Annotated in this window: 69 protein-coding genes, 2 tRNA genes, 1 pseudogene and 1 riboswitch; of the genes and pseudogenes, 47 read left to right on the top strand and 25 right to left on the bottom strand. The window is 43.7% G+C overall.

Annotated features, from left to right (window positions below):
* Nucleotides 1-194 precede the first annotated feature (194 nt).
* Together FEM33_RS04795 and FEM33_RS04790 are read right to left on the bottom strand one after the other, a co-directional pair.
* Nucleotides 195-764: an IS3 family transposase gene (locus FEM33_RS04795; protein WP_229214093.1), complete on the bottom strand. Its 570-nt coding sequence runs from the start codon at nucleotides 762-764 to the stop codon at nucleotides 195-197.
* A gap of 14 nt (nucleotides 765-778) precedes the next feature.
* Entirely contained in the window at nucleotides 779-1,093 is a 315-nt protein-coding gene (locus tag FEM33_RS04790; protein WP_229214092.1) for a transposase, read from the bottom strand.
* Nucleotides 1,094-1,475: 382 nt separating this feature from the next.
* Between FEM33_RS04790 and FEM33_RS04785 the strand changes: the two are divergent.
* A pseudogene (locus FEM33_RS04785) lies at nucleotides 1,476-1,661 on the top strand (integrase core domain-containing protein); the annotation flags it as partial.
* A 199-nt stretch (nucleotides 1,662-1,860) separates the two neighbouring features.
* Entirely contained in the window at nucleotides 1,861-4,704 is a 2,844-nt protein-coding gene (locus FEM33_RS04780; RefSeq protein WP_139010962.1) for a PAS domain-containing sensor histidine kinase, read from the top strand.
* 550 nt (nucleotides 4,705-5,254) lie between these two features.
* Here FEM33_RS04780 and FEM33_RS04775 read toward each other — a convergent pair.
* The 4 genes from FEM33_RS04775 to FEM33_RS04760 form a co-directional block, all read right to left on the bottom strand.
* Nucleotides 5,255-5,328: transfer RNA gene (locus FEM33_RS04775), tRNA-Asn, on the bottom strand.
* Between the two features lie 84 nt (nucleotides 5,329-5,412).
* Nucleotides 5,413-5,694 carry a hypothetical protein gene (locus tag FEM33_RS04770; RefSeq protein ID WP_139010961.1) on the bottom strand — a complete coding sequence of 94 codons (282 nt, stop codon included), beginning with the start codon at nucleotides 5,692-5,694 and terminating at the stop codon, nucleotides 5,413-5,415.
* 31 nt (nucleotides 5,695-5,725) lie between these two features.
* On the bottom strand, nucleotides 5,726-6,346 hold the full coding sequence (gene rsmG / locus FEM33_RS04765; RefSeq protein WP_139010960.1) for a 16S rRNA (guanine(527)-N(7))-methyltransferase RsmG: 621 nt from the start codon (nucleotides 6,344-6,346) through the stop codon (nucleotides 5,726-5,728).
* Entirely contained in the window at nucleotides 6,337-7,467 is a 1,131-nt protein-coding gene (locus tag FEM33_RS04760) for a glycosyltransferase (RefSeq protein WP_139010959.1), read from the bottom strand. Before FEM33_RS04760 ends, rsmG begins: the two co-directional genes overlap by 10 nt.
* Before the next feature lie 111 nt (nucleotides 7,468-7,578).
* Here FEM33_RS04760 and tgt point away from each other — a divergent pair, with 111 nt between their 5' ends.
* From tgt to FEM33_RS04695, 13 genes are all read left to right on the top strand, one after another.
* On the top strand, nucleotides 7,579-8,712 hold the full coding sequence (tgt, locus tag FEM33_RS04755; RefSeq protein WP_139010958.1) for a tRNA guanosine(34) transglycosylase Tgt: 1,134 nt from the start codon (nucleotides 7,579-7,581) through the stop codon (nucleotides 8,710-8,712).
* 223 nt (nucleotides 8,713-8,935) lie between these two features.
* Nucleotides 8,936-10,387, top strand: a complete 1,452-nt coding sequence (locus FEM33_RS04750) for an OmpA family protein (protein ID WP_139010957.1) — start codon at nucleotides 8,936-8,938, stop codon at nucleotides 10,385-10,387.
* A gap of 132 nt (nucleotides 10,388-10,519) precedes the next feature.
* Nucleotides 10,520-11,623: a UDP-galactopyranose mutase gene (gene glf / locus FEM33_RS04745; RefSeq protein ID WP_139010956.1), complete on the top strand. Its 1,104-nt coding sequence runs from the start codon at nucleotides 10,520-10,522 to the stop codon at nucleotides 11,621-11,623.
* A 138-nt stretch (nucleotides 11,624-11,761) separates the two neighbouring features.
* Entirely contained in the window at nucleotides 11,762-14,095 is a 2,334-nt protein-coding gene (locus FEM33_RS04740) for a GumC family protein (RefSeq protein WP_139010955.1), read from the top strand.
* A 31-nt stretch (nucleotides 14,096-14,126) separates the two neighbouring features.
* Entirely contained in the window at nucleotides 14,127-15,131 is a 1,005-nt protein-coding gene (locus FEM33_RS04735) for an N-acetylneuraminate synthase family protein (protein WP_139010954.1), read from the top strand.
* Nucleotides 15,128-16,273, top strand: a complete 1,146-nt coding sequence (gene neuC, locus FEM33_RS04730) for a UDP-N-acetylglucosamine 2-epimerase (protein WP_139010953.1) — start codon at nucleotides 15,128-15,130, stop codon at nucleotides 16,271-16,273. Before FEM33_RS04735 ends, neuC begins: the two co-directional genes overlap by 4 nt.
* On the top strand, nucleotides 16,270-16,977 hold the full coding sequence (locus FEM33_RS04725; RefSeq protein ID WP_139010952.1) for an acylneuraminate cytidylyltransferase family protein: 708 nt from the start codon (nucleotides 16,270-16,272) through the stop codon (nucleotides 16,975-16,977). The genes neuC and FEM33_RS04725 overlap by 4 nt, the downstream gene beginning before the upstream one ends.
* Nucleotides 16,961-18,349 (top strand): CDP-glycerol glycerophosphotransferase family protein, encoded by a 1,389-nt coding sequence (locus FEM33_RS04720; protein ID WP_161597068.1) that lies wholly within the window; start codon nucleotides 16,961-16,963, stop codon nucleotides 18,347-18,349. Before FEM33_RS04725 ends, FEM33_RS04720 begins: the two co-directional genes overlap by 17 nt.
* Nucleotides 18,337-19,737 carry an O-antigen ligase family protein gene (locus tag FEM33_RS04715; protein ID WP_229214091.1) on the top strand — a complete coding sequence of 467 codons (1,401 nt, stop codon included), beginning with the start codon at nucleotides 18,337-18,339 and terminating at the stop codon, nucleotides 19,735-19,737. The genes FEM33_RS04720 and FEM33_RS04715 overlap by 13 nt, the downstream gene beginning before the upstream one ends.
* On the top strand, nucleotides 19,730-20,689 hold the full coding sequence (locus FEM33_RS04710; RefSeq protein ID WP_139010950.1) for a glycosyltransferase family protein: 960 nt from the start codon (nucleotides 19,730-19,732) through the stop codon (nucleotides 20,687-20,689). Before FEM33_RS04715 ends, FEM33_RS04710 begins: the two co-directional genes overlap by 8 nt.
* Nucleotides 20,690-21,032: 343 nt before the next feature.
* The gene (locus FEM33_RS04705; RefSeq protein WP_139010949.1) at nucleotides 21,033-21,788 is read left to right on the top strand and encodes a TerC family protein; all 756 of its coding nucleotides are present in this window, start codon (nucleotides 21,033-21,035) and stop codon (nucleotides 21,786-21,788) included.
* Nucleotides 21,789-21,806: 18 nt separating this feature from the next.
* Nucleotides 21,807-23,834 (top strand): DNA primase, encoded by a 2,028-nt coding sequence (gene dnaG / locus FEM33_RS04700; RefSeq protein ID WP_139010948.1) that lies wholly within the window; start codon nucleotides 21,807-21,809, stop codon nucleotides 23,832-23,834.
* Between the two features lie 79 nt (nucleotides 23,835-23,913).
* Nucleotides 23,914-24,459: a DUF4136 domain-containing protein gene (locus FEM33_RS04695; RefSeq protein ID WP_139010947.1), complete on the top strand. Its 546-nt coding sequence runs from the start codon at nucleotides 23,914-23,916 to the stop codon at nucleotides 24,457-24,459.
* Between the two features lie 62 nt (nucleotides 24,460-24,521).
* Here FEM33_RS04695 and FEM33_RS04690 read toward each other — a convergent pair whose 3' ends face one another.
* Complete coding sequence (locus tag FEM33_RS04690) at nucleotides 24,522-24,824, bottom strand: YtxH domain-containing protein (protein WP_139010946.1); 303 nt, start codon at nucleotides 24,822-24,824, stop codon at nucleotides 24,522-24,524.
* A 36-nt stretch (nucleotides 24,825-24,860) separates the two neighbouring features.
* Between FEM33_RS04690 and FEM33_RS04685 the strand changes: the two genes are divergently transcribed.
* Nucleotides 24,861-26,033, top strand: a complete 1,173-nt coding sequence (locus FEM33_RS04685) for a WD40/YVTN/BNR-like repeat-containing protein (RefSeq protein WP_229214090.1) — start codon at nucleotides 24,861-24,863, stop codon at nucleotides 26,031-26,033.
* A 46-nt stretch (nucleotides 26,034-26,079) separates the two neighbouring features.
* Here the strand turns inward: FEM33_RS04685 and FEM33_RS04680 are convergent, their stop codons facing one another.
* Entirely contained in the window at nucleotides 26,080-27,087 is a 1,008-nt protein-coding gene (locus tag FEM33_RS04680) for a YpdA family putative bacillithiol disulfide reductase (RefSeq protein WP_139010944.1), read from the bottom strand.
* A gap of 143 nt (nucleotides 27,088-27,230) precedes the next feature.
* Between FEM33_RS04680 and FEM33_RS04675 the strand changes: the two genes are divergently transcribed.
* From FEM33_RS04675 to FEM33_RS04655, 5 genes are all read left to right on the top strand, one after another.
* The gene (locus FEM33_RS04675; RefSeq protein ID WP_139010943.1) at nucleotides 27,231-28,235 is read left to right on the top strand and encodes an aminodeoxychorismate synthase component I; all 1,005 of its coding nucleotides are present in this window, start codon (nucleotides 27,231-27,233) and stop codon (nucleotides 28,233-28,235) included.
* Nucleotides 28,213-28,815, top strand: a complete 603-nt coding sequence (locus FEM33_RS04670; RefSeq protein WP_139010942.1) for an aminotransferase class IV — start codon at nucleotides 28,213-28,215, stop codon at nucleotides 28,813-28,815. The genes FEM33_RS04675 and FEM33_RS04670 overlap by 23 nt, the downstream gene beginning before the upstream one ends.
* A gap of 65 nt (nucleotides 28,816-28,880) precedes the next feature.
* Entirely contained in the window at nucleotides 28,881-31,376 is a 2,496-nt protein-coding gene (gene priA, locus FEM33_RS04665; RefSeq protein WP_139010941.1) for a replication restart helicase PriA, read from the top strand.
* A 25-nt stretch (nucleotides 31,377-31,401) separates the two neighbouring features.
* Entirely contained in the window at nucleotides 31,402-32,841 is a 1,440-nt protein-coding gene (gene pyk, locus FEM33_RS04660) for a pyruvate kinase (RefSeq protein WP_139010940.1), read from the top strand.
* 221 nt (nucleotides 32,842-33,062) lie between these two features.
* Nucleotides 33,063-34,088 (top strand): Gfo/Idh/MocA family protein, encoded by a 1,026-nt coding sequence (locus tag FEM33_RS04655; protein ID WP_139010939.1) that lies wholly within the window; start codon nucleotides 33,063-33,065, stop codon nucleotides 34,086-34,088.
* Between the two features lie 175 nt (nucleotides 34,089-34,263).
* Here FEM33_RS04655 and FEM33_RS04650 read toward each other — a convergent pair whose 3' ends face one another.
* Together FEM33_RS04650 and FEM33_RS04645 are read right to left on the bottom strand one after the other, a co-directional pair.
* Nucleotides 34,264-34,656: an ExbD/TolR family protein gene (locus FEM33_RS04650; RefSeq protein WP_139010938.1), complete on the bottom strand. Its 393-nt coding sequence runs from the start codon at nucleotides 34,654-34,656 to the stop codon at nucleotides 34,264-34,266.
* A 116-nt stretch (nucleotides 34,657-34,772) separates the two neighbouring features.
* Nucleotides 34,773-35,453 carry a MotA/TolQ/ExbB proton channel family protein gene (locus FEM33_RS04645; protein ID WP_138283109.1) on the bottom strand — a complete coding sequence of 227 codons (681 nt, stop codon included), beginning with the start codon at nucleotides 35,451-35,453 and terminating at the stop codon, nucleotides 34,773-34,775.
* A 322-nt stretch (nucleotides 35,454-35,775) separates the two neighbouring features.
* Between FEM33_RS04645 and FEM33_RS04640 the strand changes: the two genes are divergently transcribed.
* The 7 genes from FEM33_RS04640 to FEM33_RS04610 all read left to right on the top strand — a co-directional run bounded on the left by FEM33_RS04640 (nucleotide 35,776) and on the right by FEM33_RS04610 (nucleotide 41,687).
* Nucleotides 35,776-36,237 carry a hypothetical protein gene (locus FEM33_RS04640; protein WP_229214089.1) on the top strand — a complete coding sequence of 154 codons (462 nt, stop codon included), beginning with the start codon at nucleotides 35,776-35,778 and terminating at the stop codon, nucleotides 36,235-36,237.
* Between the two features lie 114 nt (nucleotides 36,238-36,351).
* Entirely contained in the window at nucleotides 36,352-37,173 is an 822-nt protein-coding gene (locus FEM33_RS04635; RefSeq protein WP_229214088.1) for an MbnP family protein, read from the top strand.
* Between the two features lie 22 nt (nucleotides 37,174-37,195).
* Entirely contained in the window at nucleotides 37,196-38,338 is a 1,143-nt protein-coding gene (locus FEM33_RS04630; RefSeq protein ID WP_229214087.1) for a cytochrome-c peroxidase, read from the top strand.
* 11 nt (nucleotides 38,339-38,349) lie between these two features.
* On the top strand, nucleotides 38,350-39,261 hold the full coding sequence (locus tag FEM33_RS04625) for a hypothetical protein (protein ID WP_139010937.1): 912 nt from the start codon (nucleotides 38,350-38,352) through the stop codon (nucleotides 39,259-39,261).
* 108 nt (nucleotides 39,262-39,369) lie between these two features.
* The gene (locus FEM33_RS04620; RefSeq protein ID WP_138283113.1) at nucleotides 39,370-39,699 is read left to right on the top strand and encodes a DUF6787 family protein; all 330 of its coding nucleotides are present in this window, start codon (nucleotides 39,370-39,372) and stop codon (nucleotides 39,697-39,699) included.
* Nucleotides 39,700-39,833: 134 nt separating this feature from the next.
* Nucleotides 39,834-41,156, top strand: coding sequence for a signal recognition particle protein (ffh, locus tag FEM33_RS04615; protein ID WP_139010936.1), 1,323 nt, complete (start codon nucleotides 39,834-39,836; stop codon nucleotides 41,154-41,156).
* 45 nt (nucleotides 41,157-41,201) lie between these two features.
* Nucleotides 41,202-41,687 carry a hypothetical protein gene (locus FEM33_RS04610; protein WP_139010935.1) on the top strand — a complete coding sequence of 162 codons (486 nt, stop codon included), beginning with the start codon at nucleotides 41,202-41,204 and terminating at the stop codon, nucleotides 41,685-41,687.
* A gap of 158 nt (nucleotides 41,688-41,845) precedes the next feature.
* Here FEM33_RS04610 and FEM33_RS04605 read toward each other — a convergent pair whose 3' ends face one another.
* Nucleotides 41,846-42,511 (bottom strand): hypothetical protein, encoded by a 666-nt coding sequence (locus FEM33_RS04605; RefSeq protein ID WP_139010934.1) that lies wholly within the window; start codon nucleotides 42,509-42,511, stop codon nucleotides 41,846-41,848.
* A gap of 103 nt (nucleotides 42,512-42,614) precedes the next feature.
* On the opposite strand from FEM33_RS04605, the gene FEM33_RS04600 reads away from it, so the two are divergent.
* A complete protein-coding gene (locus FEM33_RS04600; protein WP_139010933.1) occupies nucleotides 42,615-44,072 on the top strand; it encodes an NADH-quinone oxidoreductase subunit N in 1,458 nt (485 codons plus the stop codon).
* Between the two features lie 4 nt (nucleotides 44,073-44,076).
* On the opposite strand, the gene FEM33_RS04595 is transcribed toward FEM33_RS04600, so the two are convergent.
* The 3 genes from FEM33_RS04595 to FEM33_RS04585 all read right to left on the bottom strand — a co-directional run bounded on the left by FEM33_RS04595 (nucleotide 44,077) and on the right by FEM33_RS04585 (nucleotide 47,797).
* Nucleotides 44,077-44,940, bottom strand: coding sequence for a TraB/GumN family protein (locus tag FEM33_RS04595; RefSeq protein ID WP_139010932.1), 864 nt, complete (start codon nucleotides 44,938-44,940; stop codon nucleotides 44,077-44,079).
* A 27-nt stretch (nucleotides 44,941-44,967) separates the two neighbouring features.
* Nucleotides 44,968-46,560 (bottom strand): M28 family peptidase, encoded by a 1,593-nt coding sequence (locus FEM33_RS04590; protein ID WP_139010931.1) that lies wholly within the window; start codon nucleotides 46,558-46,560, stop codon nucleotides 44,968-44,970.
* A gap of 94 nt (nucleotides 46,561-46,654) precedes the next feature.
* On the bottom strand, nucleotides 46,655-47,797 hold the full coding sequence (locus tag FEM33_RS04585) for an FAD-dependent monooxygenase (RefSeq protein WP_139010930.1): 1,143 nt from the start codon (nucleotides 47,795-47,797) through the stop codon (nucleotides 46,655-46,657).
* 540 nt (nucleotides 47,798-48,337) lie between these two features.
* Between FEM33_RS04585 and typA the strand changes: the two genes are divergently transcribed.
* The 10 genes from typA to FEM33_RS04535 all read left to right on the top strand — a co-directional run bounded on the left by typA (nucleotide 48,338) and on the right by FEM33_RS04535 (nucleotide 61,229).
* Nucleotides 48,338-50,152 (top strand): translational GTPase TypA, encoded by a 1,815-nt coding sequence (gene typA, locus FEM33_RS04580; RefSeq protein WP_139010929.1) that lies wholly within the window; start codon nucleotides 48,338-48,340, stop codon nucleotides 50,150-50,152.
* A gap of 234 nt (nucleotides 50,153-50,386) precedes the next feature.
* Nucleotides 50,387-52,066, top strand: coding sequence for a hypothetical protein (locus FEM33_RS04575; RefSeq protein WP_139010928.1), 1,680 nt, complete (start codon nucleotides 50,387-50,389; stop codon nucleotides 52,064-52,066).
* 402 nt (nucleotides 52,067-52,468) lie between these two features.
* Complete coding sequence (locus FEM33_RS04570) at nucleotides 52,469-53,743, top strand: Glu/Leu/Phe/Val family dehydrogenase (RefSeq protein ID WP_139010927.1); 1,275 nt, start codon at nucleotides 52,469-52,471, stop codon at nucleotides 53,741-53,743.
* 250 nt (nucleotides 53,744-53,993) lie between these two features.
* Complete coding sequence (locus tag FEM33_RS04565; RefSeq protein ID WP_139010926.1) at nucleotides 53,994-55,085, top strand: sensor histidine kinase; 1,092 nt, start codon at nucleotides 53,994-53,996, stop codon at nucleotides 55,083-55,085.
* A gap of 29 nt (nucleotides 55,086-55,114) precedes the next feature.
* A complete protein-coding gene (locus tag FEM33_RS04560; RefSeq protein ID WP_138283124.1) occupies nucleotides 55,115-55,414 on the top strand; it encodes a Dabb family protein in 300 nt (99 codons plus the stop codon).
* 220 nt (nucleotides 55,415-55,634) lie between these two features.
* Entirely contained in the window at nucleotides 55,635-55,943 is a 309-nt protein-coding gene (locus tag FEM33_RS04555; RefSeq protein ID WP_139010925.1) for a hypothetical protein, read from the top strand.
* 566 nt (nucleotides 55,944-56,509) lie between these two features.
* Nucleotides 56,510-57,607: a DegT/DnrJ/EryC1/StrS family aminotransferase gene (locus tag FEM33_RS04550; RefSeq protein WP_139010924.1), complete on the top strand. Its 1,098-nt coding sequence runs from the start codon at nucleotides 56,510-56,512 to the stop codon at nucleotides 57,605-57,607.
* A 196-nt stretch (nucleotides 57,608-57,803) separates the two neighbouring features.
* Complete coding sequence (locus FEM33_RS04545) at nucleotides 57,804-58,598, top strand: SDR family NAD(P)-dependent oxidoreductase (protein ID WP_139010923.1); 795 nt, start codon at nucleotides 57,804-57,806, stop codon at nucleotides 58,596-58,598.
* 76 nt (nucleotides 58,599-58,674) lie between these two features.
* A complete protein-coding gene (locus FEM33_RS04540; protein WP_139010922.1) occupies nucleotides 58,675-59,277 on the top strand; it encodes an NAD(P)H-dependent oxidoreductase in 603 nt (200 codons plus the stop codon).
* 56 nt (nucleotides 59,278-59,333) lie between these two features.
* On the top strand, nucleotides 59,334-61,229 hold the full coding sequence (locus tag FEM33_RS04535; protein ID WP_139010921.1) for a monovalent cation:proton antiporter-2 (CPA2) family protein: 1,896 nt from the start codon (nucleotides 59,334-59,336) through the stop codon (nucleotides 61,227-61,229).
* On the opposite strand, the gene FEM33_RS04530 is transcribed toward FEM33_RS04535, so the two are convergent.
* The 6 genes from FEM33_RS04530 to rocD all read right to left on the bottom strand — a co-directional run bounded on the left by FEM33_RS04530 (nucleotide 61,218) and on the right by rocD (nucleotide 70,469).
* Nucleotides 61,218-62,591: a high affinity choline transporter 1 gene (locus FEM33_RS04530; protein ID WP_139010920.1), complete on the bottom strand. Its 1,374-nt coding sequence runs from the start codon at nucleotides 62,589-62,591 to the stop codon at nucleotides 61,218-61,220. The two genes, FEM33_RS04535 and FEM33_RS04530, sit on opposite strands and share 12 nt — an antisense overlap.
* Nucleotides 62,592-62,690: 99 nt before the next feature.
* Complete coding sequence (locus tag FEM33_RS04525) at nucleotides 62,691-65,789, bottom strand: SbcC/MukB-like Walker B domain-containing protein (RefSeq protein ID WP_139010919.1); 3,099 nt, start codon at nucleotides 65,787-65,789, stop codon at nucleotides 62,691-62,693.
* 67 nt (nucleotides 65,790-65,856) lie between these two features.
* The gene (locus tag FEM33_RS04520) at nucleotides 65,857-67,377 is read right to left on the bottom strand and encodes a GH3 auxin-responsive promoter family protein (protein ID WP_139010918.1); all 1,521 of its coding nucleotides are present in this window, start codon (nucleotides 67,375-67,377) and stop codon (nucleotides 65,857-65,859) included.
* Nucleotides 67,378-67,489: 112 nt separating this feature from the next.
* A complete protein-coding gene (locus FEM33_RS04515) occupies nucleotides 67,490-67,744 on the bottom strand; it encodes a GlsB/YeaQ/YmgE family stress response membrane protein (protein WP_139010917.1) in 255 nt (84 codons plus the stop codon).
* A gap of 71 nt (nucleotides 67,745-67,815) precedes the next feature.
* Nucleotides 67,816-69,210, bottom strand: coding sequence for a S41 family peptidase (locus FEM33_RS04510; protein ID WP_139010916.1), 1,395 nt, complete (start codon nucleotides 69,208-69,210; stop codon nucleotides 67,816-67,818).
* 2 nt (nucleotides 69,211-69,212) lie between these two features.
* Entirely contained in the window at nucleotides 69,213-70,469 is a 1,257-nt protein-coding gene (rocD, locus tag FEM33_RS04505; RefSeq protein WP_139010915.1) for an ornithine--oxo-acid transaminase, read from the bottom strand.
* 257 nt (nucleotides 70,470-70,726) lie between these two features.
* A riboswitch (TPP riboswitch) is annotated at nucleotides 70,727-70,822 on the top strand.
* A 61-nt stretch (nucleotides 70,823-70,883) separates the two neighbouring features.
* Between rocD and FEM33_RS04500 the strand changes: the two genes are divergently transcribed.
* The 3 genes from FEM33_RS04500 to FEM33_RS04490 are packed head-to-tail and all read left to right on the top strand — an operon-like array spanning nucleotide 70,884 to nucleotide 74,928.
* Nucleotides 70,884-73,334 (top strand): TonB-dependent receptor, encoded by a 2,451-nt coding sequence (locus tag FEM33_RS04500; protein WP_139010914.1) that lies wholly within the window; start codon nucleotides 70,884-70,886, stop codon nucleotides 73,332-73,334.
* Nucleotides 73,335-73,361: 27 nt separating this feature from the next.
* On the top strand, nucleotides 73,362-74,387 hold the full coding sequence (hemE, locus tag FEM33_RS04495; protein WP_139010913.1) for a uroporphyrinogen decarboxylase: 1,026 nt from the start codon (nucleotides 73,362-73,364) through the stop codon (nucleotides 74,385-74,387).
* 16 nt (nucleotides 74,388-74,403) lie between these two features.
* Nucleotides 74,404-74,928, top strand: a complete 525-nt coding sequence (locus FEM33_RS04490; RefSeq protein WP_139010912.1) for a D-glycero-alpha-D-manno-heptose-1,7-bisphosphate 7-phosphatase — start codon at nucleotides 74,404-74,406, stop codon at nucleotides 74,926-74,928.
* Between the two features lie 4 nt (nucleotides 74,929-74,932).
* Here FEM33_RS04490 and FEM33_RS26825 read toward each other — a convergent pair whose 3' ends face one another.
* On the bottom strand, nucleotides 74,933-75,061 hold the full coding sequence (locus FEM33_RS26825) for a hypothetical protein (protein WP_262711959.1): 129 nt from the start codon (nucleotides 75,059-75,061) through the stop codon (nucleotides 74,933-74,935).
* Nucleotides 75,062-75,168: 107 nt separating this feature from the next.
* Nucleotides 75,169-76,650: a type III PLP-dependent enzyme domain-containing protein gene (locus FEM33_RS04485; protein WP_138283139.1), complete on the bottom strand. Its 1,482-nt coding sequence runs from the start codon at nucleotides 76,648-76,650 to the stop codon at nucleotides 75,169-75,171.
* Between the two features lie 602 nt (nucleotides 76,651-77,252).
* On the opposite strand from FEM33_RS04485, the gene FEM33_RS04480 reads away from it, so the two are divergent.
* The 5 genes from FEM33_RS04480 to FEM33_RS04460 all read left to right on the top strand — a co-directional run bounded on the left by FEM33_RS04480 (nucleotide 77,253) and on the right by FEM33_RS04460 (nucleotide 84,122).
* Complete coding sequence (locus tag FEM33_RS04480; protein ID WP_229214086.1) at nucleotides 77,253-77,879, top strand: TetR/AcrR family transcriptional regulator; 627 nt, start codon at nucleotides 77,253-77,255, stop codon at nucleotides 77,877-77,879.
* Nucleotides 77,869-79,236: a TolC family protein gene (locus tag FEM33_RS04475; protein ID WP_139010910.1), complete on the top strand. Its 1,368-nt coding sequence runs from the start codon at nucleotides 77,869-77,871 to the stop codon at nucleotides 79,234-79,236. The genes FEM33_RS04480 and FEM33_RS04475 overlap by 11 nt, the downstream gene beginning before the upstream one ends.
* A 50-nt stretch (nucleotides 79,237-79,286) precedes the next feature.
* A complete protein-coding gene (locus FEM33_RS04470; protein ID WP_139010909.1) occupies nucleotides 79,287-80,417 on the top strand; it encodes an efflux RND transporter periplasmic adaptor subunit in 1,131 nt (376 codons plus the stop codon).
* Nucleotides 80,418-80,517: 100 nt separating this feature from the next.
* Entirely contained in the window at nucleotides 80,518-83,955 is a 3,438-nt protein-coding gene (locus tag FEM33_RS04465; RefSeq protein ID WP_139010908.1) for an efflux RND transporter permease subunit, read from the top strand.
* 93 nt (nucleotides 83,956-84,048) lie between these two features.
* Nucleotides 84,049-84,122 (top strand) — tRNA-Pro (locus tag FEM33_RS04460).
* Between the two features lie 483 nt (nucleotides 84,123-84,605).
* Here the strand turns inward: FEM33_RS04460 and FEM33_RS26625 are convergent.
* From FEM33_RS26625 to FEM33_RS26280, 3 genes are all read right to left on the bottom strand, one after another.
* A complete protein-coding gene (locus FEM33_RS26625) occupies nucleotides 84,606-84,893 on the bottom strand; it encodes an integrase core domain-containing protein (protein ID WP_161597067.1) in 288 nt (95 codons plus the stop codon).
* Nucleotides 84,894-85,250: 357 nt separating this feature from the next.
* On the bottom strand, nucleotides 85,251-85,526 hold the full coding sequence (locus FEM33_RS26620) for a hypothetical protein (protein ID WP_139010906.1): 276 nt from the start codon (nucleotides 85,524-85,526) through the stop codon (nucleotides 85,251-85,253).
* A gap of 36 nt (nucleotides 85,527-85,562) precedes the next feature.
* Nucleotides 85,563-85,733, bottom strand: coding sequence for a hypothetical protein (locus FEM33_RS26280; RefSeq protein ID WP_161597066.1), 171 nt, complete (start codon nucleotides 85,731-85,733; stop codon nucleotides 85,563-85,565).
* Nucleotides 85,734-86,086 lie beyond the last annotated feature (353 nt).

Below are 86,086 nucleotides of genomic sequence, written 5' to 3'. Positions count from 1 at the left end.
TGAAGGACTAATTCCGGCGATAAGTCTAGTTAATAGGCGGCCCCATTGTTCACCTCCATACTTTCAGATCTTTAATTGGACAATAGAAAGTTAACCTTTATTCTGCTAATCTAAAGGGCGGCCCCGTCATACTTTGGGTGATAGGTAAACCAACCAGCTGCTTACGGAACTCACTGCACGCGTATTGAATTCCTCTATCTGACCGGGTCGCCGGAGCGATGAAATAGTAATGGTTTGTTTATAGGATGGCACTTTAAAGCCATTTTGAAAGCCGCTACGCTGGTATCTTCGGCTCTCATTGTCTCACTCAGCGCCCAACCCACTATCTTGCGGTTTGCAAGATCAAGTATTGCTGTAAGATAAATCCAACCTTCTCCTGTCTTGATATACGTCAGATCTGATACCCATTTTTCTCCAAGTCTTTCTGCTGTAAAATCTCTATTCATGTGATTTTCACACACTTGATAGATATGGTTACTATCAGTAGTTTGTATCCGGTATTTCTTCCGGACAATACCTTTCAGACCAATTTTTCTCATTACTCTGGCTACCCGTGGGCGCGATACCTGGAAACCTTTTGCTTGCAATTCCACTGTGACGCGTGGGCTACCGTAGCATCCTTTATTTTCTTCATAAACTTCGCGGACATGAAGAGATAATTCTTGGTGTTCCTGCTGACGTTTACTTACTGGCTCTTTTAACCAATAATAATAGCTGCTAACGCTCTCTCCGAGCACTTTACACATCTTTGCCACCGGATAGATTCCTTGATTAGCTTCTATAAATCGGAACCGTTCCGTTCGCCCCTGGAAAAGATGCCGGGCATCGCATGCGTACTGCCTTTTTTAGGATCTCGTGCGGCTTCGGCCGTCCGATCAAGTTTTACCTCCCGCAACTCTCTTTCTAACTGTCGGATCCGTTTTTGCTCCTCTGTCAAGCCTTCAACTTTTTCTCGAAAATCAGGTTTGTTAAAACTTGCGCGCCATTTACTGATTCGACCTGCATCAAGCCCGAGCTCAGCCGCTGCCGCACTCACCGAGCCCTTAGCTTCTGACAGTTCCACTGCCATCTTTTTAAAAGATTCGTCAAACACTCACGGTCCGCCGCGCGGTCGTTTTCTCATAGTCAAATTTAGTTGAATTATAAATTTGACTATTTCTGCCTCCAAACAAATGTAGCAACGTCATCATGGCCGTAATAAATTAAGTAAGATTGGGAATATGAAACTGAAGGCTCTTCTAAGCAACGGAGCAAACGCTGCTATTCAATCCCCTAATGAGTTCTCAGCATATTACAATCGGAAAATAGCCGAAGGAAAGCCCAAGTTAATTGCACTTAATGGTGTCCGTAACAAAATATTAAGCCGAGTGTTCGCAGTTGTTCAAAGAGGCACTCCTTACATCAAACAACAAGAAAAATACTTGCAAGTAGCATCTTGATAAATTTATATGAATTTCCTTGTTTTTAGCTTAGAATTCGCGGATGAGTGCTTGAATGCGCATTGGTTCTTGTCTTTGGAAGATGCACAGGAAAAAATTGAGAGTTGGCGACAAGAATATAATAGCTTCAGACCGCACAGTTCACTTGGAAACTTAACCCCGGATGAGGTCGGATTGCGGGTGAAAAGAGAAGAGAATAAAAGCCCGATTTTCCAGCTTTGATTGTCCAAAATTTGGGAGACTCTCAATATGTATGTGGCCAAAATTGCAAAGGAAGTACCTTCACATAAAAAGCAGGGTTTTCTGAGACTAAAAGAAGATGCTAAAAGAAAATAAACTAGATCACCGGATCAAATAAAAGAAATAAGGATCTGCCAGTAAACATAACTAGTTTCTTGATAGTTTTACTTCAAAAAGACCTATGCCTGACGATCAGCAGCCTATAAAAGATAAGGATTTACTCAACCGGCAATTTGACGTTAATTTTGCATTGGAGGCTGCCGGCTTGGGGGTTTGGGAACTTGACCCGGTAACTTGGTTAGTCAAATGGGACGAGCGTTGTCAGCGCCTATTCGGCCTTGCCGAAGGTCACGAGCTTACCTATGAGCAGGCCATCACTTTTATACATCCTGACGATGTTGACCGGGTAGACAGCGCTGTTCAGTGGGCTTTCAATCCTGAATCCGACGGGCTCTACGATGTTACTTACCGAACCATAGGGGCCGATGACGGCTTGCTCCGCTGGGTGCGCTTCATTGGCAAATGCTATTTCCAAACCGGCGGACAGCTTTACCGCTTTGCTGGCGTGGCCCAGGAGGTAACGCGTGAAGTGGAGGCGCAGCGCGCACTTCAAGAGAGCGAGCAGCGGTTCCGAATGTTGGCCGATGCCCTGCCGCAAGCCATTTGGATCACTGACTCGTCGGGGAATGTCGAATTCCTAAATAAGTGGTGGTCAGATTATAGCGGCAACGTTGTCCACCCGGACACGGCCGGCGAGGTAGCAAATGACAGCCTGCACCCTGATGATGCCCCCCGACTAATGGCCATCTTCCAGCAAGCCATTCAACAAGGTACAGGCTTTGCCATCGAACAGCGTAACCGGTCGGCATCCGGGGAGTACCGCTGGTTTTTAAATATCGGTGAGCCTTATCGTAATGCACAAACCGGTGAAATCACCAAATGGGTAGGCATGAGCCTGGATATTAATGATAGAAAGCGGGCTGAACAGGCATTAAGGAATAGTGAGGCGCGTTTTCAGACGCTGATTGAAGAAGCCCCCGTTGCGACCAGCCTTTTTATGGGCCGGGAGCTGCGGGTAGTAGTAGCAAATGAGCCCATGCTTGCAATTTGGGGCAAAGGCCCCCACCAAGTTGGCAGGACGCTGGCCGAAATACTGCCCGAAATTGCCAATCAGCCTTTTTTAGATATTCTTGACCAAGTTTACGTGACAGGTCAGACCTATTCGGCCAAAGGTGCCAGGGCTGATTTGGTCTACGACGGAGTACTGGGGACTTATTACTTTGACTTTACCTACAAGCCGATTCTCGATGACCAGGGGCAGGTCTATGCCATTTTACAAATGGCTGTTGACGTAACGCATCAAGTAGTCGGCCAGCAGAAACTGCAAGCCAGCGAAGCCCGCTTTCGGCAAATCGTCGAGCAGGCTTTGATGCCAATTTGCTTGCTAAGAGGAAAAGAAATGGTGCTCGAATTAGCTAACCAACCCCTGCTGAATGTTTGGAATGCTGGCCCGGACGCCTTTGGAAAACCTTTGCTGGATATTCTGCCGGAAATGAAAGACCAGCTTATACTGGGCTGGCTATCCGAAGTATTTGACAAAGGTGTGACCCATCGGTTGGATGAAATACCAACTTACTTTATCCGTGGTACCGGGGAGCGAGAGGATCGCTACTTTAACTTCATTTATCAGCCTTGGTGTGAATCCGATGGCCAGATAACCGGCGTGCTGGCCATGGCAACGGACATCACTGAACAAGTCCTTGCCCGTAAGCGCATGGAAGAAGCCGCCATGACCTTGCGCAATGCCAATGAGCTTGCCCATCTCGGCAGCTTTAGCGTTAACATGGTCAATGGGCTGCTCACCGTGTCACCCTTAGTTGCCAGTTGGTTCGGCTTCGACGTACTGGAAGCGGATACAGAAGCATTTATTCGAAGCGTTGGCGAGCAGGACAGGGACCATGTGCGCGACAGTCTGCACCAAACCATGCAACTTGGTTCCGACGGTCGCTATGAAATCACCCACTCGGTAGTTAATGCCAAGACAGGCCAAACCATTATGATCCACGCCATCGGTCAGCTTTACCTGGACGCCCAGGGCAAACCTGCCCGCGTGGAAGGTATTGCTCAGGATATTACCGCTCAGCTTGCCCAGAAACAATTCTTAGAAGAGCAAGTGGAACAGCGCACTAAGGAGCTACAAATTGCCAACCAGGTTCTTGCCCAAGCCAATGTGCAATTAGAACAAGCTAATACCAAAGTCAGTGTGGCAAACGAGCAACTTCAGTTGTTTGTAAAAGATTTGACACGCTCCAACAACAACCTGCAACAGTTTGCCTATATAGCAAGCCATGACTTGCAGGAGCCACTGCGTAAGATTCAGTCCCTTAGCACGCTCCTAGGTGTTCGGCTAGGTGATAAGCTTGGCGATGGCGGAAAAGATTTGCTTAATCGCATCAATAAGTCGGGAGCCCAGATGTCCACCCTTATCCAAGACCTGCTTTCTTATTCGCAGATCGGAAGCCATCAGCAGGATTTTGGCCTTGTCTCCTTGAATATGGTGATGGGTAATACACTGGAAAGTTTATCCGTATCCATTAAAGAACGTGGGGCACAGATTGTGGTCGATGACTTGCCAATTATTCACGGCGATGCATCGCAGTTAACCCAGTTATTCCAGAATCTGGTTTCCAACGGTCTCAAGTTTACACCTTCTGATCAAGTCCCTCAGATCCATATCCAATACTTTAAGCGGTTATTGGATGAACTGCCAGCCGAAGTTCGCCCGAATAGATCGGCTTCTTTCTATCATCAGATTAGCGTGAGTGACAAAGGCATTGGCTTTGATGTCAAGTATCTGGACCGCATCTTTCAGGTGTTCCAGCGACTGCATGGCAAAAGGGAGTATCCAGGCACAGGTGTAGGACTGGCCATTGTCCAGCAGGTGATAGAAAATCATGGGGGTGGCATTACTGCCAGTAGTATACCGGGGGCAGGGACTACCTTTTGTGTATATTTTCCGGGATAAGGAATTTTAATTAACCAATCAACATTCTTTTAAAAACGATTACTCCTTTATGGAATTCTCACTTTTCATTTTAAGTTGCAAAAGAGACACTACGGAAACTAAGAGCGATCGTCCAAATCTCATAGCCGCATCAGGTTATTTACCCGGACCTTTTTTCGTTCAACTCTTAACCCTGCAATGGAGGCTTCGACTTAAAATTCCGAAACTTCAAACATAGTTACATGAAGCTGTGCTAACAAATCTATGCATTGCCAAGGCTTACTTTCCAAATAAACGATTTTAGCTATATTACTAAGTTTAATGGAAGCATTGCCTCATGACATTCACGGCGCGAACATATTACCTTGTTTGCTGTTTACGAACTGCAGATATATTCTGTAAAATATATGCAATATGCCTTTAAGGACACCACAAACCGAGGTATTGCAACTGAAATAAGAGAAGTACCTCAGTTTTCTTAATACTTTGTCTCTAAATCCACTGATCATAACTATTGCAACTAAAGAAAAAAGCACCTAGCAAACTAATGCTAAGTGCTTGAAATTCAGGGCTCCCGAAGTTGGGCTCGAACCAACGACCCTCTGATTAACAGTCAGATGCTCTAACCGGCTGAGCTATTCAGGAATTTGAAATTCGACTGTTGATCTGAATTCTGGTGCAAATCTAAGGAATCCAATTATACAGCGCAAGCATAATTTCAAAAAATTATCAGCCTTGAACCTGCTGAAGTATTAACTCCTTGACTCTCTTGGCATCTCCTTTTGTAAAATTATTAATAATAATTTCCGGACGCATCCTCGGAATGACTCTTATCGTTGAAAAGAACATACCGCTCTCTATTTCTACGCCAGAAATATCACTGTAAAAAACAAAGTTGTCCGAACTCTTGAAAAGTTTCTTGATTGTAAATGTCACGCCTTTCTCCCCGAATGTTACTTCGTCCGGAAAAAACGGGTTCATCAATCCGCTTGCACTGTATTTTTCGTTCATATGTTTTCAGGTTTTTAGTTATGATTTGAAATTATAAAGGTACATACACGACTTTTTTGGTCTCGAAAAATTCTTCATCAAAAAAACTGGAAAGCTCATAAATCCGCGCCTTTTCTTTAAGTTCCGACAACTCTTCTGTAAGATCGCCTCCTTTCAGGTATAAAATGCCATTCTTAAGCGGATGGAAAGAATTTCTGCTGATGTTCTTTTTAACCCAGCCTACAAACGGCGCCATGCGGGTAACGGCTCTGCTGACAACAAATTCGTAGGAATCATCCAGTTTTTCAGCTCTTACTTGTTCGGCTTTTACATTGTCCAGTTCCAATGCCTGCACAATTTCCTGCACCACCCTGATTTTTTTGCCAATGCTGTCAACAAGATGAAATTGCGCTTTTGGAAAAAGGATGGCCAGCGGTATTCCGGGAAAGCCTCCGCCAGTTCCTACATCAAGAATGCTTGTGCCGGACTTAAATTCCAGAACCTTTGCGATTCCGAGCGAATGAAGTATGTGCCTTTCATAAAGCGTTTCAATATCCTGCCGGGAAATTACATTCACACGTGCATTCCAGAACTGGTACAAAGCTTCCATTTCCCCGAACTTGTCACGCTGCTCGTTGGAAAGATCAGGAAAGTATTTATTAATCAGTTCCATGATTTACGCGGTTTTCTATTAATCAATGTCAAAAATCCAAAAATGAGATAATACATAAACAAGGCAAAATCCATCAGCAGCAAACTTGCACTCTCTACTGTTTTGTTAAGTTTGTTATTGATGAAATTTAAAATCAGCCACTGGATCAGCCATTTGACCCCGAAAGCTGCAACAAGCATTTCTATTAAAAACAGATTCCTAGTCAGTATACCTGCTATCAAAACAGCAATTCCCGTAATCCATACCGCTATATGTGCGCCTGAAAGCAGACCCAGCAATATCTTATTACGCATTTTGTAATACTTACTGACAGCAAGATGACGCTGTTTTTGCCGGTACCAGGTTTTCCAGGTGCTTTTAGGCTCGGAATAAATAAAGGAATCCTCTTCTATGGATATGGCGGTATTGGAATCCGTAGAAACTTCGTTCAGGAATATATCGTCATCGCCGCCGAAAACATGCTTATGCCTGTAAAATCCCTTGTTTGCAAAGAATACAGACTTTTTATACAAAATGTTACGGCCAACTCCCATATAGGTAAAGCCTGCAAGGGCAAAGGACAGGTACTGAACCGCAGCATAAAACGTTTCACACCGTATAAACCAGTTCAGCAATCCCTTTTGTTTTATATATGGTGAAAACCCAAGCACAATGTCTTTGCTTTCACTTACTCTGGAAGTCATTGCAGTGATCCAGTGCGTGGAAACCGGCCGGCAATCCGCATCAGTCATTAATACTAGCGGAAACTTTGCCTGTTTCATTCCAACGGTGAGTGCGTATTTTTTCGGCGTTATGTGCGTAAACTCGTCATTGATGCGGATGTAGCGGATGTGTTTCCATTTCGTGATATTTTCCCTGATAAACTGTTCGCTTCCGTCATCCGAACGGTCATCCAGCATGATTACTTCAAATTCGGGATAATCCTGGATGTCAAGCAGCGGAATCAGCTGTTTCAGATTTTCCAGCTCATTTAAGGCGCAAACGAGAATGGTTACGCCGGGCCTGGTATTTCCGTAATTAGCTCCTTTACTGTAAAACGCAAGTCTTGTAAAAAAAAAGAGATAATAGAATAACTGGATAAAAACAAACGCCCCCAGCGCATAGAGTAAAGAGTAGGCCACAATAGAAGAGAGTTGTAAAATTTTATCATATTCCCTGCAAATATACTGTCATTGTCAGGAATGTTAGAGACCTTCATTCTATTTTTGCACCTCAGTATTCAAAACCGTTAAATGAAGTTTACATTACAAGTTGAAGATTCCCAGTCCAAGGCAAGAGCCGGCCTTATAGAAACGGATCACGGGACAATTCAGACACCCATATTTATGCCTGTCGGAACAGCCGGAACCGTAAAGGCGGTCCATCAGCGGGAATTGAAAGAAGATATCAAAGCGCAGATTATACTAGGCAATACTTATCATCTTTATCTGCGGCCGGGGCTGGACATCCTTCAGAAAGCAGGCGGCCTGCATGCTTTTAACGGCTGGGACCGGCCCATACTGACCGACAGCGGCGGTTATCAGGTTTATTCGCTTGCCGGCACGGGGAGGAAAATCAACGAAGAAGGTGTGGTATTTAAGTCACACATTGACGGGAGCGTACACAACTTCACGCCTGAGTCTGTTATGGACATCCAGCGCATCATCGGTGCTGACATTATGATGGCATTTGACGAGTGCACACCGTATCCCTGCGACTATTCTTATGCACGGAGTTCTATGGAAATGACGCACAGGTGGCTTCAACGATGCTGTGCAAGATTTGACAGTACCGAGTCATTGTACGGCTACAGCCAGACACTTTTCCCGATTGTACAAGGAAGTGTTTATAAAGATCTTAGAAAACAATCTGCAGAAATGATTGCATCCTGCGAACGGGAAGGAAATGCAATCGGCGGATTGTCTGTAGGCGAGCCTGCCGAGATCATGTACGAACTTACGGAAGTAGTTTGTGACATTCTTCCGAAGGACAAGCCGCGCTATCTGATGGGTGTCGGAACGCCGGCAAATATTCTGGAAGGCATTGCTCTGGGCGTTGATATGTTCGATTGCGTGATGCCTACGCGGAATGCGCGTAATGGCATGATTTTTACAACCGAAGGTGTAATTAACATCCGTAACGAAAAATGGAAGGACGATTTGTCGCCCATTGATGCAGGGTTGGGCGGATATGCAAGTACATTTTACAGTAAAGCATATCTCAGGCATTTGGTTAAATCCGACGAGATGCTTGGTGCGCAAATTGCCAGTGTTCACAACCTTACATTCTATTTATGGCTTGTTAATACAGCAAGGGAAAAGATTGTGGAAGGCAGTTTCTTAAGCTGGAAAAAGGAAATGGAAAAAAAATTAATTCAACGGCTTTGAAAGTTCACAAAAGCAAGTTTCTTTCGGGCAGCAATTGAATTAATTAGTAGGAAAATTTCTCATTTGTGTCAACATAAGTTGATAAAATGATATTGTTAACCTATTTTTGTGCGCACTAGGTATTTGGTTCATGTATGTTTGGCCATGAAATAATTATATAATTTTACTCATAATTGACTATAGATCAATCCTAGTTAATCTTAATAACGCTAACTTGAATAGTATGAAAAAAGTATCCCAGTTGATTTGTTCGTTTGCTTTGGGGTCGATGATGGCACTGCCTTCATTTGCACAGCCGCTGGAGCAGCCGAATTCTCCGGATTACAATCCAAAAGCAACCTATGATGGTCCCTACAAATTGAACACATGGTCAATTTCCGCACACTTTGGCCCGTCCATGTTCTTTGGAGATTTAAGAGAATATGACTTTTGGCCAGTAACAAAAACAAGTTCTGACAGCCATAAGGAATCCGGTACTTTTCAAGGAGGCCTTACCATAAACAAACAACTTTCATACTTGTTCGGAGCGCGTCTTGACGGTTCAATCGGCAATTTAAGAGGTATGAAACGCCGTAATTACAATCGCTATTTTGAAGGCGATTATTTCGATGTTTCCCTTGCCGGAACGGTAAACCTTAAAGGTCTTTTGATGGGACCTAACAAAATGAAGCGCTGGAAAGTGGATGCGTATGTGGGAGTCGGACAGATTTTCTACGATGCAACTGCCTACGACCTTGCAGGTGGTATCAAACTGCGTGAAACGGGTAAAAGAAATGACTGGATTATTCCTACCGGTTTGAATATCAACTATGAAGTTTCAAAAAGATTTGATATCGGTCTTGATTTCCGTCTGAATCATACAAATTCCGATTATCTGGATGCAACTTACGGAGGTGACTACGACAGAATTGCAAACAGCTTTATAATTGAAGACCAGAAAACTTCCCGCAAAGGAAATTCAGAACTTGACAGCTATGGCTACGGATCTATCCAGCTGACTTACAAGCTTGGTAAAAAAGCCCTGAAAGTTGCCAAAACAGATGGCAAATGGGATTACAAACCGGAAGAAGGATATTACCATCTGCGTTATACAGATCCTAAGGTGCTGATCAAACCACCAAAGATCCTTACTCTTGAAGAAATGGATTCCGTTGCAAAAGCAAACCGTCCGGCAGATATCGATCCAAGATTGTTGCTTGATACAGATGGTGACGGTGTTTCCGACTTCTTCGATAAAGAACCAAATTCACCTGCAGGAAGTGTAGTTGACGGTAGCGGACGAGTTCTTGATTTTGACTCTTATGTTAAAAATGCATTGGCAACCGGTGCTGCGTGCAGCGAGATCTTTGCAAACGTGATGTTCGATACTGATAAAAATACAATCAAGCCGGAATACGAAGAAATGCTTAAAAACGTAGCTGCGCTGATGAACAAAAACGGATGCCGCCTGCAACTTGCCGGCCACACTGACCGTCGTGCATCTGACCGTTACAATATTGCTCTGTCCCGCCGTCGTGTGGATGCCGTTAAAGATTATCTTGTTAATCAGGCTGGTCTTACAGATGCAAGCAAAGTTATTGTTGATTACTTCGGATCATTTAAGCCAATCGCTGACAGCGGAAGACGTGAAGGTCTTCAGAAAAACCGTCGCGTAGAACTTAAATTACTTCCATAGTATTTAAAGTACTCTTGAAGAGAAAGGCTCCCAATCGGGAGCCTTTCTCTTTTCTGAAGCTGGAAATCCGTAATAGTTGGAGGTAAAACAACTGATATTATTATATTATTTAATAACTGAAACCTAGAATTAATGAAAGAATACGATTACCTTATTGTAGGTGCGGGTTTGTGGGGGTCCATTTTTGCACATGAAGCAAATAACAGAGGTAAAAAATGCCTGGTTATTGATCGGAGAACACATACGGGCGGAAACATTTTCTGTGAAAATGTGGAAGGAATTAATGTTCATAAATATGGCGCGCATATTTTCCATACGAATGACAAAGAAATATGGGACTATGTAAATTCATTTGTAGAATTTAACAGATACACCAATTCCCCTGTTGCCAACTTCAATGGTGAACTTTACAATCTTCCGTTCAACATGAATACGTTTTATCAACTGTGGAAGGTTAGAACACCCGAAGAAGCAAAAGAAAAAATTCGTCAGCAAGTGGAGGAAGCAGGTATTACTGACCCGAAAAACCTCGAAGAACAAGCTATTTCGCTTGTAGGAACCGACATTTACGAGAAGCTGATTAAAGCTTATACGGAAAAGCAATGGGGAAGAAAAGCTACGGAATTGCCTGCTTTTATTATCAAGCGATTGCCAGTTCGTTTTACATTTGACAATAATTATTTTAATGACCGCTATCAGGGAATTCCTATCGGCGGATATAATAAGTTAACAGAAGGATTACTGAAAAATATCGAAGTAAGAACCGGCGTTGACTTTTTTGAAAACCGGGAAGAGTTTACAAACATTGCTGAAACAATTGTTTACACGGGCCCGATTGATGAATATTTTGGTTTTCAGTTCGGCCAGCTTGAATACCGAAGCCTGAGATTTGACAACCAGTTACTGGATCAGGAAAACTATCAGGGAAATGCAGTTGTAAATTACACAGACGGAGAAACACCGTTTACCCGCATTATTGAACACAAACATTTCGAATTCGGGACGCAGCCCAAAACCGTTATTACGCACGAGTACCCGCAGGAATGGGTTAAAGGAGCTGAACCTTATTATCCTGTCAATGATGATAAAAATACTGCTGTCTTCAATCAGTACAAAGAACTGGCTGCTCAGGAAGAGAACGTCATTTTTGGTGGACGGCTTGCAGAATACCGCTATTACGATATGCATCAGGTAGTTGGCTCCGCTTTAAAAAAGGTGAAAACGCACTTTAGCTAATCCGCTTTTTACTTTTCCATAATCCTTGTCCGGCTGCTGTATCACGGACAAGGATTTTTTTATTTCCATTTTTTTCAGATACCGTGTTACTTCATTTACAAATCTCCGTCTAAACCGTACATTCATTTTTACGGTCGCATGCAGAGAAAATATTTGGAGGAAATTACCACTACAAAGGCGGATGCTTCCGGCGCTTTTATAAGCATCATTTTTCTGCATACAATCTGGCATCACCGCTTTTGGGTCCTGACGTCGGTTACTTTCTCTGTAAGTGCTGCATTCATTTATTTGAGATATGCAGCGCCTCAGTTCCAGATTACTGCTTCTATCCTGATCAGAGATGAATCCAAAAGAACGCAGTTTGGCAATGAAGCCCTGGAAAGTCTGGGCCTGTCCACTTTTGAAAATAATGTTGATAATGAAATAGAAGTGTTGAAAAGCAGGACGTTAATGGAAAGCGTCATTAATGATTTACAGCTTTATACCCAGTATTATGCCTCGGGGCGGATAAAAACGACGGAGTTATATGAAAAATCACCATTTCGGCTCGTATTCCTGAATCATATTGAAAACGCAGCCAGTAACAAATCCACTGTAACGTATACTTTAAGCCCTAAAAACCGAAATCAATTTGTTCTTTCCGGCAATTTAGCCCTTTACAAAGGGGATTTCGGAGATACTCTTTTTCTTCCTCAAGGTAAAGCCATTCTGAGCAGAACAAACCAGCCCTACGTTCCAGAGGATAAATATGCCATTGCAATTTCGCATAAAGATCAGCTTGTTGAAAAGTACAGTACAAGACTTGATGTTGCTGCAACCAATAAAACGGTGAGCATGGCTAATTTTTCACTGAATGAAACGATTCCTGAAAAAGGAGAAGCCATTCTTGAAAAGCTGATCTCCAATTATCTTAAGGCAAGTATTCATGATAAAAACCGTATGGCGGACAGTACACTGGCCTTTATCAATCAAAATCTCGATGAAGTTTCGGGAGAACTGACCAGCATTGAAAAGCAGATAGAACACTTTCGAAAAGCCAACCGCCTGGCTGACAAGGACGGAGATGTAAGACAATTGCTTGTTAAGTCGGATAAAAATGCATCGGAGCGGAGCAGCTTGTCCATTCAGATGAAGATTGTACGGGCACTACAAACCTATTTGAGCGAACGTCCTGAAAGCATTGTCCCATCTTCACTTGTATTGAAAGATCCGACTTTTACCATACTGGTTCAAAAATACAATGAACTGCAGCTTGTCCGCCGCGGAGCACTGATGAGTATGGAAGAAACACATCCTTCCGTTCAGTCCATGAATGCGCAGCTTGATCTGTTGCGTACAGATTTACTTGCAAGCATTAACGCGCAGTTTCAGGATATACAGTTCAGTCTGTCAGCCATTAACAATCTAAACATTGAATTTCAGGAGCACCTGGATCGGGTTCCGTCACAAGAACGCATTTTTCTGGAATATGCAAGACAGCAGCAGATTAAGCAGGATCTGTATATTTATTTGCTGAAGAAACGTATTGAAACCGCTATTTCCAGATCATCTACGTTAGCCAACGCGCAGATTATTGATGCGCCCAAATCAGGCTCTGAGCCCGTTAAGCCTAACAAACAGCTTGTGTTACTGATGTCAGGCTTTATAGGACTTGGTTTTCCGATTGCCATTTTGCATCTGAAGGATATATTCAATGACAAAATCTTATCCAAATCAGAACTGGCTGTCCATGTGGAAGCACCTGTCCTGGCAGAAATTGGTCATGTTGATCAGATTGGCTCCAATATTGTGGATACGCAAAGCTTGAATCCGGTTGCAGAACAATTTCGTGTCCTGCGTACCAACATTCAATTCTTATCTGCGGCGGATGAAATAAAAACCATACTCCTGACTTCCAGTATGGGCGGAGAAGGAAAATCATTTATAGCCATAAACCTTTGCCATTCACTGGCTATGACAGGGAAAAAAGTCATTCTGCTTGAACTGGATTTGAGAAGGCCAAGACTGGCCAGTTACCTGAATCTGGAAACAAACGGGTTTACGGACTATATCCTGTTAAAGGCAAAATTAGATGATGTCATCCAACAAAGCAGAACACAAAATCCGTTTGACGTTCTTACATCCGGTGCACAGCCTCCAAACCCCTCCGAAATACTTTCTGTTCCGAAGGTTAAAACAATGATTTCCAAGTTAAAAGATGAATACGATTATATCATTTTTGATACGCCTCCTGTTGGCCTGGTTGCCGATGCACGGATGCTGAGTGAATTTACAGATTTATCGCTTTACGTTGTTCGTCAGCAATTTACATTCAAACATCAGCTGGATACAATCAAGGAAATAAATGAAAGCAAACTATTGCCCGGATTTTATCTGGTTATAAATGATGTCAAGGCAGCACCGGGCTACGAAAATACATATGGCTATCACAAGCAGCAAAAAAGCCGGTTTTTCAGCAAGAACCGAATATAAGACTGAATTTTTAAATCAGGCTTCCAACACTATGAATGAAATTTATCTCATTGCTGAAATCGGTCAGGCACATGAAGGAAGCCTTGGAATTGCTCATTCCTATATTGATGCACTCGCAACAACCGGCGTCAATGCGGTTAAATTTCAGATTCATATTGCAGAAGCAGAAAGTAGTATGTATGAGCCGTTCCGAAGTGAGTTTTCCTACGAAGACCAAACCAGAATGGATTACTGGAAACGCACGCAGTTTACTGAAGCGCAATGGGCCGGATTAAAAAAACATTGTCATGACAGAAAACTGGATTTCATTGCAAGTCCGTTTTCAGTTTCAGCCGTTGATCTGCTGGGCAATATAGGAACTGAAATTTATAAAACCGGATCTGGTGAAATGGATAATTTTCTGATGCTTGACAGAATTGCGGATTCGGGTAAAAAGATCATTTTGTCATCAGGAATGAGCTCGATTTCTGAGTTGGATAATACTATAAATTACCTGAAGAACAGGAATTGTTATTTGTCTCTTTTACAATGTACTTCCTCCTACCCTGCCGAACCGCAGCAATGGGGCTTGAATGTGATGGAGCTTTTTAAAGAGCGTTACAAGATCCCGGTAGGGTTTTCTGATCATTCGGGAGATATCTATGCCTGCCTGGCAGCAGCGAGTTTAGGTGCACAACTGCTTGAATTTCACGTGGTATTTGACCAAAAGATGTTTGGCCCGGATGCTTCCTCTTCCATACCTGTCCGTAAAGTAAAAAATCTTGTCCAGGGAATCCGCAAGATAGAAATTGCCTTGAACAATCCTGTGGATAAAACAAGCAACAACAAATTTGAATCCCTCAAAACAATTTTCGGCAAGTCGCTGGCAGTAAACAGAAACTTGCAGGAAGGGCACATATTAACTATTGACGATCTGGAATCTAAAAAACCGGCTGGCTATGGAATTCCGGCAAAAGATTATAAAGAAATTATTGAAAAAAGGTTGAATAAAGATCTGGCTCAATGGGATTTTATCACGGCAAACGATTTGGTATGATCAGAAAAATATGTGTCGTGGTTACGGCCAGAGCAAGTTACTGCCGGATCAAAACCGTTTTAACAGAAATCAGGAATCATCCTGCTTTGGAATTACAGCTTGTTGTAGCCGCAAGTGCTTTGCTTGGAAAATATGGATGTATACTGGATAGCATAGAAAAAGACGGTTTTTGCATCACAGCAAAAATATCCAACTTACTGGATGTTGATAATTATACAGCCGCAGCCAAAACAACAGGCTTGGGTATTATTGAACTTGCTTCGCTGTTTGAGAACATCAAGCCCGATGTCGTCGTATCGATTGGTGACCGGTTTGAAACCATGTCAACTGCCACTACTGCTTCTTTTATGAACATTACGCTTGCACATGTACAGGGCGGGGAAGTTACAGGCAACATTGACGAAAAAGTGAGGCATGCAGTTACTTATTTGTCTGATATTCACTTTGCTGCTACTGAGAAGGCACAAAGCCGGATTATTCAGCATGGTAAAAATCCCCAGTCTGTATTCAATACGGGCTGTCCTTCCATCGACCTGGCACTTCAGGTCAAGAATGCTTCAGAATATTGCGATTCAGCTGCTAGCGAGCGTAAAAAACCGGATGTCATTGAAAAGTATCTTGTTGTCATGCAGCATTCGGTTACAACAGAACTCCAATGTACACGCAAACAGATTCAGGAAACTCTAAATGCAGTTAAAATACTGAATATTCCCACATACTGGTTTTATCCGAATGCAGATCCGGGCTCGTCGGAAATCATTGCAGGCATCCGGGAATTCGGGGAAAAATGCAATGATCATTTAATCCGGTTTGTAAAAAACTTCGAGCCTCTGCATTTTCTGAAATTAATTCAAAGCAGTTGCTGTCTGATTGGGAATTCAAGTACCGGAATCAGGGAAGCATCATTTTTGGGCATTCCGGTTGTAAATATCGGCAGCCGGCAGGCCGGGAGAGAAAGAGGCAGTAATGTTATTGATACAGATTATGATTGCGGAAAAATAGCAGAAGCAGTCAAAAACCAGCTGCTTCACGGACCATATCCTTCCGAAAACATTTATGGAAGCGGACATGCAGGACAGAAGATTGCATCGTTGCTGGCCACCATACCGTTAAGTACAAACAGGAAAACAGATTATCTATGAACGGATTTCCTGAAATTCTTGGCATTATACCCGCAAGAAAAGGATCAAAAGGAATTCCGGGCAAAAACCTGAAGTTGCTTGGCGGCAAACCACTGATTCAGTATACAATCGAATCTGCACTTGAATGCAAATGGCTGAATACCATTGTAGTTTCGAGCGATTGTGAACATATCCTGCGTATTTCCGGTCAGTTCAAGGGAATTGAAGCGCCATTTATCAGACCTGCTGAATTTGCAGATGACAGCGCTCCTGCTATTCTGGTATTAAGTCACGCCGTTAAATATTATCAGGAACAGGGGAAAAAATTTGATTATGTGTGCCTGCTTCAGCCAACCGCTCCTTTTCGCAGCAAAAACCTGATCAGTGAAGCAATCATAAGAGTAATGCAAACCAAAGCGGATAGCCTCGTAACTATCAGCAAAATACCGGACAAGTACAATCCCAACTGGGCATTTCAAATGAGCAATGACGAACAGATTTTCCGAATTATGAAAAAAGAAATCCTTGTTCCCTGCCGGCAGCAATTAGCGGACACATTTTACAGAAATGGTAAAGTTTACATCATCAGAACAGAATTGATTCAGAACGGAATTTTACTGGGTGGAAAAATCATCGGCCTTGTTACCGAGCCGGGTATCAATATTGATACACAAAGTGACTGGGAAAATGCAGAAAATTATATCAGGAATGGAGCAATTACATAAAAAACCCATATTGCTCCTCATCACAAACAGTTTTGCGGCGATCAATGTAATCCATAGTGGTTTAATCAAGGAAATGGACAGGCAGTATGAAGTTCATGTTCTTTCCAGCCTGCTTGGAAAAGCAGAAATTGCTTTGATAAACAAACATTTCCATATACATGCACGTTTGATCGACCTTCCATTTTCGGCTGAAAGCCGACTGATTATGTTGATAAGAAAAATTCAGAAAGCTATCTTTTTTCATTATTTCGGTATCGAAACGTATAAAATAAAATCTTTGGGTGAAAACCGCATTCTGAATTTCGTCACCTACGCTACCTTATTGATTATGAATAGTTTAAATCTGAACAAGTTTTTTTTGATCCTTGCAAGAAAACTGATTGTCCATTTGTCCGCCCGTTCCCAAAACCTGAAAGGGTTACATTCCTTTCATTTTCGCGGCGTCATTTCCTCTTCTCCGCTTGATATTGTTGAAAACCGGATCGTTAATTTTTTAGGCAGGGACAAAATCCCTTCTGTTGGAATGATCATCAGCTGGGATAATCTTACTTCCAAAGGCATTATCAATGCGAATCATACCTGCATACTGGCCTGGAACAAGTTTATGGCGGATGAATACCGCAAGTTTTATTCTATTTTTGGCACGCACGAGTCTGAAGTTTGCATTACCGGAATTCCAAGGTTTGATACTTATTTCAAAAAGCCTCCGGCTGCACATGCGAAAACAAATTTCAGAAGGAAATACAGCATAAAGCCTGGTGATAAAATCATCCTCTTTGCAACAAGTTCCTGTAAACTTTTCCCTCGTCAGATTGCCGTAACGAAGGACTTAATTGCCTATACGCGTGAACACAAGAATACGGTACTGATTGTAAGATGTCATCCGGCAGATAATTTCCATTTATACGACCCGTTTTCAGATGAAGATAATCTCAGGATCTGGTTCCCTGACAACCACTTTGCTTCACCCGTTTTAAAATCAACGGCACGGATGCCGGATCTGAATTTTCTGGATTCCTTAACTGAAATGATCCGGCATTGTGATGTTTGTATAAATGCGGCTTCAACGATGCGGCTGGATGCAGCTGCCTGTAACAAGCACATTATCAGCATTGCTTACGACGGAAAGCATGAATTGCCTTATTCAGAATCTGTGCGCAGACTTTATGATTACAGCCACCAGATTCCTTTGAACCGGCTGAAAATTGATCATATAGTTACAAACAAAGAAGAATTATTCAGCGCACTGGATACTGTTCTGACAGAAAATTCAGAATGTAATAATCTCAGCAAGATCAGGCCATTCATCTTTCACAAAGAACCGAAGTCCGTTCATGCAGCCATGTCAGCAATCAAAAAATGTTTAGGATAATTTCTGAAATGTTCCGGAAATCAGCCGTTTCCATTACGCTTGTTGCAATGTGCGAGCAGTTATTTTCTGAAATCGCAGACATTGGTGAAAGCCGGTTTCAGAGCATTGTTGTGCTTTCATTTTTTACTTACTGCACACTTTGCCTGTTTTCTCCATCGAAACACCGGTTTTTCCATGTTGTAAGCATTCCGGTACTTACGCAGTTTATCCAGCTTTTTCAAAAGTATTCATTCACTGCCGGTGCAAACTCGCTTTGGAGGCTGTTTCCGTTTATATTGCTGAACCTGTACTTTCTGTATTTCTTCCTGAACAAGCCCGTGTTGCTTTCACCAAAGGAAAAGCTGTTCATAAGTTTCTGGATTATCTTCAACTGCTTTTTTGTCCTGATTTCTCCAAATCTTGATAAAATATTTCTGGGTGGCATTTTACTGTACGCATTCACTTTGCCCATGTATTTTGCCTATTTTAAAACGGTATCCTTTGCAATTGATTTCAGGAAAGAAGTGGAAAAATGTCTTTGCCTGCTCTTTGTTATTCTAGGTTCAGGAACATTCGGACTTGTATTTGCCGGAGCGAGTTACAAGGGTTCGGACAACCTGCTTGCAACCCGAAATATTACGGACACCAATGTTACAATGGCGTACTTTATCCTGTTATGGCCTTTTGTGCTGCTTTTCAGCAGTAACAACAACCTGGCCCAGATTACGCGGATTGTCTTCATCCTTGTTTTTACAGGCATTGTTATCATTTCGTTTTCACGCGGCGCCGTTCTGATTATTGTGCCGTATCTAATCCTTACCGTATTTTCAATCCGTAGTTTTTTCCGTTTTTACCGGCTGATTTTACTTGCGCTCCCCGTTGTGTTTTATAACCATGAAATTCAGATTTTTCTTGACCAACAGGATATGACGTATTTCTGGAAACTCCGGTTTGACGAAATCACCTCCATTGATGCATTAATATCCAAGCTGCCGCAAATCAGCGGACGCGCAGAAATTCATGCTGTGGCTTACACTCTTTTTCAACAGAATCCACTTTTCGGTAACGGAATCGGAAGTTTTGAAATTCTGGGGCCGGGTTATCGGGAAGCGCATTCACTCTTTTACACTTTGCTGGCCGAACAAGGAATTTCCGGTACGTTTTATACCTATGCCATACTTGTTGTATTGGGAATTGCTTTGTGGAAAAGCGTCGAAACAAATAAAAAACACATTGTGCTGTTTCCTGCCTTTACTTTTTATCTGATTTTCAACCATACGGTTGGCAGTGTATTCGTCATTATTCCCGGCAAAAGTATCACGGTAAACTGCATAGCGCCTGTTTTGCTGACTTGCATGTATTTCTATGCAAAGAGCTGTCATTATTCATTTCTTGAAACAAATGAATAAAATCCTGATTACAGGCAGAACTCCTCAGCCATATGGGGGCGTAACGGTGCATGTAAGCCGGCTTGTCGAAGCATTGAAACAACGAAAACCGGAATGTTTCGAATTCACCGATTTCCGAAAAAAACCGCTTAAAACCTGTTTTCAGGTACTTTATTACAAAGTCATTCACCTGCATTCGTCCAGTCCTTATGTGCAATTTCTTCTTGCGTTAACTTGCAAACTGCTTGGCAAAAAGGCAATTATTACTTTTCACGGAAATCTGGGACGTTATGGCTTTTTGAAAAACCGGCTTGTCGATTTTTCCATCCGTCTTTCTTCCACGCCTGTCATCCTGAATACGGAAAGTTTCCAAACGGCCGCAAAGCTTAACAAAAATGCAATTCGGATTACGGCTTTTATCCCTTCTTCCATGCACAACAAACCGGATCCGCTGCTTCTTGAGAAACTTTATCATTTCAGAGAAAAGCATGAATTTTTGTTTTGTACAAATGCCTGGAAATTAACTTTTGACAAGCACGGCAACGAAATTTACGGCATTACCGGAATTGTACGCAACCTGGAAAAAACAGCAAAGGCAGGACTGATTGTTTCTGATCCGTCCGGAAGTTATAAAGTCCATATTCAAAATACTTTCGGGAAAATTCCTGGCAATGTTTTTATAATCAGCGAACATCATGATTTCAGAAATGTGCTGGCATTATGCGATGCATTCATCAGAAATACGACGACCGACGGAGATTCTCTTTCCGTTCATGAAGCCATTGAGCAGCATGTAGTTGTATTTGCGTCTGATTGTGTAACACGCCCGGCAGCATGCAGGCTTTTCAGCGATATTGAAGTTGTGGATTTTGTCAGCGAGCTGCGGCTTTCACGAAGCTCGGAAAATGCCGGATCTGACCATTATGAAGATGCTGTGGAAAAGCTTTTGAACCTGTATGAAACATACTTGTAAATACGGTGTTGCAGGTCAAATACTTATAAAAAAACAAAGGCATAGAAAAATTTCCATGCCCTGTTTCACACTATACACACACTATATTTTTAATATCTATATATCTGATCTGATAAATTCCACAACATCTTTTAGTACCGCAAAATAACAAACTAAAGTAATTAGAAAAAAGCTTTCGTTTATGAATTTCTAAATTCTAACTATAAATTATATCACAATTTTATAAAAATAATTCAGACTAAACAGCCCGCCGGACAAAAAACAATAAAATATGGCCTGATTATTGTTCAAACCTGCATAGCTCATTAAATTCGTACAAGCACTTACCACCTTAAAGTTATACATGGAAGCACTGCTAACACCCGATGCACTGATCAGTTTGCTGACGCTTACACTGCTGGAAATTGTGCTCGGCATTGATAATGTAATTTTCATAACGATCGTTTCAGGAAAGCTGCCTGCAGACCAGCGTAAAAATGCACAGAATTACGGACTGCTCATTGCACTCGTGCTCAGGATTGCACTGCTCTTTGCCATTTCGTGGGTAATCGGGTTAAAACATGATCTTCTTACGCTTTTCGGACATGGATTCAGCGGCCGCGATCTGATCCTGCTTGGCGGCGGAATTTTTCTGCTTTACAGTACGACAAAGGAAATGCACCATAAACTGGAAGGTGAACCCGAAGAATTGCCGACCGGAGACAGTCTTGCAAAAAAAGGCGGGCTGACTTTCGGAAGTGCTTTGATACAAATTGCATTGCTGAATATTATTTTCTCTTTCGATTCCGTTCTGACAGCAGTCGGGCTCGTGAAAGAAATTCCGATCATGATCGGAGCTGTGATTGCTTCCACTTTTATTATGATCGGTTTTGCCAGTAAAATCGGCGATTTCGTAAATGGCCACCCTTCTATCAAGATTCTGGCTTTGTCTTTTTTACTGATGATCGGCACCTTACTGATTGCTGAAGCGTTCCATTACGAAATACCGAAAGGCTATGCGTATTTTGCAATGGCATTTTCATTTATGGTGGAATTGCTGAACATGAAACTGGACAAAAACACCAAACAGCCGGTTAAACTGCACGATCAGGTTAACTAACGGCTTCATTCATTTATTATGCGCATTAACCCTGAAACTGTTGACAGGATCAAACAAGCTTCCGACATTGTTGAAGTAGTCGGAGATTTTGTGTCATTAAAGAAAAAAGGGGCCAATTACTCTGCATGCTGTCCTTTTCACAATGAAAAAACACCTTCGTTCAATGTAAACCCTTCCAGACAGATTTATAAATGTTTTGGATGCGGAGCGGCCGGCGATTCCATCAAGTTTGTAATGGACATTGATGGCATCGGTTACGGCGAGGCACTGCGTTATCTGGCCGGCAAATACAACATCGAAATTGAAGAAGAGGAAATTACCGACGAAGAAGCCATTCGCCAGAATGAACGGGAAAGCCTTTACATTGTCCTTAACTATGCAAAAAACTTTTATCAGCAGCAGCTTCATCACAGCGAAGAAGGGCAGGCAATCGGATTGAGTTATTTTCGCGAGCGTGGATTTTCAGCTGAAATACGGAAAAAATTTGAACTCGGATACAGTCTGGATACGTGGGACGCATTTTCCAGGGAAGCCATGGCAAAAGGACATTCGGCCGATTTGCTGGAAAAAGCCGGATTGCTGATTCGTAAAGAAGATAATGGTGCGGGGAACCGCCATTCGCCAGGTTATGACCGTTTCAGAGGCCGCGTCATTTTCCCGATCCATAATGTAGCCGGAAAAGTAATTGCTTTCGGAGCCCGGATTTTAAAGTCTGAAAAAGGCGGAAATGCAAAGCAGGCAAACCAGCCGAAATACCTCAATTCACCTGAAACCGACGTTTATCATAAAAGTGAAGTTCTTTACGGCATCTATCAGGCTAAAAATGCGATCCGGAATCAGGAACTGTGTTACCTCGTTGAAGGATACACGGATGTAATTTCCCTGCATCAGGCCGGCATTGAAAACGTGGTTGCTTCTTCGGGAACATCGCTTACAACAGAACAAATCCGTCTGATCAGCCGCTTTGCACCAAACGTTACTATTCTGTATGACGGTGACATTGCCGGTATCAAAGCAGCCTTGCGCGGACTTGATCTTGTGCTGGAAGAAGGACTGAATGTCAATATCGTACTCTTTCCGGACGGAGAAGATCCGGACAGCTATGTACGAAAAGTCGGTGCGGAAGCATTTAAAGCTTACTTGCGGCAGGCTTCAAAGGACTTTATAACTTTTAAAACAGAGATCCTGCTGAAAGATGCGGGCAATGACCCGTTCCGGCAGGCAGCGGTGATCGGGGAAGTTGTAAACAGTATTGTCAGGATTCCGGAGGCTATCAAAAGACAGGTTTTCTTTCATCGGACGTCAGAAATGATGAAAGTGGATGAACAGATGCTGATTACCGAAGGCAATAAACTGTTACGCAAACAACAAACCCAGAAATCTCAGGAAAAGACAACCCGCAGACCCGCTTCGGAACAGGAAAATCCCAATGCCATTGATGAAGTAATCGGTACATTTCAGGCCAGAAACGAGGAATTGCCTGCCGATCTGTTTGCGCCGGAAATGCCGGAAGCAGAACCCGTACTTCGCACCAAATTGTACTATCAGGAAGAAGCTTTTATGAAATTGCTTGTTCTGTATGGTACAAAAGAGCTGGAACCAAGTATAACTGTTTGTCAGTATGTGTTGGGTGAAGTGGAAGGAATTGATTTCAGCGACACTGTTTTTCATCATCTGCTGACATTGTTCCGGGAAAACTACAACCGCAACAACGTTTTAACGACCGATTACTTTCTGCATCATCACGAACCTGAAATCCGGAACCTTACAATCGGCTGGCTGGCCACCAAGTATGAACTCAGCGAGTTATGGTCCGAGAAATACGAAATATACGTTCCCTTTGAAACCGATGTGCTGGACAAAACAGCCTTTATAAACATACTGAGGCTGAAAAAAGTTTTTATTGAAGAAAAGATGAAAGCATGCCTTGCGCAGGCCGTTCACGCCAAAACAGAAGAAGAACAAAATGCAGTGATGAACGAATATATGTTCTATAAAGGCATCAGTATGGCCGCTGCCAAGGAACTGGGAAGTGTAATCGGCTGAACGACAGTCAGGAAATTGCTGTTTCTACAACAGGAATAATATTTTATCAATTAAAGGATCAAAATCAATTTTCCCGTATATGAAAACCCGGTTTCTTATCCCCGTTTTACTGATTCCCTTTATTTTTCTGGAATGCAAGTCTTCTTACAAGTTATTGAAAACCAAGCAGGAAGACAACTTTCACCTTTCTGATTATACGACTTTCGGCTTTTATGATATTGAAGCGCAAGGCGATACCATTCCTGAAAACTTTGAAAGCAGAGTCGGGATTATCAAAGAAGCAATTGCCAGAAATTTGCAGGCCAGAGGACTTGACGAAGCGCGGGACCCAGGCCTTAAAATCAACATCGCACTGAATGTAAAAGAAGAAATCCAGACGAGGCAAACTGACTTCAGAACCGACGGATTGCCCAGATACATGGGCCAGCGTCGTTATTCATGGAAAAGTCAGGAAGTACCTGTCGGAAAATACCGTGAAGGAACGCTGATAATCGACCTTGTAGACGCAAATAACAACAAACTTGTGTGGCAAGGCGGCAGTGAAGGCATTATTCCCGAAAAAAGCAGAAACTTTACGGAAGACATCAATGAAGCAATCGGAAAAGTAATTGCCCAGATTCCATAGCTATAAACAACAAAGGGCTGTTTTCAGTTGGAAACAGCCCTTTGTTGTTTATTATTTATTTGTTATGCGTTGTTATTTACAACTCCATGAACTTTGTCACTTACCGTATGAGCAATTGAACCTGCTTTTTCTTTTACAGAATTTACATTATTGTTAAATCCTTCTTTTAGCTTGTCGGCCAATGCAGTTAATTCTTCAAGGCTTTTATCGTATTTATCTTTTGCTGTGCCGCCAAGATCGCCAGCTTTATTTTTAATGAGCTCACGTGTTTCTTTGCCGTTTTTAGGAGCAACCAAAAGCCCAACTGCAACACCTGCCAACAGTGCACTAAGAGCACCTAATAAAAATTTTTGATTCTTGTCCATCTGAATTTCTTATTTTGTGTTAACAATACATTATAATTGGGTACACAAAAATACTATGCCACCCTTCTTCCTGAAATTATGCATCAGTCTGCCGGAATTTTCAGACAATTTATAATGCTGCTTGTCCTTTTTCTGCCTTGGCCAGTGACGGCTCAGTGGAAAGTTCTGGATGTAAAGACCAAAATCAATATGCGGGCTGTACATGCGGTTTCGCCAAGTATCTGCTGGATTGGAGGATCAAACGGTACAATTCTGAAAACAACCGATGCCGGACATACATGGCTGACGTATAAAGTTTCAGGTGCGGACTCGATGGATTTCCGGGATATTCATGCTTTCGACAAGCAGAATGCCATTGCCATGAGCGCGGGCGAATCAGAGAAAGGAAAGGCGAAAATTTTCCGGACGGAAGACGGCGGCGAATCATGGAGCCTTGTGTACCAAACTACACAGAATGGGGTTTTTCTGGATGGAATCGACTTTTGGGACAAAAACAGAGGCATTTGTCTCGGCGATCCGGTTGAGGGAAAGCTGTTTATACTGGTTACGGAAGATGGCGGAGAATCTTGGACAGCGCTTCCTTTGGAAAAAAGACCGGCAACACTGCCCGGAGAAGCATGCTTTGCAGCCAGCGGCACATCCATTCTTACCGCTGGAAAAAGCAGCGTGTATATCGGAACGGGCGGCGGCAAAATGGCAAGGGTATTCCGCTCTGAAGATTACGGACAAACATGGCAGGTTTCCGAAACGCCATTGCCCGCAGGGCCAACAAGCGGCATTTTCGGGCTGAGATTCTGGTCGAAGAAAAACGGCATGGCGGTCGGCGGAGATTACAAACGTACAACTGATTCGACCAGAAATGTACTGATCACAAACGACGGCGGAATTACATGGGAATTACAAAATAGCATGACGAAACCTGCCGGACTGAAAGAATGCGTGGACATTTACCATAAAACCAACGCAACCTGGAACGGCGACACGCAGATCCGCTCAGACAATTATGCATTGGTTGCAAGCGGGCCTTCGGGAAGCAGCTTTTCGCTGGACCGCGGCAAAACCTGGCGTTTGCTGGGCAAAGAAGGCTTTCATGCGTTAAGCTTTGCCGGCAATGTCGGCTATGCAGTCGGGGCAAATGGGCTTATTGGTAAAATAGACCTGATTTCGACGAAAAACAAAAAACGCAAGCTCGTGGTTGTAGAAGAATAACCGGATCCGGGACCGGCCATTCTTCTGTATATTCTTTTGTAAAAAACTATATTCTGTCAATCAGTTCTTTTACTTTCCGCACTTCCCTTCCGGCAAGATGGTCCGCGATTGCTGCGGCATGATCGCGTCCGTTTTCTATAAAGACCTTTTCCGTAAAAACACCGGCCATAACTGTTCCGCACAAGTACAGGCCGGGAACGTTGGTTTCAAATGTTTCAGGATCAAAAACCGGAACTTTGGTAACCGGATCAAGCGTCACGCCGCAACGGAAAAGCAAGTGTTCATCGGGCAGATAACCGACCAGCAAAAACACAAAATCCGCCGGCAGCCATTCTGTTTCTCCGGTTTCAACATTCTGGATCTGCATGCGGCCGGGTTCAATGGCTTTGGTGATGCTGTTGAAACGCGTATGGATTTTTCCTTCTTTCACCCGGTTTTTTACATCGGGAACGAGCCAGTATTTCACTTTTGTCCTGAAATCCGCATCTTTATGTACGATTGTAACATGCGCATCGTGCCGGTATAATTCCAGCGCCGCTTCCACTGCAGAATTGGAACCACCAACCAAGACAACATTCGTATAAGAATACTCGAACGGCTCGTCATAATAATGCGAAACGTGCGGAAGGTCTTCACCCGGCACGTTCAGCTTGCGCGGCACATCAAAATAACCGGTCGCAAGCACGACGTTTCTGGACTGAAAAACCTGGCCATCTCTGGAATAAGTCAGAAATGTTCCGTCCGGCTGCTTTTCAGAGCGGTCAACATCTATAAACAATTTGAAATTCAGATGATAATAACCCGCCACTTTCCGGTAATACTGCAAGGCTTCATTGCGGTTGGCTTTTACGTCAGAAATAGCAAAGGGAATCCCTCCGATCTCGATATTTTCAGCTGTGGAAAAGAACTTCATACGTCTTGGATACCGGCGGATGGATTCGGTCAGATTGCCTTTTTCCAGAATCAGATAATCAAGGCCGCTTTTTGCAAGCTCTACGCCCATAGCAAGGCCGCAAGGCCCGCCTCCGATAATGATTACGTCGTATATATGCATTATTTAATCTTGAAATTACAGTTTGCAGCCGTTCGCTTCATTAGACCGGCTCTTCCAATTTAACCCCTTATTTTGGTTATTGGTTTCTGAACTTTGTAAATTAGCTTTCCGTTTAGAATGTTCATCAACACAAGCTTTTTTCTTTGACAGATTCCGTGAATATTTTTACCAGAAACCTCAATGAATGGGGAAAACGGGGCATTCCGTTTCTGTTTATTGCAGATTATCTGTCAGAAAAGCCACTTGCATGGCCATTGAAAGACGTGAATCCCGCCGAGATACAATTCGATTTCAACGGCTTTTCCAATCAGGCATTTACAGAAAAGAAAGAATTGCCCGGCGATTTTTATTTCAGAAAGTTTCCGGTTCCTTTTGAAGAATACAAATCCAGGTTTGACTTTGTTGTAAAAAACCTGAAAGCCGGAAATTCGTTTCTTGTCAATTTTTCACTGCCTACGCTGATAGAAACCGGTTTGTCGCTCTTCGATATTTACCAAAACAGCACAGCACTTTACAAGTTGTGGTTTAGAAACGAGTTCGCCTGCTTTTCTCCTGAAATCTTTGTGCGTATAAAAGGAAACCGGATCGCTTCCTTTCCGATGAAAGGTACGATAGACGCTTCGGTTCCCAATGCGGAAGACGTCATTTTATCCGATTACAAGGAAGCTGCGGAACATGCCACGATTGTAGACCTGATCCGTAACGACCTGAGTATGGTTGCTCAAAAAATATGGGTGGAAAAATATCGTTACATTGACCGTATATATACAAATGATAAAACGCTTCTGCAGGTGAGTTCTGAAATTGCCGGAATTCTTCCTGATGATTTTAATGGAAAATACGGCGATTTGCTTTTAAAATTACTGCCGGCCGGTTCCATTACCGGCGCGCCCAAACCGAGTACCATGCGGATTATCAAAAATGCAGAAGGTTATGAAAGAGGTTACTATACGGGCGTTATGGGTTATTTTGACGGTGAAAATTTTGAAAGTGCTGTGATGATCCGGTTTATTGAAAACCAGAATGAACAGCTCATATTTAAAAGCGGCGGCGGAATTACAGCGCGCAGCAATGCCCGAAGCGAATATCAGGAATTAATTGACAAAGTTTATCTTCCTTTCAGCCATGTCGCGCAAACTATGCTTTGAAACCATCTGCGTTGAAAACCGGATTCTGAAAAACCATTCTTATCATGAAGCACGGCTGAACAAAACGCGCCGGGAACTATGGGGCTTTACGGATTACTGGAACCTGACAGACTTGATTGCCATTCCGGATTCGCTGGGAAATGAAATGCATAAATGCCGGCTTGCCTATGAAAACGAAATTGATCATATCAAATGGGAATTGTATGCGCCGCGTACAATAAGGAAAATCCAGCGCGTTTATCATGATACTGTTGATTATGCTTTCAAATATGATGACCGGACGGAACTGAACATGCTTTTTGCACAGCGCGGTAATGCCGACGAAATCCTGATTATCAAAAACAAAATGGTTACGGATTCGTGTTTTTGCAATACGGCTTTTTATGATGGAGAAAAATGGCTTACGCCTGCCGCTCCGTTGCTGCAAGGCACCCAGCGTGCATTTTTGCTGGACAACGGAATGATACAAGAAGCTGAAATCAGAGAAGAAAATATTTCCGGATTCAGTCATATAAAGCTTTTCAATGCCATGATAAACTGGGAAAATGCACCAATTCTTGACATTGATGTGATCGCATGATTTTATGCGGTTTTCCCGATTCTAAGTTGTAAATTTGATTTAAAGACATTTTGCCCCAGCTTCCAATGACCTCCTTTTTTGAGGAAGAAACTACCTTATTTGCCGATCTGATTTTACCGGTCCCGATCCCTTCTTTGTTCACTTACAGAGTACCGAGGGAAATGAGCGAACTGATTAAAGTAGGCGCACGGGTTATCGTGCAGTTTGGCAAAAAACGCGTTATTACAGCCGTAATCGCCAACATTCATACAAATCCTCCGGTTAAATACCAGGCCAAATACATTCTTGAACTACTCGACGAACAGCCGATTGTAACTGCCCGCCAGCTTGAACTTTTCAAATGGGTGGCGGAATATTATCTGTGCAATATCGGCGAAGTACTGAATGTCGCGTTGCCCGCCGGACTTAAAATTACAAGTCAGTCCCGGATTCAGCTGAACCCGGAATTTGACTATGAAGAACTGCTTACCGAGCAGGAAAAGCTGATTCTGGAAGAAATAAAAAAACACCAGACGCTTTCCTATGAAGAAGTGGAGCGGCTTATTGCCAAGTCCAATATCACTTCGGTTATCAAGTCACTTGTCGGGAAACGCGCCATTATCCTTTTTGAAGAAGTAAAGGAAAGGTACAAACCGAAAGTGGTGCGGAAAGTACGGCTGGGCGCTTCGTTTCTGGACAATGATGCGCTTGTAAAACTGACGTCTTCGCTCGACAAAGTTCCCAAGCAGCAGGAAATCGTACTCAAATACCTGAGCCATGTGCCGGTTTACAACAATCCGGAACTGAATCAGAAAGGGCTGGACAAATCCTTTTTCTCGCAGGATGACAAGATTTCCAATGCTTCCCTGAATTCACTGATCAAGAAAGGCATCTTTGAACAGTTTGAAATTTTCGTTTCAAGGTTTGAAGACATTCCGCTGAAAGACGGCGCCGTCATTACATTGACCGAATCACAGAAAGAAGCCTCAGCGCAGATTCATGAGCTGTTTGCTGAAAAAGAAGTGGTTTTGCTGCACGGCATTACAGGAAGCGGAAAAACGGAAGTTTACATCGAACTCATCAAACAGGCACTGCAGAGCGGCACGCAGGTTTTGTTCCTGCTTCCTGAAATTGCGCTTACGACACAGATTGTCATCCGGCTGCGGAAAGTTTTCGGAGATGTCATGGGAATTTATCATTCCAAATTCTCGGATAATGAACGCGTGGAAGTATGGAAAGGCATTCTGGACGGAAAGTTCCAGTTTGTCGTGGGCGTACGTTCGGCCATTTTCCTGCCGTTCAATAATCTCGGCTTGATCATTGTGGATGAAGAACATGAAACTTCTTACAAGCAGCATGAGCCGGCTCCACGCTACAATGCACGCGATGTCGCCGTGATTATGTCTTACATGCACAAAGGCAAAGTATTGCTCGGTTCCGCCACGCCTTCGCTGGAAAGTTATTATCATGCCAAAAACGGCCGTTACGGTCTTGTCGAAATGACGCAGCGCTTCGGAAATGCAGCGCTGCCGACTTTTGAGCTGATTGATATAAAGAAGGAAAAAAAGCAGCGCAAGATGAAAAATGAATTTTCGTCTGTTTTGCTGGAAAACCTGGAACATAATCTTAAGAATAAAGAACAGACGATCCTTTTTCAGAACCGGCGCGGCTATTCGCCTTATCTGCAATGCGAGGAATGTCACTGGATTTCGGAATGTGCCAATTGTGACGTGAGCCTTACGTATCATATGCGGGTCGGCGAGCTCAGGTGCCATTACTGCGGCCATAAGGAAGAAGTTCCGAGAACCTGCCCGAACTGCGGCTCGACGAAGGTGAAAACGATGGGTTACGGAACCGAGAAAATCGAAGATGAAATCAATCTGATGTTTCCGCAGGCACGCGTACAGCGAATGGATCTGGATACGACACGCGCAAAAAATGCCTATCAGCAGATCATCCAGGAATTTGAAGATGGCGGCATTGATATTCTGGTTGGAACGCAAATGGTGAGCAAGGGCCTCGATTTTGACAATGTGAGTATGGTCGGGATTTTTGATGCAGACCGCATTATTCATTTCCCCGAGTTTCGCGCCTCCGAACGTGCTTTTCAGATGCTGACCCAAGTAAGCGGGCGCGCGGGAAGGCGTGCAGAAAAGCCCGGGAAAGTACTGATACAAACGGCAAATCCCGCACAAAAGCTGCTGGAAAGGATCATTACAAATGATTACATTGGCATGTATGAAGCCGAAATTGCCGAAAGGGAAAAATTCAACTATCCGCCTTTCACACGTCTGATAAAAGTTACCGTAAAGCATCCGGACGAACCGGTTTCGAACAAGGCTGCCAAAATACTGGCGGAAAAATTAACGGCAGAATTAGGTACAAGCAGGGTTCTTGGACCGCAGCCTCCGCTGGTGGAAAGAGTAAGAAATCAGTTTTTGTTCGATATTCTCATTAAACTTGAGCGAGAAAAGATTAATTTTAAGGCGGTAAAGTCATTTATTCAAGAAAAGGTAATTGATGTATTAACCGATAAGACGCTAAAAAGCATCCAGGTCATCATTGATGTGGATTGTTTATAAAATCATTCATACTGCATATTAGTCTATGTCTTCAAAAAAAACCAGAATTGTTGCTACCGTAGGGCCGGCCTCGGAATCAAAAGAAACATTGTATGCATTGGCAAAAGCCGGGGTAAACGTATTTCGTCTTAATTTTTCGCACGGTACTCACGCTGATCACCTTTTAAGACTTAATACCATTCGGGAAATCAATGAAGAGTACGGATTGAACCTCGCCATTTTACAGGATTTGCAAGGTCCTAAAATCCGTATCGGATTGGTAGCTGAAAAGGATGGCGTTTTAATTGAAACAGGTAAAAAATTAATTCTTTCCAATACCGAGGTTCTTGGTACTGCCGAAAAAGTAAGTACGCCTTACGACGGAATGTACAACGACGTGAAAATCGGCGACCGCATTCTGATGGATGACGGAAAGCTGGAAGTACTCGTTACAGGCATTGACGGTACCGATGTAATTACCGAAGTTATTTACGGCGGTTATCTTAAATCAAAAAAAGGTGTAAACCTGCCGAATACCAAGGTTTCCATGCCTTCTGTAACGACAAAAGATTACGAAGACCTGGACTTTGGCCTCGAAAATAATGTGGAATGGGTGGCATTGTCATTCGTACGCACGGCTGCCGAGCTGCTTAAAGTAAAGGAATACATTGCCAATAAAGGCAAAACAGCCCGTCTTGTAGCAAAAATCGAAAAACCGGAAGCAATTCTGAATATCGACGAAATCATTGAAGCTACGGATGCCATTATGGTTGCCCGCGGTGACCTTGGCGTGGAGCTTCCGGCCGAGGAAGTGCCGATGATCCAGAAAATGATCGTTGACAAATGCAATAAAGCCGGAAAACCGGTTATCGTGGCTACGCAGATGCTGGAAAGTATGATCGAGAGCCCGCGTGCAACCCGTGCAGAGCTTAACGACGTTGCCAATTCCGTACTGGACGGTGCCGATGCAGTGATGCTGAGCGCGGAAACAGCTTCCGGAAAATATCCGCAGCTTGCCGTTGAAAGCATGACGCGCACCATTGAAAAAGTGGAAGCATCGACTAACAGCATTTATTTCAAGCATCATGCTTTTGTAAATGAAAATTCCGGTGTGAACAAGCTGAATGACAATGTGGTTATGAGCGCATGCCGTCTGGCGCGCGACACGCAGGCAACGGCAATCATCGGAATTACACGTTCAGGATACACTTCTTTCCGGTTGTCGCATCACCGCCCGAAGGCAAGCCTGCTGATTTTTACGTCCAACAAGATGTTGATGAATCAGCTTGCATTATACTGGGGAACAAAAGTTTATTACTACGACCGCGATCAGGATGTTTCGACGGATGATCTGATTGAAGACATCAAGCAGTTCCTGCTTGAAAAAGGCGATCTGCAAAAAGGGGATGTCTTTATTAACACCCTCAGCATGCCGGTTTCCAGACAGCGGAAAACCAATACGGTAAAGCTGAGCGTAGTGGAATAAGCAAGTCAGCATAATATAGTTATTGAAGGCAGCAGGGAAATTTCCCTGCTGCCTTTGTTTTTAATAAACGGTTCTATGCATTTGACAAGAAAGGCCGAAAAAGCTTTTTTCCGTAATAACAGAAAATCAAAAGCGGTTGCTTGTATCATTTCTGCATTTGGACCTGGAAAGCAGAATGTTTTGATAGCTTTGCAAGTACAACCAATCCTGAACCAAACTGCATGTCAATTCTTAAAGCAGCCATTATTGGCGGCGGCCATATTGCGGATCAGAACCATATTCCGGCATTGAAAAACCTTTCCGATCAAGTGGAAGTTACCGCCGTATGCAGCCGTGATCTGCAAAAAGCGAAGGCTCTTGCCGACAAACATCAAATTCCTTTTGCTTATGATCATGCGGAGGAAATGTTTGGCAGCCAGAATAAGCCGGATCTGATCATCAATTGCACGGCCAACCATTTACATTATCCTTTTACGATGCAGGCGCTGGAAAACGGCTGTCATGTGTTATGCGAAAAGCCGCCGGCCATTACGGCCGCACAAGCCAGAGAAATGGCAGATTTTGCAAAAATGAAAGGGAAAGTACTGGCCTACAACTTACAACTTCGTCAGACGCAGGAATATACACTGCTGAAAAAATGCCTGGAAAGCGGACAGCTCGGTGAAATTTATCATATCAAAGCGGATTTTGTACGTCGAAGGGGAATTCCGGGATGGGGAAATTTTACGAATAAAGAAATTCAGGGCGGAGGCGCGTTAATGGATCTCGGCGTTCACATTCTGGATCTTGCGCTGGGTCTTCTGGATTACAGGATGCCGGACAGAATTACAGCCAATACGTATGATTTCATCGGAAAGGCCGGCGGAAAAGGCCTGATGGGAAACTGGAATGCCGAAAGTTTTGAAGTAGAAGACGCTTGTTTTGCGCATTTGTCTTTTCCGGATAATGTCAGCATCATGCTTTCTACGACCTTTGCATTAAATACAAAATCTGAAAAAAACGTAAATCTGCAGGTATTCGGCACTTTGGCCGGAGCAGTTCTGAACCCGTTTTCGATGTATACTGAAATAGCAGGTGAACTTGCGAATATTGAATTTCCGCATTTGCAGGAAACCGATATCCAGCTTGCCAATACAACTGCTTTTCTGGATGCGTGTAAAGGAAAAGCAAGTAATATATGTAATGCAGAACAAGGCGCGATTTTACAGGCAATTGTGGAGAAAATATATCAGAGCGCGCAAAGATGAAGAGCTTTCAGCTATTGGCTATTGGCGGTTAGCTTTTAGCCTCTAAAGAATAAAAACGGATTGTTACAACCAATTTCAGGCAACAACCTGATATAAGAAAAGCGCCCTGAAATTTCCAGATTTCAGGGCGCTTTTCACATTTTACTTCTCACTAACAACTTCTCACCAAAACCAATTACTTGGCCGTTGCCATTACCATTTTAATATCGTTTTTGGCGCCAAGCTCAAGCACATCCACAAGGTCCTGAACAGCGAGGTTTTTATCCACTCGCAGCACAACCGTACGTTCTTCCACATTGGCAAATATATTCTGAAGTTCCGCTTCAAGGCGGTCGAATGGAATGGGTTCCTTGTCAATAAAATAACCTTTATTTTCGTCCACTGACAGTGTAATCTGCTTTTTGTACATCTGCTGCGTGGCGGAGGCTTTTGGCAGCATCAGCTTGATTACGTTCGGATTGGACATCGTGGAGATAATCAGAAAGAACAGCAGCAGGAAAAACATGATATCGTTGAGTGAGTGCGTAAACACTTCAGGCGCAAACCGGCTCTTCCGACGTATTTTCATAGGATAAAGAATGAATTTGGGTAAGTAGTCGTGCCGTGCAGAAAAACGGGTAACGATAAAGTCAGGATCCCGCCAATGCTCCGGATCTGAGTTTCACCCGGCACAACTGATATTAATTACTTTGCAGCCACCGGCTTCTGCAGTACGTCCAGAAAATCAGAGGCAGCCATTTGAAGTCTCAGCGCAAAACGGTCGATTTTCATGTTCAGCAAGTGATAGCCTGCATAAGCAATCAGACCAATGATCAGACCGGAACCGGAAGTAATCATCTTTTCGTACATACCGCCGGCAATGGTACTGATATTGAAGTCATTGGAAATCGAAATATCATAGAAAATACGGATAATACCGGAAATGGTACCTACGAAACCAAGCATGGGCGCAATACCTGCAATAACACCAAGATACGGCAGGTTTCCTTCCATACGCTGGATTTCAATCTGGCTTGCGTTCTCAATTGTAGTCTCGATATCTTTGATCGGGTATCCGATCCGGCCGATGGCACGTTCCAGAATCCGGCCCGTAGCATTGCGCTGGTTACGGCATAAAGATTCGGCAGACTTCAGATTTCCCTGCTGGATAAAATCTTTTACATTGTCAACAAATTGATGTTCTACCTTTCCGTTGGAACCGATTCCCAGAAAACGCTCGATAATCAGAAAAAGAGTTGCCAGAAATAACAGTCCGAGCGGTAACATTACCCAGCCTCCCTTTGCGAGAAGATCTATAACAGAAAGGCCCTGGTCAGCAACAGGTGCAGCCAAAGTAGAGTCAGTAAGTGCTTGCAGAAGCATCATATTAAATGTAAAAGTGAATGGTTTAGCTAATGAATCAGCGGTTATTTCTTTTTAAAACAACTTTGAAAATAAACGGAGTAAGCATACCCTTATTGTTTATTAGGCAAATATAGGAAAATTACTCTTTAGGCATGATCAAACCTTTTCTACATTACACTAATTCTAAAAACTATAAAATGTCATGTGTCCGAAAGCCCGGTCCGGTGACAGAAATGTCTTTTGATTCAGTACAGACAACTGCTTCAGAAACATTAAACAGGATTTTCCCGACGGCCGGAGCGTATAAATATTTATAAAATTTTGCTGCCTTAAAACCATTCTGTTGCTTGCTGACTACATTTACATTCCGGAGCATCATAATATCTCCTGTCCGAACGTTACTGTTACTGTGAACAAATCCGCGAAACAATGGATATCTCTCAGCCTGCTGAGCCTTATGCTTGTGAAAGTATGGGTGATCCCGCTATTGTATCTGGATTTTGAAATTCGCCGGGAATACATTGTGGCCAATCTTTGCGAAAACAGAACACGGCCGCAAATGCACTGTGACGGCAAATGTTATCTTGCAAAACGCATTGCTTCGCTGGAAGAACAGGAAAAACGGCAGGCTGAAAAAAATTATATGGCGCGCCTGCTCGATCATGTGATGGATCAGCGGATTTGTTTCCGTTTTGCACAGCCGACTGTTTCTAATGAAATGACTTCGGTTCCGCTTTTTACTTATACTTCTCCTTTTACGCCCCGCGTAGCCGTTGATGATATTTTTCATCCGCCGCTCAGTTAAGCAGTTAAAATCAATTTTTGTTTTACCAAACCGGCAAAACAGAACTTAACCAATTTATTGGCTTATCTGACTTTAAAAAAAGCCGGGTATGCTGCTATTTTAACTTTTATCAAAATGAAGCGTAAATTTTCATATATCTTTCTGTCACTTACGACAGCACTCTTTTCCCTCTTCCTGGTTTCCTGCAATAACGACGATCCGGTTACCGACCCTGCAACAAAAGGCAGTATCCGCTTTGAGTTCGACAATGTGGCCGGCGACAGAGACCTGAAACTGAATACAGATACGTATCAGAATGCAGCCGGAGAAAATTTTACAGTTTCCAGGCTGAATTACTACATTTCTAACATTAAACTCAAGAATGCGGACGGAACCACTTTTACTGTTCCGCAGGATTCCAGCTATTTTCTGATCCGGGAATCAGTCGCAGAATCACAGCAAATCAGGATCAATAATGTGCCTTCGGGTGAATATACGGGTGTGGAATTCATGATTGGCATCGACAGTACCAGAAGCGTTTCTGACCCTTCACAGCGAAAAGGTATTCTGGATACGGGAACCGGCCCGACCAATGAAGAAGGCATGTACTGGAACTGGAATCCGGGCTACATTTTCCTGCTGATGGAAGGCAATTCTCCGGTAGCCGGTTCATCAAACGGCAAATTTTACTATCACATCGGCGGATTTGGCGGCCGCACTGAAAAAACGCTGAACAATACCCGCATCGCAAAAGTGGATTTTGGCGGTAAAAAAGCCATTGTCACAACAGAACTGAGCCCGGAAGTACATTTGCTCGCAGATGTTCTCAAAGTTTTCAGCGGTTCCACACAAGTCAGTATTGCCAAGAACTTCAGTGTTATGTATGAAAATTTCTCTGCCAACATTGCTGACAATTATGTCAATATGTTTAGTCTGGATCATATTCATGCCGATTAAATCCGGTAACTGCCTGTAAACAATGAGCAAAAAAATATTCATGCTTTGCGGTACGTTTCTGTTCCTTTCCGGATTGTTAAGTTCCTGTGAAAAAGGCACTGACAATCCGGAACCGGAGCCGGGACCTGTAACAAATGAGCCCGCTCTGTCCGAATGGAAAAAGCCTGACCATTTTCCTGACCCGGTTTATGATCTGTCCAAAAATCCGCTGACCGAAGATGGCATTGAGTTAGGAAGATTCCTGTTTTATGACGGCATTTTGTCGCGTACGGATAAAATCGGCTGCGGTACCTGCCATCAGCAGCAGGCTGCATTTACGCATCATGGCCACGATCTCAGCCACGGCGTTGATGATCTGCTGGGCACCCGCAATACGCCGGCAATCCAGAACCTGGCGTGGAATACTTCCTTTTTCTGGGACGGCGGGGTTCATGACATGGACCTTGTTCCGCCTGTTCCGATGGAAAACCAAGTGGAAATGGGCGAAAAAATGGGGAATGTCATCGAAAAACTGAAAAAAACGCCTGTTGCCGGAGCTGCCAAGCAGGTTAATTATCCAAAAATGTTCAAAGCTGCGTTTGGTACGGAAGAAATTACGTCAGAACGGCTTGTAAAAGCTTTGTCCCAGTTTATGATGACGATGGTTTCCTCCAATTCACGTTACGATTATCATCTGAGAGGCGATGCAGCGGCATTGACGACGCAGGAAAAAGAAGGATTAACGCTTTTCCAGCAAAAATGCGCCTCCTGCCATAACGGAGTACTTTTCACGGATGACAGTTTCCGCAACAACGGATTAATCCCGAACAAGATCAACGATCAGGGACGTTACGCCATTACGCTGAATGAAGCGGACAGGCTTAAATTCAAGGTTCCGAGCCTGAGAAATGTCGGACTTACGGCTCCGTACATGCACGACGGACGCTTTAACACACTGCAGGAAGTTCTTGACCATTATGCCAACGACCAGAACAGCAGCAGTGTTGACAGCATTTACGTTTCTCCTTCATTGGACCCGTTGCTGAACATTGCAGGCCAGAAACGCGGAATACCGCTTACGGCCCAGCAAAAGAAATCCATTATTGCATTCCTGAAAACCCTGGATGACAAGCAGTTTATTGCAGACAAGCGCTTTTCTGATCCAGGAATCGGCACTTCATTCTAATCTGAGCTGAAATGAAATTCAAATATATTCTTCCTTTATTTTTCCTGTTGCTTATTTCCCGTTCGTCGTTTGCCTGCGATGCATGCGGCTGCTCAAACAGTGGTTCGTATTTCGGGCTTATGCCACAGTCCAACAAATCGCTGCTTGGCATACGGTACTCGCAGCTGAACTTTACTACGCATCCGGAAAGCCATGTGTTAAGGACGCAGGAAACATTTAACGTAACGGAAATTTACGCGCGCTTTTTTCCTGTGAAGCGTGTTCAGGTGATGGCGTTTCTGCCGTATCGCTTTGCCCGGCAAGTGACAACTTCCGAAACCAAAAAGCAGAACGGAATAAGCGATGCTACCATATTGATGAATTATAATGTCATCAACACGTTCATGGATACAGAAACTGCTTCTGATTTTACGCATACGCTTTTGATCGGCGGCGGCATAAAGCTTCCTACCGGAAAATTCCGTTATGATGAAAACCTGCTGACCGAAGTGGCCAATGCCAATTTCCAGTCGGGAACGGGAAGCACTGACTTTATCCTTAATGCATTTTATACGGTCAACAAGGGGCAATGGGGACTTTCTATGAATGTTTCCAGAAAATTCAACACGGCCAATTCGGAAGATTACCGCTTTGGAAATCAGCTTTACGGAACCGTTGATCTTTACCGGTCTTTTGAACTTGGGAAAATCAGTGTGACGCCGAACGTTGGGCTTTATGGTGAAAAATCGGAACTAGGAACCAGAGACGGCAAAAAAGTACTGGAAACAGGCGGTACCATGCTGAACGGCACCATTGGAGTTACCCTTTTTGCAAACCGGTGGACGCTCGGAATCAGCGCTCAAAAGCCAGTAGCGCAGGATCTTTCCGCCGGTTTTGTGAAAGCTCATTCCAGGGGCCTGATCCAGGCCGGATGGCTGTTTTAGGATTTAATGCTTTTCATTTTCTGCAGTGATTAAACGTTCATTAAAATCAAGGAAAATTGAAGGATGCATTGTTTCTTTGTAAAAATTTAAAAGTTGCCGGTTAATTATATGCAAAGCGGAGAAAAAAATGCGCAGCCCTGGTTGGGTAAAATGCAGGAAAAATGGGGATTGGAAACAACCAGGCAAGTTCTGCTGGTATTGGCAGTCTTCAGTTTGTCAGGCTCTTCCGTTGTTTGGCTCAGAAAAGGTCTTTTTTACCTGCTGGGTTATGACGAAACAACCCCGATGTGGCTGAAAACCATTACGTACATTCTGTTTATTTTTCCTACATATCAAAGCCTTTTGTTGTTATACGGATTTTTACTGGGCCAGTTTTCTTTCTTCTGGGAAAAGGAAAAGAAAATGTTCCGCTGGATAAAAGCCAAATTCAGCAAGTAAACAGGCATTTACAGAATCATACTTCATAGTGAATAATTGCAGGAGTACGGGATACAACTTTCCTGTACTCCTTATTTTATTTATACCTTTGTGAATTATTCTTAATTAAGGTTCAGAATCATACATATCATTCCATGTTTGAAAACTTACAGGACAAACTAAATAACGCCTTTCGCACACTTAAAGGAAAGGACAGGATTTCAGATATAAATGTTGCCGCCACGACCAAGGAAGTACGTAAAGCACTTGTCGATGCCGATGTAAACTTCAAGGTTGCCAAGGAAATTACGGACCGGATCAGGGAAAAAGCACTGGATCGCAAAATCCTGATTTCGGTGGAACCCGGACAGATGTTCGTCAAGATCGTTCAGGAAGAACTGACCGAACTGATGGGCGGCCAGGCCGAAGGCATCAACATCAAAGGCGATCCTGCAGTAATTCTGATCGCCGGTCTGCAGGGTTCGGGTAAAACGACTTTTTCAGGAAAACTTGCTGCCTTGCTGAAAAAGCAGGGAAGACAGGTTTTGCTGACAGCCTGCGACGTGTACCGCCCGGCTGCGATAGACCAGCTTAAAGTACTTGGCGAACAGATCGGCGTTGAGGTTTATTCCGAGCCCGAGAACAAAAATGCCGTCAGTATTGCCCAGAATGCCGTTGCTTACGCAAGAAAAATCGGGAAAAAGATCGTGATCGTCGATACGGCCGGACGTCTGGCGGTGGATGAGGTCATGATGCAGGAAGTTCAGGATATTAAAACAACTGTAAAACCTGCCGAAATTCTGTTTGTCGTGGACTCCATGACCGGGCAGGATGCGGTAAATACAGCCAAGACCTTTAATGAAAGACTGAATTTTGACGGTGTCGTACTCACCAAGCTGGATGGCGATTCACGCGGCGGTGCTGCGCTTTCCATTCGTCAGGTTGTCGAAAAACCAATCAAATACATCAGTACCGGTGAAAAAATGGAGGCGCTCGATTCCTTTTATCCGGATCGTATGGCCAGCAGGATTCTGGGTATGGGTGACGTTATCTCGCTCGTTGAACGTGCACAGCAGGCATTTGACGAAGATGAAGCCAAGCGCATCAACGCCAAAATGCGTCAGAACAAATTCGATTTTGACGACTTTTTAGGCCAGCTTCAGCAAATCAAGAAAATGGGTAACGTGAAAGACCTGATCGGTATGATTCCGGGAATGGGAAATGCGATGAAAGATCTGGATATTGATAATGAATCTTTCAAGCCCATTGAAGCGATCATTCAGTCGATGACCAAAAAGGAAAGGGAAAATCCGGATATCATTGACGGAAGCCGCAAAAAAAGGATTGCAAACGGAAGCGGAACAACCATTTTGCAAGTCAATAATCTGATCAAGCAGTTTGATGAGATGCGGAAAATGATGAAAAAAATGAATACCATGCAGGCAGCCGGCAAATTAGGCAAAGCTTTGCGCCGCTGATCCGGCCTGAAATACACAATCACACACTATTGAAGATTCCTGTTCATGAAAAAATACATTCTGTTTTTTGCCATTTTGACTCTATGCAGCCATGAAAAACTCATGGCGCAATCGTCTGTCGGTTATTATCCGTGGAGCAGTTTGCTGACCGTAAGTACAAATCCTAAAAAGATGCTTTGGCTGGATACAAGATTTCAGACCAATTCGCTTTTCAGCAGTCTGAGCGTGGATATTCTGCCGATGTACAATTTCAAAAGAACCGAAGTAGTGCAATGGTATGCGGGCGGCGGGTTGCGTTTAAATCCTTTGTACCGGATTTCGGACTCCAATGCGGATCTGATTACCATTGACGGTTATTCCATCAATGTAGGCGTCAGAATTGCCCCGATTCCTCAAAACAGACAAATTCAGCTTGCGCTTGAACTGAATCCTTATGTAAAAGACAAATTCGACAGCGGTGTTCTTAAAAGTCACTTTGGCGTAATTTATGCTTTTAGTAAAAAGAAGAAAAAAGAAACTTCGCAGCCGTAGTTTCTGATTTTGATATAAGTAAAAAACGCTCTTGAATCCGATCATTTACCGTTAATTCAAGAGCGTTTTTATTTTATCAGTATAAAACTGTTTATTTATAATAGCCATGCCCTGTTGCTAACAGCTTATACTAAAAGCCAGAAGCTCAAAAAACAGAATCAGTTTCCTCCGCGACCTGCTTTGTAAGAATCATACTCTTCAAGCAACGTAATCAGATCATCGTCTCCGCCAAATTCCAGCTGCTGTTCCTTGATCACGTAATTCAACTTATTCTTTTCATCCGGAAGCAATTTCAAGAAACTGTTTTTATCATTCAGTTTTACCGGGTTCAGCTTTTCATTTTTCAAAATATACAGCTTGGCGCCTTCATCCATTTCGCGGGTTGCACTTGCTTTTTCCACATGGATCGGGTTTGTATATTTTTTCAGAAGCTTGGTATTTCCGTCGTAAAGCACCCGGTAAAAACTTTTGTCCGTATAACCGTCCACTGCCGGAAAGCCGCTTTTAAAAGTATAAAGGTCTGAACCCGTCATAATCGAAAATTCGGTAATGCCGGCCGGAATCCGGAACAAGCTAGTTCCTTTTTTGTATTCCACTTCATCTTTTTCAAGATCGTACCGCAGCATCAACCCGTCATGAACCTGATCGTCACTTGTTCTCACCATTCCTGAATACCAATCTTTAAACAAATAAGGAATATTCCGGCCATTTGTACTGACAGTTTCCTGAAACGGAATTCCGGCAAGTCCCGTAGAATCCTGCGCCATGGCTGCATTCCAGCACGATAAGCAGAGCAACAAGAAAATTCTTAGGGAATATTCCATGATTTAATAAAGTTAATTTGATAAGTTCGGATCCGGAGAATCTCAGGAGTTAGATTCCCTACCATCTTTATGTACTTTTGCCAAAAAAATTGTACCCGTTCCATTGGACATTAATCAGCAGCTCATACAAATACGACAAAGTCTGGGAGGAATCGCTCCTGAACTGTTTCTGGCCATTTTCTTTTGCCTTTTCCTGTTTGCCGAGCTTGTTTTCATCCGCTTGCCAAAGAAAGAAAAAGCCTCGCTATACCTCCAGAATGTGGCACTTGCAGGCAGCATTGTAACACTTTTGCTTGTTTTGGGCCAGTGGAACGAAGAACCCTCCTACCGTTTTCAGCCTTTGCTTTTTCTGGACCGGCAGGCTGTATTTTTCAAGATCATGATTACGCTTTCCTGGATTTTTACGTTGGTTCATGTAAGGGTTCTGAAATACGATTTCCCGCCGGAATTCAACGCATTGCTGATTGCAGCCGTTGCAGGGCTCAATTTGCTGAGCATGTCCACGCATTTTCTGACCATTTATCTTTCACTGGAACTGATTTCCATAAGTTCTTACCTGCTCGTCGCCATCTCGCCCTATAAAAAAGCGGCCGAAGGCGGAATCAAGTATTTGCTTTTTGGCTCAGTAAGTTCAGCAGTAATGCTTTACGGAATTTCTTTGATTTACGGGCTTACCGGAACCCTAGATATCACCAGCGAAGCCATGACAGTCGGGCTGAACAATAATGCGGAGCTGGTTATAACGGTGACCATTGTACTGACGCTGGCCGGGCTTTTGTTCAAACTTTCACTTGTTCCGTTTCACGTCTGGACGCCGGATGTTTACGAAGCTGCGCCTACGCCGCTGGTTTCCTTTTTGTCGGTAGCGCCCAAAGCAGCCGTTATTCTGGTTTTAATGCGGCTTGCTGCTGTTTTACCTTCTTCATACTTTGCCATTTTGGGCGGCATTGCCCTGATCAGCATGACAATCGGGAATATTGCGGCATTATGGCAGTCCAATGCACGCCGATTGCTTGCGTATTCTTCCATTGCGCAGGCCGGATATCTTCTTGTAGGCATTGCAGCTTACAGCAGGTTCGGGTTTGAAACGGCTGTTTTTTATACTGCGGCTTATCTTTTCATCAATCTTGCTGCGTTTTTTGTCCTTGATCTTCTACGTCCGCAAAGCAATACGGATATGGCCGCATACGAAGGGCTTGGACGAAAATATGTCTGGATTTCAGGAATCCTAACGGTTGTGATGATTGCACTGGCCGGCCTTCCTCCTACCGTTGGTTTTACTTCCAAACTATTCATTTTTTCTGCACTCTGGGAAAGTTACCGCCAGCAGGAATTTTCCTGGATGCTGTGGCTGCTGGTCGGGGGAATTTTGAACGCGGCTATTTCCCTTGCTTATTATCTTAAACTTCCTTATCTGTTATTTTTCAAGAAAAACAGCTGGGAAGCAGATCATACAAACAACCGTTTTTCAGAAAAAGTCATTGCAGGAATTTTGCTGGGTGTTATAATGTTGCTGTTTTTCAAGCCCGAAATACTGATGAAGTGGATTTCATCTTTCTGATTTGTTATTTTAAAACCGGCCGGACTTTGTAACCGGCTTTCCGCAGCAAGGCAATTACACCACTTTCTCCACCCAGATGCGCCGCCCCGACTGCAAAAAACGTCGGTTTCTCGGCTATTTTACTTTTGATCTTCGGAATCCATTTCCTGTTCCGATCCTGAAGAAGCAATTCCTCACTTCCGCTAAGATCAAAATTGCTGTTTGTCGTCATGGTATAAAGCGCATTGATTTTTTCCGATTTATACAAATCCACCAAATCCCTGAATTCCTTTCTTGCAGCAGGAAGGTTGTTAATCATGGCGAGTACCATTTCAGCCTGATCCTTGTAAGGAACCGAATCAAAAAGTGCCATTTGCTCCTCGACAGTTTCCAGTCCGACTACTTCCGACTGCTGCTGACCCGCAAGTTCCACAAATGCCGTTTCGTACGACTGTGGCTGACAGGCCAGTACGGAATTAAAAAGAGGTCCCATCAGAATAAAAGGCTTTGCTTTTTCAAACATTGCCAGCCCTACTCCGACGGAATCTCTGTAAAATTGATCCAGTTTGGCATAATCAGATTCTGAAACCAGTTTTTTCAATTCATTCCCGCCCGTCATATTCATGGTTTTCATCATGGCCATCATCATGCCGGGATCGTCCATATCCATTTCCAGCGCAATCTGCTGCGTTCTTGCAACTGCCGTTTTCACCGAATCATTGAGTGAAAAGTCTGCGGGGCAGATCAAATGAATCGTTCCGAACAGGTAAGAAGGCTTTTTCTGGTCCGGAGCGGAAATTTCCCAGAGCAAGGCATTCTCTTTCGGAGCCTGTGCGCTGGAAAAAACAGCATGCAGGCAAAAAGCAAGACCTAAAAGTATTCTTTTCATATCTGGAACGATCCGGTGTAATTCTGATTACTCTTTGTTGCTGTCTACAACGATGCGTTCATCACGGTTTGCAAGTTCCCAGGCTGTGTAAAAAACCAGTTTCACGATTTCAGCCTGTTTGTCAAACATGATTTTTTCCACGTCATCGCCGGGTTTGTGATAATCTTCATGCACGCCGGTGAAGTAGAAAATGACCGGAACGCCCATTTTTGCAAAATTGTAATGATCGGAACGGTAGTAAAACCGGTTCGGATCTTTGGGATCGTTGAAGGTATAATCCAGCTTGTAGTTGACATACTTTTTGTTTGCTTCCTCACTGATTGCATGCAAGGTAGAAGACAATTTGTCCGAGCCGATAAGATAAACGTATTTCGGATCATTTTTATGCGCCTCGTCCACGCGTCCGATCATGTCAATATTCAGGTCTGCAATCGTATTTTTCAACGGAAGCAGCGGGTTCTCAGAATAGTATTCCGAACCGAACAAACCTTTTTCTTCTCCGGTCACATTCAGGAAAAGAATGCTTCTCCGCGGGCCTTTCCCAGCCGCTTTTGCCTTGCTGAAAGCCTCAGCGAGTTCCAGAAGCGATACCGTTCCCGACCCGTCATCGTCCGCTCCGTTATTGATCTCGCCATTTGGTGAAATCCCGATATGATCCAGATGCGCGCTAATTACAAGCACTTCATCTTTTTTGTCGGAACCTTCCATAAAAGCAGCTACATTTTCCGTCTCAATAGTTTCGCTTACCCTTTCCGCCTTCATAGAAACGTTTCCGGCCAGGTTTTTTGCCGCCGGCTTTCCTGATTTACTGATTGCAGCTTTGTTCTTTAAAAGTGCTGCTGCCGAAGTCTTAAGAATGGACGCAGCCATATCCGGCGAAATCACAAAAGCAGCCATATTGGTCAGACTTTCCTCAACCGGCTTTAATGTCGGGGCGCTGAACCTGCGGGACATTACCGCACGCTGACGAATTTCCTTGTCAAGGTCTTCACCGGTTTTATCCGTAACGATAAAGACATATTTTGCCCCTTTTGCAATGGCCAGTTTTACTTTGGGCTGCCAAGAGACAGGCCCGCTCCATTTGGATTTCTCACCGGTTCCGCTCAGCAAAAACTTTCCGTTCCCGGATTCAGGCTCTCCGTCAAAAATGATTACTGCTTTGTCCTTTACATCCAGATTGGCATAATCGTTATATGCAGATTCTTCAATGCCGTAACCCGCCGTGACAACAGGCGTATTCACTTCTTCGGGAATGCTTAAAAGTCCGTTCAGGTAAAAATCCTTGTTGAACTCGTATTTCCTGCCGTTTACTTTTACATAAACATCGCCCCAGGCACGCTTGTATAAATTGTACTTCTGCAGATATGACTTTGAACCGTCGGAAGCAGGCGCAATCGGTGTGGTTCCATATTCATTATAAAATTTGGAAACGTATTCAGCGGCCTTTTTCTGCCCGGGCGATCCGGTATCACGACCTTCAAGGCTATCAGAGGCTATAATTACAAGATGTTTTTTCAGGTCTTCCGGTGTAATGCTTTTAGCAAATTCAGAGGCGTCATCCTGTGCATTTGCCAAAGTTGCCATTGACAGGAACATCCCTGCCATTAATTTTTTGTTCATATTAAAGCTTGGTAATGAAATCGGTTTGTGCAAAGAAAGTAAACGCTGAAGCCATTCCAAAATATGCACGATTCATTACCAGGAAATTGCAATTTCAGATTTTCAGTTCTGTAACGTCATAGGAAAAGAATTTATCAATCATTTTCAACGAAACAGATGAAGGTGTAAATTTTAGAGCCAGATTCCGAAAGAATACAGCAGCACTATTTTCTATCTGCCCCATTTCTCCAACTTTCAAACTCGTTTCTACAATCAGTTTTGCTCTTGGAAACTGCAATTCTTCATATATTTGAAAAGCCTTTTGAGTTATTCCATACTTTTTAATGGCATTGGCCAAAATATAAGCACCTTCAATAGCTAGACAGCCACCCTGTCCCAAATTGGGCGTTGTAGGATGTGCAGCATCGCCAAGTAAGGTTATATTTCCCTTAGTCCAGCCTTTAACCGGAATTCTGTCAGACAAACTGTTTTTTATAATATTTTCTGTACTGGAAATAAGATCAGGAATCGGGTAATGCCAATCACCGAAAAGTCGTTGAAGCTTCTTTTTTGTCCCTTCCGGCTGGTCATCCTCCGAAAGTGCTTCATTACACGTAGCCCACCAGCCATATTTTCCGTTTTTAATAGGAACAATCCCAACCCTTTTTCCTTTTCCATAGGTTTCACTGGCATATCCTATATCAAAATTCGTATCAATGACGCCTCGCCAGATATTATAGCCCCGGAATACAGGCTTACCGTCATCGATTAAGAATTGCCTGACAACGGAATGAATTCCATCCGCACCAATAACAGCATCAAATTCTTTTGTAAAGCCATTTGTAAAAGCTAGCCTGACTTTTCCATTATTCAGGTTTTGCAAAGATTTCAGATCATGGTTTGCATGAAGTTCAGCAGGTGTATTTTTTAATAATATGCTGTGAAGATCAGCACGGTGAATGCAAATTGCCGGCAGTTCGTATTTGGGTTCGGATTTTGCAAGTATCCTGCCTTTATCCGTTTTCATGAATATTTTGGTTATCTCACCTCCGGACGCTATAATTTCCCGCATTATTTTTTCTGCCTGAAATACTCTCAAAGCATTCGGAAACACGCTTATTGCTGCGCCTATTTCCTTGAATGCAGGCTTTTTCTCGAAAATATGGCATTTATAACCATTATTCTTTAAACAGATAGCGAATGTCAAGCCTGCTATTCCGCCGCCAATTATGGCAATTTCCTTATCTTTTACTGTCATTGAATCTTTGGGAATATATTTACAATAGCCGGCCAAGACTATTTACCAAAGCAAATGCTTACCGGCTTAATCAGAATTGTTGCTTTCTACATCTTCCATGCATTAGCAAAATTGAAATTCCGACATTCGTTTTAATCAATAATTCAATTGTTATTAATTGGCAGGTACAGATTATTTAACGGTATCTCGCTAAATAATGGGCTCTGAAAAGATGTAAACTGCTATTTAACTAATAGAGCATACAGGCAGTAAATTTGAAGTTTTCAGAAATCACATCAAATGAATTCCTGATTTTGGGGGATAAGACAAAATAGTATCCTTCAAATAATTAAAATAACTTTTTGCACTTCTCCCAGTGCAATCCGCTGTTTTCAGCAGTTAACAATAAATTAATTGTAAATTACTGTTATTCAGCGAAAAATATGCGTACATTTGCACCCTATTTGACAAAAGTTTCGTCAATAAACTAAGCATAACGGTTTTCAGAAGGTAAAAGCATATTTGCAGACTGCAGACCGTAAACAATTGATATCTAAAACAATGCAAGCCATTCGTAACATCGCAATCATTGCGCACGTTGACCACGGTAAAACTACATTGGTTGACAAAATTATTCACGCTTCAAAGCTATTTCGTGAAAATCAGGAATTTGATGACCTCATTCTTGACAACAACGACCTGGAACGCGAGCGTGGAATCACAATTGTTTCTAAGAACGTATCGGTGCGTTACAAAGATGTGAAAATCAATGTAATTGATACGCCAGGTCACGCAGATTTTGGCGGTGAAGTGGAACGCGTACTTAAAATGGCGGATGGCGTTTTGTTGCTTGTGGATGCATTCGAAGGTCCGATGCCCCAGACCCGTTTCGTTTTGGGAAAAGCCATTGGTCTGGGACTGAAACCGATTGTGGTTGTCAACAAGGTAGATAAAGAAAATTGCCGCCCTGAAGAAGTTCAGGAAAGTGTTTTTGACCTGATGTTCAACCTCGGTGCCACTGAAGATCAGCTTGATTTCGTTACAGTATATGGTTCGTCCAAACAAGGATGGATGGGTCCGGACTGGCAGAAACCGACCGATAACATTACATTTCTTCTGGATACGATCATCGAGCAGATTCCTGCCCCGAAAATCGAAGAAGGAAATACACAGATGCAGATTACTTCCCTGGATTACAATGCATTCGTTGGCCGTATTGCGATCGGCCGTGTGCACCGCGGTACCATCAAAGAAGGTGCTACTGTGGCACTTTGCAAGGCTGGCGGCGTAATCAAGAAAGTGAAGGTAAAAGAAGTTCAGGTCTTTGAAGGACTTGGAAAGGTGAAAGTGAGCGAAGTTTCTGCCGGCGATATCTGTGCGGTAACCGGTATTGAAGATTTTGAAATTGGTGATACGATTGCAGATGCGGACAACCCGGAAGCATTGCCAAGAATTGCGGTTGATGAGCCTACGATGAACATGCTTTTCACGATCAACAACTCTCCGTTCTTTGGGAAAGAAGGCAAATTTGTAACATCACGTCATTTGCGTGACCGTCTGATGAAAGAAACCGAGAAAAACCTGGCATTGCGCGTGGAACCAACGGATACAGAAGACAAATTCCTTGTTTTTGGTCGTGGTATCCTGCATTTGTCGGTATTGATCGAAACAATGCGTCGCGAAGGTTATGAACTGCAGCTTGGTCAGCCCCAAGTTCTTTTTAAAGAAGACGAGAATGGCGAGCGTCTGGAGCCAATCGAAACATTGGTTGTGGATGTTCCTGAATCAACTGCAGGTAAAGTAATCGAATTGGCCACGCAGCGTAAAGGCGAGTTGCTGATCATGGAACCAAAAGGCGATTTGCAGCACCTTGAATTCCTTATCCCATCAAGAGGTTTGATCGGACTTCGTTCGAATGTACTGACTGCTACTCAGGGTGAAGCTGTGATGACGCACCGTTTCAAGGAGTTCGGTACTTTCCGCGGACCAATTCCCGGACGTATCAGCGGTTCTATTATTTCAAAAAATACAGGTCCGGCCACGGGTTATACTATCGACAAATTACAGGATCGCGGCCGCTTCTTTGTGGAGCCGGGTGAGGAAATCTACGGCGGACAGGTAATCGGTGAGCATAACCGTCCAAACGATATCGTAGTAAACCTGCAGGAAGCCAAGAAACTGACCAACATGCGTGCGTCAGGTTCTGATGATGGACTGAGAATTGCTCCGAAAATCAATTTTTCGCTGGAAGAATCCATGGAGTACATCCAGAAAGATGAATACCTGGAAGTAACTCCTCAAAGCATGCGCATGCGGAAAATATATCTTGAAGAAAACGATCGTAAAAGATTCGGAGCCAAAATGGAAATGGCCTAATCTGAATTTCAGATCAGATAATATCAAAAAGATAGCACAAACGTGCAGTTACAGTCGGAAGAGAAATCTTCCGGCTTTTTTTGTTTTTGACAGGATTCAATGGCCTGTTCAGGCTCAGTAAACAGTCATTTTTCCATTTGATAATTCCTACGTGCCGGCAGAACATTACAGCACGTACATGTACGTGTGGCTTCTCCATGGCTGAGTAAATTGCATTGTACCAGTTTTTGACCAATGCGTCCTGTCCGTTACTTTTCACTGATTACATGCATCTGCATCATCTGTTCCTATTTTTATTTCATCATACAAAATACAGCTGACATCCCGAACGGGGATGACCTGTATTGTCTTCTGCTGTTTACACAGGCGTTTAAAGATGCAAAAAGCTGGAAGGAATGCTTCCGGTTGTTATTTGAACAATGGGTGGAGCACCGGATTGTATACTCCCGATTTACAGCACTGGTTTCTTACTGGATACACGGAGCTGTCAATTTTAAATCCATTGCCTTGATCGGCAACTTCTCTTTACTGGGCATAACTTTCTTGTTTTACAAGCTGCTACATAAGATACAGCTATCTGTATCTTACCTGATTCCTGCTGTTTTAACCCTATTCAGTCCGGTAATGTATGAAGGCAATCTTTGGGCAGGAGCAAGCACCGTATACATGCCGGTTTGTCTTATGGGCATCATTTCCATTTTTCTGCTGGCCATTTCTTCTCCCATCACCTTTGTTCTGGCAATATTGATTGCGATACTTGCAACGTACTCGTTCGGGAATGGAATGTTTGTGTTTGTGGCTGGTGCTGTTGTCCTTTTTAAATCGGGAAAGATCAAACATGCAGCCATCTGGATCACCGCCGGCTCCGCAGCTGTCGCTTTCTACTTCAGGAATTTCCAAATGTACAGTGCCACCAATGCTTTCGGATGGACTGTGCATTTCAAATACCCCATTTATCTGTTTAACAACTTCTTTGCGTTTGTCGGAGGCACGTTTAATTATGTTGAAAATGTCAATGGCCCGGTCGTGTACCAGAATTTCCCTGCACTGCTTGCCGGCATCATTCTGACGGCAGTTTTGATATGGGGCATTATAAAAATCCTATTGAACAGGGCAGAACCGGTTCAGGTGACTTGGGCGGGAATGGCGATTTTCATTATGATCACTTCTGCTGTAATCGCCTTTTCACGAACACAATCGGAACAAATGACAACTATTTCAAGCAGATATAAAATCTACTCCATGGCTGCCTTTTTACTGGTATATCTTTGGTGCCTGATTTATTATGATAAAAGAAAAATAGTTGCTGCGGTTTTTACAGGAATAAGTGCGGCGCTGCTGTTATTTAACTATTACGTTTATTATGAAAAGTTTGTCGATTACCAATGCCACAGTCTGGCAGGATTATATAACTACAATCACCATGGAAAATGGATTATTTACAGCAAAACTGCATACTTTGAAAAAGCAAGCAAGTTTGTCAGTGATACCATAAAAAAGAATCCGGAGCCGGTTTTTCATTTTCATCCGATTTTTCCGGAACTGACGCATCAGGCGATTGATTCAGCCAGAACGCTGGAAAGTATTGAAGTTACCGATAATACAGATTCCAGCAGCAAGCTCAGAAAGAGCATTTCGTTCAATACAAACGAGTATCCTTCAACTTCTAATCAGCCAAAAGGAATATATTTGGTAACCTACAATGAAAAAAATATCTTTTTGTCTGTTGCAAATCCTCTGAAAAACGGAAGACTCAATATGATCAAGCAACTTAAATATTTTAAAGACGGCTTTTACGCTGAAGAAGACATGTTTGATTTTATTCCGAAAGGCGAAGTTTACAAGTTTGCTGTATTTTGCCCGGAAGAAAAAGAACAAGTGCGGCTTATCAACTATCAGATTACAGGTAAATAATATTTTTAATGCTGCTAAATGCCTTTTCAGCCTTAAAGAATTACTGACCAGGCTCATCTTTTCCTGCATACATCATTACTTCTTTCCTGTAAATAATTCCGGATTGGCAATCAATCCCGGAAATACACATGCGTTCTATAAAAGAAGGCCCGGCAAAAGCATACTTTTTCGTATTTCATAAAACCGGAAAACCCAGTAGGCAAATTTGGCATAAAGTAACCTGTACAATAGTTCGTTTTAAACAAAATGAAAAATGACAAACAATCTTCACTACGCTAAAATTTATACTATTCCAAGATTTTTTAGTTTTCTGTTATAATAAAATCAAATAGCGTAAGTTTGTGTTGTAGAATACAAGTTATTCATTAACATACTAGTTACCAGTAAATTAAAGTAAGCACAATGTCGTATATAGAACCTGCTCCGATTAAGGATAAAGAAAATCCGTTGGAGTCAATGATGCAGAGATTTGATAAAGCTGTTGAACTTCTGGGAATTTCAGAAGAAATGTATCACATACTGAAAGTGCCTCGCAAGCAGGTAATTGTCGGCTTGCCGGTTACCATGGATTCGGGAGAAATCAGGACTTTTGAAGGGTATCGTGTAATCCATTCCACTATTCTCGGCCCAAGCAAAGGCGGAATCCGTTTTGACCCGGATGTAAATATTGACGAAGTAAGGGCGCTTGCAGCCTGGATGACATGGAAATGTGCCGTTGTTGATATTCCTTACGGCGGTGCAAAAGGAGGCGTTGCGTGCAATCCGCGTGAAATGTCGGCAGGTGAAATTGAAAGGTTAATGCGCGCTTATACCACTGCCCTGCTGGATGTATTTGGCCCCGATCAGGATATTCCTGCGCCGGATATGGGAACAGGCCCGCGTGAAATGGCCTGGTTAATGGATGAATATTCCAAGTCGAAAGGCATGACAGTGCCTGCAGTCGTCACTGGAAAACCATTGGTACTGGGCGGCTCGCTGGGCCGCACGGAAGCGACGGGCCGTGGTGTAATGGTATCGGCGCTTGCGGGAATGGAAAAGCTGAGGATCAATCCTTACCGTGCGACGGCGGCAGTTCAGGGCTTTGGAAATGTAGGTTCGTATGCAGCATTGCTTTTGCGGGAACGTGGTGTTGCCATTCATGCCATCAGTGATATTTCAGGTGCATATTATAACGATAAAGGAATCGATGTAGCGGATGCTGCTGCGTACCGTAACAGTAATAATGGTTCTCTGGAAGGTTATCCCGGCGCAGAACTGATACCCGGCGACGATCTGCTTACTTTACCTGTTGACGTGCTGGTTCCTGCCGCCAAAGAAGACGTGATTACCCGGAAAAATGCTGCGGGAATTCAGGCCAAAATGATTGTGGAAGGCGCAAACGGCCCTACTTCCTTCAAAGCGGACGATATTATCAATGAAAAAGGCATTATGGTTGTACCGGATATCCTGGCCAATGCCGGCGGCGTTACCGTTTCCTATTTCGAATGGGTGCAGAACCGCATCGGTTACAAATGGACGCTGGAACGCATCAACCGCCGTACGGACCGGATTATGAAAGATTCGTTCGACAAAGTTTATGAAACGTCTCTCAAGTACAAGGTTTCGCTTCGCATTGCTGCGTACATTGTTGCTATTGACAAAGTTTCAAGTACATATAAATACCGCGGAGGATTTTAGGAAATTCATCAGCAGATTGCAGGCCGTTTTCTCCGGAAAGCGGCTTTTTTGCTTTTAAGTGGCGTGCTGCAGCATTCCAATGTTATCATAAATTTAATAAAATGGAACTATGATCCGTAAAAAGCATTTTCCTGATAACAGATTATTAACTTTAATACTTTAAAAAATATGCTTTCTTAATTCAGGCTTTACCGGATGTCAGCAGAATTTACCGGAAGCAAATTAATCCAGGCCTTTTACAATTAAAACCATGTCATTAAGCCCGCGCTTCATAGCAATCATTCTCGCTTTTCTGATCTCACTCCTGACAACCACTTTTCTGGCATTTGTAGACGGAGTTTCAAAAGGGATGCTTTTTGTTACGGCTATTTCCTCGTTTGTCACTTCTTTTTTTCTGGTTCTTTATACCGTGGATATTCTTGTATTTCGGGAAGTGAACAAGATGTACCGTACGATTCAGAAGCTTAAAATGAGGGATTTTAACATTGCACCGCGGAAAAAACTGATTCAGGAATCCAATCCGCTCAGGACGATCAATGATGAAATTTTTGTTTACGTTACCAAAAAACAGAAAGAAATTGACGAGCTTAAAAAACTCGAACTTTTCCGCAGAGAGTTCCTTGCGGATGTTTCCCATGAGTTTAAAACGCCGATTTTTGCGGCCCAAGGCTTTATACATACGCTTCTTGACGGTGCCATGGAAGATGAAAATGTACGCGAACGCTTTCTCCTGAAAGCAGCAAAAAACCTGGACAGTCTCGATATTCTGGTTAAAGACCTGCTGGTACTTTCTCAGATGGAAACGGGAGACATCAAAATGAATTTCCTTCCGATGGATATCAGGTTGCTTACATCCAATATTTACGGCCGTCTGGAAAATATTGCAGCAGACCGCAACATTGCATTGAAGATAAAACCGGACAATATGCCAGAAGTATGGGTCAAAGCTGATCCCGACCGGATGGAACAAGTTATGCTGAACCTGATCGAGAATGCAATCAAATACGGCAATGAAAACGGAAAAGTCATTGTCCATTTCAACGAAGGCAAAAAATACATTGAAGTTGCTATCCGTGATAATGGCCCGGGTATTTCACCGGAACACTTGAACCGTATTTTTGAAAGATTTTACCGCGTTGATAAAAGCCGTTCAAAGGAAATCGGCGGAACTGGCCTGGGGCTGGCCATTGTAAAACACATCCTGAATGCGCACGGCACCAAAATCGCTGTTATGTCCAAGCCTGAAAAAGGAACCACATTTTCCTTCAAGCTGGAAAAAGCTTCCGTAGAATCCACGGATACGGATGATCAGGAAATCATTTTAGCAGAATCAAATTCTTAATCGATTGTATAACTTATAATTAAAGACCCATGTTTGTTCACAACGTATTTTTTTGGCTGAAAGAAAAAGATAATGAAGAAGCAAGAAAAGCGCTTCATGCAGGTATAAAATCGCTGGAAGCCATCGAATCCATTGAATCTGTGTATATCGGAACGCCTGCTTCCACACGCCGGCCGGTTATTGATGCAACTTATGATTTTGCCGAGATTCTTGTATTTGCCGATGAAGCCGCACATGATGTGTATCAGGTTCATCCGCTGCACAAGAAATTTGTCGAAGACTGCGCTCATCTTTGGGAACGTGTTGTGATTTATGACGTGGAGGCATAATTATACAACAATTGTTAACAAGTTATCCACACGAATTTTGTGGATAACTTGTTGATAACATGCTAACTTACTCATTATCAAAGGAATGCCTATACACTACAACTAATCCACACTGTGGATAACTTTATTTCTGGCTGCTGTTGTTGTTATTTACAGCTTTTAAAAAGGCACTATTTCCTTTTCGCTTCCGTTTTATCAACAGTATAAAACATCCAGTGCCATGAGAAAAAACAGAATCATACTGTCCGTTATCATGACAGTTATTGCCGCAATCAGCATTTCATCCTGTACATACAGGTCGTACAATCCGGGGTATGATTATGGCTACCGCTACGGATATGGTTACAGATATCCGGTGCCACCGCCGCCACCCAGAAGAATTATCGTAAAACATACGCCGCCTCCAAGGGTTGTTCATGCGGAACGTCACAGATCCAGCCGTCAGTATGACAGAAATTACAGACGTCAGTATAACCGCGGAAACCAGTACGGACGCAATTCTGCCCGTACGCACGGCCCAAGAAGATAAATTTCAAGTTAAAAAGAAGGAAAGCCGCCAGGTTGAACTTTTCAACCTGGCGGCTTTTTCTTTTTCTGAATAATTACGGCAGCAAAATCCGCATAAATCATTCAAGTCTTCTTTCAGCAAATTCAGCTGTTTCCTTTTCGGTTCAACCATGTTGCCTGGCCATAAACAATCCGTTGCAGAATACCTTTTGATCATTTATATGACTTTTCAGGAAAATGTATTTCAGCATCATTTTTAAAGATAAAAGGGTTCTTTGAAATAGCACTGTATTTTTAGTAAGCTGAAATCAAATACTTTAACCCACATTTATTGTTCGTTGAAATAAAAATTGCTTCAAAATTCTTTTAAATCGTCTACAGCAAAATCACACCGTTTTTCCTGATGATAACTGGCGTAACCCGAAATTGTTTCAATGCGACATTTGCCCGTATCTTGGAGCAGCAACAGACGAAAAGCGCTTTGAACGGATTGCTGAACAACGATATGCCGCTGGTACTTTCCAATAAATTTTACGCTCAGGCGTATTCCATAAATAAGCCGTATTTGCGGCAACAGTTTTTGCCGCAATGATTCCTTTTCTGGATTTAAAACGGGTGAATGCACCTTATATGCAGGCCATTGAAGAAGCAGCCATTCGGGTACTGCGTTCGGGCCGGTATGTTTTGGGAAATAAAGTAGATGAATTTGAAAAATCCTTTGCAGCATATTGTGAAGCCGGATATTGCATCGGAACAGCAAACGGGCTGGATGCTCTTACATTGATCCTGAAAGCTTTTGAATTTCCGGAAAAAAGTGAAGTCATTGTCCCGGCCAATACTTACATCGCAACCGTTTTGCCGCTGAGCTTCCTTGGCCTTACGCCTGTTTTTGTTGAGCCCGAAGAAGTTACAATGCTTCTGAATCCGGAATTGATCGCAGACAAAATAACACCTTTAACCAAAGCAGTCATCACTGCTGATCTTTACGGCCGCAGCTGCGAAATGGCCCGCATTCTGGAACTTGCAAACGGTTATAATTTGAAAGTCATTACGGATGCTGCACAATCACACGGAGCTACATATCATGGCAAAAAAACAGGAAGCATCGCACATGCAACTGCTTTCAGCTTTTATCCCACAAAAAATCTGGGTGCATTTGGTGACGCTGGTGCCATTGTTACGCCGGATAAAGAGCTGGCAGAAAAAATCAGGTACTTGCGGAATTACGGCTCAATTATACGCTACCAGAATCAATTTCAGGGTATGAACAGCCGTCTTGATGAAATACAGGCAGCTGTTCTGAATGTTAAACTTCCTTATCTCGACAAGGAAAATGAACGCAGAAGGCAGATAGCAAGCCGTTATTTAACAGAGATCCAAGTAAAGAACCTCATTTTGCCGCCCGCAGACAGAATTCAGGAAGATGCATGGCATTTGTTTGTTGTACGGCATCCAAACCGTACTGCACTGATTGCCTTTCTGGAAGCAAACGGAATACAAACGGATGTTCATTATCCACTGCCTATTCATAAACAGGAAGCATACAAGGAATACAGAAACCTGAAATTGCCCGTAACCAAAAAGATCCATCAGGAAGTACTGAGCCTGCCGTTAAACGCGGTTTTGAGTGATGCGGAAGTGGCATATATCATTCAGACTGTTAACCGATTTGATGATCAAACATGAAATTGTGTGTTATCATTTCGGTTTTGTGCCTGACACCGTATTATAAAAAACCCATCATGGCAGATGACAAACAAGGCAAAACACTACATTTATCCGTTAATAAATTAAACGAATTCCTGAAAAAGCGTACAGGCTTGCTTTCGGGGATTCAATTCTGCCGGATTGTTGTTCCATCTGCTGTACAAAATACAAAAACATGGACTTACAACTTCAAGGCAAAACTGCCTTTATCAGCGGATCGACTCAGGGAATCGGATTCGCAATTGCATCTAGTTTACTGAAAGAAGGCGCATCGGTAATCATTAACGGAAGGACAGAACAGAAAGTGAACGAAGCTGTTGGCAAACTGAAAAGTTTGTTTCCGCAAGCGGAGGTTTCAGGCAAAGCTGCTGATTTTTCCAAATCGGAAGAAGTGGCTGCATTACTGGAAAGCCTTCCCGATGTTGACATTCTGATCAATAATGCCGGCATATTTGAGCCAAAGCCGTTTACCGAAATTCCCGATGAAGACTGGTTCCGGTTTTTTGAAGTAAATGTCATGAGCGGCGTTCGTCTGGCAAGGCACTTTTTACCGAAGATGCTTTCCAGAAACTGGGGCCGTATTTTGTTTATTTCAAGCGAATCGGCTGTCAACATTCCGGAAGAAATGATTCATTACGGCACTACCAAAACGGCGCAGCTGGCAATCAGCAGAGGCTTGGCGGAACTTACAAAAGGCACGAGCGTTACGGTGAATTCCATTTTACCCGGACCTACCAAATCCGAAGGCGTTGCTGAGTTTGTAAAGCAGCTTGCCAGTGCAGCGAGTGTAACGGCGGAAGAAGCTGAAAAGGATTTTTTCAAAAATGCACGGCCTTCGTCCTTGCTGCAGCGTTTTACTTCGGTGGAAGAAATTGCCAACCTTGTCACTTACATATCAAGTCCTTTATCGTCAGGAACCAATGGTTCTGCGCTGAAAGTGGACGGCGGTGTGGCCAAGTTCATCCTTTAAACCATTTCTTCGGGTTCTGCCGGCATTTTGTTATATTTACATAGCACATTGAATTCCGGAATACAATTTATTTTATATGCCCAGAATATTGATCCAGTTCGCACATCCGACTTTGAGCAAGTCCAATGTTCAGAAAGTATTGGAAAAGTATTGCAAAAATGTAAAAGGAGTCACGTTCAACGATTTGTATGAATACTATCCGGATCTGTACATAGATGTAAAAAGGGAACAGAAACGGATGCTGGAACATGATATCATCATTTTCCAGCATCCGTTTTACTGGTACAGCAGTCCGCCGATCCTGAAACAATGGCAGGATCTGGTTCTGGAATATAACTGGGCATATGGCCCCGAAGGCAACAAGCTGGCTGGCAAAAAGATCTTTAATGCAGTTTCCTGCGGCGGCGGCAGGGATGCGTATAAAGAGACAGGTTACAACCGTTTCAGTGTCAGTCAGTTTTTGCTTCCGTTTAACCAGACGGCCCATTTGTGCAAAATGGAATATCTTCCTCCTTTCGTAGTGCATGAAACTTACACGATGACGCCGGAATCGCTGGACTTGCACGGCAGGCAATATGCAGACGTGCTGAACGCGCTGGCCAGGAACGAAATCAGTCCGGAACATTACAGGAATATGGAATACCTTAATGAACTGGCCGCAATTCATGCCGAGTCCTGAAAACACATTCCGGACTTTTCAAATTAACCCTACTTTTATAATTTCTGTACGAACCGATGCAGCAGACTGTTTTTTTTCAGGCGATGATTTATCTGGCTTCGGCCGTTATTATGGTTCCGGTTGCCAAACGCTTTGGACTGGGTTCCGTACTCGGTTATCTGGTTGCAGGAATTGCCATCGGCCCGGCGGGTTTGAAATTTATCGGACTGGAAGGCCAGGATATCATGCATTTTGCCGAGTTCGGCGTGGTTATGATGCTTTTTGTGATCGGGCTGGAACTGGAACCTTCGCGGTTGTGGAGAATGCGTAAGGATATTGCCGGGCTTGGCGGTTTGCAGGTCGGGGTTACAAGTCTGGTTATTGCCGGAGGAGCCATGCTTTTCAACGTCAGCTGGAAAGAATCAATTGCGCTGGGCATGATCGTCGCCATGTCGTCTACGGCGATTGTGATGCAGACACTGGACGAAAAAGGCTGGCTGAAAACCGTTGCCGGACAAAGTTCCTTTGCCGTTCTGCTGTTTCAGGATATGGCGATTATTCCCATGCTGACCCTTTTTCCCTTGCTTGCGGAACATGAAACAAACGATGCCGCACACGGCGCCGAAAACAGTTCACTTATAAGTGCTTTTCCGGCATGGCAGCAGGCATTGATTGTACTTACCGCCGTGATTACGATTATAATTGTCGGCAAATATCTGCTGCGTCCTGTATTCCGGCTGATGGCAAAAACCGGAATGCGCGAAATGTTTACAGCTACTGCCTTATTGCTTGTTGTGGGCATTGCCGTACTGATGACTTCCATCGGTCTGAGCCCGGCACTCGGCGCGTTTATAGCCGGCGTTGTACTGGCCAACAGTGAATACCGTCACGAACTGGAAAGCTCCATTGATCCTTTCAAAGGACTTTTGCTTGGATTGTTCTTTATTTCAGTAGGCTCTTCCATCGATTTTCAGCTCATTTTGCTCAAACCTTTGCTCATATTCGGACTGGTAGCGGCATTGATGATTTCCAAAACGGTTATTCTTCTGGTCCTGGGCAGAATATTCAAGGTAAGGATGGCGCAAAACCTGATTTTCAGTTTCGGACTGAGCCAGATCGGGGAATTTGCTTTTGTATTATTAAGCTTTTCGGTTCAGCAAGGCGTTTTCACGCGCGAAATGTCGGACATTATGATGGCCGTTGTCGCGATCAGCATGGCTTTGACGCCTTTGGTTGTCGTACTGAATGAAAAATTGATCCTGCCGAGGTTTTGTGCGGTACAGGCCGGACTGGAAGTTCAGAAGCCGAGCGATGTGGAAGAACAGGAAAACCCGGTTATCATTGCCGGCTACGGACATTTCGGAAATACAATCGGGCGCTTTTTACGTGCAAATAATGTGGAAGCTACGGTTCTGGACAACGACAGCGACAATGTGGACTTCCTGCGCAGAATGGGCTTAAAGGTATATTACGGCGATGCAACCCGCTACGAACTGCTGGATATTGCCGGCGCGAACAAAGCGCAGATGATTATTATCGCCATCAGTGATGAAGAAAAAAGGCTTGAACTGATCGAAACAGTCAAGAAGCATTTTCCCAACCTGCATATTCTGGTCAGGTCCACAAACCGGAACGATGCCTACGATCTGATGAATGCCGGAATGATGCACATTTACCGTGAAACTTTTGATACCAGTCTGCGGCTCGGCGTGGATGCGCTGAAACTGCTCGGCCACCGCGCGCACGAAGCGACGCGATCAGCAAAAATGTTTTTTGTACACGATGAAAAAACATTGAAGCATTTATCCAAAATAAGAAATGACGACGAATACGTAACTGCTGTACGGCAGCATATAGAAGAACTTGAACTGCTCATGCAGGCTGACCGCGAAGCCATTAACTTGCCTGCGCTGGCCGGCTGGGACCGCAAGGATGAAGGTTTGGAAAGAAAACCGGTAAAGTCAGTTGAATGATCTTTTTCTGATTACAATTCCGGCAGCCATTCCTGCAATGCTGGCAAGCAAGCCGTAAATTAAAGGAGGATATGCTGTTTCCAGATATGCGCTTGCCAGCCATACGACCAGCCCGGCGATCATGGATATAATACATCCTGCTTCATTGGAGTTTTTCCAGTAAATACCTGCCGCCAGCGGAACAAAAAGCGACACAAGACTGAAAGCGGAAGATTCGGCCACGAGATCAAAGATGCTTTCGCGGGTGACAGCCAGCAGAATACAAATCGCTGTAATAACTACAATTCCGATACGGATGATTTTCAAAAGTTGCTGGTCAGTCAGTTCCGGTTTGAAAAACTTGAAAACATTTTCTCCCAAAACTGCCGCAGGCGCCATGATGGCACTGCTCGTTGTACTCAGAATAGCCGAAACAAGCGCGCCGAAAAAGATAATCTGAAGCGGCAGCCCCATATGCTGCAAAACCATATTCGGAATGATCATTTGTCCGTCTCCGCGGGATGCAGGATAAAGATGATGCCCGCAGAGCGCGATGAAAAGCGGCAGCAAGGCAATAGTCAGATACATGAATGAAGATAATAAAGTGGCTTTTACCGAAACGGAGGCAGATTTGGCAGACATTACTCTTTGAAATACATCCTGCTGCGGAATGGAACCCAGACCAATCGTAATCCAGGCTGCAAAATACTCGACGGATGCCTTGAAAGTAAATTCAGGATAAAAACGGAAAAATCCTTTTGGAGCCGCATCAATCAATGGCTGAAAACCGCCTACTTTCTCGTACAAAACGGAAGAAACAATGATCAGTCCGGCAATGATCATGATGGTCTGAAGGAAATCGGTAACCGAAATGGACCACATGCCGCCCCAGATCGTATAAACTATGACGATGACCGAGCTGAACAGAATACATCCGGGAAGCGGCCAGCCGAGCACGATTTTTAATACAATTCCCATCGCCAGAAGCTGTGCCGCAATCCAGCTGAAATAGGACGGAATGATCAGAATGGCGGAAAGAAGTTCTGCATAGCGACCGTACCGGATCCTGAAAAAATCGCAGAACGTAATAATGTTCATGCTGTAAAAGCGGCGCGCAAAAAAAATTCCGACAAGGAACAAACAAAGTGCAGCGCCAAACGGATCTTCAATAATTCCCAAAACACCGTTTTCCAGAAACTCCGTCGGAGCGCCCATAATGGTTTCCGAGCCAAACCATGTGGCAAATGTAGCCGAAGCGGCCAGTATCAAAGGAAGTCTTCTGCCGGCAAGGACAAAATCATTGGTTGTCTTAATTTTTCGGGAAGCCCAGAGCCCGATGGCAAGGTTAAGTACTAAATACCCGAGAATTGCGAATGCCAGCATTTATTTTGAACAGGAGGTTTGTATGATTTTACAAACAAAAGGCCGGCGAATTTATATTACAAGCATTTTAAAATAAAAAGGCATAAAAGTCCTTTGAGCCTACCGCCAGCTGGCCACAATCCGGCTTCCGTCCTCACTTCCCGTAATGCTCAGGTACGTATTGATTTCCTGTTGTAAATCCTCTACATGACTGATAATGCCGACAATACGGTTTTCTTTTCGCAGCGATTTCAATGTTTCAAAAACAGTCTGCAGCGCATTTTTATCCAGCGAACCGAAACCTTCATCCAGAAAAAAGAAATTATGCCTCGACTCGTTGCGGACATGAATATGATCCGCAAGCGCAAGTGCAAGTGATAACGCAGCCTGGAATTTCTGGCCGCCCGAAAGTGTCTTGAGCAAACGCATGTGGCCGCCGTTCAGCAGATCGCGGACCCAAAAGCTGTTTCCTTCACCCAGTTCGAGATGCAGCTGCTGATGCGTCATCTGGTGAAAACGGCTGTTGGCAGCCTGAATAAGATTCTGAAGATAAATACTCGATGCATAATCCACAAAACCGCTCGACCTGAAAAGCCGTGCAAGGTCATCCAGATGTTCTTTTCGCAGCAGAAGACGGCTTTTTTCTTTTTCCAGCGTCATTTTGCGCGACAAATCCGCATCCATTTTACTGATCAGTCCGTCAAGGCCGCCTTCCTCTTTCCTCTGATTATGAAGACTTTCAACAAGCTGTTCTTTCGCATCGGTAACGGCTTTATGCTTTTCTGCATCGTACAGCGAATCCTGATTTTCCGCCATCATATTCTGAAGATCTCTTCCTATCGTTTCGAGCAAAAATTTATAGTCCTGAATCGCCTTTCTTTCGGTTTCCGTCTGAATGGCCTGCTGCAGAATTTCCCTTACTTTATCTTCCGACTCAAATACATGCAGTTTCAGTTCTCCATCAATGCGCTTCTGAATATCATTTACTTTAAGCCCGTCGGATTCCAATGCATTTTTTAAAGTCGCCTGGCTTCCGGACAGCATGTTTTTCTCCTTTTCCAGCACCTCAACGTTCTTCTCGGCTTGTTCGTACAAACGGATGATTTCCTTGTACCCGGATTTCAAACCGGCAATCTTTTCAGAAATAGCCGATTTTTCCTGGCCTTCAAAATCGGCAGGATTTACTTTTTTAAGCTGACTTGTTAACGTTGCAGCCGTATTGTCAAGTTTAAGAACTTCGTTCCGCAGGTTTTGCAGCGGCTTTTCAATCTTTTCCTCTTTTTCAATCAATGCCGCTTCAAGCTTGGCCGACAAGCTTTTCAGTTCCGTTTCAGCTTCTCTGATCTTGCTCTGGTTTTTACTGACTTCATGAAAATAGTTCTGAAAACCATCGCGGTCATTTCTATCAAACCGGCTCCATATAAATTCCTTGTCGTGCAGTTCAATGCGGTTTTTGGCTTCCAGCCAGCGTTGCTTGATAGCCGCTTTCTGTTTTTCAAGATTTTCGATCTGGTTAAACATACGCTCAACCGGCGATTGTACACGCTGCAGGGACTTTTCCTTTTCGTTCCACGCTGCATCGCGTTTTTCAATGTCCTTTATTTCTTCCGAAAGGGAAAAATCGGCGTGCAGAACCGCAGGATGATGCCCGGAACCGCAAAGCGGACAAGGCTCGCCATCCGTCAGACTGCCTGCAAACTGCTGCAAAGCCAGTTTAGTATTGGTCTGAAGCAATTGATTATGAAGTAATTTCTTTTTATTTTCAATATCAGCAAGACATTCCTGGACTGCACTCTGAAACGATTCTATCGAAAGATCACTTAAAAGATTCAAAGAAAAAGTCCGTGTAATTTCCTCCAACTTGCGTTTCAGTTCTTCCTGCTGCATACTGATCGCAGCCTGTAATTCTTCGGCTTCTTTCTTGATGGAAATCCGGTCTTCAGTAAGCGTATCCAGCTTGTCAAACCACGATTTTGCAAGGCTTATTTCCTGAATATCTGCATACCGGCTTTTACGCAGTTCGTTTTCTGTTTCCTTTTCCAGCTTTTGCTTTTTGAGCAGATCAATGGCAATTTCCTTTTGTTTCAGCTGCTCTTCTCCTCTTGCCAGCGCACCTTTCTTTTTTTCTGCAGATAAAGTGTTTTCAAGAATCAGCATGACCTTTTCCAGTTCCTCAGCCGTATCCAGCAATTCTTCTTTTTTCTCGTATTGAGGCTTTAACCTAATAAGGACTTCGGTTTCTTTTGCTGCAAGAACAGTCAGTTCAGAAATCCGGAGCTGGTTGTTATCATACGTTTGCTGCGCTTTTGAAATGGCCGCATTCAGATTTGATTTCTGATCCAGAAACGATTTGAAATGCAATGAACAGATCTCAAAAACCCGCAGCATTTCTTCCCGCTGCTGCATGGCGGCACGTTTTGCTTCCAGCTGCGACAACTGATTTTTTAACAACTGAATTTTCTCGCTTGCCAGTTTCTGCTTCTGAAGACTGCTTTCCAGCTCTGTTTGTACCAGAAGCAAATCTTCCAGTTCCCTGATTTTAAACCTTACTTCCTCCCTTTTCTCCTTTTCCGCTTCTATCTTTTCCTGTGATATTTCCTGCAAACCAAGCAGCTGGCCTTCAAAATGAGACAAATTCATGTCATTTGCTTTGGAAAGCGATCCGACATTCCGGCTCAGGTCATACTTTTCCAGCTGGAAAAGCTCTTTCATCATCTTTGTGCGTTCGCTGTCTTTCAGCTCAATGAATTCCTGAAAACGGCCTTGCGGGATGATGATCGTGCGCCGGAAATTGTCATAGCTCAGCCCGACAATGTTTTCCGTCGTTTCATTTTCGGAAAGCGGCAGCCAGCTTTCGTCATGCCGGATGTATGCCTTGCGTTCAAAGGTTTTGACGTCCTTGAAGTTTTTGCTGTTCCTTTTTCCTTTTACGGTAAAGCGGTAATGTCTTGCTTTTTTGCCGGCAATGCACTCGAAATCAATTAACAAATCGTCTGAACGAAGATTCATCATGTTATACGTACGATCGTCGCCCGCCTTGTTCAGCCGCTCGGTATCGCCGTACAATGCAAACGTAATGGCTTCAAGAATGGAAGATTTCCCGCTTCCTACCGAACCGAAAATCCCGAAGAGCGACGCATTGGTCAAAGCATCAAAATGGATTTCCTGCTCGGTCTGGTAAGAGTATAAACCTTTTATTTTTAAGTACTTGGGTATCATTGATGCGGTTGCTTTTGGCCGCCGGCTGTCAAAAGCATGCGGCTAGAAATGCAGAAAAGTAAAACGGTCAGCCGGCGATATCTTCCAGCAGATCGTCCAGATATTCCCGGCTGTTGCTGAGCCTCGGAACCTTGTTCTGACCGCCAAGTTTATGCCGTTTTCCCATCCAGGCGTAAAAAGTTCCGGCAGGGACAAAATGGACGAGCGGAGGCAAAAGGGCCATATCTTTATACCGCTTGGCATCATAATCGGAGTTTACTTCCCTTAATGCCGCATCGAGGATATTCACAAATTCATTCCTGTCTTCAGGTTCTGTTGTAAATTCGATAATCCATTCGTGCCGGCCGCGGGAACCGTCGCCCATATAAACGGGGCCGGCAGTGTAATTAACAACCAGCGAACTGGTTTGCTGTGTAGCTGCTTTGATGGCATAATCTGCATTTTCCACGATCACTTCCTCTCCGAATGCATTGATAAAATGCTTTGTACGCCCGCTTACTTTCAGTCTGAACGGATACTTTGACGTAAATTTAACGGTATCACCGATCAGATAACGCCATAATCCTGCATTGGTGGATATGACAAGCGCATAATTTTTTCCGACCTCCACTTCATCCAGCAGCAAAGCCTTCGGATGTTTCTTGCCAACTTCATCCACCGGAATAAATTCATAGAAAATACCGTAATCCAGCATCAGCAGCATTTCCCCAACTCTGCTGACATCGTCCTGAATGGCGAAAAAACCTTCCGATGCGCTGTAAGTTTCCAGGTACATCACCTGATCCGATGGAAAATACTTGCTCATGAACAAATCACGGTAAGGCTCAAAGGAAACAGCCCCGTGGATAAAAGCCTCAAAATCAGGCCATACTTCCAGCATATTCTTTTTACCTGTCAGTTCCAGAATCTGATCCATCAGCACAATGGTCCAGGTCGGGACGCCCAGAATACTGGTTACATTTTCCTGCGAACAGATGGAAGCCATCTTTTCCAGCTTGCTTTCCCAGTGATCCATAAGGGCCACATCCAGCGGCGGCGTGCGCATGAATTCGGCCCACGATGGAAGATTCTGCATAATAACAGCCGAAACGTCACCAACCTGGGTATAATCATCAAACGGGTTGGCATGCAAGGTTCCGCCAATGGACAAACCTTTGCCGTCGAAGACGTTTGTATCCGGACGGTTGTGGATGAGCAGCGTCATCATGTCCTTTCCGCCTTCATAATGACATTCTTCAAGTGCTTCGGGCGAAACGGGCAAAAATTTACTTCTTGCATTCGTTGTTCCGGACGATTTTGAAAACCATTCGATCTGTGAAGGCCACATGACGTTCGGTTCGCCTTTCAGCACGCGTTCGATATATGGATAAAGTTCCTCGTAAGTAGAGACCGGCACCTGATCCTGAAATTCTTTTATGGATTTGATCTGGCCGTAATTGTATCGGCTGCCCCATTCCGTATAGCGGGCGGTTTCTATCAACTCGGAAAAAATGCGCTGCTGGGTTTCAATCGGGTATTTCATAAACTGCTCAATCCTTTCAAAGCGGCGCTTTAAAAACCAGACAGTCATATTATTAACCAGCTTCATATCGTTTCAGTAGTTAGGAATTCTCAGTGGCAACATTGTAAAATTAGCAATAAAAATGGTGAGAGTACAGTTTTGAGCTGTTTCCCTCACCATACCTTGCAAGTGAAATCCTTTATGATCGGGTACTAAGTTTCCTGTAAACAAACAGAAGGATGACAGCGCCCAGAACTGCAATAAAAAGACTGCCGATGTTGAATCCGTCAACTGTACCGTAACCCAGCGCCGAAGATATCCAGCCGCCGATTACAGCACCTACAATACCGATCAGGATCGTTACGATAAAGCCGCCCGGATCTTTTCCCGGGTGAATTGCTTTGGCAATGGCGCCAGCCACAAGACCGACAATAATCCATGTTAAAATTCCCATAATGCTTAGTTTAGATTAAATAATGTGAACGTATAGAATCACATATATAAAAACTATGCCTGTACGGTTACTTATTTATCATGGAACATATTGCTTCCGCCTGCCTTCTTCTCAATGGTTGAAACAAGTTCTTTCCCTTCACTTTCTTCAACAACCCTCGTCACAGCAGCTTTCCGCGCCACATGCATTCCGGTGATCTGGAACAATGCTTCGCCGAGTAAAGGGTCTTTCGGGTTGCCGTAAGGGTAAAGCGTAATGCCTTCCTTTACTTCCACATCCGGCTTGAAGCCTGTGTAATAATCCGACTGGCGCAGGCTGTTCAGTGATTTGGACACAATCGGCTGCATTCCCCATTTGATACCTTTATCGGCGCCGCTGATTGTTATGGAACCGACGTTTTTGCCATATGTTTTGTCCCCGACCAATGTAACTTTCATAAAAGGCTTCAATCCGTTGATGAGCAGTTCGCTGGCCGAAGCGGAACGGGACGAGGTAAGCAAAACAAGATCATTGAGGCTGGACCCGATATTCTGGCTTTTACTCAAAAATTTGTCGTAAAAGAAAGTTTCCCCGTATTTCTTGCGGTTTATTTCTGTAATCTGCGGATTGTATTCTTTATAGTAAAATACATCATTGGAAGTCGCTTTTGCGATCAGGCTTGCCAGGTTTGTGGCCGAAGAAACGTAGCCGCCCGGATTGTAACGCAGGTCAACAATAAGCGCATTCACATTTTTTTCCTTGAAAGACCCGAATATTGCATCCAGTTTCTTGTCGTACTGCTTGCTGTCTGAATTACTGTTTGGTCCGGGGATAAACTGATGATAAACGACATAGCCGATCCTTTTATCGCCATAAGTAAACAGCGTATCAAAATAAACAGGATCTTCCTGAAATACGATCGGCGTTACTTCGCGGGTTACAGTTCCTTCTTCCAGTGCTCCGTCCTTGTTGATTTTAGCCAGCGTATATGTACGCTTGTCTTCAGTATTCAGTAACTGGCTGTAATTGGAGCCGGTCAGTTTCTGGCCGTTTACACTGCTGAAAATATCGCCTCTTGCAAAACCTGCCTTTGCAGCGGGCGAACCCGGCAGAACATAAAATACAACTCCGATCACATTGGTAGTCCCGGACGGATAATAATTCAGTTTATACTCCATTCCCGTTGTTTTTGACTCGCCGTTCAGGGAAGCAACAAGTTCGTCGGCACTTTCGCGGATTACAGAAAAGCGGTCGCCCTGCGGACGCAGCGTTGCATCGTATTTGTATAAAAGCGATTCAAAAAGGCTCTTGACGTCTTTGGTATAATCCGGCTGCATGGTAATCTGGTCATTCCAGTAATACCAGCTTTTCATCTGGTCGTAAACCCAGTGCTTGGTCTCGGTATCGGAGGCGGGTTCAACGGTTTTGTCACAGGCGGCAAGCAAGGCGGCAAGTACGATAAACGGCAGGAACAGTTTCATTTTCATAGTTATGTGTTGATTTCCAGAAATGCTTCTTCAATGATATTGCATGCACTGTTCATTTGTTCTTCACTGATTGTCAGTGGCGGCGCAAAGCGGATTTTGTTACCATGCGTAGGCTTGCAAAGCAGCCCTTTGTCCATCATTTTGTAACAGAGTTTCATGGCCGTGTCGCTTTCCTCCGAGCCACTGATTACAATGGCATTCAAAAGGCCCTTGCCTCTTATGATATCGATCAAATCACACCGTTTCTGCAGATCGGCCATCCTGCTCCTGAACAGCCGGCCCATTTTCTCGGCGTTTTCGGCAAGATTTTCATTTTGTACTACTTCCAGCGCGGCAATTGTAACGGCACAGGCCAGCGGGTTTCCGCCGTAAGTGGAGCCGTGTTCCCCGGGAGCGATCGTGAGCATGATTTCATCGTTTGCAAATGCAGCAGAAACGGGCATCGTACCGCCGGACAATGCTTTTCCCAGCACCAGAATGTCCGGTTTTACATTTTCCCAATCGCATGCCAATCGCTTTCCGGTGCGCCCGATGCCGGTCTGCACTTCGTCTGCGATAAAAAGTACATTGTATTTTGTACACAATTCCCGCACGCCTTTCAGGTATCCTTCTTTGGGAACGACAACGCCGGCTTCGCCCTGAATCGGTTCCACCATAAAACCGGCCACATTCGGGTCCTGGCTCAGAACTTCCTCCAGTGCATTCAGATCATCATAAGGAATAATCTGAAAACCCGGCAGGAACGGGCCGTAATCATTCGTGCTCGACGGGTCTGTTGAAGCAGAAATGGCAGCCAGGGTCCTTCCCCAGAAATTGCCGGATGCAAAAAGCATTCTGGCATGGTCAGGTTTGATACCCTTAACTTTATACGCCCATTTCCTGGTCAGCTTCAAAGCCGTCTCGCCGCCTTCCACACCGGAATTCATCATCAGAACCTTGTCGTAGCCAAAATACTCACAAAGGAACTTCTCGCATTCACCAAGCCTGTCGTTATAAAAGGCGCGGGACGTCAAAGTAAGTTTTTGAGCCTGTTCGATCAATGCATTGACAATATGCGGATGACAATGTCCTTGGCTTACAGCGCTGTATGCAGATAAAAAATCAAAATACTGCTTTCCTTCCGCATCCCATACATAAACACCCTGACCCCTAGTCAGCACCACGGGCATCGGTTTGTAATTGTGTGCTCCGAATTTATATTCCAGTTCTATTGCTTGTTGTGTAACACGATGTTCCAGCGTGTCTGCGTAGACGTCCATTGCGATTTCGGCGAGTAAACTTGTATAATTCTATTTAAGAAGCTTTCAGCAATCAGCTTTTGGCTTTTAGGCAAACAAATGATTGGTATAAAGCCGTTTGTAAAAACATTTAATTCAAACTGACTTGAACCGATTATTTATGTAAAAATAGTCAAAAGCCTGATATAAACGGGCTGTTCACCATTTAGTGAACGGTTGTTTTTTATTTAAATCCGATTTCTGTTGAATCATCGGTTGATGTGCATTAGCTTTGCATCGTAATCTCAAAGGGGTGCCCTACCAAACGGGCTGAGATCATACCCATAATACCTGATCCGGGTAATGCCGGCGTAGGAAGAGAAAATTTCATTTTAACTATTTATTTATCTTAAGGATAGGTGGCCCCTTGCCTGTTCGTGACTTATTCTTATCGCAATGCGAAACGTTACGACCTGTCTGCTGATGCTGTTGACCAGCTTGTTCTCTATTACTTTATCTTTTGCCCAAACTACTTTATCCGGGCGTGTCAGTGATGCCGAAGATGGAAAACCATTGCCCGGAGCTACCGTAAAAGCAGGAGAAATCCGTGGTGTTACTACCGACAAAGACGGCAAGTTCACGCTCAGGAACATTTCCGAAAATATTGCAGTACTGGATGTTTCCTATATTGGTTATCAGTCGGTAAAAATTCCCGTAAACAATGCCGGCTCCCTGGACATCCGGCTGAACAAAAGTACTTATCAGGCCGACGAAGTCATCATCAATGCAACGCGTGTCAACGACAAAGCCGCTATGGCTTACACGAACGTGAATGCAGCAGCCATTGACAAACAGAACCTTGGCCAGGATTTGCCCGTACTGCTCAACTTTACGCCTTCGCTTGTCAGCACAAGCGATGCCGGCGGCGGCGTGGGCTATACCGGAATCCGGATACGCGGTTCGGATGCCACACGGATTAATGTAACGGTAAACGGCATTCCGTACAACGATGCTGAAAGTCAGGGTGTTTTCTGGGTCAATATGCCGGACTTTGCGTCTTCGGTCAGCAGCATCCAGATCCAGCGCGGCGTAGGAACTTCTACAAACGGAGCGGGCTCTTTCGGTGCAACGGTCAACATCAGCACCAATGCTTTCCGGCAAGAGGCTTATGCAGAACTGAACAATTCTTTCGGCTCTTTCAACACGTTTAAAAATACGCTGAAACTCGGTTCGGGTTTAATAAAAGACAAATTCACTTTTGATGCCCGGCTGTCGCGCGTTTCCTCCGACGGCTACGTGGACCGCGCTTCTTCCGAGCTGCATTCGTATTATTTATCCGGCGGCTATTTTGGTAAAAAAAGTTTTGTAAGGGTGAATGTATTTTCAGGAAATGAAAAAACGTACCAATCCTGGAATGGCGTTCCCGAAGCCAAACTCCGGGGCGACCGCGCAGGAATCCTGAGCTATATTGAGCGGAACGGACTAAGCGAAAAAGATGCCGAAAACCTGCTGAATTCCGACAACCGGACTTACAATTCCTATACGTACAAAAACGAAACGGACAATTACCGCCAGGATCATTACCAAATTGTTTCTTCTCATAATCTGAGCGACAAATGGATTTTTAACCTGAACGGATTTCTGGTACGCGGGCTTGGCTATTACGAACAATACCGCACGCAGGACAAATACAGCAATTATAATTTGCCTAATCCGGTAATCGGCGGCGACACGCTCACCCGCACGGATCTTATACGCCGTCGCTGGCTCGACAATTACTTTTACGGAAGCACTTTTTCACTGGATTTCAACAGCTTCAAAAAGCTGACGGCGAGCATTGGCGGCGGCTGGAACAAGTACGACGGCGATCATTACGGCCGCATTATATGGGCGCGCAATGCCGGTTCTATTGAAAATGAGCATCCGTATTATTACAGCAAGGGCATCAAAAAGGATTTTAACATCTACGGAAAACTCTATTATCAGTTTAGCGAAAAACTGAATGCATTTGCGGATATGCAGTTCAGAAATGTAAGTCATAATATCAGCGGAATGGATAACGATCTTGTCCAGCTTGCGTTTGACGAATCCTACAATTTCTTTAATCCAAAAGCCGGACTGACGTACAAAATAGCAGAACAAAGCTCGGTTTACGCTTCTTACAGCATCGGAAACCGCGAACCAAACCGGGATGACTTTACATCTTCAACAGCGGGACTTTTTCCGAAAAGTGAACAAATGCAGAATGTAGAAGCAGGTTTCCGGACGCAAAGCGGCAAATGGGCTTTTGCAGCAAATTATTATCTGATGCATTACAAAAACCAGCTCGTACTTACAGGACAAATCAATGATGTCGGCAATTCGGTACGCGTGAATGTCCCGAAAAGTTACAGAACGGGCATAGAACTGGAAGGAGCCGTCGCTTTCAACCGATTTCTGAAATGGAATGTAAACGCCACGTTCAGCCGGAACAAGATCAACAACTTTACCGAGTACATTGTAAATTATGATACCGGCGGCTATAATACTGTAAATCACGGAAAATCGGATATTTCCTTTTCGCCCAATGTAATTGCCGGAAGCCAGTTTACTTACATACTCCGTAAAAATGTTGAACTGGCATTATTGTCGAAGTACGTAGGAAAGCAATATCTTGACAATACTTCAACGGAAACCAGGAAACTGAATGCTTATTTTACCAATGATATCCGTCTTTCGTGGACTGTAAAACCACGCTGGACAAGAGAGATTTCCTTTAATCTGCTGGTGAATAATATCCTGAACGAACGCTACGAATCAAATGGTTATACGTACGGCTATTTTGCAGGTGGCGTACTGACGCAGGAAAACTTTTACTTTCCGCAGGCAGGAAGAAACTTTCTGGCCGGGGTGAATTTTAGGTTTTGATATATACTTTCTGCCTAACTTTGCCTCATGGAATTGAAAAATGATCTTTTGCTGAGGGCAGCACGCGGAGAAAAAACGGAACGCACGCCGGTATGGATGATGCGTCAGGCCGGACGTATTCTGGCTGAGTACAGGGCAGTACGCGAAAAAGCAGGAAGTTTTATTGCGTTGGCGACTACGCCGGAAATGGCCGCAGAAGTCACATTGCAGCCGGTGGATTTGCTGGGCGTGGACGCGGCCATTATATTTTCAGATATTCTGGTTATTCCGGAAGCCATGGGTTTGCCGTACGAAATGATCGAGCAGCGCGGTCCGGTTTTTCCTGCCACGGTACATACTGTCGAAGATTTGAATAAACTGCATGTCGCCGAGCCGGAAACGGATCTGAAATACGTGCTGGATGCCATTAAACTGACAAAAGCCGGTCTGGAAAACAGGGTTCCGCTGATTGGTTTTGCCGGAGCGCCTTTTACTATTTTCTGTTATATGACGGAAGGCAAAGGTTCCAAAACGTTTTCGGTAGCTAAAAAGCACCTTTACGCCGATCCTGAATTTTCGCATTTGCTGCTTCAGAAAATTACTGACAGCACCATTGCCTATCTGAAGGCGCAGATTGCAGCCGGTGCCGATCTTGTACAAATATTTGATTCGTGGGCCGGGATTCTTTCTCCGGAACAGTACCGGACTTTTTCGCTGCCTTATATCGAGCAGATATGCAATGCGATTACCGAAGTGCCGGTGACCGTTTTTGCAAAAGGCGCATTCTTTGCCCGCAAAGAAATCAGTGAACTGCGCTGCTCAGTCGTAGGGCTGGACTGGAACATGGACCCGGCAGAATCACGGGCAATCATTCCGAATAAAACATTGCAGGGAAATTTGGATCCATGCGTACTTTATTCTTCTTATGATCAGATAAAAGCAGAGGTAAAAAAGATGCTGAACCAGTTTGGTACGCAGCGTTACATCGCCAATTTGGGCCACGGCGTTTATCCGGATACCGATCCCGACAAAGTACGCTGCTTTATTGAATCCGTTAAAGAATATTCCTGCTGATCCTTTTTAACACGTTATGTCAGTTACCAAAACAAAATGTGTTTTCCTGGATCGTGACGGCGTATTGAATGTAGATCGTCCGAATTATGTTTATAATCTGGACGATCTTGTTATTCCCGAAGGCGTTGCCGAAGCACTTCAGTTATTGAAAAAAGCAGGTTATCTTCTGATTGTCATTACCAATCAGGCCGGAATTGCAAAGGGATTATACAGCGCAGACAATGTACTGGAAATTCATAAACAAATGCAGCTGGCTTCGGGAGGAATGCTCGATGATATTTACTTCTCCCCCTTTCATCAGGATTATTCCGGAAATTCACTTTCCAGAAAGCCCGATTCGCTCATGCTTGAAAAAGCCATGGCAAAATACAACATTGATCCCGACCAGTCCTGGATGGTTGGCGATCACAACCGTGATATGAAAGCCGGAAGAAAAGCAGGCGTAAAAACGATACACATCACTTCCGAAAGCAAAACTTCGGAAGAGGATTATACGGCTGCCGATTTACTGGAGGCAGCCCATATTATTCTTGGATATTAGAAAATCAGGCTTTTTCCGAAACGGAAGGCTGAACAGTCTTTTGAGTTGATCCGTAAGCGGGGCAGGCATGTTTGGTGCAGGAGGCAGCAGCCAGAGTTCCGCAGACAGCAAGAAGCATAATCACTTTTTTCATTTTTCCTGTTTGTATAGTTTCTATTGCAAAAGTATAAAAAATAAATTCTTTGGATGAGCTTTATTACTGCTAATAACGTACTCACCCAAAGAAGTTTATATCAAACATCATATTTTTGTTTCGGCCAGTTCACTTTCTACTTCTACAGGCTGGCTTTCATGTTCATTTTTAACTTCCGGCGAAGTATAGGATTCATCCTTGAAGCCCAGAATCCTGAGCATGGAATCGCTGTTCTGTTCCTGGGCAAAAACCCGTGTCGTCAGCTTTCCGTCCTCGTTTCTTTCAACAAGCACGTGCTTCGGAGCGGGAATCAGGCAATGCTGGATACCACCGTATCCGCCCAGTGATTCCTGGTATGCACCGGTATGAAAAAAGCCGATGTACTGCTTTTCATTTTCTTCTTCAAAAATAGGCATGTACAAGTCTGCGCTGTGCATTTCACTGTTGTAAAAATCCTGTGAATCGCACGTCAGCCCGCCGAGATTAACCTTTTGGTAAGGATTGTCCCAATTGTTGATCGGCAGCATAATGTATTTCTGATTCATGCCCCACGAATCCGGAAGCTGCGTGATAAATGATCCGTTGATCATGTACCAGAGCTCTTTGTCATTCTGAAGTTTCTTGTCGATGATTTCATAAATAACAGCTCCGCTTTCGCCGACTGTATAACTTCCGAATTCGGTAAAGATATGCGGCACAGGAACGTTGTTCTTGTTGCAGATCCATTGTATATTTTCAATGATTTCATCAATCATCTGCTGATAATCGTAACCCGACTGCAAGGAAGTCTGGATCGGAAGACCGCCGCCGATGTCGATGGAATCCAGTTCAGGACAAATTTTCTGCATTTCGCAGTATTTGAACATAAACCGGGTCAGTTCACTCCAGTAATAGGCGCTGTCTTTTATACCCGTATTGATAAAGAAATGCAGCATTTTAAGCTTGAACCTCGGATTCGGTTCAATTTTCTCCTTATATAACTGCTGAACATCATTATAGCGAATGCCCAGCCGGGAAGTATAAAATGCAAAGTTCGGTTCTTCGTCCGTCGCGATCCGCATTCCGAAATTGACCGTATCTGCAGTAACCTGCTGCTCGTACGATTCGATTTCTTTCAGGTTATCCAGGATCGGGACAACATTGAACCCTTCGTTGATCAGTTCGCTGAGATACTGCGTGTAACGCGGCAGCTTGTAACCGTTTGCAAGGATGTAAGTCGATTTCGTAACTTTTCCCCGACGGTAAAGCTCGCGGATGATCGGAATATCAAAAGACGAAGAAGTTTCAAGGTGTATGTTATGCTTTAATGCTTCTTCCAGCACAAAACTGAAGTGGGAAGATTTTGTACAGTAACAGTATGTGTAGCTTCCTTTATAATTATGCCTTTTGAAAGCATTCCGGAAAAACATATTCGCGTTCTCGATATGCTCGCCGATCTTGGGCAGATAATTTATTTTTAACGGCGTACCATGTTCTTTGATGATATCCATCAGTGGTACATTGTTGAACAGCAACTCATTATTATCAACATTAAATTCCATTGTAGGAAATTCGAACGTCTGCTGAATCAGGTCAATGTAGCTTTTCATTGATTTGTTTGTAGCGATGGCAATTAGTGAATTGTAAGTTAATAATAGGAACCCGGTATTCGATTTTTCGAACTTCTTAACAGCGCCCGGCTTTCTGCAAAAGCATTGACAGATAGCTGAACAAACAAGCTAAAAGACCCGAAATTTGATCAGAATATGTGTTATTTCCAAACATTGATTCCTACTAAATCATTCCCCGTTATTAAACAATTTATCGGGGTATTTGACGGGTTTATACTACAAATAACGACGTCCGTATATTTTAAGTTGACGTACATGCCTATGCGCCGGTATTTTCACATCATCAAATAAGCATACTGCCAAATGCCGGTTACTTGATGCTTGTCTGATTGCGGGTTCCGGGTTCTGTTTCCGACATTAAAATTTAACAAATATTTAATTTCCAAGGAAACCGACATTCCGGAAATCTGGTCCTGTTTCACAATAATCGATAAACAATTTACCATGCAATCATCGTCCGGACCCGGCAGTACAGCCTGACCTGAATGTGTTTTCCGGCAGTAAAAACCGTTCATCAGAAAACTTTGAGCATTTATAAAGTTTTCTTAGTTTTAATCTGCTGAAAATTACAAATTTGCCTTGTGAAAGAACGAATACTGAAATCTGCCCTCAATCTTTTCTGGCGCTATGGCATCAAGAGCGTTACAATGGATGATATTGCCCGGGATCTGGGCATTTCCAAAAGAACCATTTATCAGCATTTTTCTGATAAGGAAGCCATTCTTGCACAGGTTATTGAAGAAGAAATTACTTCACAGAAATGTGAAATGCAGAAACTGGATGAATTAGCAGCGAACCCGATTGAACAAATCATTTATGCTTCCGGCCAGATGAGAGATGCACTTGCCAACATGAATCCGACATTGCTTTATGACCTTAAAAAGTATTATCCGAAAGCATGGAACCTGTTTCAGTCCTACAAAAAGGAACATCTGATCAAAAACATTCAGGACAACCTTAAAGAAGGAATAAAACAGGGATTTTACCGCCCGGATATTGATGTGGAGGTTTTCTCACTGCTCCGCATTGAACAGACCGTCATGGCCTTTGACCCGACGATTTTTCCGGTTCGGAATTTTAACATGATGCACATTCAGATGCAGTTTCTGCTGCATTTTCTGAGGGGAATTTTATCAGAAAAAGGATTTGAATATTACAACACCATAAAAGACAAATCAGCAATTGAAATCAATATCCATGAAAAATAATCTATTACTCCGCGGCAGTTTGTCACTGCTTGCCATGTTATTAAGTTTTGTACCGCTTTATGCGCAGGACAGCAATTTCTCTCTTCAGGAAGCGGTGGATTATGCAATCAAGCACAATCTCAATATCAAGAATACGCAGCTTGATGCCATTTCTGCTGAAGCGCGCATTGGCGAAGTCCGTTCTGCGGGTTTGCCGCAAGTTGCAGCCAATTTCAATTTTACAGATAACCTTATCATTCAGCGTTTTTTCCTTCCCGCAAACTTTGCCGACCCGAATGCAGCAGCGGATGCGCCGCCGGTTGCACTTAAGTTTGGCGTAAGATACATGGGTACGGCAGCCGCAACCTTAAACCAGCTTATTTTCAACGGATCCTATTTTATCGGGCTGAAAGCAGCAGCAACGTACCGGGAACTGGCGCAGAAAAATATTACACAGTCCAAGGTATCGGTTGCCGAAGCTGTAACGAAGGCCTACTATTCAGCGCAGGTTGCCGAAGAACGTGCTAAGTTACTGGACCTGAACATAAGCCGGGTGGATTCGCTGATGCGGGAAACAAAGGCAATGAATGTAAGCGGTTTTGTGGAATTGCTGGATGTAAACCGGCTTGAAGTACAGATCAACAATCTGCTGACCGAACGACAGAAGGTCCAGAACCTGATTGAGCTGAGTTATGCATTGCTCAAATATCAGATGGGAATGCCGGCGGAGGAACCTATAAAACTGACGGACGATATCAATGGAGTAAACATTGATTCGCTCAAAACCATTACAGCCCAGTTCAACCCGACTTATGAAAACAGGATAGAATATTCGCTGTTGAACACGCAGGAAAAACTTGCCGGACTGGATTTGCGAAATGTGCGGAGCGGCTATTTGCCGACAGTAAGCGCATCCGTCGGTTACGGACACAACAACGGACGTGACAGCTTTACCGATCTCTTCGGTTCCAAATGGTTTAACAACTCGGTTTTAAGCTTGAATGTCAACATCCCCATATTTGACGGCTTTTCTAAAAGATACCAGATAGAACAAAAGAAAATAGCCATTGACAAAGTAAAAAATGGCCAGGCATTACTGAAACAATCGATTGACCTTGAATCCAATCAGGCGTTGATCAGCATCAAGAACGCATTCGCCACACTGGAAACGCAGAAACGGAACCTGACGCTGGCCGAAGAGATTGTGCGGGTTTCAAAAATCAAATACAAAGAAGGGGTCGGCTCCAATATCGAAGTAATCAATGCGGAATCTTCGCTGAAAGAAGCACAAACCAATTACTTCACAGCACTTTATGACCTCATGATCGCCAAAGTAGACCTGAGCAGGGCGCGCGGAGAACTTTACATGGAAAAATAAGCATCACATTAACACGGAAACAAAATTTGAAACTGCTACTTACCAATATCATGAAAAGACATATTCTTATTATTACGGCCGTAACCATTTTGCTTGCATCGTGCTCGGGAAACAAAGAAGGGCTGGAAGGGAAAAAAGAAGAACTCGCCAAGCTGAAAACCGAAAGAGCTGAAAATGAAAAGAAGATCAAGGCGCTGGAAATTGAAATTGCCAAGCTTGATCCTAAAAAGTCGGTTGAAGCCAAGGTAAAACCGGTTTCCATTGATACGCTGGACGCCGCGGTGTTCCGTCATTATGTAGAACTTCAGGGAACGGTAGATGCCAAAAACAACGTAATGGTGACGCCCAAATCCGGAGGTGTTGTAGTTGCCATGCATGTGAAGGAAGGCGATTACGTAAAGGCAGGAAGCATTATCGGCCGGATTGACAACAGCATTCTTTCCGAATCCATTGAAGAACTGAAAACGCAGCTGACACTGGCCAATACGCTTTACGAAAAACAGAAAAACCTGTGGGACCAGCGGATAGGAACCGAACTGCAGTTTCTTCAGGCCAAAAACAACAAGGAATCGCTGGAAAGAAGACTAAGCACGCTGAACACACAGCTTGCACAAACCAGCATCGTGTCGCCGATGTCCGGCGTTGTGGACATGGTGAATGTAAAAGTGGGCGAAATGGCTTCTCCGGGCATGGGCGTTGTCCGCGTTGTTAACCTGAGCAACCTGAAAGTAATGGCCAAGGTTTCGGATACTTATGCCGCAAGTGTTAAAAAAGGCGATGAAGTGATCGTTAAATTTCCGGATCTGAATAAAGAGTACAAGGCAAAAATTTCCTTTGTGAGCACTGCCGTTGACCCGCTTTCGAGAACATTCACGATCGAAGCCAATCTTCCGTCCGATAAAGGCATCAAGCCGAACATGATGGCGCAGGTGCAGATTAATGACGCTACAAGTAAAAATGCGCTTGCCATTGACCAGAACTATGTTCAGAGTACGGAAAAAGGAAATGTGGTGTATGTAGCGGTAACGGAAGGAAACAAAAAGATAGCACGGGCAAAAGAAGTAAAAACGGGCCTGAGCTATAACGGAAAAGTGGAAATACTTTCCGGACTGGCTGCGGGCGACCATTTGATCACGCTTGGCTATCAGGAAGTTTCAGACGGGCAGCCGATTGTTTATTAAGCATTGCATGTTGGCCGGTTAAAAAATTAATTGCCATGAATGTCAATTTATCAGACTGCTGTTCACGCATGCTGTCATTCACTCATTCAATACTACAATTATGAAATTTCACGAATATAAAACCCTGGGCTTCACCAACTGGTGCGTAGAGAACCGGACGACGATCTACATCTTTACGTTCATCATTACGCTGGCCGGTTTCATGGTTTACAATAATCTGCCCAAGGAACAGTTCCCGGACATCAAGATTCCGCAGATTTACATCAATACCGTTTACTTCGGAACAGCTCCGGCAGATATCGAGAATACAATTAACAAACCGATTGAAAAACAGCTCAAATCGCTGAACGGCGTCAAAAAGATCAAGTCCAATGCCCTTCAGGATGTTTCGGTAATCCTCGTTGAATTTACGCCGGATGTTGCCGTTGAAGTGGCGCTTCAGCGTGTTCGCGATGCCGTGGACAAAGCAAAAACGGATCTGCCGCAAAATCTGGATTCCGGCCCTACGGCACAGGATGTCAACTTTTCGGAATTTCCGATCATGAACGTAAACATTGCCGGCAATTATTCTTTGAAGCAGTTAAAACAGTATGCCGAAGACTTGCAGGACGGCATTGAAGCACTGCCGGAAATTACGCGTGTGGATATCCTGGGCGCACTCAACAGAGAAATCCAGATCAATGTTAACCTCGACCGGATGAAATCCACCGGACTAACTTTTTACGATGTACAAACCGCTTTGCAAGGTGAAAACATCAATATTTCCGGTGGTGAACTGAATGTGGAAGGCGTCCGCAGAACTTTGCGTGTAAAAGGAGAATATACCAATGTGGCCGACATGGCAAATATCCGCATTCGTACCGCCACAGGCGCAACGGTGCGATTGGGCGATGTAGCCGAAGTATCCGACAACTTTGAAGAACAGCAGGATTTTGCCCGTCTTGCCAATAAATCAGTAATTACCCTGAACGTCATCAAGCGCTCCGGCGAAAACCTTGTGGACGCTGCGGACAAAATTGAAAATGTCATTGCCGATTACAAACAAGACCGTTTTCCCGCAGGACTGGATGTGAAGATTACCGCCGACCAGTCCATACAAACCCGCGCCGACCTGCACGATCTGATCAATACCGTTGTACTTGGTTTTATCTTTGTGGTGATGGTGCTTATGTTTTTCATGGGCGTGCGTGATGCCATATTTGTCGGACTTTCGGTTCCGCTTTCCGCGCTTGTTGCTTTTGTAATGATGCCGATTATCGGCCCGATGGTCGGAACGGAATTTACGCTGAACACCATTGTACTTTTTGCTTTTCTGCTCGGGATCGGGCTGGTTGTGGATGATGCCATTGTGGTAATTGAAAATACGCACCGGCTTTTTAACCAGCACAAAGACTGGACGATTCAGCAGGCTGTAAAAGCTGCGGCGGGGGAAGTTTTCATTCCTGTACTTTCCGGAACGCTTACAACCATTGCACCATTTTTCCCATTGCTTTTCTGGACCGGGATTGTCGGGGAGTTTATGAAATTCATGCCGCTGACATTGATTATAACGCTGGGCGCTTCACTCTTTGTGGCCTATGTAATGAATCCGGTTTTTGCAGTTTCGTTTATGGGACGGCATGATGATGAGAAAGAAGCACATGACACCAGTTTCAAATCCATACGCCGGCCTTTGATCATCATCGGCGTGGCGGCGCTCGTCGGTTATCTGATCGATCGCGGGCTGGGCAATTTCTTCCTTTTCATTCTGGCACTTTACATTTTCAATCATTACGTCCTTACTCCGCGTATTCTGGTTCCTTTTCAGGATCGTTTGCTGCCTGCACTGAAAAACAATTATCGCAAGCTGATCGACTGGCTTTTGCGCGGATGGCGGCCTGTGGGTGCCATTGCCCTGATGATTGTCCTGCTGGTTTTCACTTTCGTTCTGACCGGCATTGTGCAGCCAAAGGTACTTTTCTTCCCAAGCGGTGATCCGGATTATGTTTATGTGTATAACAAACTCCCGATCGGTACGGATGCCCGCGTCACGGATTCGGTTACCAAAATCATAGAAAAAAGGGTTTTTGACGTGCTTGAAAAAGAAAAAGCGATGGATATGGTAAATTCCGTCATTGCCAATGTTGGTAAAAATGCCGGAGATCCGTACAATCCCGACCGTGCCGCAACACCTCACAAATCCAAAGTAACCGTTGCTTTCGTTTACGGAACGGAAAGAGGAGGACGTTCTTCGGAACTTATTTTGCGTAAAATACGCGATGCCGTTGCAGGAATTCCGGGAGCGGAAATATCCGTAGAAAGAGAAGCTGTGGGCCCTCCTACCGGAAAGCCGATCTCCATTGAAATTTCAGGTGACGACTTTACTGTTCTTCAGAAACTGGAAAAGACAGTATTGAAAAGGGTTCAGGATTCCGGAATTGAAGGAATTGATCAGCTGCGTTCCGACCTAGTCACAAACAAGCCCGAAATTGTCATTGACATCGACCGCGAAAAAGCCCAGCGTGAAGGCATCAGTTCGCAGCAGATTGCACTTGCCGTAAGAACAGCGCTTTTCGGACTTGAAGTTTCCAAATTCCGCGATGACAAAGATGAATATCCGATTATGGTGAGACTGGAAAAAAATGACCGGGAACAAATTGAAAAACTGTTAAGCCTGAACGTTGTATACCGCGATATGAATATGGGCGGTGCACTGCGACAGGTTCCGATTACTTCTGTTGCCAATGTTCATTATTCCACGACCTTCAGCCAGATCAACCGTCAGGACCAGCAAAGGATTGTGACGCTCGGCTCGGATGTACTTCCCGGCTATAATGCAAATGAAATCGTAGGACAGATACAAAATTTGATTGAAGATATGGAAGTCCCGAACGGCTATACGATCAAAATGGGCGGCGAGCAGGAAGAACAGAATGAATCCATGGCATTTCTGGGCACCGCTTTCGGCGCAGCAATCATGCTGATTTATCTGATTCTTGCGACACAGTTTAACTCCGTCGTAAAGCCTTTTATTATTTTCTTTACCATTATCCTGTCGCTTATCGGCGTGCTTTTAGGATTTATTATATTCAATAAAGATTTTTCCGTAATCATGTCCGGCGTTGGTATCATTGCCTTGGCGGGTATTGTAGTGAAAAACGGTATTCTGCTGATCGAGTTCATTGAAGAACTTCGTGAACGCGGGTATCCGATGCGCGAAGCCATTATTGAAGGCGGAACCATTCGTCTTACGCCGGTATTGCTTACGGCATCGGCGGCGGTACTTGGTCTGGTGCCGTTGGCATTAGGCATCACGGTTGATTTCGTAGGGCTTTTCCGCAATCTCGAACCGGATCTCATTGTAGGCGGTCCGAGTTCCGTTTTCTGGAATATTCTTGCGTGGACGATTATTTTCGGTTTAACATTTTCCACCGTACTTACCCTCGTAATGGTTCCATGCATGTATTACGTCAACGAACGCGTACGGGACAAATGGTTCAGAAAAACGAAAAAGCATGAAGAAGTTGTAAATCCAAACTGGCAAAGTGAGACCATTTAAGGTTTATGGAGTGCTCAACCACGATTTTGAAGCATTTTTCAAAACGTGGTTGGCAATAAATCCAAAAGATTTATACATTTGCACCCGGTATTTCGGGATGTAGCGCAGCCCGGTAGCGCACTAGCATGGGGTGCTAGGGGTCGCAAGTTCGAATCTTGTCATCCCGACATTGATTATCAGGCTTTTAAGTGTAACAACTTAAAAGCCTGTTTTTGTTTAGTCGAACATTAGTCGAACATTTTCGGTCAGGTTCCTTGGGTCACAATGGACAGAATTGGTGAGTCTGCCTCAAAATTTAGGCAGAACTTTTTCGTGATTTTCCTTTGTATCTTCAACAGCAGCAAGCTGATACCGTCAAACCTCTGGCATGAGAGAATGAATTACTTGCTGCCAAAAGAAATTGGATTGTTATTCATCTTCGAATGGAGAGTTACCCAGAAGGGAGCAACCCACTTAAATTACTACTCTAAAATGACGAGATTGACATAAAACGAATCCGTTTCCTAATTGGAAGCTGGCTGCTTATCATAACATATTTTTATAACAAAATATTGTTAGTTACAAATCTCGAAATAAAGCCTTTTAAACATCCAAACAGCTATTTTAAAAATTGGAGCTGCCCTGATTTTTCTTGACAGATCTATGATAAATTAATTTACTAACTCTAGTTCTTCAACTTGTATTTTTCGATGACAATGTCGATTCGATAACTGCCATTTCTTCCTCAAGTTTCCTCCCCGCAGATGCGCTTGCTTCGGAGTCAGATAATCACAACTTGAATGGGGTCGGAGCTGATTATATGATTTAATAGCCTTTTCTATTTCCTGAAAAGCTTGCTGATGAGAGAGGAAGCTACGGTTCTCTAATATTTCTTCTTTGATAGTCCGGTTAATACGCTCAGCAATTTGGTTTTCACTGGATTCACCTTGGCTGGTCATGCTTATTTCAACCTCATTATCAATTAAAAGGTTGGTATATTGCTTTGAGCAATACTGTATGCCGCGGTCAGACCGGGTCGCCGGGCGATGGTGGAATATTTCTCTTTCCCTTTTGTTGATCTCTGGGCCAAAGCCATCTTGAGAGCAGCCACCGGACCATCCACCGAGAGACTAGGTCTTAGTGACCAACCACTATTTCCCGCGAATAAGCATCGATAATCAGGCTCAGATATGAGAACCTGTTAAGCACTTGTATGTAAGTGATATTGCTTACCCACAGCATATTAGGACGAGTAACTTTCAGACATTTGATTAAATTTGGATACTTAAAGTAGTGATGATGTGAAATTGTCGTAGTTACTCGCCGCGTTCAACGTGGGACCAAAAGATTTCTTTCAACAGCAGGGTGAACTTGTCACGGCCAACTTTAATGCCATGCTGCTGGCAGAAATAAGCAGTCATTATGTGTAACTTTTCAGCTCCAATCCTGGGTAAGTTCTTTCGGATTGAATGTAGTTCATCCAAAAGCATTTCATATTCAAAAGTGGTTTGATCTTGCTGTTTCTGCTTATCATACCAAGCCTGACGGCTCTTCCCAATCGGATCGCCGAAGCGACAGGTCGCAGAGTTCATGCATACTCACTAAAGGGTTCTGTATGCTTAAATGAGTCACTGTTTGAGACCAGACTTTTTTCGAATTGGGATCTTGAATTGTTCTTCAGCAAGATTGATTATAGTATTCAAAGCCTGATTTCCCAGTTCAAGTTTCTTTGCATGTTGCTCCATATCAACCAGTTTTCGCTTTAACAATGCTAGCTCATTTGTATTAGCTTGTTTCATACCGCCGTACTTTTTAGCTCTAACAATAAACTTCCGATTTCGGAATCGCTGATAGTAACGGTTCCAGCATCTTAATAAGTTACGGGAAATCCTGGCAGCATCCAAGATTTATTGTTAAGTGTAAATTCCCAATCTGTACAATCCAATAATCTGCCGCTTGACCACGCCGGTTTTTGGCTTATTAGACAGTCCATTTAATAGACTGATATACATATTATTATGAATAAATGTCAAGCTATTTCTATACAACAATCAATTAACTATTTGAAAAAGAGCTGTTTGAAAACAAAGTAATCAACTCGTCTTGACTTAAATCCAAAGCTGCTAAACGCCGTTGCACTTGCCGGATGCCA

Source organism: Dyadobacter flavalbus (assembly GCF_006149045.1).
Classification (GTDB): Bacteria; Bacteroidota; Bacteroidia; order Cytophagales; family Spirosomataceae; genus Dyadobacter; species Dyadobacter flavalbus.
This window is presented reverse-complemented; position numbering and strand designations above follow the sequence as displayed.

Coding starts and splice junctions, on each gene's coding strand:
- FEM33_RS04525 (WP_139010919.1), bottom strand. CDS start 65,789: ATGATACCCAAGTACTTAAAAATAAAAGGTTTATACTCTTACCAGACC.
- FEM33_RS04470 (WP_139010909.1), top strand. CDS start 79,287: ATGAAAAGACATATTCTTATTATTACGGCCGTAACCATTTTGCTTGCA.
- rsmG (WP_139010960.1), bottom strand. CDS start 6,346: ATGGAACTGATTAATAAATACTTTCCTGATCTTTCCAACGAGCAGCGT.
- FEM33_RS04635 (WP_229214088.1), top strand. CDS start 36,352: ATGAAGCGTAAATTTTCATATATCTTTCTGTCACTTACGACAGCACTC.
- FEM33_RS04595 (WP_139010932.1), bottom strand. CDS start 44,940: ATGAAAAGAATACTTTTAGGTCTTGCTTTTTGCCTGCATGCTGTTTTT.
- FEM33_RS04500 (WP_139010914.1), top strand. CDS start 70,884: ATGCGAAACGTTACGACCTGTCTGCTGATGCTGTTGACCAGCTTGTTC.
- neuC (WP_139010953.1), top strand. CDS start 15,128: ATGATCAGAAAAATATGTGTCGTGGTTACGGCCAGAGCAAGTTACTGC.
- FEM33_RS04780 (WP_139010962.1), top strand. CDS start 1,861: ATGCCTGACGATCAGCAGCCTATAAAAGATAAGGATTTACTCAACCGG.
- FEM33_RS04690 (WP_139010946.1), bottom strand. CDS start 24,824: ATGGACAAGAATCAAAAATTTTTATTAGGTGCTCTTAGTGCACTGTTG.
- hemE (WP_139010913.1), top strand. CDS start 73,362: ATGGAATTGAAAAATGATCTTTTGCTGAGGGCAGCACGCGGAGAAAAA.
- FEM33_RS04715 (WP_229214091.1), top strand. CDS start 18,337: ATGTTTAGGATAATTTCTGAAATGTTCCGGAAATCAGCCGTTTCCATT.
- FEM33_RS26825 (WP_262711959.1), bottom strand. CDS start 75,061: ATGAAAAAAGTGATTATGCTTCTTGCTGTCTGCGGAACTCTGGCTGCT.
- FEM33_RS04750 (WP_139010957.1), top strand. CDS start 8,936: ATGAAAAAAGTATCCCAGTTGATTTGTTCGTTTGCTTTGGGGTCGATG.
- FEM33_RS04770 (WP_139010961.1), bottom strand. CDS start 5,694: ATGAACGAAAAATACAGTGCAAGCGGATTGATGAACCCGTTTTTTCCG.
- glf (WP_139010956.1), top strand. CDS start 10,520: ATGAAAGAATACGATTACCTTATTGTAGGTGCGGGTTTGTGGGGGTCC.
- FEM33_RS04610 (WP_139010935.1), top strand. CDS start 41,202: ATGAAAAAATACATTCTGTTTTTTGCCATTTTGACTCTATGCAGCCAT.
- FEM33_RS04565 (WP_139010926.1), top strand. CDS start 53,994: ATGTCATTAAGCCCGCGCTTCATAGCAATCATTCTCGCTTTTCTGATC.
- FEM33_RS04605 (WP_139010934.1), bottom strand. CDS start 42,511: ATGGAATATTCCCTAAGAATTTTCTTGTTGCTCTGCTTATCGTGCTGG.
- FEM33_RS04620 (WP_138283113.1), top strand. CDS start 39,370: ATGCAAAGCGGAGAAAAAAATGCGCAGCCCTGGTTGGGTAAAATGCAG.
- FEM33_RS04510 (WP_139010916.1), bottom strand. CDS start 69,210: ATGAAAATGAAACTGTTCCTGCCGTTTATCGTACTTGCCGCCTTGCTT.
- FEM33_RS04490 (WP_139010912.1), top strand. CDS start 74,404: ATGTCAGTTACCAAAACAAAATGTGTTTTCCTGGATCGTGACGGCGTA.
- FEM33_RS04485 (WP_138283139.1), bottom strand. CDS start 76,650: ATGAAAAGCTACATTGACCTGATTCAGCAGACGTTCGAATTTCCTACA.
- pyk (WP_139010940.1), top strand. CDS start 31,402: ATGTCTTCAAAAAAAACCAGAATTGTTGCTACCGTAGGGCCGGCCTCG.
- FEM33_RS04625 (WP_139010937.1), top strand. CDS start 38,350: ATGAAATTCAAATATATTCTTCCTTTATTTTTCCTGTTGCTTATTTCC.
- FEM33_RS04575 (WP_139010928.1), top strand. CDS start 50,387: ATGCGTCCTGTCCGTTACTTTTCACTGATTACATGCATCTGCATCATC.
- FEM33_RS04545 (WP_139010923.1), top strand. CDS start 57,804: ATGGACTTACAACTTCAAGGCAAAACTGCCTTTATCAGCGGATCGACT.
- FEM33_RS04680 (WP_139010944.1), bottom strand. CDS start 27,087: ATGCATATATACGACGTAATCATTATCGGAGGCGGGCCTTGCGGCCTT.
- FEM33_RS04695 (WP_139010947.1), top strand. CDS start 23,914: ATGAAAACCCGGTTTCTTATCCCCGTTTTACTGATTCCCTTTATTTTT.
- FEM33_RS04710 (WP_139010950.1), top strand. CDS start 19,730: ATGAATAAAATCCTGATTACAGGCAGAACTCCTCAGCCATATGGGGGC.
- priA (WP_139010941.1), top strand. CDS start 28,881: ATGACCTCCTTTTTTGAGGAAGAAACTACCTTATTTGCCGATCTGATT.
- FEM33_RS04570 (WP_139010927.1), top strand. CDS start 52,469: ATGTCGTATATAGAACCTGCTCCGATTAAGGATAAAGAAAATCCGTTG.
- FEM33_RS04585 (WP_139010930.1), bottom strand. CDS start 47,797: ATGACAGTAAAAGATAAGGAAATTGCCATAATTGGCGGCGGAATAGCA.
- FEM33_RS04515 (WP_139010917.1), bottom strand. CDS start 67,744: ATGGGAATTTTAACATGGATTATTGTCGGTCTTGTGGCTGGCGCCATT.
- FEM33_RS04655 (WP_139010939.1), top strand. CDS start 33,063: ATGTCAATTCTTAAAGCAGCCATTATTGGCGGCGGCCATATTGCGGAT.
- FEM33_RS04475 (WP_139010910.1), top strand. CDS start 77,869: ATGAAAAATAATCTATTACTCCGCGGCAGTTTGTCACTGCTTGCCATG.
- FEM33_RS04555 (WP_139010925.1), top strand. CDS start 55,635: ATGAGAAAAAACAGAATCATACTGTCCGTTATCATGACAGTTATTGCC.
- dnaG (WP_139010948.1), top strand. CDS start 21,807: ATGCGCATTAACCCTGAAACTGTTGACAGGATCAAACAAGCTTCCGAC.
- FEM33_RS26280 (WP_161597066.1), bottom strand. CDS start 85,733: ATGAAACAAGCTAATACAAATGAGCTAGCATTGTTAAAGCGAAAACTG.
- FEM33_RS26625 (WP_161597067.1), bottom strand. CDS start 84,893: ATGACCAGCCAAGGTGAATCCAGTGAAAACCAAATTGCTGAGCGTATT.
- FEM33_RS04465 (WP_139010908.1), top strand. CDS start 80,518: ATGAAATTTCACGAATATAAAACCCTGGGCTTCACCAACTGGTGCGTA.
- FEM33_RS04590 (WP_139010931.1), bottom strand. CDS start 46,560: ATGAACAAAAAATTAATGGCAGGGATGTTCCTGTCAATGGCAACTTTG.
- tgt (WP_139010958.1), top strand. CDS start 7,579: ATGAAGTTTACATTACAAGTTGAAGATTCCCAGTCCAAGGCAAGAGCC.
- FEM33_RS04530 (WP_139010920.1), bottom strand. CDS start 62,591: ATGCTGGCATTCGCAATTCTCGGGTATTTAGTACTTAACCTTGCCATC.
- rocD (WP_139010915.1), bottom strand. CDS start 70,469: ATGGACGTCTACGCAGACACGCTGGAACATCGTGTTACACAACAAGCA.
- ffh (WP_139010936.1), top strand. CDS start 39,834: ATGTTTGAAAACTTACAGGACAAACTAAATAACGCCTTTCGCACACTT.
- FEM33_RS04725 (WP_139010952.1), top strand. CDS start 16,270: ATGAACGGATTTCCTGAAATTCTTGGCATTATACCCGCAAGAAAAGGA.
- FEM33_RS04735 (WP_139010954.1), top strand. CDS start 14,127: ATGAATGAAATTTATCTCATTGCTGAAATCGGTCAGGCACATGAAGGA.
- FEM33_RS04520 (WP_139010918.1), bottom strand. CDS start 67,377: ATGAAGCTGGTTAATAATATGACTGTCTGGTTTTTAAAGCGCCGCTTT.
- FEM33_RS04720 (WP_161597068.1), top strand. CDS start 16,961: ATGGAGCAATTACATAAAAAACCCATATTGCTCCTCATCACAAACAGT.
- FEM33_RS04540 (WP_139010922.1), top strand. CDS start 58,675: ATGCCCAGAATATTGATCCAGTTCGCACATCCGACTTTGAGCAAGTCC.
- FEM33_RS04740 (WP_139010955.1), top strand. CDS start 11,762: ATGCAGAGAAAATATTTGGAGGAAATTACCACTACAAAGGCGGATGCT.
- FEM33_RS04650 (WP_139010938.1), bottom strand. CDS start 34,656: ATGAAAATACGTCGGAAGAGCCGGTTTGCGCCTGAAGTGTTTACGCAC.
- FEM33_RS04560 (WP_138283124.1), top strand. CDS start 55,115: ATGTTTGTTCACAACGTATTTTTTTGGCTGAAAGAAAAAGATAATGAA.
- FEM33_RS04705 (WP_139010949.1), top strand. CDS start 21,033: ATGGAAGCACTGCTAACACCCGATGCACTGATCAGTTTGCTGACGCTT.
- FEM33_RS04630 (WP_229214087.1), top strand. CDS start 37,196: ATGAGCAAAAAAATATTCATGCTTTGCGGTACGTTTCTGTTCCTTTCC.
- FEM33_RS04550 (WP_139010924.1), top strand. CDS start 56,510: ATGATTCCTTTTCTGGATTTAAAACGGGTGAATGCACCTTATATGCAG.
- FEM33_RS04670 (WP_139010942.1), top strand. CDS start 28,213: ATGTCGCGCAAACTATGCTTTGAAACCATCTGCGTTGAAAACCGGATT.
- typA (WP_139010929.1), top strand. CDS start 48,338: ATGCAAGCCATTCGTAACATCGCAATCATTGCGCACGTTGACCACGGT.
- FEM33_RS04535 (WP_139010921.1), top strand. CDS start 59,334: ATGCAGCAGACTGTTTTTTTTCAGGCGATGATTTATCTGGCTTCGGCC.
- FEM33_RS04645 (WP_138283109.1), bottom strand. CDS start 35,453: ATGATGCTTCTGCAAGCACTTACTGACTCTACTTTGGCTGCACCTGTT.
- FEM33_RS26620 (WP_139010906.1), bottom strand. CDS start 85,526: ATGAACTCTGCGACCTGTCGCTTCGGCGATCCGATTGGGAAGAGCCGT.